We start from the raw sequence: 93,584 nt of genomic DNA on the forward strand, positions 1-93,584 counted from the left end.
CGGGCGGCACAGAGTTGCCCGGCCTACAGGTGATAAGGTGCCCTGAAAAATCCTGACTATTGCGTGAAATTAACGGGCAATTTTTGCTCTGCGCCGTGGCCAGAATAATGGCATCCGGCGGTTTCATTCCATGCTTCTCGGCGTTAGCCATTAAGGCGCTACTCTTCCTCGTTCCCGCCCTCTTCGTATGCACCGTAAGGCTTCGCAGGCAAAACAATATAAGTGCCTTCAAACACCGCGCCCGGGGTTTCATCGCCGAAAAGCTCGACCTGCATCTGCACGCGTGCTTTGCGGCCACGCGCCAGGCGGTCGAGATCGCCGCCGAGGGCGCCCAGATCGGCCACCGCGCTTGGCTTGCCGCTAATTGGCGCACTGTAGCGAATGTGGGCATCTGCCAGGATGATGGTGCCTCCGAGATGACGCTCACGCAGCATCAGCCAGATCAGCCCCCAGCCGGTGAGCGTTGCCAGCGAGAATAAGCTCCCGGCAAACAACGTATGGTGCGGGTTCTGGTTGCCGGTTTCCGGCATAGTGGTGATGAATTTTTGCCCGGTATACTGCTGGATACGTACGCCCATCTTTTCGCTGAGGGGGATATGTTGATACCAGGCCTGCTGCAGTTGTCCGCACCAGTCGGCACGGTGAAGAATATCGTCCAGGGTAGCGATAGGTTTGATCATCAAAAAGTGGCGGATCGGCGTGGTTTGCGGCGCGGTAATTTCGCCCTGATTAACAAAACCAAGCTTGGCGAAGAACTCCACGGCATCTTCGCGGGCGCTACAGGTGACGCGCTTAACCCCTTCCTGACGCGCAACGGACTCCAGGGTCATTGCCATCAGCGTACCTAGCCCCTTGTCCTGAACGGAGGGGTGCACCGCCATAAAACGAATGGAGGCTTCATAATCTGCGTTGATATACAAACGCCCGACGGCGACCAGGTTACCCTCTTCATCGACCACCATCTGATGGTGCGCCATGGCATCCCAGGCGTCGCGCTCTGAACCTTTCGGCTGATGTAACGGCTTGCGCAGCATCTCCCAGCGGAACTGGTAATAGACCTCTAACTCTTCTTCCGTTTGCGGTACTCGAAGGTGATACATAGGTGTACTCTCTCTTGTTAACCGCGGCCATGCCGCCAGTTGGCTCATACCTGCTGCCAGAAGGTGACAGGGCCATCGTTCACCAGCGAAACCTGCATATCTGCAGCGAATCGTCCGGTTTGCGTATGCATGTCTTGTTGGCGACAACGTTCAACAAAGTATTCATAGAGTGCTTCAGCACGATCGGGCGCAGCGCCTTTAGAAAAACTTGGGCGCATACCGCGCTCGGTATCGGCCGCCAGCGTAAACTGGGAAACGACCAGCACGCTGCCGCCTGCCTGCTGCACGTTAAGGTTCATCTTCCCGTCGGCATCGCTGAAGATGCGGTAACCCAGCACACGTTCACATAAGCGGTTGGCTTTTTGTTCGTCGTCATCCTTTTCGACACCTAACAACACCAAAAGTCCTGGGCCGATTTCACCCGTCACCTCATCCTCCACGGTGACGCTGGCACGGGTTACGCGTTGAATCAATGCAATCATGGTTGGTCTGCTTCTCGTTGTTTTTCAGCCAGTGCTTCTTGTTTGAGTTCGCGGTAGACCCCGAGAGTGACAGTTATTTCGGCGCCTAGCAAGACGATACACCAGGTCCAGTAAACCCAGACAAACAAAATGGGGATCACTGCCAGTACGCCGTAAATCAGCTGGTAAGACGGGAACATCGTGATGTAAAGGGCAAAGCCTTTCTTACCCAATTCGAAGAGCACAGCCGCCACCAGCGCCCCTACGACAGCATCGCGGTTTGGCACGCGGGTCGTTGGCACGACGCTATAGAGCAGCCAGAAAGAGAGCCATGAGAGGATAAGGGGAAAGATCCGCAGCACATCATCAATCATACTGTTGAGATCGCTGGCCCAGCGTAGCGAGAGCAAATAGGAACTTATCGCCAGACTGGCACCCGCCAGCAGCGGCCCAAGGGTTAAGATCATCCAGTAGACGGCGAAAGAGTAAACCTTAGGGCGTGCTTTCTTACTTCTCCAGATAGTATTCAGCGCACTATCAATGGCATACATTAACAGTAATGCCGTAACGATCAGCCCGCATGCCCCTACCGCGGTCATCTTGCTGGAATTAGCGACAAACTGCTCAATATAATTCTGGATGACATCGCCGGTGGCGGGAATAAAGTTCGCAAAAACAAAATGCCGAAGTTGCAGGCTCACGTCCGAAAACATGGGAAAGGCGGAAAACAGGGCAAAAATAACGGCCACCAGCGGCACCAGAGACAACAGTGACACGTAGGCAAGGTTTCCCGCCAGGGTAGTCATGTTGTCCTCATCGATGCGGTGCCAGAGGAGTTTTATCCAGGCCCGGAAAGGCCGAGTGTGGTGGTCCGCTTTTTGATGAACAGTTTTTAACATAACAGCTTCGCAAAGTAGTTCGGTATCGTCTCTTTTCCGGTCACCAGAATGGAAGTCATACCACACTGGCTAGCGCCCTCTATATTATCGGCGTTATCGTCAAAAAAGACGGCATCGCTGGCCGTGAAACCTTCTGCCTGCAGCACTGCCTGGTAGATTCGCGCTTCCGGTTTGCGCATGCCCATCTCCTGGGAGAGGTAAATGTGGTCTGCTGCGGCCTTCACTTCCGGATACTCGTCAGGCCAGAACGTGGTATGCAGGCGGTTGGTATTCGAGAGAATAACGACCCGATGTCCCTGTTCGCGAAGTTTATGCATGATGTCGATCACATCCGGGCGGATCGCGACAAATACCGCCTGCCAACCGAGTGAGAACTGTTCATAACTGAGGGGCAATTCCATTTCATGGCACAGTTTTTCAGCGAAGAGTTCGTCGCTAATTTCGCCGCGCTCATGCTGATGGAAGCTTTCGCCCATCGTGAAATTTTGCTTTAACGTCGCCAGCGGGACACGGCTCAGATCGCTCCATGCGCCCAGCACCCGATTAAAATCGATATCGACGATTACGTTTCCTAAGTCAAAGATATAAAGCATGTTTATCTCCTTTTCGCCGTGAAAAGTAACTGTAGCGGGAAAGAGAAGGTTTGGCTATGCGCCAGATTCAGCTTAGAGAAAGGCACAGCCCGACCAGAATGTCGGGCCGTGAGAGGTATTAACCCGGCAGTGGGTCGCTCACAACCACCACTTCGACTTTGCTGGATTTAAGATGGGTTTGCAGCGCGGCGCCCGGGCCTTCGTCGGTGAAGAGCGCCGTCGCCTGCGCCACGTTACCAATCTCGACCGCGGCAGAGGCGTGATACTTAGTATGATCGGCCGCCAGTAAAATGTGCCGGGCGTGGGCCATCATCGTTTTCACCACGCTGGCCTCGTTGACATCAAACTCCAACATCGCACCGTCCTGCTCAATCGCCCCGACGCTGGTGACCAGGTAATCCGCCCGAAAGCCCGAGACAAACGCCGTGGCAGCAGCCCCGATGATGCCCCCGTTATGTGGGCGCAAGGTCCCGCCCGGCACCATCACCTCAAAGCGCGGATTTTTGTAGAGAATGTGCGCCACCCGCAGGCTGTTAGTGATGATGCGCAGATGGTTATGGTTGAGCAACGCCCGCGCAACGTGCTCTACCGTTGTACCAATGGTGATAAACACCGTCGACCCATCGGGGATGTAATCGGCGATGGCTTCGGCAATGGCCCGCTTCTCTTCCGTCAGGGAGACTTCGCGCTGTTCAAAGGCCGTATTGACCACGCTCGACGCGCGCCCCGCGCCACCGTGATGACGCGTGATCAGCCCCTGCTCGCTCAGCTTACGAATGTCCCGTCGTATCGTCTGCGTCGAGACATCCAGCAGCTGCGCCAGTTCATCGATGTTCATATAGCCACGTTCAGCGATAAGCGTAAGCAGCCGATCGTGCCGCGGGTTACCGGTCATTTCGGTAAGGCTCATGGGTTGTCCTTTGAAAACCATCACGTTGAGCATTTTATACAAAAAGTGACAAGAAAGAGCGGGTTTGATCACAGTCGGGGATCCCCGCACGTCCGCCGGGGCGGGTACACTTCAGCGCCGCGACCGCGCTGGCAAAGCGCATGGCGTTCTGTGCAGGCGCGCGCTGCGCCAGGCTCGCCGCCAGCGCACCGTGAAAAACATCCCCCGCGCCCGTGGTATCCACCACATCCACGCTGAATCCTGGCTGATGGCAAAGCTGCCCACTCTCCAGCCAGTAGCACCCTTCACTGCCCTGGGTCACGTAAACATGACCATTTGTGAGCGTTTGTGCTTGTTTAAGCGCCTCCAGGGTATTCTCCCGCTGCGTTAAACGCCGCAGGCCCGGTGCGGAAAAGGCCGCATGGTCGCTTAGCGCAATCAGCTCCGCAATGTCCTGCGGCGTGACGTCCGCATCAAGCAGGGTTGGCACCCCCTGCTGGCGCGCCAGAGTGAACGCCTGCCTGGCACCGTCGTGCCAGCGCACGTCCGCCAGCACCATATCCCATTGTGAAAAATCGATATCTGCAAGCCAGTCCGCGTCTGGCGGAAGGTCAGGGCTGGGGTAGTTAGCGATAATCCGCTCCCCGTTCGCATCCACCAGTACCGCCGATTGCGAAGAGCGCGCCCCCTTCACCACGCGGGTAAAACGCGTCTTCACCCCCTGGGACTCCAGCTCCGCAAGCAGGCGGTTGCCGGTATCGTCATCACCCACCCGGCCAATAAAGTCCACGCTTGCCCCGAGCTTCGCTGCAGCCACCGCCGCCGTAGCCGCCGGGCCGCCGCCCACTTCCGTATAGTTTTGCGCGACATACTTTCCCCCTTCTTTTGGCAAATCATCGAGATACCAGATGCGATCCAGCACGGTAATGCCGACACAAACGATGCGAGTCATGGTCAATCCTTATGCGTTTTCTGATGCTCTCATTTTAATTTCACCAAATGTTTAAAAAGTGACCCGTGTCAATTTTTTGACTATAAATTACAAATACGATCAAAAACAGACAACAAAAACGCGCAATACTTGACACGATGTGACAGGAGAGAGAGATGTCAGCAATCGCATTTATCGGTTTAGGGCAGATGGGCGCGCCAATGGCGAAGAATCTGCTGAAGCACGACCATTCGCTTTGCGTCTTCGACGTGAACCCGCAGGCCGTACAGGCGCTGGTGGAGTGCGGCGCGCAGGCAGCACAAACGCCTGAACAGGCAGCAAGAGGGGCCGAGTTTGTCATCACCATGCTGCCAAACGGCGACCTGGTGCGCTCGGTGCTCTTTGGCGAGCAGGGCGTGTGTGAAGGGTTATCCCGCGACGCGCTGGTCATTGATATGTCCACCATTCACCCGCTGCAAACCGACGCCCTGATCGGCGAAATGGCTGAGTCAGGTTTCAGCATGATGGACGTTCCCGTCGGACGCACCTCTGACCATGCCATCGCCGGGACATTGCTCCTGCTGGCAGGCGGCACGGCGCAGCAGGTTGAGCGCGCCACCCCAGTGCTGATGGCGATGGGCAACGAGCTGGTCAATGCGGGCGGTCCGGGCATGGGGATCCGCGTGAAGCTTATTAACAACTACATGAGCATCGCCCTTAACGCGCTTTCCGCCGAGGCGGCCGTACTGTGTGAAGCGCTCGGCCTCTCCTTCGATGTCGCGCTGAAGGTGATGAGCGGTACACCAGCGGGTAAAGGCCACTTCACCACCTCCTGGCCGAACAAGGTACTGAAGGGCGATCTTACGCCCGCCTTCATGATCGACCTGGCGCATAAAGATCTGGGGATCGCCCTGGATGTCGCAAACCAGCTGCACGTTCCGATGCCGCTGGGTGCCGCCTCCCGCGAGGTCTACAACCAGGCGCGCGCCGCCGGACGCGGGCGCGAAGACTGGACGGCCATTCTTGAACAGGTTCGCGCATCCGCCGGGCTGAAAAAATCACACTGACAGGAAAGGATTAAGAAATGACGACGTACACCCTGAACGATATCACCCGGCCTTCCGGCGGTTTTGCAATGCTGGCCGTTGACCAGCGCGAGGCGATGCGCCTGATGTTTGCCGCGGCGGGTGCCCCGGAGCCGGTCAGCGACCAACACCTGACCGATTTTAAGGTCAACGCGGCCAAAATTCTCTCGCCGTATGCCTCTGCGATCCTGGTCGACCAGCAGTTTTGCTATCGCCAGATCGTCGAGCAGCAGGCGGTGGCCAAAAGCTGCGCAATGATTGTGGCCGCCGACGAGTTTATTCCGGGGAACGGTATTCCGGTCGACAGCGTGGTGATTGATAAAAATATCGATGCACAGGCGGTTAAACGCGACGGCGGCAAGGCGCTGAAACTGCTGGTGCTCTGGCGCAGCGACGAAGATCCGCAGCAGCGTCTGGAGATGGTGAAGGCGTTTAACCGGCTGTGTCACGACAACGGATTGCTGAGCATTATCGAGCCCGTTGTTCGCCCGCCGCGTCGCGGGGCCACCTTTAACCGCGAACAGGCGATTATCGAGGCGGCAAAAGAGCTCGGCGACAGCGGTGCCGACCTCTACAAGGTGGAGATGCCCCTGTTCGGCAAAGGTTCTCAGCAGGCGCTACTGACCGCCTCGCAGAAGCTGAACGAGAACATCGCCATGCCATGGGTGATCCTCTCCTCCGGCGTGGACGACAAACTCTTCCCCCGCGCGGTACAGGTTGCCATGCAGGCGGGCGCATCCGGTTTCCTCGCTGGTCGGGCCGTCTGGTCGTCGGTGGTGGGTCTGCCGGACACCGAAATGATGCTTCGCGATATTTCTGTACCCAAACTGCAGCGTTTGGGTGAGATCGTCGACGAAATGATGGCTCGCCGTTAAGAAAGGAGCTGAACATGAAATGGTTTAACACCCTGAGCCACAACCGCTGGCTTGAGCAAGAGACCGACCGCATTCTCGATTTCGGTAAAAATGCCGCCGTGCCGACCGGCTTCGGCTGGCTGGGCAATAACGGCCAGGTGCGTAGCGATATGGGCACCCACCTGTGGATCACCGCCCGCATGCTGCACGTTTACGCGGTTGCCGCCAACATGGGGCGTCCTGGCGCGTATGCGCTGGTTGAGCACGGCATCAACGCCCTGAACGGCCCGCTGCGCGACAGTCAGCACGGCGGCTGGTATGCCTGCGTTAACGATGAGGGCGTGATCGACGCCTCCAAGCAGGGTTATCAGCACTTCTTCGTGCTGCTGGGTGCGGCAAGCGCCGTCACCACCGGCCACCCGCAGGCGCGCCCGCTTCTCGACGAGGCCATTGCGGTGATCGAGCGCTACTTCTGGAGCGAAGAGGAGCAGATGTGCCTCGAATCCTGGGACGAAGCGTTCAGCAAGACCGAAGATTACCGCGGCGGTAATGCCAATATGCACGCCGTGGAAGCCTTCCTGATCGTCTATGACGTGACCCACGATCGTAAATGGCTCGACCGCGCCCTGCGCATTGCCTCGGTGATTATTCACGACGTGGCGCGCAAGGGAGACTATCGCGTTAACGAACATTTCGACACTCACTGGAACCCGATCCGCGATTACAACATCGATAACCCCGCCCACCGCTTCCGCGCCTACGGCGGCACGCCGGGCCACTGGATCGAGTGGGGCCGCCTGATGCTGCACCTGCGCGCCGCGCTGGAAGCCCGCTTTGAAACGCCGCCGGAGTGGCTGCTGGAAGATGCGAAAGGCCTGTTCCACGCCACCATCCGCGATGCCTGGGCGCCCGACGGGGCCGATGGTTTTGTCTACTCCGTGGGCTGGGACGGCAAGCCTATCGTGCGCGAACGCGTGCGCTGGCCGATCGTCGAGGCGATGGGCACGGCTTATGCGCTCTATACGGTCACCGGCGAGGCGCAGTACGAGGCGTGGTATCAGACGTGGTGGGATTACTGCATCAAATACCTGATGGATTACGAAAACGGTTCGTGGTGGCAGGAGCTGGATACCAATAACGAAGTGACCACCAAAGTCTGGGACGGCAAGCAGGATATCTATCATCTGCTGCACTGCCTGGTGATCCCCCGCCTGCCGCTGGCACCGGGCTTAGCCCCTGCCGTCGCCGCCGGTTTGCTGGACAGCCTGGCTAAATAATAAAAACGGAGTTTATATGCGTACCCTACACAATATTGATTTAAAGAATACTGAAACAGGTTTCACCCTGCGCTGGCAGGACCGCCTTATTATCTCCCACTCCGCCGATGCGCCCTGCCTGTGGATTGGTGCGGGTGAGGCAGATATTGAGATGTTTCGCGGCAACTTCAGCATCAAAGACAACCTGAATGAGAAGATCGCGCTGACCGAAGCTACGGTTACGCAGCAAGAGGCGGGCTGGGCGATCCGCTTCACCCGCGGCGACACGGTGAGCGCCACGCTGCGGATCGGTGTGGATGCAGAAGGTCGCCTGGAACTCAGGCTGCAAAACGACGCCACCAGCCATAACCGCATCTGGCTGCGGCTGGCAGCGCAGCCAGAGGATCATATCTACGGCTGCGGGGAGCAGTTCTCCTACTTTGACCTGCGCGGCAAGCCGTTCCCATTGTGGACCAGCGAGCAGGGCGTGGGGCGTAACAAGCAAACTTACGTCACCTGGCAGGCCGACTGCAAAGAGAACGCCGGGGGCGACTACTACTGGACCTTCTTCCCGCAGCCCACCTTTGTGAGCACCCAGAAGTACTACTGCCACGTCGATAACAGCTGCTACATGAACTTCGACTTCAGCGCGCCGGACTACCATGAGCTGGCTTTCTGGGAAGATAACGCCACGCTGCGCTTCGAATGTGCAGAAACCTACGTCGATCTGCTAGAAAAACTCACCGCCCTGCTGGGCCGTCAGCCGGAACTGCCGGACTGGGTTTACGATGGCGTGACGCTCGGCATTCAGGGCGGCACCGACGTGTGTCAGCAGAAGCTCGACGTCATGCGTAACGGCGGCGTGAAGGTGAACGGCATCTGGGCGCAGGACTGGTCCGGCATTCGCATGACCTCCTTCGGCAAACGCGTGATGTGGAACTGGAAGTGGAACAGCGAGCTTTATCCGCAGCTGGATACCCGCATTCCGCAATGGAAACAGGAAGGCGTGCAGTTCCTCTCCTACATCAACCCGTACGTCGCCAGCGATCGCGACCTGTGCGAAGAAGCAGCGAAACGCGGCTATCTGACCAAAAACGCCGAGGGTAAGGATTACCACGTCGAATTCGGCGAGTTTTACGCGGGCGTTATCGACCTGACCAACCCCGAAGCCTATGACTGGTACAAAGAGGTCATCAAAAAGAACCTGATCGAACTGGGCTGCGGCGGCTGGATGGCCGATTTCGGCGAGTATCTGCCGACCGACACCTTCCTGCATAACGGCGTAAGCGCGGAAATTATGCATAACGCCTGGCCTGCGCTGTGGGCGAAGTGTAACTACGAGGCGCTGGAGGAGACCGGCAAGCTTGGCGAGATCCTGTTCTTTATGCGCGCGGGCTATACCGGCAGCCAGAAGCACTCGGTGATGATGTGGGCGGGCGATCAGAACGTCGACTGGAGCCTCGACGATGGCCTGGCCTCGGTTGTTCCCGCGGCGCTCTCGCTGGCGATGACCGGCCACGGCCTGCACCACAGCGATATCGGCGGTTATACCACGCTGTTCGGGATGAAGCGCAGCAAAGAGCTGCTGCTGCGCTGGTGCGATTTCAGCGCCTTCACACCGATGATGCGTACCCACGAAGGTAACCGCCCTGGCGATAACTGGCAGTTCGACGCCGACGCCGAAACCATCGCCCACTTCGCGCGGATGACCACGGTCTTCACCACGCTGAAGCCGTATATCAAAGCCGCGGTTGCGCAGAACGCTAAAACGGGCCTGCCGGTGATGCGCCCGCTGTTCCTGCACTACGAAGACGACGCGCGCGCCTACACGCTGAAGTATCAATACCTGCTTGGCCGCGATCTGCTGGTGGCACCCGTTCACGAAGAGGGCCGCACCGACTGGATCCTCTACCTGCCACAGGACACCTGGGTGAATGCCTGGACGGGAGAAACCTGTCAGGGCGGTGACGTGACCGTCGAAGCCCCGCTCGGCAAAACTCCGGTCTTCTATCGCCAGCAAAGCGAATGGGCAGATCTGTTTAGCACCTTACGTCATATCTGATAAGGCTCGCCCGCAGGGAGACCTGCGGGCAGACGGAGAACAATAATGAGTCAACATACTTCTGATCCGGCAACCCTACGCCTGCCGTTTAAAGAAAAACTCGCCTACGGGATGGGCGATCTCGGCTCTAACATCCTGCTGGATATCGGCACGCTGTACCTGCTGAAGTTTTATACCGACGTGCTGGGCCTGCCTGGCACCTACGGCGGCATTATCTTCCTGATCGCCAAGTTCTTTACCGCCTTTACCGATATGGGCACCGGGATCATGCTCGACTCCCAGCGCAAGATCGGGCCGAAGGGCAAATTCCGCCCGTTCGTGCTCTATGCGGCGTTTCCGGTCACGCTGCTGGCGATTGCAAACTTCGTCGGCACGCCGTTTGAGATAACCGGCAAAACGGTGATGGCGACGGTGCTGTTCATGCTGTACGGCCTGTTCTTCAGCATGATGAACTGCTCTTACGGCGCCATGGTACCCGCCATTACCAAAAACCCGGACGAGCGCGCCGCGCTGGCGGCCTGGCGTCAGGGCGGCGCGACGCTGGGCCTGCTGCTGTGTACCGTCGGCTTTGTCCCGGTGATGAACCTGATTGAAGGCAACGATCAGCTGGGCTATATCTTTGCCGCCACCCTCTTCTCGCTGTTCGGGCTGTTCTTTATGTGGTGGTGCTATAAGGGCGTGACCGAGCGCTACGTCGAGGCGCAGCCCGCTAACCCCGCACAAAAGCCGGGCCTGCTACAGTCGTTTCGCGCCATCGCCGGCAACCGCCCGCTGTTTATTCTCTGCATTGCCAACCTCTGCACGCTGGGGGCCTTTAACGTCAAACTCGCCATCCAGGTCTACTACACGCAGTACGTGCTGAACGACCCGATCCTGCTGTCGTACATGGGCTTCTTCAGCATGGGTTGTATTTTTATCGGCGTGTTTATGATGCCCGGCGCGGTGCGTCGCTTCGGTAAGAAAAAGGTCTACATCAGCGGGCTGATGATTTGGGTGGCCGGCGATCTGCTCAACTACTTCTTCGGCGGCGGCTCGGTGAGCTTTGTGGCGTTCTCATGCCTGGCGTTCTTCGGCTCCGCGTTTGTGAACAGCCTGAACTGGGCGCTGGTGTCCGATACCGTGGAGTACGGCGAGTGGCGCACCGGCGTGCGCTCCGAAGGGACGGTCTATACCGGGTTTACCTTCTTCCGTAAGGTCTCCCAGGCGCTGGCAGGCTTTTTCCCGGGGATCATGCTGACGCAAATCGGCTATGTGCCCAACGTGGTGCAGTCTGCCGGAACGGTTGAAGGGCTACGGCAGCTGATATTTATCTACCCGAGTCTGCTGGCGGTCATCACCATCGTGGCGATGGGCTGCTTCTACAACCTCAACGAGAAGATGTATGTGCGCATCGTGGAAGAAATTGAGCTGCGCAAACGTACGGCCTGAATGACTTGAGCGCGCGCCCTGCGGGACGCGCAGAGGATCGACCATGACACATACTCCTGATCCGTTAACCCTGAAGCTGAGCCTGCGCGAGAAGTGCGCCTATGGGATGGGCGATTTTGGCTCGAATCTGATGCTCTGTATCGGCACGTTGTATCTGCTGAAGTTTTACACCGATGAGCTGGGCATGCCCGCCTTCTATGGCGGCATTATTTTCCTGGTCGCGAAGTTTTTTACCGCCTTTACCGACATGCTGACCGGGGTGCTGCTGGATTCCCGGCGTCATATCGGCGCGAGGGGCAAATTCCGGCCATTCATTCTGTATGCCTCTGTGCCGGTGGCGCTGGTTGCCACGGCGCAGTTTATGGCCAACGATTTTAGCCTGACGGTGAAAACGGCCCTCGCCACCGTGCTCTTTATGATGTTCGGCCTGTGCTATAGCCTGATGAACTGCTCTTACGGCGCGATGGTTCCGGCCATCACCAAAAACCCGAACGAGCGGGCGCAGCTTGCGGCATGGCGTCAGGGCGGCGCGACGGTGGGGCTGTTACTTTGCACCGTCGGCTTTATGCCCATTCAGGCGCTGTTCGTCAGCCAGCCCTCCCTCGGCTATCTGGTGGCCGCACTGGTGTTTGTCACCGGCGGTTTGTTCTGCATGTGGTGGTGCTACAGCGGCGTAAAAGAGCGGTATGTCGAGATCTCGCCCGATCACCATAAACCCGGGATCCTGAAGTCCTTCTGCGCCATCTTTCGCAATCCACCGCTGCTGGTGCTGTGCATTGCTAACCTCTGCACCCTGGCGGCGTTTAACATCAAGCTGGCGATTCAGGTCTATTACACCCAGTACGTGCTTAACGATCTGCATTTGCTGTCGTGGATGGGCTTTTTCAGCATGGGCTGCATTCTGATTGGCGTGTTTCTGGTGCCCGGTGCCGTAAAACGCTTTGGCAAGAAGCCGGTTTATCTGGGCGGACTGGCGCTGTGGGCAGTGGGCGACGTGCTGAACTTCTTCTGGGGGACCAGCTCGCTGCTATTCGTGCTCTTTTCCTGCATGGCCTTTTTCGGCACGGCGTTTGTGAACAGCCTGAACTGGGCGCTGGTGCCGGATACTGTAGATTACGGCGAGTGGAAAACGGGGATTCGCGCCGAAGGGTCGGTCTATACCGGCTATACCTTCTCACGCAAAATCTCCGCCGCCCTCGCCGGGTTCCTGCCGGGCATTATGTTGACGCAGATTGGGTATATACCTCATGCCGTGCAGAGCGCGGGCACGCTGCTGGGATTGCGTCAGCTTATTTTCCTCTGGCCGTGCGGCCTGGCGATTGTTGCCGCCGTGACCATGGGGCTGTTTTATAAACTCAACGAAACGCGCTTCGCGTTAATTATCGAGGAGATTGGAAAGCGGAAAAAACAGTCAGGGAATACCCCTGAGACAACCCCTAATAATAAAGCGTCAGCAGTCACTTTATAACAATAAATCCGGCCCGCAGTTCCTTCCTAATAATCAGGAGGGAGGCCTTTCTGTACTTGATACATGGACAAATTATGAAAAGAATCATCACTGTACTGATTGTGTCGTCTGTGTCCTGCCCGGTATTTGCCGGGGCGTATGTTGAAACCCGCGAAGCCTACAATACGGCCTCTGAGCTGCACGAGGTGATCCTGCGCGCGGGATATAACTTCGATATGGGCGCGGGGCTGATGTTCACCAACGCCTATAACGTGGGGAAATGGGACGAACTCAAGCACAGCTATAACGAAATAGAGGGGTGGTACCCGCTCTTTAAACCGACCGACAAACTCACCTTTCAGCCCGGCGGCCTGATTAACGACAGTAGTGCCGGTTCGGGTGGTGCCCTTTATTTTGACACTAACTATAAATTCACGGACGGGTTTAATCTGACGTTCCGCTATCGCTATAACCATAATAATTACGATACGCCGGACGATAACGGGCTAATGGATAAGAATGACACGCACGAATTCGCCAACTACTGGAATTTCAGGCTTACGGATGCGTTTTTCTACACCTTTGAACCGCACTATTTTCAGCGGGTGAATGATTACCACAGCAAAAACGGCAAGGATCATCATTGGGAAATAACGAATAAGTTCAGCTATAAGCTCGACAGAAACTGGCTGCCGTATCTCGAACTTCAGTGGCTGGATAGATGGAATGATTACAACCGGGAGCAGTATCGAATCCGTCTGGGATTACGCTACGCGTTCTAATAAAAAAGCCGCTGATCTCTCAGCGGCTTTTTAGTGTCCGTTAGTGAAGATTAATCTTCTTTCGGACCGCGCATTGCGCGTTTACGATCGTTCTCAGTCAGGTGACGTTTACGGATACGAATTGACTGTGGAGTCACTTCTACCAGTTCGTCATCATCGATGAACTCCAGAGCTTGCTCCAGGGTCATCTTGATCGGTGGAACCAGAACCGTCGCTTCGTCAGTACCGGACGCACGCATGTTGGTCAGTTTCTTACCGGTCAGGCAGTTTACAGTCAGGTCGTTAGAACGACTGTGAATACCGATGATCTGGCCTTCATAAACTTCCGCACCGTGACCCAGGAACAGCTTACCGCGGTCCTGCAGGCTGAACAGGGCGAACGCAACCGCTTTACCCTGACCGTTAGAGATCAGAACGCCGTTGTTACGCTGGCCAACGTCGCCTGGACGAACGTCGTCGTAGTGGCTGAAGGTGGAGTACAGCAGACCGGTACCTGAAGTCATGGTCATGAACTCAGAACGGAAGCCGATCAGGCCACGGCTTGGGATCACGTAGTCGAGACGTACGCGGCCTTTGCCATCTGGATTCATGTTTTTCAGGTCGCCTTTACGCTCACCCAGAGCCTGCATGACAGAACCCTGGTGCTGCTCTTCAACGTCCAGCGTCACGTTTTCGAACGGCTCTTGTTTACGGCCGTCGATTTCGCGGAAGATAACTTTCGGACGGGAAACCGCCATTTCGAAACCTTCACGACGCATGTTTTCGATCAGAACTGACAAGTGCAGCTCACCACGACCGGAAACGCGGAAGGCGTCCGCATCAGGGGTCTCTTCAACGCGCAGCGCAACGTTGTGCACCAGCTCTTTGTTCAGGCGGTCAAGGATCTGACGAGAGGTAACGAACTTACCTTCTTTACCACAGAATGGAGAGGTGTTGACGTTGAAGAACATAGATACAGTCGGTTCATCAACGGACAGGGCTGGCAGCGCTTCAACTTTCTGCGGATCGCAGATAGTGTCGGAGATGTTCAGCTCGCCCAGACCGGTGATGGCAATGATATCGCCAGCTTCAGCGATATCGCTATCGATACGCTCCAGACCCAGGTGAGTCAGCACTTTGCCCACTTTACCGTTACGGGTTTTGCCTTCGCTATCGATGATAGTAACTTGCTGGTTAGGCTTAACTTTACCGCGCTTGATACGACCAATGCCGATAACGCCAACGTAGTTGTTGTAATCGAGCTGAGAGATCTGCATCTGCAGGGTGCCGTCGAGATCAACGTTTGGTGCAGGAACACGGTCAACAATTGTCTGATACAGCGGGGTCATGTCTTCCGCCATATCTTCGTGGTCCAGACCTGCAATACCGTTCAGCGCGGAAGCGTAAACGATAGGGAAGTCCAGCTGCTCGTCGGTCGCGTCGAGGTTAACGAACAGGTCGAATACCTGATCTACAACCCAGTCAGGACGCGCGCCAGGACGGTCAACTTTGTTGATAACAACAATTGGCTTCAGACCATGGGCGAACGCCTTTTTGGTCACAAAGCGCGTCTGCGGCATTGGGCCATCCATTGCGTCAACGACCAGCAGAACGGAGTCTACCATGGACATTACACGCTCAACTTCACCGCCGAAGTCGGCGTGGCCTGGGGTATCAACGATGTTGATACGGTAGTCATTCCATTTGATGGCGGTGTTTTTGGCGAGGATGGTAATCCCACGCTCTTTCTCCAAATCGTTGGAGTCCATCACACGCTCTTGAGTTTCGGCACGAGCATCAAACGTACCGGACTGCTGCAGCAGCTTATCAACCAGGGTAGTTTTACCATGGTCAACGTGCGCGATGATGGCGATGTTACGCAAATTTTCGATCACAACTTTGCCTCAGGCATTTAGAAATAGCGCGTTATTGTACACGGATTAATCGCACTACAAAACAGGATCACAAACATCCCCCGCAAACAAGTATTGCAGAGATGCTTTGTGATCACTTTCACGGAGCGGTAAAAGGGCACTTTAACGTAAATTGCACCAATATGGTGCTTAATGTTCACATTGAAGCACTATACTGGTGCAACATGACCATCATGGTGCAGCCCTTTTGCACTATAGTGCGCATGATAACGCCTTTTTAGGGTATTTTAAAAGTTGGCACAGATTTCGCTTTATAAAAAACATGGCATCCAGCCAGTACAAACAGAAATTGAAGACCTCGTTACCACGACGACAATGACCAATCTGGAGAGTTAAGTATGTCCGCTGAACACGTTTTGACGATGCTGAACGAACATGAAGTGAAGTTTGTTGATCTGCGCTTCACCGATACCAAAGGTAAAGAACAGCACGTCACTATTCCTGCTCATCAGGTAAACGCCGAATTCTTTGAAGAAGGCAAAATGTTTGACGGCTCCTCCATTGGTGGCTGGAAAGGCATTAACGAATCCGACATGGTTCTGATGCCAGATGCAACCACTGCGCTCATTGACCCGTTCTTCGAAGAACCAACCCTGATCATCCGTTGCGATATCCTCGAACCAGGCACGCTGCAGGGTTACGACCGCGACCCGCGCTCCATCGCGAAGCGCGCTGAAGAGTACCTGCGTTCCACCGGCATCGCAGATACCGTTCTGTTTGGGCCAGAGCCAGAGTTCTTCCTGTTTGACGACATCCGTTTCGGCGCGACCATTTCAGGTTCCCATGTTGCTATCGATGACATCGAAGGTGCATGGAACTCCTCCACCAAATACGAAGGTGGTAACAAAGGTCACCGTCCTGGCGTGAAAGGCGGTTACTTCCCGGTTCCTCCGGTCGACTCTTCACAGGACATCCGCTCTACCATGTGTCTGATCATGGAAGAGATGGGCCTGGTGGTTGAAGCACACCACCACGAAGTGGCAACGGCTGGCCAGAACGAAATCGCGACCCGCTTCAACACCATGACCAAAAAAGCGGACGAGATTCAGATCTACAAATACGTTGTTCACAACGTGGCACACCGCTTCGGTAAAACAGCGACCTTTATGCCAAAACCGATGTTTGGCGATAACGGTTCTGGTATGCACTGCCACATGTCTCTGTCCAAGAACGGTACCAACCTGTTCTCTGGCGACAAGTATGCTGGTCTGTCCGAGCAGGCGCTGCACTACATTGGCGGTGTGATCAAACACGCTAAAGCCATCAACGCCCTGGCGAACCCAACCACCAACTCCTATAAGCGTCTGGTCCCAGGCTACGAAGCGCCGGTTATGCTGGCCTACTCTGCCCGTAACCGTTCTGCTTCTATCCGTATCCCGGTTGTTGCCTCTCCGAAAGCGCGTCGTATCGAAGTGCGCTTCCCGGACCCAGCGGCTAACCCATACCTGTGCTTCGCCGCGCTGCTGATGGCTGGCTTGGACGGTATCAAGAACAAGATCCACCCTGGCGAAGCCATGGACAAAAACCTGTACGACCTGCCGCCAGAAGAAGCGAAAGAGATCCCACAGGTTGCCGGTTCTCTGGAAGAAGCCCTGCAGGCGCTGGACGCAGACCGTGAGTTCCTGACCGCGGGCGGCGTGTTCACCGATGAAGCTATCGACGCTTACATCGCGCTGCGCACTGAAGAAAACGACCGCGTGCGTATGACTCCGCACCCGGTTGAGTTCGAGCTGTACTACAGCGTTTAAGTTAGAGATGAAAACCTGGCGAATTTCTTGTCATAAAACGAAAGACGCCAGAAGATTTTTTGTTGCCGTGGAAACTTTCAGCCCATCTTCGGATGGGCTTTTTTCACCACCAACAACCTGATTTGACGAGTTTTTTACCGCGAAAACCCTATACTGCACTAAAAGAGTGCAATCAACGTCAGGAGACTGCTGAATGGCAACTGGCACGCTGCCCGATGCTGGGCAGATCCTCAATTCACTGATTAACAGCATCTTACTGGTCGATGATGAGCTGGCTGTTCATTTCGCCAACCCAGCGGCACAGCAGCTGCTCGCCCAGAGTTCACGCAAACTGTTCGGCACCCCGCTGCCGGAACTCTTAAGTTATTTTTCGCTGAATATTGGTCTGATGCAGGAGAGTCTGCAGGCGGGCCAGGGCTTTACCGATAACGAAGTGACGCTGGTGATTGACGGGCGCTCGCATATTCTCTCCCTGACCGCCCAGCGGCTGCCTGAAGGATTAATTCTGCTTGAGATGGCGCCGATGGATAATCAGCGTCGCCTGAGCCAGGAACAGCTTCAGCATGCGCAGCAGGTTGCCGCCCGCGATCTGGTGCGGGGATTGGCCCATGAAATCAAGAATCCGCTTGGCGGACTGCGGGGTGCTGCGCAACTGCTCACCAAAGCCCTGCCCGACCCTGCGCTGGCGGAATATACCAATGTCATCATTGAGCAGGCAGACCGTCTGCGTAATCTGGTGGACCGTTTGCTTGGCCCGCAGCAGCCCGGTATGCACGTCACGGAGAGCATTCACAAGGTCGCCGAGCGCGTGGTGAAACTGGTCTCTATGGAGCTGCCTGAAAACGTCACTCTGGTGCGGGATTACGATCCCAGCCTTCCCGAACTGCCACATGATCCGGACCAGGTTGAGCAGGTTCTTCTCAATATTGTGCGTAATGCCTTGCAGGCATTAGGACCTCAGGGCGGTGAAATTGTGCTGCGTACGCGTACGGCGTTCCAGCTAACGCTGCACGGGGTGCGCTATCGTCTGGCCGCGCGGATTGATGTGGAAGATAACGGCCCAGGCATTCCTTCCCAGCTGCAGGACACGATCTTTTACCCCATGGTAAGCGGTCGCGAAGGTGGCACCGGGCTGGGCTTATCCATTGCCCGTAATTTGATTGATCAGCATTCCGGCAAAATTGAATTTACCAGTTGGCCGGGTCATACCGAGTTTTCGGTTTACCTGCCGATTCGGAAATAGAGGGTTAAGTTATGCAACGAGGGATAGTCTGGGTAGTTGATGACGATAGCTCCATCCGCTGGGTGCTTGAACGTGCGCTAACCGGCGCAGGGTTACATTGCACAACCTTTGAAAGCGGCAACGACGTGCTCGACGCACTCACCACCAAAACCCCGGATGTGCTGTTATCTGACATCCGCATGCCCGGCATGGACGGGCTGGCGCTGTTGAAGCAGATAAAGCAGCGTCATCCAATGCTTCCGGTCATCATAATGACCGCACACTCGGATCTGGACGCAGCCGTTAGCGCCTATCAGCAAGGGGCCTTCGACTATCTGCCCAAGCCGTTTGATATTGATGAAGCCGTGGCGTTGGTTGAACGCGCGATTAGCCATTATCAGGAGCAGCAACAGCCACGTAACACGCCGGACTTTGGCCCCACCACCGATATCATTGGCGAAGCGCCCGCAATGCAGGATGTGTTCCGCATTATCGGTCGTTTGTCGCGCTCCTCTATCAGCGTGCTGATTAACGGTGAATCGGGCACCGGTAAAGAACTGGTCGCACATGCTCTGCATCGCCACAGCCCGCGGGCAAAAGCCCCCTTTATCGCCCTGAACATGGCGGCGATCCCCAAAGACCTGATTGAGTCTGAACTCTTTGGTCACGAAAAAGGAGCCTTTACCGGCGCAAATACTATTCGTCAGGGGCGATTTGAGCAGGCCGATGGCGGCACGCTCTTCCTGGATGAGATCGGCGACATGCCGCTGGATGTACAGACACGTTTACTGCGCGTACTGGCTGATGGCCAGTTCTATCGCGTGGGCGGCTATGCCCCGGTGAAGGTGGACGTGCGTATTATTGCGGCCACCCATCAGAATCTGGAGATGCGGGTGCAGGAGGGCAAATTCCGTGAGGATCTGTTCCACCGCCTGAACGTCATCCGTGTACACCTGCCGCCGCTGCGTGAGCGTCGAGAGGACATTCCACGTCTGGCGCGTCATTTCCTGCAGGTTGCGGCCCGAGAACTGGGCGTTGAAGCGAAGTTGCTGCACCCGGAGACGGAAGCGGCATTAACGCGTCTGGCATGGCCTGGTAACGTGCGTCAGCTGGAAAATACCTGTCGCTGGCTGACGGTCATGGCAGCGGGCCAGGAAGTGCTGATTCAGGATCTGCCGCCTGAGCTGTTTGAAGCGCCTGTTCCGGAAAGCGCTGGCGGCCAGACATTGCCCGACAACTGGGCAACGCTGCTGGCCCAGTGGGCTGACCGTGCGCTGCGTTCCGGTCATCAAAACCTGCTTTCCGAGGCGCAACCGGAGATGGAACGTACTCTGCTCACCACTGCGCTGCGTCATACCCAGGGGCATAAGCAGGAGGCGGCACGCCTGCTGGGTTGGGGACGCAATACGTTGACGCGCAAGTTAAAAGAGCTGGGAATGGAGTAGCACGCGTACCGATTGTAAAAATGGGCAGTCAGGTGCAATTTGCTGCATTTTTATACTTTACTGTTCCGATGAGTTGGGTATGATCTCGCCCGAAAATCGGGGAGAGTCATCATGCTGGAATCAATTATCACTATGGCGGCAGGAAGCATCGAGGCGGGTGCAGCTGCCGGCCATACGCCGCAAACCGCAATCGCTGCGGTGCTCTGTGCGGCACTGGTTGGGCTGTTTAGCTGACCGAAACCCCTCTCCCCCTGGGAGAGGGGTACATATCAAATGACGCGCGAGAACTGCTGTAGACGCGCTTTCTGACGCAAATATGCGTCGAAACACATGCAGATATTACGAATCAATAAACGCCCTTTCGGCGTCACTTCAATTGCGTGCTCGTTAACATCCACCAGCCCATCTTTCGCCAGCGGTGCGAGCAGACTCATATCTTCTGCAAAGTAGTCGCTAAATTGCAGATCCCATTGCGCTTCTACCTCACTAAAGTCGAGACGGAAGTTGCAGATAAGTGCTTTGATCACATCACGACGGATGCAGTCGTCACGCGTTAACGCGATGCCGCGCCAGAGCGCATTACCGGTTTCATCAACCTGCTGATAATAGAGCTTTAACTCTTTCTGATTTTGCGCGTAGCAGTCACCCAGCATGCTGATTGCCGAGACACCCATCCCCAGCAGATCGGTATCGCCCTGCGTGGTATAGCCCTGGAAATTACGGTGCAGTACCCCTTCGCGCTGAGCAATTGCCAGCTCGTCATCCGGGCGGGCGAAGTGATCCATCCCGATAAACTGATAGCCGGTTTCGGTCAGCGAGGCGATGGTTTCCTGCAGGATATCCAGCTTCTGCTGGGCAGAAGGCAGATCGGCCTCTTTAATTTTGCGCTGAGCGGCAAACAGCGTCGGCAGGTGCGCATAGTTGAAAACACTCAGACGGTCCGGGTTAAGTTCGCCCACGCGCTTCAACGTGAAGGCGAAGCTCTCAGGCGTTTGCTTAGGCAGACCGTAAATCAGATCTATGTTGGTCGAGGTAAACCCGATATCACGCGCGTGGTTGAGCAGGGCAAAGATAAAGTCTTCGTCCTGCTCGCGGTTAACCAGCCGCTGGACCTCTTTGTTAAAGTCCTGCACGCCCATACTCAGACGGTTGAATCCTTCAGCGCGGAGGTGATCCAGCACATCCAGTTCGATTTCGCGTGGGTCGACTTCAATCGAGATCTCAGCGTCATCGATGAAAGTGAAGTGATTACGCAGCAGCGTCATCAAACGGCTAATCTGCGCTTTATTCAGATAGGTTGGTGTGCCGCCGCCCCAGTGCAGCTGAGTGACGTGGCGACCCGCAAAAAGCGGCGCACGATGCACAATTTCTTGTTCTAGCGCATCCAGATACTGATCGGCTTTATGCTGCTGGCGGGTAACAATTTTATTGCAGCCGCAGAAATAGCAGAGCTTGTGGCAGAAAGGAATATGAACATACAGGGAGAGCGGGCGCTCAGGATAACGCGCAACAGCCTGCAAAAAATCGGGTTCTTTGAACGCGTCTGAAAACTCAAGCGCGGTCGGATACGAGGTATAACGTGGCCCGGAATAGTTATATTTCTGGATCAGGGCCAGATCCCAGTCGATGGTTGGTACAGACATGCTCACTCCCTCCGTTGGTGTCGCGTTCGTTTACGGCGGCCCGGCCTGGTTCCTGTAGGCGCCAGCATCCGGGTGCGCAGCCACTTCTGTCGCCGCGACAACCGCCGTAGTTTAACGAATAACCACACCAGATAACATACAACCGGAAGGGTTATAAGCAGGACAACTGTACCTGCCGGGTGCAAATGTTAATTTCCACCTTTCAGAAGACGCATCATATCTTCTTTCTTTTCTTCTTCTTCGTCTTCTTCTTCTTCGTCGTCGTAAGACAGACCAAGCTTCTGCATCAGTTCGTCGATGCGGTCCAGTTTAGCATCTACCCAGGACTGCTCTTCGGCGGTCAGGGCTTCACCCTCTTCAAGACGTTCCAGCAGCGCGTCCAGGCGCTCATCGTTCTCCAGCATATCCAGCTCAGCCTGCGGTGAAAGCATAGGTTTCTCGCTCTTTGGTTTGTGCTGCTTAGTGACTGGGGTGTCGGTCACGCCCAGTGGAATGGGAGTTTTACTGCCAATACGTGGATCTTTCTGCTGTTTGTTCTTCGCAGAAGAACCGGATGCACCGCTTCCGCTGGCACGACTGCCCGCAGCATGACCACGATGCTTTTTATCGCGCTTACGATCGCGTGCTTCCTGATTCAGTTCTTCACGCGTTTTGCGTCGGGCTTTTGCGGGGCGCTTAGCACCTGCTGCAGAGGTCGGTTTTTTCATGGTGTTTTGTCTTTTACGTCGTTTTCTTCAGTATAGAATTGCGGCGAAATCTAGCAGAAAGCAAGCAAAGAAAAAAGGCGACAGAGCAATCTGTCGCCTTTTTTCCTGACTCTTACCCTTATCGGGTCTCACGTTCCGTGTATGCCTTCAACAAACCCTGTTTTTCCGTTAGCAGATACCGTCCGTGATATGTTCCCTTTCCTTTTAAACGCCTCCAGGCGTTCGTCATCCTGACTATCCTGAGTCTTCGCCTCCTGGCGCTCCTGACCCTTATCCTTAAGTCCGTATCCTGTTGGCATCCTCGCCGTTGAAAGATACTTTACCGTCCTGAAGTAAACTAACAAGCCACTCGCGTTATTTAACGCTTAATTTCAGAATTGGCTGAATACCTAATCACCTGATTTTAATCATTTTGATTTTCATATGCCCTACGATTTCTCTGAAATCTCCCATAGGCTGAATGGCATATCTCTTACAAAGTTTATGGTTTTTACTTACAGAGCCAGTGCCAATGGGAAAAGCCTTTTTGTTCTGTTCAGGTATAATCCCCCTCAACGTTACGAATTTCTGGAGACAACCACGTGACCAAGCTGAATTATCACCAGACGCATTTTGTTCTGAGTGCGCCTGATATCCGTCATTTGCCTGCTGATACTGGTCTTGAAGTGGCATTTGCCGGCCGGTCAAACGCGGGGAAATCCAGCGCCCTGAACACGCTGGCCAATCAAAAAAGCCTTGCCCGTACTTCTAAAACGCCGGGGCGTACGCAACTTATTAACCTGTTCGAAGTGGCGCCAGGTAAACGCCTGGTCGACTTGCCTGGCTACGGCTATGCAGAAGTTCCGGAAGAGATGAAGCTGAAATGGCAGCGCGCGCTCGGTGAGTATCTGGAAAAACGTCTGTGCCTGAAAGGGTTAGTGGTACTGATGGATATCCGTCATCCGCTTAAAGATCTCGATCAGCAGATGATCAACTGGGCCGTCGAGAGCGATATCCAGGTGCTAGTTTTGTTAACCAAAGCTGACAAGCTGGCCAGCGGAGCACGTAAGGCGCAGCTGAATATGGTGCGCGAGGCAGTACTGGCCTTTAACGGCGATGTTCAGGTTGAAGCGTTTTCTTCTCTGAAGAAGCAAGGCGTGGATAAGCTGCGTGAGAAGTTAGATAGCTGGTATAACGAGCTGGAACCCGCGACAGAAGCGGAAGAGTGATAATCAGCGCGGCGATGTCCGCGCTTTTTTTGGCTCAAATATTTTCTTTGCCCCAATAAAAAACGCCCCAGTCATTACTGACTGGGGCGGCTAAAATATTCAGCCAAATCCGATTACGTGAAGTAAAAGGTCTGAAAGATAGAACATCTTACCTCTGTACCCTACGTCGTTAACTCTACTCTTTTTTGGGTTATAGACAAAGCACTTTTTGTAGTTTTTTTTCATTCTTTACATAGGTAAATCGAATGATCGTCACAAAAAGTGCTTAGTTATGTTGCTTACTTACAGGAAATTCCCTTTTCCCCCAGTATGTTTAGTGAGCTTGATCCCAGTTTTCGCCACTTCCTACTTCCACCAGCAGCGGAACATCCAGTTTCATGCTGTTTTCCATCAATTCATGGATCTTATGCGTTGCCGCCTCGAGATCGTCTTTGTGTACCTCAAAGACCAGTTCATCGTGTACCTGCATGATCATATGCACCCGCGGCTTTTCCTTTTCCAGCCACGCATCGACGGCGATCATCGCGCGCTTAATAATATCCGCTGCGGTGCCCTGCATCGGGGCGTTAATCGCCGCACGCTCTGCGCCGGCACGACGCGCCGCATTGCTGGATTTGATATCCGGCAGGTACAGGCGTCGGCCATCGAGCGTTTCGACATAGCCTTGCTCTTTCGCCTGGGCGCGGGTGCGTTCCATGTACTGCAGCACACCAGGATAACGTTCAAAGTACAGATCCATATACCGCTGGGACTCTTTACGCGGAATGTTCAGCTGACGCGACAGGCCGAAAGCGCTCATACCATAGATCAGACCGAAGTTGATCGCTTTAGCGCTGCGACGCTGTTCGTTCGTCACGCTCTCCAGCGGCAGACCAAAGACTTCGGCGGCCGTTGCGCGGTGAATGTCCTGGCCTTCAGCAAACGCCGTCATCAAGCCTTTATCACGCGACAGATGCGCCATAATGCGCAGCTCAATTTGCGAGTAGTCCGCTGAGACGATCACGTAATCTTCCGGAGCAATAAATGCCTGGCGAATACGTCGCCCCTCTTCGTTACGTACCGGGATATTTTGCAGGTTAGGATCGGTGGAGGATAAACGACCTGTCGCCGCCACCGCCTGGTGGTACGAGGTATGCACTCGTCCGGTTTTGGGATTGATCATCAACGGCAGCTTGTCGGTATAGGTCGACTTCAGCTTCGCCAGCCCGCGATATTGCAGAATCACTTTCGGCAGCGGGTAGTCCAGCGCCAGCTCCTCAAGCACCTCTTCTGACGTCGATGGTGCGCCGCCCGGCGTTTTCTTCAGCGGTTTAATTCCCTGCTTCTCAAACAGGATAGTCTGCAACTGTTTAGGCGAAGAGAGATTAAACGGCTCGCCGGCGAGCTCATGGGCTTTTTGCTCGAGCTCCGTCAAGCGCTGCGCCAGCTCGCCAGAATGGTTATGCAGTACCGTTGGGTCAATTTTAACGCCGTTGCGTTCAATACGGGAAAGCACCGGCACCAGCGGCATCTCTACATGCTGGAATACGTTCATTGGGCCTGCCTGCTTTTGCAGTTTTGGCCACATTTTCAGATGCAGCTGCAGGGTAACATCCGCATCTTCTGCGGCATAACGGCCCGCTTCTTCAAGCGCAATCTGGTTAAAGGTAAGCTGATTCTTACCCTTACCGGCGATCGCTTCGAAGGTGATGGTTTGATGCTTCAGCCAGCGGTCAGATAGCGAATCCATATCATGACGGCCCGCCACACTATCCAGAATGTAGGATTCCAGCATGGTATCGAAGGCGATACCGCGAAGCTCAATACCGTAATTTTGCAGTATGCCACGGTCATACTTCAGGTTTTGTCCGACCTTCAGCGCTTTGTCATCTTCCAGAATAGGTTTCAGCAGCTCAAGCACTCGTTCGCGAGAGATCTGATCCGGGGCATCCAGGTAGTCATGTGCCACAGGAACATAGGCCGCAATGCCCGGCTCCGTCGCAAACGACAGGCCTACCATATTGGCTGAAATGTTATCGAGACTATCGGTTTCGGTATCAAATGCGAAAACCGGCGCATTTTTTAATTTCTCGATCCAGGCGACCAATCGTGACTCTTCGAGAACCGTTTCGTAGTGTTCAAACGAGAGCGTCACGGCTTCTTCTTCTGCCTGCTCTTCAGCATCTACCGCAATTGTCTCTTTCGGCTTCGCCGCGGGTTTTGCCCCTTTCGCCTGCAGCCATTTACCCGCTTCTACGTCTGCGCTCCAGCGTTTGAATTCATACTGTTTAAACAGACTCAGCAGTTCATCTGCTGCAGGCTGTTGTACTTCAAGCTGTTCGCAGCCCAGCTCTAGTTCTACGTCGGTTTTAATGGTAGCCAGCTTATAAGAGAGATAGGCCACCTCTTTGTTATCGGCAAGCTTACCCGCCATGGTCTTCGCACCACGGAAGGTGAGACCGGCAATTTTGTCCGATTCTGCGTAGAGCGTATCCAGCCCGCCTAACCCCTGCAGCAATGCCTGGGCGGTTTTCTCACCCACACCCGGTACGCCGGGAATATTATCCGAGGAGTCGCCCATCAGAGCGAGGAAATCGATAATCAACTCTGGCGGTACACCATATTTTGCGACCACCTCTTCTGGCCCCAGAATCGTGTTGGTCATGGTATTGATGAGGGTGATCCCTGGCGTAACCAGCTGCGCCATATCTTTATCACCCGTACTAATCAGAACCGGACGACCCATTTTTTCGGCTTCACGCGCCAGGGTACCAATCACGTCGTCTGCTTCAACACCCGATACCGCCATTAAAGGCAGACCCATCGCTTTAACCATCTTGTGCAGCGGTTCAATTTGCGCGCGCAGATCGTCTGGCATTGGCGGACGGTGAGATTTGTAGTGCTCAAACAGCTCATCACGGAAGGTTTTACCCTTGGCATCAAAGACCACAGCCGCGTGGCTGGGTTGATACTGCATGATTAAACTGCGCAGCATGTTCAGCACGCCGTACATTGCGCCGGTAGGCTCTCCGGCGCTGTTGGTCAGAGGAGGAAACGCATGATACGCCCGATACAGGTATGAAGAGCCGTCGACGAGAATAAGAGGGTTTTCTGGGATCTGAACCATAGTGTCCGTGCCTTTGAGTAATTTATGGATAAAGGATGCCACATCAGGATGAAAACATCAGTTTTTCAGGCCTAATACAGACAAAGATTTTGCGATCGTCGGGATCGTTCGCAAATCTTGCCTGTGGATAAGTTTGTGTGTAGTTTCTGGCAGCCTGGATAACTCTCCGTATCCGCGATCCTTATAAATATATTAATCATTATTTATCAGTTGCTTATATTTCGATCCCGGACAGATTAACGGACCTGGCGACTATTTACTCCATGTGGATATTAACTACGCCAGCCTAAATAAACAGAATAAACCTCCGCTACAACAGCGTTTTCCTCACTGCCCCACGTTAAACCACCGTTCTTTTGCCTGATTTCTGGTAAAATCAGCGCCCTGCGCCTGCACCAGAGGGCGACACTCACGTAACTCTTTGAAAATACTAATCATGTCGAGACTGCTCGCTGCGATAATACTGTTGATCAGTGTCGCATTAACTATTCTGCTCACCATCGCCTGTTCTGTGCCGATCATCATTGCCGGCGTCATTAAATTGCTAATGCCGTTACCGGGCGTATGGCGCGCAGTCTCTACTTTTTGCAATTTCATGATGTATTGCTGGTGCGAAGGATTTGAATCGCCACGGGTTTAACAGACACCTCAGAGTCATTTAAGATGACTTAAAGAGAGGTGCCCATGAGCGGTAAGCGTTATCCCGAAGAGTTTAAAATTGAAGCGGTAAAACAGGTTGTTGATCGCGGCCATTCTGTTTCCAGCGTGGCAACACGTCTCGGTATCACCACCCACAGTCTTTATGCCTGGATAAAGGCATATGGCCCGGATTCCTCAACCAATAAAGTCCAGTCAGACGCTCAGGCTGAGATCCGACGCCTCCAGAAAGAGCTGAAGCGGGTTACCGACGAACGGGACATATTAAAAAAAGCCGCGGCGTACTTCGCAAAGCTGTCCGACTGAGGTACGCCTTTATCCGTGACAACACCTATTGCTGGCCTGTCCGACTGCTTTGTCGGGTGCTGGATGTGCATCCGAGTGGTTTTTACGCCTGGCTTCAGCAGCCGGATTCACGGCGGCATCATGCTGACCTGAGGCTGACGGGGCTGATAAAGCAGTTCTGGCTGGAGTCGGGTTGCGTTTATGGTTATCGCAAGATCCACCTCGACCTGCGGGATACCGGACAACAGTGCGGAGTTAACCGTGTCTGGCGACTGATGAAGCGTGCCGGGATAAGGGCTCAGGTCGGGTACCGTAGCCCACGGGCACGTAAGGGTGAAACCAGCATCGTGACGCCCAACAGGCTCCAGCGGCAGTTCAACCCGGAAGCACCGGATGAGCGTTGGGTAACGGACATCACCTACATCCGGACTCACGAAGGCTGGCTGTATCTGGCTGTGGTTGTTGACCTGTTCTCGCGCAAAGTTATTGGCTGGTCAATGCAGCCCCGGATGACAAAGGATATTGTCCTGAATGCACTTCTGATGGCCGTGTGGCGACGTAATCCTCAAAAGCAGGTGCTGGTTCATTCTGATCAAGGCAGTCAGTACACAAGCTATGAGTGGCAGTCGTTCCTGAAATCACACGGGCTGGAGGGCAGTATGAGCCGTCGCGGTAACTGTCATGACAACGCAGTCGCAGAAAGTTTTTTCCAGCTACTGAAACGTGAACGGATAAAGAAAAAGATCTACGGAACGCGAGAAGAAGCTCGCGGTGATATTTTTGATTACATCGAAATGTTTTATAACAGTAAGCGTCGGCATGGTTCGAGTGATCATATGCCACCAACTGAATACGAAAAACAATATTATCAGCGGCTCGGAAGTGTCTAGATTATCTGTGGCGATTCAATTAGCTGTTCTGCTCAAACTCAACCCCCATTTAAAATGGGATGTTCAGGGCCTTGAGAGGTTAAACAAGAAAAACTGGTATTTGCTCATCTGCAACCATCATAGCTGGGCAGACATCGTAGTGTTGTGTGTGCTCTTCCGCTCGCATATTCCCATGAACAAGTATTTTCTTAAGCAGCAGTTGGCCTGGGTTCCTTTTCTGGGCCTGGCATGCTGGGCGCTCGATATGCCTTTTATGAAGCGCTATTCGCGCAGTTATCTTATTCGCCATCCTGAACGGCGTGGACAGGATGTCGACACTACCCGGCGTTCTTGCGAAAAATTTCGTGTTCATCCCACAACTATCGTGAATTTTGTGGAGGGATCGCGCTTCACAGAAGAGAAGCAGCAGCAAACGCACTCTCCTTATCGCCACCTACTGGCGCCCAAGGCAGCAGGCATCGCTATGGCTGTCCATGTCCTGGGCCAGCAGTTCGATAAGTTGCTTAACGTTACGCTCTGTTATCCTGAGAATGATAAGACGCCTTTCTTTGACATGCTAAGCGGTAAGCTGACACGCATTGTAGTACGTGTGAATCTGATGCCTTTGGCGGAGGAACTGCACGGGGATTATGTTAACGACAAGAATTTTAAACGCCGTTTCCAGCTCTGGCTGAACACGTTATGGAGCGAGAAAGACGCGCTTATAGAGAACCTCAAAGCAGAATATAAAAAAGCCGGTCATTGACCGGCTGTTTTTTTTACTTTTTCTCTACCAGGTATTTCACCGTATCAGCATATTGCTGTACGAAAATATCCATGCTGCTGGTGTCCATGCCCTGCATGTTCAGCTGATATTTACCGTTAACATACATTGCCGGAACGCCGCGCAATTGCATGTCGGCAGCAGCCTTTTCCTGCTGAGCTACAAGGGATTTCACCACGAAGCTATTCCAGGCAGCATCGTACTCTTCGCCCTTCACGCCCGCGTCTACAAAGACTTTACGGATATCGGCAGTTGTCTGCACGGTCTGCGTTTTCTGCACCGCTTCGAACATTGGCGCAGTGATTTTATCTTCCACGCCCAGCGCCATCGCTACGGCCCATGCCTGCGTCAAATCTTTACCCAACGGGCCAAGAAACTCGACATGGTATTTGGTCATTTTGGTGCCTTCTGGCAGTTTTTTCTTCACGTTATCGGAAACGTGGAGAACCTGCTCGAACTCATAGCAGTGCGGGCAGTAGAAGGAGAAGAACTCAAGCACCTGAGGTTCTCCGGCGACAGGCTTTTCAAGGGTGATGTACTGTTTGCCATCGGTGAACTGCGCTGCCGATGCGCTAAATGCCAGAATCATACCTGCCAGCGCCAGCCATATTTTTTTCATGATCACTTATCTCCTGGATGTGTCGGATTAATACATGGGCGTTAATTGTAAAGGGGGTTCCTGAAGAACCTTCACTTGTTCAACAAAGGTGGAAATCTGATTACGCCAGTAATCTTCGCCGGTAAGCCACGGGAAGTTTCTGGGGAACGCGGGATCGTCCCAACGCCTGATTAACCATGCGAGATAATATACAAAACGCATGGCGCGTAAAGGCTCAATCAGGGCAATTTCATCTGAATCGAACGGCGTAAATTCTTCATATGCTTCGATAATAGTTTCAAGCTGCATACGCTGCTCGGCTTTATCGCCGTTCAATAACATCCAGAGATCCTGAATGGCCGGGCCCATACGGGCGTCATCAAGATCGACAAACAACGGGCCATCTCGCCAGAGAATATTCCCGGCATGACAGTCCCCATGCAGTCGCAGCGTATTGACGTTGTCGTCCCAGCGCGCAGAGACAGCAGCGATAAGTTTATCCGTCGCGCTAAGGAAAGATACTTTCAGGGCGGAGGGGATCAGCGAGGAGGTCTCGAAGACCTGCCGCGGTTCGTGCAGATATTCCTGCGTACCGATAGTCGGACGAACGTTAAACGCTTTTTTCTGCCCCGTCTGATGGATTCGGCCGAGATAGCGCGCCACCCACTCCATCTGATCGATGTTATCGGCTTCAAATTGTCTGCCACCAAGACTGGGGAAGACGGCAAAAGAGAAGCCCTGATGCGTTAATAGCGTTTGGTTAGCGAAGGCAAGGGGGGCGGCGACCGGTACCTCATCAGCCAGCAGATCGAGCGCAAACTGATGTTCTTCCTGGATTTGCTCAGCAGTCCAGCGCTGTGGGCGGTAAAACTTCACCACGAAGCGCTGGCGATCCTCGTCCTGAAACTGGTAGACGCGATTTTCGTAGCTGTTTAAGGGAGTAAGTCCGGAGTCCACACGAATGCCCTGTTCAAACAGTGCATCCATAATGGTATCCGGATGTAAGGTCTGGAAATTGAAAGCCTGGTCGTTCATCCGATCATCCGGAAATTATACGAATGATTCAGGATATCATTTAACGACGCAAACGGTGGTGCCTCTTACAAGCTTTTACTCTTTAATTATGCCGCGCGCACGCAACAAAGCGGTTTTGAAATCCTCTTCATAATCTTTCTTAATCCCCGGAATTGCCGCGTCTTTTTCGCTATCACGCATTTTTAAGTGATAGATCAGAATGTCGTCAGAAAGGTCGGTCAGCTCGCCCTCAAAACCTGACTCCTGAGCCAGTTTCTGTAAAAATTGCATCAGGTTCAGCTCTGGCTCTTTTTGCCAGGCTGGCTGGAGAAGTTCAATGACTTCGTTGAGACGTTTACATTTCATGGTGATGCTCCTTTCGTTTAGAGTGACACGTTAGCAGGGTCAATCCCACAATAAAAGAGGCGATATTAGTGAGCCAGGCGAGTAATATCTGCGGCGTGATCCTTGCGGGGGGCAAAGCTTCTCGCATGGGCGGGATCGATAAAGGTCTACAATGTCTAAACGGCAAACCGCTATGGCAGCATGTCGCGGACGCATTGCGTTACCAGGTCGCGACGCTGGCGATCAGTGCCAACAGGAATCTCGACATTTATCAATCCAGTGGATATCCGGTTTATCAGGATCGGTTGCCTGGTTTTCCGGGTCCACTTGCCGGCATGTTATCGGTGATGCAGCAGTCACAGGCGGAGTGGTTTCTGTTCTGCCCCTGCGATACCCCCTTCATTCCTGCCAGTCTGGTGGAGCGCTTTCTATCTGCAGCAGCAGACGCGCCGGTTGTCTGGGCGCATGACGGTGAGCGTGACCATCCCGCCGTGGCATTGTTACACCGCAGATTAATAGCACCACTAGAGGATTACCTGGCGGCTGGAGAGCGGCGTGTCATGGTTTTCCTGCGTCAATCCGGGGGGCACGCAGTGGATTTCAGCGATCTGAAATCGTCATTTATCAACATCAATACCATTGAAGAGATCATTAAGCATCAGGGGACGATATGACACCGATTCTGGCCATCGCAGCCTGGAGCGGCACAGGTAAAACGACACTGTTAAAAGCACTGATCCCGGCGCTATGTGCCAGAGGGATCCGGCCAGGTCTGATTAAACACACGCATCATAATATGGATGTAGATATACCGGGTAAAGATAGCTATGAGCTACGCAAAGCCGGGGCATCGCAAACGCTGGTCGCCAGTAACAACCGTTGGGCGTTGATGACCGAGACGCCGAGCGCTGAGCCACTGGACTTGCATTACCTGGTGAGCAGAATGGATCATTCTATATTGGATCTGGTGCTGGTCGAGGGGTTTAAACATGAAGCCGTACCGAAGATTATTCTTTTCAGAAGTAATGCCGGGCACAGTCTTAGCGAGCTGACGCTGGATAATCATGTTATCGCTGTAGCCAGCGATATTCAGCTGGATCTGAAGGTTCCATTGGTGAATTTGAATGACACAGACAGTCTGGTGTCGTTTATTGAGACGTGGTTAGCAGCGCAATAATCCGCATTTTGCGAATTATGACGTTATAAGAACGCAAAAAGCCCATCCTTCCGGATGGGCTCTTCACTTATTTGATGCCTGGCAGTTCCCTACTCTCGCATGGGGAGACCCCACACTACCATCGGCGCTACGGCGTTTCACTTCTGAGTTCGGCATGGGGTCAGGTGGGACCACCGCGCTAAAGCCGCCAGGCAAATTCTGTTAAATCTGTATCACAGCTGAAAATTGTCTCTGTCTCTTCGCCGAAACAGCTTCGGCGTTGTAAGGTTAAGCCTCACGGTTCATTAGTATCGGTTAGCTCAACGTATCGCTACGCTTACACACCCGACCTATCAACGTCGTAGTCTTCAACGTTCCTTCAGGACTCTCAGGGAGTCAGGGAGAACTCATCTCGGGGCAAGTTTCGTGCTTAGATGCTTTCAGCACTTATCTCTTCCGCATTTAGCTACCGGGCAGTGCCATTGGCATGACAACCCGAACACCAGTGATGCGTCCACTCCGGTCCTCTCGTACTAGGAGCAGCCCCCCTCAATTCTCCAGCGCCCACGGCAGATAGGGACCGAACTGTCTCACGACGTTCTAAACCCAGCTCGCGTACCACTTTAAATGGCGAACAGCCATACCCTTGGGACCTACTTCAGCCCCAGGATGTGATGAGCCGACATCGAGGTGCCAAACACCGCCGTCGATATGAACTCTTGGGCGGTATCAGCCTGTTATCCCCGGAGTACCTTTTATCCGTTGAGCGATGGCCCTTCCATTCAGAACCACCGGATCACTATGACCTGCTTTCGCACCTGCTCGAGCCGTCACTCTCGCAGTCAAGCTAGCTTATGCCATTGCACTAACCTCCTGATGTCCGACCAGGATTAGCTAACCTTCGTGCTCCTCCGTTACTCTTTAGGAGGAGACCGCCCCAGTCAAACTACCCACCAGACACTGTCCGCAACCCGGATTACGGGTCTACGTTAGAACACCAGCCATTAAAGGGTGGTATTTCAAGGATGGCTCCACGCAGACTGGCGTCCACGCTTCAAAGCCTCCCACCTATCCTACACATCAAGGACCAGTGTTCAGTGTCAAGCTATAGTAAAGGTTCACGGGGTCTTTCCGTCTTGCCGCGGGTACACTGCATCTTCACAGCGAGTTCAATTTCACTGAGTCTCGGGTGGAGACAGCCTGGCCATCATTACGCCATTCGTGCAGGTCGGAACTTACCCGACAAGGAATTTCGCTACCTTAGGACCGTTATAGTTACGGCCGCCGTTTACCGGGGCTTCGATCAAGAGCTTCGCGTTGCCGCTAACCCCATCAATTAACCTTCCGGCACCGGGCAGGCGTCACACCGTATACGTCCACTTTCGTGTTTGCACAGTGCTGTGTTTTTAATAAACAGTTGCAGCCAGCTGGTATCTTCGACTGATTTCAGCTCCACCCGCAGGGGCTTCACCTACACATCAGCGTGCCTTCTCCCGAAGTTACGGCACCATTTTGCCTAGTTCCTTCACCCGAGTTCTCTCAAGCGCCTTGGTATTCTCTACCTGACCACCTGTGTCGGTTTGGGGTACGATTTCGTGTTACCTGATGCTTAGAGGCTTTTCCTGGAAGCAGGGCATTTGTTACTTCAGCACCGTAGTGCCTCGTCATCACACCTCAGCGTTAAAAAGGAACCGGATTTACCTGGAACCTCCGCCTACATGCTTAAACCGGGACAACCGTCGCCCGGCTAACATAGCCTTCTCCGTCCCCCCTTCGCAGTAACACCAAGTACAGGAATATTAACCTGTTTCCCATCGACTACGCCTTTCGGCCTCGCCTTAGGGGTCGACTCACCCTGCCCCGATTAACGTTGGACAGGAACCCTTGGTCTTCCGGCGAGCGGGCTTTTCACCCGCTTTATCGTTACTTATGTCAGCATTCGCACTTCTGATACCTCCAGCATGCCTCACAGCACACCTTCAACGGCTTACAGAACGCTCCCCTACCCAACAACACCTAAGTGTCGCTGCCGCAGCTTCGGTGCATGGTTTAGCCCCGTTACATCTTCCGCGCAGGCCGACTCGACCAGTGAGCTATTACGCTTTCTTTAAATGATGGCTGCTTCTAAGCCAACATCCTGGCTGTCTGTGCCTTCCCACATCGTTTCCCACTTAACCATGACTTTGGGACCTTAGCTGGCGGTCTGGGTTGTTTCCCTCTTCACGACGGACGTTAGCACCCGCCGTGTGTCTCCCGTGATAACATTCTTCGGTATTCGTAGTTTGCATCGGGTTGGTAAGCCGGGATGGCCCCCTAGCCGAAACAGTGCTCTACCCCCGAAGATGAGTTCACGAGGCGCTACCTAAATAGCTTTCGGGGAGAACCAGCTATCTCCCGGTTTGATTGGCCTTTCACCCCCAGCCACAGGTCATCCGCTAATTTTTCAACATTAGTCGGTTCGGTCCTCCAGTTAGTGTTACCCAACCTTCAACCTGCCCATGGCTAGATCACCGGGTTTCGGGTCTATACCCTGCAACTTAACGCCCAGTTAAGACTCGGTTTCCCTTCGGCTCCCCTATACGGTTAACCTTGCTACAGAATATAAGTCGCTGACCCATTATACAAAAGGTACGCAGTCACACCACTAGGGTGCTCCCACTGCTTGTACGTACACGGTTTCAGGTTCTTTTTCACTCCCCTCGCCGGGGTTCTTTTCGCCTTTCCCTCACGGTACTGGTTCACTATCGGTCAGTCAGGAGTATTTAGCCTTGGAGGATGGTCCCCCCATATTCAGACAGGATACCACGTGTCCCGCCCTACTCTTCGAGTTCACAGCAAGTGTGTTTTCGTGTACGGGACTTTCACCCTGTACCGTGCGACTTTCCAGACGCTTCCACTAACACACAAGCTGATTCAGACTCTGGGCTGCTCCCCGTTCGCTCGCCGCTACTGGGGGAATCTCGGTTGATTTCTTTTCCTCGGGGTACTTAGATGTTTCAGTTCCCCCGGTTCGCCTCGTTAACCTATGTATTCAGTTAACGATAGTGCAACGAGTTGCACTGGGTTTCCCCATTCGGACATCGCCGGGTCAAAGGTTCATATCACCTCGCCGGCGCTTTTCGCAGATTAGCACGTCCTTCATCGCCTCTGACTGCCAGGGCATCCACCGTGTACGCTTAGTCGCTTAACCTCACAACCCGAAGATGTTTCACTTCTGATTGCGAAAATTTGAGAGACTCGAACACACATAACATGTGTGTCGTTTCAATTTTCAGCTTGATCCAGATTTTTAAAGAGCAAATATCTCAAACATAACTCACTGAGTTAGTTTTGAGATACTGATTGGTTGTGCCTTTCACTCACACCCAGCAAGTGGCGTCCCCTAGGGGATTCGAACCCCTGTTGCCGCCGTGAAAGGGCGGAGTCCTAACCGCTAGACGAAGGGGACACGGAGTGTCGCGACTTCGCAGCCGTCTTGCTCGTTACTTTTCATCAGACAATCTGTGTGGACACTACAAAGGCAGGTTCTTTAAGGTAAGGAGGTGATCCAACCGCAGGTTCCCCTACGGTTACCTTGTTACGACTTCACCCCAGTCATGAATCACAAAGTGGTAAGCGCCCTCCCGAAGGTTAAGCTACCTACTTCTTTTGCAACCCACTCCCATGGTGTGACGGGCGGTGTGTACAAGGCCCGGGAACGTATTCACCGTAGCATTCTGATCTACGATTACTAGCGATTCCGACTTCATGGAGTCGAGTTGCAGACTCCAATCCGGACTACGACGCACTTTATGAGGTCCGCTTGCTCTCGCGAGGTCGCTTCTCTTTGTATGCGCCATTGTAGCACGTGTGTAGCCCTACTCGTAAGGGCCATGATGACTTGACGTCATCCCCACCTTCCTCCAGTTTATCACTGGCAGTCTCCTTTGAGTTCCCGGCCGGACCGCTGGCAACAAAGGATAAGGGTTGCGCTCGTTGCGGGACTTAACCCAACATTTCACAACACGAGCTGACGACAGCCATGCAGCACCTGTCTCACGGTTCCCGAAGGCACCAAAGCATCTCTGCTAAGTTCCGTGGATGTCAAGAGTAGGTAAGGTTCTTCGCGTTGCATCGAATTAAACCACATGCTCCACCGCTTGTGCGGGCCCCCGTCAATTCATTTGAGTTTTAACCTTGCGGCCGTACTCCCCAGGCGGTCGACTTAACGCGTTAGCTCCGGAAGCCACTCCTCAAGGGAACAGCCTCCAAGTCGACATCGTTTACGGCGTGGACTACCAGGGTATCTAATCCTGTTTGCTCCCCACGCTTTCGCACCTGAGCGTCAGTCTTTGTCCAGGGGGCCGCCTTCGCCACCGGTATTCCTCCAGATCTCTACGCATTTCACCGCTACACCTGGAATTCTACCCCCCTCTACAAGACTCTAGCCTGCCAGTTTCGAATGCAGTTCCCAGGTTGAGCCCGGGGATTTCACATCCGACTTGACAGACCGCCTGCGTGCGCTTTACGCCCAGTAATTCCGATTAACGCTTGCACCCTCCGTATTACCGCGGCTGCTGGCACGGAGTTAGCCGGTGCTTCTTCTGCGAGTAACGTCAATCACCAAGGTTATTAACCTTAATGCCTTCCTCCTCGCTGAAAGTACTTTACAACCCGAAGGCCTTCTTCATACACGCGGCATGGCTGCATCAGGCTTGCGCCCATTGTGCAATATTCCCCACTGCTGCCTCCCGTAGGAGTCTGGACCGTGTCTCAGTTCCAGTGTGGCTGGTCATCCTCTCAGACCAGCTAGGGATCGTCGCCTAGGTGAGCCATTACCCCACCTACTAGCTAATCCCATCTGGGCACATCTGATGGCAAGAGGCCCGAAGGTCCCCCTCTTTGGTCTTGCGACGTTATGCGGTATTAGCTACCGTTTCCAGTAGTTATCCCCCTCCATCAGGCAGTTTCCCAGACATTACTCACCCGTCCGCCGCTCGTCACCCAGGAGCAAGCTCCCTGTGTTACCGCCCGACTTGCATGTGTTAGGCCTGCCGCCAGCGTTCAATCTGAGCCATGATCAAACTCTTCAATTTAAGTTTGATGCTCGTGAATTAAACTTCGTAATGAATTACGTGTTCACTCAGAGACTTGGTATTCATTTATTGTCCGAAGACATTAAGAATCCATGTCACTTTGAGTGCCCACACAGATTGTCTGATAAATTGTTAAAGAGCAGTGCAACGCGGCTTTCAGCTCACCGTTGCGAGGTGGCGTATATTACGCTTTCCTCTTTCAGAGTCAAGCGTTTATTTTCGCTTTTCTCTGCTGGCGTTCATCTCTGAACCCCGCTAACCCGGCGGCCTGTAAGCCGTTGTTCCGTGTCAGTGGAGGCGCATTATAGGGAGTTCTTCGGCGGTGACAAGAGTAAATTTGAAAAAAGTTTCTGACCGTGTTTTTTTTCACCAGATTGACCATTCCAGCGCCAGTAATTGCGCTATTTGCTGTTTTTGCCACCATAATCACACTGCTGATGGCATACTCAATAGCATGAGAAATTAAGGAATATGCGTTATGCCATTAAGCGCGCAGCAGCTGGCGGCCCAAAAAAACCTCTCTTATATGCTGGCAGAGAAGCTAGCCCAGCGAATTTTGACGGGTGTCTATGCGCCAGGAACAATTCTCCCGGGTGAACTGGAGCTCGGTGAACAGTTTGGCGTTAGTCGTACCGCCGTTCGGGAAGCCGTAAAGACATTAACCGCAAAGGGCATGGTATTACCTCGCCCGCGTATCGGTACGCGCGTATTGCCGCAAAGTAACTGGAACTTCCTCGATCAGGAATTGCTCTCCTGGTGGATGACCGAACAAAACTTTAATCAGGTTATTGAGTACTTCCTTGTTATGCGCAGCAGCCTGGAGCCTCAGGCTTGCTTGCTGGCCGCAACGCAGGGAACGGCAGAGCAGAAAGCACGTCTGAATACATTGATGGCAGAGATGGTGGAACTGAAGAGGAAGTTTAATCGTGAACGCTGGATTGAAGTGGATATGGCCTGGCATGAACATGTCTACGAGATGAGCGGCAACCCCTTCCTGACCTCGTTCGCTTCGCTGTTCCACTCGATCTATCACACCTATTTCACTTCTATAACCCAGGACGAAGTGGTGAAGCTGGATTTACATCAGGCCATTGTCGACGCCATTCTCGAGAGCGATGGGCCGCGTGCCCTGAGCGCCAGTCAGGCATTACTTGCCGCACCAGCCAGGTAGAGGACAATGAATGACCATTAAAAAAGCGCGCAGTATGGCCGGCCTGCCGTGGATAGCGGCGATGGCCTTCTTTATGCAGGCGCTCGATGCCACCATCCTTAACACCGCGCTTCCCGCCATTGCCGAAAGTCTGAATCGCTCTCCACTGGCGATGCAGTCAGCCATTATCAGTTATACCCTGACGGTCGCGATGTTAATCCCGGTTAGCGGCTGGCTAGCCGACCGTTTCGGTACGCAGCGTGTCTTTATGGTGGCGGTATCGCTGTTCACACTGGGATCGCTGGCCTGCGCGCTCTCAGGATCGTTAACTGAACTGGTTATCTTCCGTGTGCTTCAGGGCGTTGGCGGGGCGATGATGATGCCTGTCGCGCGTCTGGCACTCTTACGGGCCTATCCACGCAGTGAATTGTTGCCGGTACTGAATTTCGTGACGATGCCAGGGCTGGTTGGGCCGATACTGGGCCCGGTGCTGGGCGGCGTGTTTGTGACCTGGGCGAGCTGGCACTGGATATTCTTGATTAACATTCCTATCGGAATTGCCGGGCTCCTTTACGCCCGTAAGTGCATGCCCAACTTCACCACGCCGCGGCGGAAGTTTGATATGCGCGGTTTCTTCCTGTTTGGCCTGAGCCTTGTGCTCTTCTCGAGCGGAATGGAGCTTTTTGGCGAAAAGATTGTCGCCAGCGGGTTAGCGCTGTCGGTCATCTTCAGTGGGGTTGTGCTTTTTCTTCTTTATATACGTCACGCGCGTCGTCATCCCACACCGCTCATATCACTCTCTCTGTTCAACACCCGTACCTTTTCAGTCGGCATTGCCGGCAATATCGCTTCACGTCTCGGTACCGGTTGTGTGCCGTTTCTGATGCCGTTGATGCTGCAGGTAGGTTTTGGATACCCGGCGCTTATCGCGGGCTGCATGATGGCCCCTACGGCAGTGGGATCGATTCTGGCTAAGTCAGGTGTGACGCAAGTACTGCGCCGGTTGGGTTACCGTAAAACCCTGGTGGGCGTCACCATCTTCATTGGCGTGATGATTGCGCAATTTTCACTGCAGTCTGCGGCGCTGCCAGTGTGGATGCTGATCTTGCCATTGTTTGTATTGGGGATGGCGATGTCGACGCAGTTTACCTCGATGAATACTATCACCCTCGCGGACCTCACCGATGAAAACGCCAGCAGCGGTAACAGCGTGCTGGCCGTGGCGCAGCAACTCTCAATCAGTCTGGGCGTTGCGGTTAGTGCGGCGGTTCTGCGGTTCTATGAAGGTTTCGACGGTTCTAATACCGTCGAGCAATTCCACTATACCTTTTTAACGATGGGAGCATTAACGGTGGTCTCGGCGCTGGTCTTTATGTTGTTGAAGCCGAAAGATGGCAGCAACATGATTAAAGAGCGTCACAAACCTAAACCGACCCCCGTTCCATCAGAACAGGAGTAAGCTGCAGCCGCTGTTGCTGCAGCGCGGGTTGCGCCATTCGATGGATCAGCACGTCAATGGCCAGCTCTCCCAGTTCATCTTTAGGTTGATGAATGGTAGTGAGCGGCGGTGTCATATAGCGCGCCAGTTCGATGTCGTCGTAACCCACAATGGCGATGTCGTCCGGCACGCGAAGTCCCGCCTGATATAACGCCTGATAAGCCCCAACCGCCATAGCATCGTTGCCAATAAATACTGCCTGCGGCCGCTCTGCTTTTTGCAGCAGCGTCTGCATCGCCTCGTAACCCCCGCTGAACTCAAAATCGCCGGTAATTTGATAGCCATCCGGGACGGGTAAACCTGCACGCGCCATGGCGACCAGAAAACCCTCCAGGCGCAGGCGTGCCGGCGTTTTATCCAGCGGCCCGGTAATGCAGGCGATGCGGGTATGGCCTTTATCGATAAGATGCTGGGTCGCCATATCGCCCCCCAGCAGGGAGTTATCCTGAATCAGATCGCTGGTGCCGTCGAACGGCGCCCAGTCCATCATTACCGTCGGAACGGAAGGGTAGCGTTGGATAATCTCCTTCGACGGCTGATGCGTTTCGGTGCATAGCAACAGTAACCCATCGACGCGTTTCTGCATCAGCGTTTCCAGATTACTGTTCATACGTTGCTCGTCACCTTCGGTATTACACAGCACGAGGCTATAGCCCCGTTCAAAGCAGCTGCGCTCTACGCCGCGAACAAGTTCCGAATAAAAGGGGTTGGTACTGGCGGTAATAAGCATACCGATGGTGCGCGTCTGGTTGAGCTTAAGACTGCGCGCCAGCGCCGAAGGCGCATAGTTGAGTTCTTTGACTGCAGCTTCAACTTTCTCCCTGATCGCCTCACTGACGAAACGATCCTTATTGACAACGTGGGAGACAGTGGAAGTAGAAACGCCCGCCATGCGGGCGACATCTTTCATTGTAGCCAAGCATTACCCCTGTTGACTTAAGAAGTCATCAATCTCGTTACGCCACGGAACGGAAGGCTGAGCACCTTTACGGGTTACCGCAATTGCGGCAGCGGCATGTGCAAAGCGGATGGCATCGTCCAGAGATGAGCCTTCCAGCAGCGCGGTCACCAGCGCGCCGTTAAAGGTATCGCCCGCGGCAATGGTATCGATCGCTTTCACGCGGAATCCAGCCACGCGACGACCTTCCCCCTTGACGCTGGCCCACACGCCGCGACTGCCAAGCGTGATGATAACGGTTTCGATGCCTTTATCATGTAACGCCTTTGCCGCACGCGCCGCGTCGTCGTCGTTTTCAACGCGAATGCCCGTCAGCTTTTCCGCTTCGGTTTCGTTAGGAGTGATGATATCCACCAGCGCCAGTAGCTCGTCTGATAATACACGGGCCGGCGCAGGATTAAGTACGACAGTGGTATGATTTTCATGCGCAATTTTCGCGGCTGCCAGTACGCTTTCAACCGGCGACTCCAGCTGCATAAGCAGAGCCTGAGCGCCTGCAATAATGTCACGCTGCGCCTCCACCCTTTCGGTGGTCAGTTGGGCGTTTGCGCCCGCATGAATACCGATAACATTCTCACCTTCGCCGTTGACGAAAATTAACGCCACCCCGGTAGACTCGCCTTTGACCACGCTGATTGGCGTAATATCGATATTGTCGCGTTGCAGCTGCTGACAAACGCGCTCGCCAGTATCGTCATCGCCCGTACAGGCAATAAACGCAATGCTGGCACCGCTGCGCCCGGCGGCAACGGCCTGATTGGCACCTTTACCACCAAATGCAACCTGATACTGGTTACCGGTTACGGTTTCGCCTGGGGAGGGGAATGAATCAAGGTTAAGAATGTGATCGGCATTAATACTGCCAAGGACGACGAGCTTACCTGCGGTTTTCATAATTGAGTGTCCATCTGAGAGCGCCACCGGGGTGACCCGGTGGCGTATGCCACACTTTTCTTTATATGTTGTCCTTCAGGCAGCCTGTTACTGCCTGAGCTGCATATTACTGCTTGATGACCAGTTTCAGGTCAACGGGATATTTGGCCTGAACTTTTTCGCCCTTCAGCACTTTGTCAGCAGTCTGCACGCCAGTAACGCCGATCTGCTCAGGCAGCTGAGCAATGGTCGCAGCCAGTTTGCCATCATTTACCGCTTTTTCACCATCAGGCGTGCCGTCAAATCCAACCACCATCACATCTGATTTACCTGCGGTCTGCAATGCACGCAGCGCGCCCAGTGCCATTTCATCGTTCTGAGCAAATACCGCTTTAACATCCGGATGCGCGGTCAGCAGGTTCTGCATGACGTTCAGACCCTTAGTGCGGTCGAAGTCAGCGGGCTGGCTCGCCAGGACGTTAAATTTGTGGGCAGCAACGGCCTGCTGGAAGCCTTCACCACGCTCACGGGCAGCAGAGGTACCGGCGATACCCTGCAGTTCGATCACTTTCGCGCCTTCACCCGCTTTCTTCGCGATGTAGTCACCGGCAATCTTGCCACCCAGCACGTTGTCAGAGGCGATATGGCTTACCACTTCACCTTTGCTTGCCTGACGGTCAAGGGTAATGACCGGGATGTTAGCCTGGTTAGCCATCTTCACGGCGTTACCTACCGCGTCGGAATCGGTTGGGTTGATCAGCAGAATTTTAGTACCGCGAACGGTCAAGTCCTGAACGTTAGCCAGCTCTTTCGCCGGGTTATTCTGGGAGTCCAGAACCACCAGGTTATAGCCCAGTTTGTCTGCTTCTTTCTGTGCGCCATCCTTCAGGGAGACGAAGAACGGGTTATTCAGCGTAGAGATGACCAGCGCGATGGTGTCTTTCGCCATTGCGTTCGCACTCACGGTTGCGCTCAGTGCTACAGCAGAAACCAGGGTAGCCAGTTTTTTCATGTTCATATCAGAGATGTCCTGTAGTGTCGTCAGTTACTGTTTTTTGTTGTCTACCAGTACCGCCAGCAAAATCACCACTGCTTTAACGATCATCTGGTAATAGGAGGAAACACCTAGCAAATTCAAACCATTATTCAGGAAACCGAGGATCAATGCGCCGATCAGGGTCCCAACAATACGACCTTTACCACCCGCGAGGCTGGTACCGCCCAGCACGACTGCCGCAATGGCATCCAGCTCATAGCCCGTACCCGCCGTCGGCTGTGCCGAGGAGAGACGCGCCACTTCGATAATGCCTGCCAGTGACGCCAGCAGGCCGGACAGAGAGTAAACGATAATTTTGACTTTATTAACGCTGATACCGGACAGGCGCGTTGCCGCTTCGTTACCCCCCAGGGCATAGATATAACGGCCCAGGCGGGTATGGTGCAGCATGTACCACGCCGCCAGGAAGACAAACCCCATGATCCAGACCGGGGTAGGAATGCCCAGCGGACGGCCAATACCAAACCAGCCAAACAGATCGGCGTTGTCGGTAAAACCGGTATTTACCGGACTACCATTGGTATAAACCATGGTGACACCACGCAGCAGCAGCATCATAACCAGCGTGGCGATAAACGCCTGGACGCGGCCTTTGGCCACAATCACACCGGTTACCGCACCAATTGCCGCACCGGCAGCCAGTGCAGCGGCCACGGCCACCAGCGCGTTAACTTCAACGCCAACAATCGACGCAGCGATGGCGCCGGTTAACGCCAGCAGAGAACCGACGGACAGGTCGATCCCCGATGTTAAGATCACCAGCGTCATCCCGACCGCCATAATGGCGTTCACAGATGTCTGCTGAAGGATATTGAACAGGTTATTAACGGTAAAAAAGTTCGGGCTCATGGTAGAGACAATCGCGATCAGCACCAGCAGGGCAATCAGCGATTTTTGTTCCATCAACCATGCCTTAGTGAAATAACGGCGACCAGAAACAGCCTGGGTAGTCATCTTCTTACTCCTGATTCACGCGATTAAGCTTGCCCACAGCGGCAGCCATCAGAACTTCCTGGGTGGCCTGCTCGCGAGTGAATTCACCGCCGAGATGCCCTTCGTGCATAACAATAATGCGATCGCTCATGCCTAATACTTCTGGCATCTCGGAAGAGACCAGAATGATGCTCAGGCCATCGGCCTTGAACTGGTTAATGAGCTGATAGATCTCTTTTTTCGCCCCAACGTCTACGCCACGGGTTGGCTCATCGAGAATGAGAACCTTCGGGCGCGTCATCAGGCCGCGGGCAATGGCTACTTTCTGCTGGTTACCACCAGATAACAGGCCAATCGCCTGATCCATCGACGGCGTTTTCACATTAAAGAGGCGCATAAAATCGCTGACCGCCTGCTGCTCGTCTTTATGTTTCACGCTACCGCCGCCACGGCTGAAGTAACGTAGCGCGGTTAAAGACATGTTCTCTTTAACCGACATACCGAGCACCAGTCCGTCACGTTTACGATCTTCAGAAATGTAGACGATGCCGTTTGCCAGCCCATCCTGCGGTGAACGTGTGACCACTTCATGACCATCAAGCGTCACATAACCGCTGGTACGGGGCAGCGCTCCGTAGAGGACTTTCATGAGTTCGGTACGCCCGGCACCCATTAGCCCTGCCACGCCGAGAATTTCCCCCTGACGCAGCGTAAAGCTCACATCGCTCACTCCAGGGCCGCAGAGATTATCCACCTTCAGACGCAGCGCACCCGGTGCTTTATCGAGACGGGGATATTGATCTTCCAGCTTACGTCCCACCATCATTTCAATCAGCGTATCTTCGTTGAGCGTCGCCACTTCACGTTCGGCAATAAACTGCCCGTCACGGAAGACAGTCACGTCATCGCAAATCTCGAAGATCTCTTTCATGCGGTGTGAGATATAGACCACGCCACGCCCCTGCGCTTTTAGCTCGCGGATAACGCGGAACAGGGATTCGGTTTCGGTATCGGTGAGTGCATCGGTCGGTTCATCCATAACGATAACCTTCGACTCGAAGCTCAACACCTTGGCGATTTCTACCATCTGTTGATCGCCAATAGAGAGGTCGCCTACCAGCCGATCGCTCTTAAAGCGCAGGTTGAGCTTCGCCAGCAGCTTATCGGCTTCGGCATACATGGTTTTCCAGTCAATTTTGCCAAAGCGATTAACAAATTCGCGGCCCAGGAAGATGTTCTCCGCAATGGTGAGTTGCGGGATCAAGTTCAGCTCCTGGTGGATAATGCCGATACCGGCTTCCTGCGAGGATTTGGGACCCGTAAAGGTCGTCTCCTGGCCCAGCCACAGCAGCGAACCGGCATCGCGTTGATAGATACCGGTAAGCACTTTCATCATGGTGGATTTGCCGGCGCCGTTTTCACCCACCAGCGCCATCACGCGTCCGGCGTAAACATTTAGCGCCGCGCCGGAGAGGGCTTTTACGCCCGGGAACGACTTATCGATCCCTTTGAGTTGCAATAATGCGTCCATGATGGCCTCAGAAGGTGACGCCAGCACAGAGAATGATATTCGCATACGGGGAACACTCCCCGCTGCGAATCACCGCCTGACTGTCTGCGGTTTGTTGTTTGAACTGTTCGTGCGTTGTGTAACGAATTTCTATGGTGTTTCCCTGGTGTTGTTGCAGTTGCTCAATGTGGCTGAGCAACGTTTCGTGGAGTTGCGGATTATTTTGTTTAATCTCCGTCGCGAGAATGGCCGCCTCAACCTGCATCTCCGCCGTCACCACTTCCAGTACCTGCATAAACGAGGGGACACCCTGCGTTAATGCCATATCAATACGGGTTGTGCTGCGGGGAACCGGTAAGCCTGCATCGCAAACCACCAGCGTATCGGTATGCCCAAGCCGGGAAATAACCGATGAGATATCTGCGTTAAGTACGGTGCCTTTCTTCATTTTTTTGCTCCACTAGCGAAACGTTTCGCTGAAGTGAGTTTAATCTGAGGCGTGTTCAGAAAACCATCATGACGTAGCAGAATTGTGATCGGCTTCGAAACGTTTCGCTAACCTAAACTGGCGGGGTAAAAAAGAAGACGCCCGGCGGGGGATCGCCGGGCGGAGGCGTTAAATCTCGACCTGTGTACCTAACTCTATGACGCGATTGGGCGGAATTTCAAACTGGTCAGGCGCACGCAGCGCGTTACGCTGCAGAATGAGATACAGCTTGCCGCGTAAACGTAGATACCACGGGCGTTTACCGATAATCAGCGATTCGTGCGACATGAAGAACGAGGTCTCCATCATCCGGCAGCTAAGTCCTTCCAGACCGCAGCGGTGGAACACCTCTTCGACGTTTGGCGTTTCGCGCCAGCCGTAGCTCGCCACTACGCGCCAGAAGGTCGGCGAGAGCTGCTCAATCTGCACGCGACGCACGTTATGCACGTAAGGCGCATCTTCAGTACGCAGTGTCAGCAGGATGACCCGCTCATGCAGCACCTTGTTGTGCTTGAGATTGTGCATCAGGGCAAACGGGATCACATTTAATGCGCGTGACATATATACCGCGGTACCTGGCACTCGCACCGGCGGGGATTTCTCCAGCGAGGCAATCATCGCCTCAAGGGAATTACCGTGCTCGTGCATGCGACGCAGCAGCCGGAAACGCTCGCTCTTCCAGGTGGTCATCACAATAAACATCACCAGACCCAGCGTCAGCGGCAACCAGCCACCGGAGACAATCTTATCGAGGTTTGCCGAGAACAGCGGTACGTCGATGCAGAGGAAAGCCACCAGGATGATGGCGACGAGGAACTTGTTCCAGTGCCAGTTGCGATAAGCCACCGTAGTAGAAAGAATCGAGGTCAGCACCATGGTGCCGGTGACGGCGATACCGTAAGCCGCGGCCAGATTGCTGGAGTGCTCGAAGCTAACAATAACGATAACTACCGCAAAGTAGAGCAGCCAGTTAATGAAAGGGATGTAAATCTGTCCGGACTCCATTTCAGAGGTATGGATAATCCGCATCGGTGAGAGGTAGCCCAGACGAACGGCCTGACGTGTCAGAGAGAAAACGCCCGATATTACCGCCTGCGAGGCGATCACCGTCGCCAGGGTGGCGATGAACAGCATCGGCACCAGCGCCCACTCCGGTGCCAGCAGGAAGAACGGGTTTTTAATCGCTTCCGGATTCTTCAGCAACAGCGCGCCCTGACCAAAGTAGTTAAGCACCAGCGAGGGCAGCACGACCGAGAACCATGCGAGGCGAATCGGCAATTTACCGAAGTGGCCCATATCCGCATAGAGTGCTTCCACGCCAGTAATAGAGAGCACCACCGCGCCCAGCGCGACAAAGGAGACGGTTTTATACTCCATGAAGAAGTGGACCGCCCAGGCGGGATTCAGCGCGTGCAGCACTTCCGGGTTGGCGATAATACCGCGCAGGCCCAGCACCGCCAGAATCAGGAACCACGCCAGCATAATCGGGGCAAAAAGCTTACCCACCAGCCCGGTTCCGTGCTTCTGAATCGCAAATAGCAGTGTTAACACCAGAATCGAGAGCGGCACAATCCAGGTATCAAGCTCCGGCGCGATAATCTCCAGCCCCTCGATGGCGGACATCACCGATATCGCCGGGGTTATCACCACCTCGCCATAAAAGAAACTGCCGCCTATCAGGCCGATGATGACCAGAAACGAGGTCATTTTTGGCGAGGTATTACGCCCGGCCAGAGACATCAGAGTCAGGATCCCGCCTTCACCGGCGTTATCCGCGCGCATGACGAACGACAGGTATTTAATAGAAACAACACAGATGAGAAGCCAGAAAATCAGGGATAAAAAACCGATCACAGCGTCACGTTCAACGCCAAAACCAAACTGACCGGACAAACATTCGCGTAGCGTATAAAGCGGGCTGGTGCCAATATCACCGTAGACAACCCCGATCGCCGCAAGCGTGATTGCGGGTAATGATTGCTTATTCTCAGTGCTCATAGACTAGTCTTTTCGTTGATATAACAAATGTGTGCTTAGTCCCTTGGCCCACAAAAAGGCGCACAGTATGCACGATTCATTGCAAAATCGTACCCCTAAATGCAGTCCGCTTAACGTAACGCAAAGAAAATAGCGCCGCACTTCAGTCTATTACCAGCGCATGACGAAACGTCTATACTCGCTTCAACTAGCCGGATCCACGGCGAAAGGATGCAGAATAATTATGGCTCACACTCATTTATTAGCAGAAAGAATTTCTCGTCTAAGCAGTGCGTTAGAAAAAGGGCTGTTCGAACGTAGCCACGCCATTCGGCTCTGTTTACTGGCAGCACTGAGCGGTGAAAGCGTCTTTCTACTTGGCCCACCGGGCATTGCCAAAAGCCTGATCGCCCGCCGTCTGAAGTTTGCTTTTCAGCATGCCCGGGCATTCGAATACCTGATGACGCGCTTCTCCACGCCGGAAGAGGTATTCGGTCCCCTTTCCATTCAGGCGTTAAAAGATGAAGGGCGCTATGAACGACTGACTACAGGATATCTACCCGAAGCGGAAATCGTTTTTCTTGATGAGATATGGAAAGCCGGTCCGGCGATCCTGAATACCTTGCTTACCGCCATTAACGAACGCCGCTTCCGTAACGGTGCCCACGAAGAGAAGATCCCCATGCGCTTGCTGGTGGCCGCATCGAATGAGCTGCCAGAGGCTGACAGCAGCCTGGAAGCGCTTTATGACCGTATGCTGATTCGCCTGTGGCTCGACAAGGTTCAGGATAAGGCCAATTTCCGCTCGTTGCTGATTAGCCAGCAGGATGAAAATGACAACCCGGTTCCCGCCGGGCTGCAGGTTACCGATGAAGAATACCAGCAGTGGCAAGGAGAGATCGGCAAAATCACCCTGCCGGATGCGGTCTTTGACCTGATCTTTATGTTACGTCAGCAGCTGGATAAACTGTCTGGCGCGCCGTACGTGTCGGATCGCCGCTGGAAAAAAGCGATCCGCTTGCTACAGGCCAGCGCCTTCTTTAGCGGCCGCGATGCGGTCGCGCCTATCGACCTCATTCTGTTGAAAGATTGTCTCTGGCACGACGCGAATGGCATGAATCTGATGCAGCAACAGCTGGAAGTATTGATGACCGGGCATGCCTGGGGTCAGCAGGAGATGCTTAACCAGCTCGGTGCCATATCGCAACGACGCATTCAGTTACAGCAGCAACAGAGTGATAAAACAGCACTACGCGTTAGCCGCCAGAGCGGCATGTTTGCCCGTAAACCGCACTACGAACTGCCCGATGAGCTGAGCGAGACCACGCTGACACTGTTACTCCAGCAGCCGCTCAAACTGCACGATATGCAGGTGATTCATGTCACTATCGAGCGCGAGCCTCTGGCCCAGTGGCTTAGCAAGGGTGGTGAAATCCGCGGCAAACTCAACGGTATTGGCTTTGCTCAGCCGTTGAACATGGAGGTGGACGGCAGTCTGCATCTGGTGATCCGCGACGTGAGTCTTCAGGGATCGCGCCTTGCGCTGCCCGGCAGCACCTCTGACAGCGTTCCCGACGAAATCACCCAGCAGCTGGAAGCGCTGGATAACTCCTGGCACCAGCAACATACGCGCTTTAGCGAGCAGCAAAAATGTCTGTTTATTCACAGCGACTGGTTAGGTCGCATCGAAGCCAGTCTGCAGGATGTAGGCGCGCAGATTAAACAGGCGCGTCAATGCTAACGCTGGATACCTTAAATATCATGCTGGCTGTGGGCGAAGAGGGGTTAATTGAGGAACTCGTTGTTGCGCTACTCGCCTCACCTCAGCTGGCGATCTTTTTTGAAAAATTTCCCAAATTAAAAACAGCCATTACCGACGATCTTCCCCGCTGGCGAGAAGGATTGCGAAAGCGGATGAAGGACACGCGCGTTCCGCCCGAGCTGACCGAAGAGGTGATGTGCTATCAGCAAAGCCAGCTGCTCTCCACCCCGCAGCTGATTGTCCAGCTTCCACAGATCCTGACTCTACTGGATAACGTCCATTCGCCATTCGCAAGCCAGGCCCGACAGCTGGTGGCGGATAACGCCACCTTTACGCCTGCGCTCCACACGCTGTTCCTCCAGCGTTGGCGTCTGAGCTTAGTGGTACAGGCCACGACGCTTAATCAGCAATTGCTGGAGGAAGAGCGCGAACAATTACTCAGTGAAGTGCAGGAACGTATGACCCTGGCTGGCGCGCTGGAGCCGGTACTGGTCGAGAATGACAACGCCGCTGGTCGGCTATGGGACATGAGTGCAGGTCAGCTTAAACGCGGCGACTATCAGTTGATTGTGCGCTACGGCGATTTTCTTACGCAGCAACCCGAACTGATGCAGCTGGCGGAACAGCTGGGGCGCTCCAGAGAGGCCAAATCAGTTCCGAAGAAAGACGCGCCGATGGAGACCTTCCGTACCCTGGTACGTGAACCGGCCACCGTGCCAGAACAGGTCGACGGGCTGCAGCAGAGCGATGATATCCTGCGGCTGTTACCGCCTGAGCTGGCCACGCTGGGTATCACCGAACTGGAGTATGAGTTTTATCGACGGCTGGTGGAAAAACAGCTTCTCACTTATCGGCTACACGGTGAAGCCTGGCGGGAGAAGGTGAGTCAGCGACCGGTTGTGCATCAGGATTTTGATGAACAGCCGCGCGGTCCGTTTATCGTCTGTGTAGATACCTCGGGTTCGATGGGGGGCTTTAATGAGCAGTGCGCCAAGGCGTTTTGTCTGGCGCTGATGCGGGTTGCCCTCGCCGATCGTCGCCGCTGCTTTATTATGCTCTTCTCCAGCGAAGTGGTGGGCTATGAACTGACAGGCCCGGAGGGGATAGAGCAGGCGATCCGCTTTCTCAGCCAGCGCTTTCGCGGCGGCACGGATCTCGCCAGCTGTTTTCGCGCCATTATCGAGCGCATGCAGGGCGGGGAGTGGTACGATGCGGACGCCGTGGTGATTTCTGACTTTATAGCTCAGCGATTGCCGGAAGAGGTGGTAAACAAAGTGAAGGTGTTGCAGCAGGTGCACCAGCATCGGTTCCATGCCGTAGCGATGTCGGCACATGGAAAACCCGGCATCATGCGCATCTTCGATCATATCTGGCGCTTTGATACCGGGTTACGTAGCCGCCTGCTTCGACGCTGGCGGCGTTAATTAAAGAAGGGCGTCGATGTTTTCACGCACCTGCTGTGGCCAGACACCGCACTGAACCTGGCCGATATGCGACAGCTGTAATAACAGCATTGTCAAACGTGACTGGCCGATACCGCCACCAATCGTCTGCGGCATTTCACCGCGCAGCAGCGCCTGATGCCACTCCAGCTGCAGGCGATCTTCATCACCCGTAATAGAAAGCTGACGCTTCAGGGCTTCTGCATCGACACGGATCCCCATTGAAGAGAGTTCAAACGCATCTTCAAGGATAGGGTTCCACACCAGAATATCGCCGTTCAGACCCGCAAAACCGCTCTCGCTTTCACTGCTCCAGTCATCGTAGTCCGGGGCACGTACATCGTGGCGCTGACCATCGGACAGCTTGCCGCCGATACCAATCAGGAATACGGCACCCAACTCTTTAGCAATGGCACGCTCACGGCCTTTGGCATCCAGATCCGGATAACGTGTCAAAAGATCCTGGCTGTGAACGAACTGGATCGTCTCTGGCAGGAACGGGGTCAGCCCAAACTCTTTGCTCACGGCCGCTTCGGTTGCTTTGATCCCGGCGTAAATAGCTTCAACAGTGGACTTCAGCGTGCGGGTATGACGCTCGCCATCCCCCATGACACGTTCCCAGTCCCACTGGTCAACGTAGACAGAGTGAATAGCAGTAAGACGGTCTTCATCGGGGCGAAGGGCTTTCATGTGCGTGTAGAGCCCTTCGCCCGCGCTGAAGTCGTGTTGTCCCAGGGTTTGACGCTTCCACTTCGCCAGTGAATGAACCACTTCGAACTGGGCGTCTGGCAGTGTTTTCACTTTAACCTGAACCGCTTTTTCGCAACCAGACAGGTTATCTTGCGTCCCATCGCCCACACGGCTGAGGATAGGTGCCTGCACTTCTATCAGGCCCAGCCTCTCTTCCAACTGGCGGGAAAAGTGGGATTTAACGAAACTGATCTGGCGTTGTTTTGCGATGTATGCGGTTTTCATATTTATACTCCTGCGTCCTGTTGCAATTGATTAAGCAACAAAAAACGCCGCCATACAATAATCCAACAATAAAATGCCAACTACACTTTTGATTCGTTAAAATAAGACGCTAAAATAGAGCAAATCAGCAATCTACATAAGAAAAACCTATGGAAAATTATCAGATCGACAATCTGGACCGGGGCATCCTGGAAGCGTTAATGGCCAATGCCCGCACCGCCTATGCTGAGCTGGCCAAACAATTTGGCGTCAGTCCAGGTACCATCCATGTGCGCGTAGAGAAGATGAAGCAGGCGGGCATTATTACCGGCGCCCATATTGATGTCAGCCCTAAGCAGCTGGGCTACGACGTCTGCTGCTTTATTGGCATCATATTGAAGAGCGCGAAAGACTATCCTTCGGCGCTGGCCAGGCTGAACGCGCTGGATGAAGTCACCGAGGCGTACTACACCACAGGCCATTACAGCATCTTTATAAAAGTAATGTGCCGATCGATCGATGCCCTGCAGCAGGTACTTATCAACAAGATCCAAACAATCGATGAAATCCAGTCCACCGAAACCTTGATCTCCCTGCAGAACCCGATCATGCGTACCATCCGCCCCTGATCGGGAAAAATTATTCCCACATTTTCCACAGGTAGATCCCAGCTCGCTCACAGCGTACAATGTTTCCCTCTTTATATGAGCGAGCGATCCATGGCAGACATTACTCTTATCAGCGGTAGCACCCTTGGCGGTGCAGAATATGTTGCAGAGCACCTGGCTGAAAAGCTGGAAGAGGCCGGTTTTTCTACTGAAACCCTGCACGGGCCGTTGCTGGAGGATCTCTCTGTGGAGGGGATCTGGCTGTTGATCACCTCGACCCATGGTGCGGGCGATCTCCCCGATAACCTCCAGCCCCTCTACGATGAACTTCAGGAACAGCAGCCAGACCTCTCCGGCGTGCGTTTCGGTTCAATTGGTATTGGCAGCCGCGAATATGACACCTTCTGTGGTGCGGTGGACAAAGTTGATGCCGCATTTACCGCCTGTGGGGCAAAACAGATTGGCGAAACGCTGAAGATCAACGTCCTCGATCATGACATTCCGGAAGATCCAGCCGAAGAATGGTTGGGTAAATGGAAAAATTTACTCAAAAACGATTAAAGATCGCGCGAACAGATGTGGATAACTCTGGTTAAAAGCTTGGATTAACCCGTAGTTATCCCACTAACAACCTTCGATTACTTTTTGTGCTGTGTATAACATCGCGATCTGATCCCAGCTTATACGTCGTAGGATCACCGATCATTCACAGCAAACGATCCTCTCTAACCGCATGATCTTATTTGTGAGATCCGGCTTATCCACAAGATCCGGCGATCCTAATAAGAGATCACAATAGAACAGATCTCTAAAGAAAGAGATCTTCTTTTTAATAGCCCAGGATCCCAGTGCTTTCTCGAAAGACTAAAGTTGAGTAGAATCCTTGGCCCGGGCTTCAATCCATTTTCAAACCGCTTTATGCGAGGCAGACCACCATGTTTTATCAGGATCCTTTTGACGTCATCATCATTGGCGGGGGTCATGCAGGCACTGAGGCCGCGATGGCCGCAGCGCGAATGGGTCAACAGACCCTGCTTTTGACACACAATATCGACACGCTGGGACAGATGTCCTGCAATCCGGCGATTGGCGGCATTGGGAAAGGACACCTGGTAAAAGAAGTGGATGCACTTGGCGGCCTGATGGCAAAAGCGATCGATCAGGCCGGCATTCAGTTTAGGATACTAAACGCAAGCAAAGGCCCAGCCGTCCGTGCGACCCGTGCTCAGGCAGACCGCGTGCTCTACCGTCAGGCGGTACGCACCGCGCTGGAGAATCAACCGAACCTGATGATCTTCCAGCAGGCGGTTGAGGATCTGATTGTGGAAAACGATCGTGTCGTCGGTGCCGTAACCCAGATGGGGCTGAAATTCCGCGCGAAATCCGTGGTACTGACCGTGGGCACCTTCCTGGATGGCAAAATTCATATTGGAATGGATAACTACAGCGGTGGCCGTGCTGGCGATCCGCCGTCCATTTCGTTGTCGCGCCGTCTGCGTGAGCTGCCGCTGCGCGTTAATCGCCTGAAAACGGGGACACCGCCGCGTATTGACGCTCGTACCATCGATTTCAGCGTACTGGCGCAACAGCATGGTGATAACCCGATGCCGGTCTTCTCGTTCATGGGCAATGCGGCTCAACACCCGCAGCAGGTGCCGTGCTATATCACGCACACCAATGAAAAAACCCATGACGTGATCCGTAATAACCTTGATCGTAGCCCGATGTATGCCGGTGTGATCGAAGGGATCGGCCCGCGCTACTGCCCGTCGATCGAAGACAAGGTCATGCGCTTCGCCGATCGTAACCAACACCAGATCTTCCTCGAACCGGAAGGGCTGACCTCCAACGAAATTTACCCGAACGGTATCTCCACCAGCCTGCCGTTCGATGTACAGATGCAGATTGTGCGCTCCATGCAGGGCATGGAAAACGCGAAGATTGTGCGTCCTGGCTACGCCATTGAGTACGATTTCTTCGATCCGCGCGACCTGAAACCTACCCTCGAGAGCAAATACATCGAGGGGCTGTTCTTTGCCGGCCAGATCAATGGGACCACCGGTTACGAAGAGGCTGCCGCTCAGGGGTTACTGGCCGGTCTCAACGCCGCCCGTTTCTCCGCCGAAAAAGAGGGCTGGGCTCCGCGTCGCGATCAGGCATACCTTGGCGTGCTGGTAGACGATCTCTGTACGCTCGGAACCAAAGAGCCGTACCGCATGTTTACTTCCCGTGCGGAATACCGCCTGATGCTGCGTGAAGACAACGCTGACCTGCGTCTGACCGAAATGGGCCGTGAACTGGGACTAGTGGATGACGAACGCTGGGCGCGCTTCAACGAGAAACTGGAGCGCATCGAAACCGAACGTCAGCGCCTGAAAGCGACCTGGGTGAATCCGCTCTCTGACTCAGCTGCTGAAGTGAACGCTCACTTAACTGCTCCGCTCTCCAGAGAAGCCAGCGCAGAAGATCTGCTGCGTCGTCCAGAGATGACTTACGCACAGCTGATGCAGATGACGCCGTTCGCGCCGGGCCTGGCAGATGCCGAAGCGGCCGAGCAGGTAGAAATTCAGGTGAAATACGAAGGCTATATCGCTCGCCAGCAGGACGAGATTGAAAAACAGCAGCGCAACGAAAACACCTTGCTGCCTGCCGTCCTGGATTACCGCCAGGTTACCGGTCTTTCCAACGAAGTGATCGCCAAGCTGAACGATCACAAGCCGGTCTCAATCGGTCAGGCATCGCGTATCTCTGGCGTGACGCCGGCTGCGATCTCAATTCTGCTGGTCTGGCTGAAAAAACAGGGTATGCTGCGCCGCAGTGCTTAAGATTTGTAAAATTGCCCGGTAAGGCTACGCTTACCGGGCGGATCGAACTTTACAGCAGAGGGAGCTGGCCTCCCTCTGACTGCATCTCAACAGGTATTCACCGTGCTTAACAAACTCTCTCGTCTGCTGGATGAAGCAGGTATTTCGCTCACCGATCACCAGAAAAATCAGCTGGTGGCCTATGTCGACATGCTGAACAAATGGAACAAAGCGTACAACCTGACCTCCGTACGCGACCCCAACGAGATGCTGGTACGTCATATCCTCGACAGTATCGTGGTGGCTCCCCATCTGGAAGGGGCGCGTTTTATCGATGTCGGTACCGGTCCGGGTCTGCCTGGCATTCCATTATCCATTGTGCGCCCTGAGTGCCAGTTCACGTTGCTGGATAGCCTTGGCAAGCGCGTGCGCTTCCTCAAACAGGTGCAGCATGAGCTGAAGCTGGAAAACATTACTCCTGTACAGAGCAGGGTAGAGGAGTTTCCGGCCGAGCCGCCGTTCGATGGGGTGATTAGCCGTGCCTTTGCTTCCCTGAATGATATGGTGAGCTGGTGTCATCACTTGCCGGGCGAGCAGGGGCGTTTTTATGCACTGAAAGGGGTGATGCCGGAAGAGGAGATTGCGCTGTTGCCGCCAAAATACGCTGTCGAGAAGAGTGTGAAATTAAAGGTACCGCAGCTCACCGGAGAGCGTCATTTGGTGATAATTAAGCCAAACAATATTTAAAATATTAATAAAAAATGTGGAATTTGTGCTGTTCTTTGGGTGTTAAAAAGGCAGGCGTCATTCGAGAACAGGTCTGCCTTAATTTAACCTTGCTGTTACCGTGGATTTTCTTGCCGTTAACTATGGCATGTAGTTAACCAAAAATATAATCAACAGCGAAAGTATCAGCAGGCTAAAAGTCAAAAAAGGTCACTACGCTTAATGTTAAATATTTATTAAGAATGTCAATAAAAGGTTTTTATTGTGTACTGGCCTGTTTTAAAAATAGTTGGGTAAATTCGCCTTTATTTTCAGGAAGATGAATTAAAGCGTTTTAATTGTTTGATTTAAACGACCTTATCGTAAATGTGTATTTTGTGATCCCGTGCACGCTTTATCACCAACGTTTGCGCGCTGTTTGCAGTTTTGTATCCGCACAGGCTGTTTGTGGAAAAGTTAATAAATAGCGCTGGGGAAAAATATTTAAACATTTATTCACCTTTTCGCTACTTATTGTTTGAAATCACGGGGGCGCACCGTATAATTTGTCCGCTTTTTGATGCTTGACTCTGAGCCTCAAAGAACGTTTTATACGACACGCGGCATACCTCGAAGGGAGCAGGAGTAAATACGTGATGTCTGTGTCGCTCTTGAGTCGAAACGTTGCTCGTAAGCTTCTGTTCATTCAGTTTCTGGCCGTGATAGCAAGTGGATTGCTGTTCAGCCTTAAAGACCCCTTCTGGGGCATCTCTGCGTTAAGCGGAGGTTTGGCGGTGGTTCTGCCAAACATGCTGTTTATGATTTTTGCCTGGCGTCATCAGGCGCATACACCTGCCAAAGGCCGCATGGCCTGGTCCTTCGCTCTGGGCGAAGTGTGTAAGGTGTTGCTGACCTTTGCCCTCCTGGTGGTGGCGCTGGCTGTTTTTAAAGTGGTATTTCTGCCGCTGATAGTGACGTGGGTTTTGGTGCTGGTGGTACAAATTCTGGCGCCAGCTGTAATCAATAACAAAGGGTAAAAGGCATCATGGCTTCAGAAAATATGACGCCGCAGGATTACATAGGTCACCATCTGAACAACCTTCAGATCGACCTGCGTACATTCTCGCTGGTGGATCCGCATAACCCCCCGGCCACCTTCTGGACGATTAATATCGACTCCATGTTCTTCTCGGTGGTACTGGGTCTGTTGTTCCTGGCCATTTTCCGTGGCGTAGCGAAACGCGCGACCAGCGGTGTTCCCGGGAAATTCCAGACTTTCATCGAAATGATCATTGGCTTCGTCCATGGCAGCGTCAAAGACATGTACCACGGTAAGAGCAAGGTTATTGCTCCGCTGGCACTGACCGTCTTTGTGTGGGTCTTCCTGATGAACCTGATGGACCTGCTGCCGATCGACCTGCTGCCGTTTATCGGCGAGCACATCTTCGGCCTGCCAGCCCTGCGTGTGGTTCCGTCTGCTGACGTGAACATCACCCTGTCTATGGCGCTGGGCGTGTTCATCCTGATTCTTTTCTACAGCATCAAAATGAAAGGTGTAGGCGGCTTCGTGAAAGAGCTTACCCTGCAGCCGTTCAACCACTGGGCGTTCATTCCAATCAACTTGATTCTGGAAGGCGTTAGCCTGCTGTCCAAACCGATCTCTCTCGGTCTGCGACTGTTCGGCAACATGTATGCGGGTGAGCTGATTTTCATTCTGATCGCGGGTCTTCTGCCGTGGTGGTCACAGTGGGTTCTGAATGTGCCATGGGCCATTTTCCACATCCTGATTATTACGCTGCAAGCCTTTATCTTCATGGTTCTGACGATCGTCTATCTGTCGATGGCGTCTGAAGAGCACTGATTTTTTTACCAACACTACTACGTTTTAACTGAAACAAACTGGAGACTGTCATGGAAAACCTGAATATGGATCTGCTGTACATGGCTGCCGCTGTGATGATGGGTCTGGCGGCGATCGGTGCTGCGATCGGTATCGGCATCCTCGGGGGTAAATTCCTGGAAGGCGCAGCGCGTCAGCCGGATCTGATTCCTCTGCTGCGTACTCAGTTCTTTATCGTTATGGGTCTGGTGGATGCTATCCCGATGATCGCTGTAGGTCTGGGTCTGTACGTGATGTTTGCTGTCGCGTAGTAAGCAGTATTAAACACCCTAAGCCACAGTTGTAAATTTAAAGAGGTATTGTGCTGTGAACATGAACGCAACAATCCTCGGCCAGGCCATCGCGTTTGTTATCTTTGTCTGGTTCTGCATGAAGTATGTATGGCCGCCTTTAATGGCTGCCATCGAAAAACGTCAGAAAGAAATTGCTGACGGTCTGGCTTCTGCAGAACGCGCTAAGAAAGATTTGGACCTTGCACAGGCCAACGCGACCGACCAGCTGAAAAAAGCGAAAGCGGAAGCCCAGGTAATCATCGAGCAGGCGAACAAACGTCGTTCTCAGATCCTGGACGAAGCAAAAGCTGAAGCAGAACAGGAACGCACTAAAATCGTGACGCAAGCGCAGGCTGAAATCGAAGCCGAGCGTAAACGTGCTCGCGAAGAACTGCGTAAGCAGGTTGCGATTCTGGCTGTTGCTGGCGCCGAGAAGATCATCGAACGTTCCGTGGATGAAGCTGCTAATAGCGACATCGTGGATAAACTTGTCGCTGAACTGTAAGGAGGGAGGGGCTGATGTCTGAATTTGTTACGGTAGCTCGCCCCTACGCCAAAGCAGCTTTTGACTTTGCTGTCGAACACCAAAATGTCGATCGCTGGCAGAACATGCTGGCGTTTGCCGCCGAGGTAACGAAAAACGAACAAATGGCAGAGATGCTTTCCGGGGCTATGGCACCAGAAACCCTCGCCGCGTCGTTCATCGCCGTCTGTGGTGAGCAGCTGGATGACAATGGCCAGAACCTGATTAAGGTCATGGCTGAAAACGGTCGTCTGCGTGTGCTCCCGGATGTTCTCGAGCAGTTTGTGCACTTACGTGCCCTCAGTGAAGCCACCGCCGAAGTTGAAGTCACCTCGGCGAACGAACTGAGTGAAGAACAGCTTGCGAAAATCACTGCCGCGATGGAAAAACGTCTGTCACGCAAAGTTAAGCTGAATTGCAAAATCGATAAGTCTGTAATGGCAGGCGTAATCATCCGTGCGGGTGATATGGTCATTGATGGTAGCGTACGCGGCCGTCTTGAGCGCCTTGCAGACGTCTTGCAGTCTTAAGGGGACTGGAGCATGCAACTGAATTCCACCGAAATCAGCGAACTGATCAAGCAGCGCATTGCTCAGTTCAATGTTGTGAGCGAAGCTCATAACGAAGGTACTATTGTTTCTGTAAGTGACGGTGTTATCCGCATTCACGGCCTGGCCGATTGTATGCAGGGTGAGATGATTTCCCTGCCGGGTAACCGTTACGCAATCGCACTGAACCTGGAGCGCGACTCCGTAGGTGCAGTTGTGATGGGTCCATACGCTGACCTCGCCGAAGGCATGAAGGTTAAGTGTACTGGCCGTATTCTGGAAGTGCCGGTTGGCCGTGGCATGCTGGGTCGCGTTGTAAACACCCTGGGTGCGCCAATCGACGGTAAAGGTCCGGTTGATAACGATGGCTTCTCGCCAATCGAAGTTATCGCTCCGGGCGTTATCGATCGTCAGTCTGTTGATCAGCCTGTTCAGACGGGTTACAAATCCGTTGATGCCATGATCCCAATCGGTCGTGGTCAGCGTGAACTGATCATCGGTGACCGTCAGACCGGTAAAACCGCGATGGCTATCGACGCCATCATCAACCAGCGCGATTCCGGCATCAAATGTGTGTACGTCGCTATCGGCCAGAAAGCTTCCACCATCTCTAACGTGGTGCGTAAGCTGGAAGAGCACGGTGCGCTGGCTAACACCATCGTTGTTGTTGCAACCGCGTCTGAATCCGCAGCACTGCAATACCTGGCACCATACGCTGGTTGCGCAATGGGCGAATACTTCCGTGACCGCGGTGAAGATGCGCTGATCGTATACGATGACCTGTCTAAACAGGCTGTTGCTTACCGTCAGGTTTCCCTGCTGCTCCGTCGTCCGCCAGGACGTGAAGCATTCCCGGGCGACGTGTTTTACCTCCACTCCCGTCTGCTGGAGCGCGCATCCCGCGTTAATGCGGAATACGTTGAGAACTTCACTAAAGGTGAAGTGAAAGGTCAAACCGGCTCCCTGACCGCTCTGCCGATTATCGAAACCCAGGCGGGTGACGTTTCTGCGTTCGTTCCGACCAACGTAATTTCCATTACCGATGGTCAGATCTTCCTGGAAACCAACCTGTTTAACTCCGGTATTCGTCCGGCAGTTAACCCGGGTATCTCCGTATCCCGTGTAGGTGGTGCAGCTCAGACCAAGATCATCAAGAAACTGTCCGGTGGTATCCGTACCGCGCTGGCACAGTATCGTGAACTTGCAGCGTTCTCCCAGTTTGCATCTGACCTTGACGATGCAACCCGTAAACAGCTTGACCACGGTCAGAAAGTGACCGAACTGCTGAAACAGAAACAGTATGCCCCGATGTCAGTTGCACAGCAGGGCCTGGTACTGTTCGCAGCAGAACGTGGTTATCTGGCGGATGTAGAACTGGCGAAAATCGGTAGCTTCGAAGCCGCTCTGCTGGCTTTCGCTGACCGTGACCACGCTCCGCTGATGCAAGAGATCAACCAGTCCGGTGGCTATAACGACGAAATCGAAGGCAAGCTGAAAAGCCTGCTCGATTCCTTCAAAGCAACCCAGTCCTGGTAACGTCTGGCGGTCTGTCTTAGGGCAGACCGCAAGGCATTGAGGAGAAGCTCATGGCCGGCGCAAAAGAGATACGTAGTAAGATCGCAAGCGTCCAGAACACGCAGAAGATCACTAAAGCGATGGAGATGGTCGCCGCTTCCAAAATGCGTAAATCGCAGGATCGCATGGCGGCCAGCCGTCCTTATGCAGATACCATGCGCAAAGTGATTGGTCACCTTGCAAACGGGAATCTGGAATATAAGCACCCTTACCTGGAAGAACGCGACGTTAAGCGCGTGGGCTACCTGGTGGTGTCTACCGACCGTGGTTTGTGTGGTGGCTTGAACATCAACCTGTTCAAAAAACTGCTGGCGGATATGAAAGCATGGACCGAAAAAGGCGTTCAGAGCGATATCGCGATGATCGGCTCCAAAGGTGTGTCTTTCTTTAATTCCGTGGGTGGCAATATTGTCGCTCAGGTGACCGGTATGGGTGATAACCCGTCCCTGTCCGAACTGATCGGTCCGGTAAAAGTGATGCTGCAGGCCTACGATGAAGGCCGTCTGGACAGACTGTACATCGTAAATAACAAATTTATTAACACCATGTCTCAGGTTCCAACCCTCACGCAGCTGCTGCCTTTGCCGGCATCAGAAGATGACGAGTTGAAACAAAAAGCCTGGGATTACCTGTACGAACCGGATCCGAAACCGCTGCTGGATACCCTGCTGCGTCGTTACGTTGAATCACAGGTTTATCAGGGCGTGGTAGAAAACCTGGCCAGCGAGCAGGCCGCACGTATGGTGGCGATGAAAGCCGCTACCGACAATGGCGGCAGCCTGATTAAAGAGCTGCAGTTGGTTTACAACAAAGCTCGTCAGGCCAGCATTACTCAGGAACTCACCGAGATCGTCGGTGGTGCATCCGCGGTATAACCAGGTTAATTCGTAGAGGATTCAAGATGGCTACTGGAAAAATTGTCCAGGTAATCGGCGCCGTAGTTGACGTCGAATTCCCTCAGGATGCCGTACCGCGCGTGTACGATGCTCTTGAGGTTCAGAATGGTAACGAGAGCCTGGTGCTGGAAGTTCAGCAGCAGCTCGGCGGCGGTATCGTACGTACCATCGCCATGGGTTCTTCTGACGGTTTGCGTCGTGGTCTGGAAGTGAAAGACCTTGAGCACCCGATCGAAGTCCCGGTAGGTAAAGCTACACTGGGTCGTATCATGAACGTATTGGGTCAACCAATCGACATGAAAGGCGACATCGGTGAAGAAGAGCGTTGGGCTATCCACCGCGCAGCACCTTCCTACGAAGAGCTGTCCAGCTCTCAGGAACTGCTGGAAACCGGTATCAAAGTTATCGACCTGATGTGTCCGTTTGCGAAGGGCGGTAAAGTTGGTCTGTTCGGTGGTGCGGGTGTAGGTAAAACCGTAAACATGATGGAGCTGATCCGTAACATCGCGATCGAACACTCCGGTTACTCCGTGTTTGCGGGTGTAGGTGAGCGTACTCGTGAGGGTAACGACTTCTACCACGAAATGACCGACTCCAACGTTCTGGACAAAGTATCCCTGGTTTATGGCCAGATGAACGAGCCACCAGGAAACCGTCTGCGCGTTGCGCTGACCGGCCTGACCATGGCTGAGAAGTTCCGTGACGAAGGGCGTGACGTTCTGCTGTTCGTAGACAACATCTACCGTTACACCCTGGCCGGTACTGAAGTATCTGCACTGCTGGGTCGTATGCCATCAGCGGTAGGCTACCAGCCAACCCTGGCGGAAGAGATGGGTGTTCTGCAGGAACGTATCACCTCTACCAAAACCGGTTCTATTACCTCCGTTCAGGCGGTATACGTACCAGCGGATGACTTGACTGACCCATCCCCAGCCACCACCTTTGCGCACTTAGATGCAACCGTGGTACTGAGCCGTCAGATCGCGTCTCTGGGTATCTACCCGGCCGTTGACCCGCTGGACTCCACCAGCCGTCAGCTGGATCCACTGGTTGTTGGCCAGGAACACTACGACACCGCGCGTGGCGTACAGTCCCTGCTGCAGCGTTACCAGGAACTGAAAGACATCATCGCCATCCTCGGTATGGATGAACTGTCTGAAGAAGACAAACTGGTGGTAGCACGTGCGCGTAAGATCCAGCGCTTCCTGTCCCAGCCGTTCTTCGTAGCAGAAGTATTCACCGGTTCTCCGGGTAAATACGTTCCGCTGAAAGATACCATCCGTGGCTTTAAAGGCATCATGGAAGGCGAATACGATCACCTGCCGGAGCAGGCGTTCTACATGGTTGGTTCCATCGACGAAGCCGTGGAAAAAGCCAAAAAACTTTAACGCCTTAATCGGAGGGTGATATGGCAATGACTTACCACCTGGATGTCGTCAGCGCAGAGCAACAAATGTTCTCTGGTCTGGTCGAGAAAATCCAGGTAACGGGCAGTGAAGGTGAACTGGGTATTTTCCCGGGTCACGCACCGCTGCTCACCGCCATTAAGCCTGGTATGATCCGCATCGTTAAACAGTTCGGTCATGAAGAGTTTATCTATCTGTCCGGCGGCATTCTTGAAGTGCAGCCTGGTAGCGTGACCGTTCTGGCTGATACCGCTATTCGTGGCCAGGATCTCGACGAAGCGCGAGCTCTGGAATCGAAACGTAAAGCGGAAGAGCACATTAAGAGCTCTCATGGTGACGTGGATTACGCACAGGCATCTGCGGAGCTGGCCAAAGCGATCGCGAAACTGCGTGTTATCGAGTTGACCAAAAAAGCGATGTAACACCGGCTTGAAAAGTGAAAAGCCAGTCTGGAATCCAGGCTGGCTTTTTTTTATGGTTTCGTTTCGGTAAAAATGAAACTGAAATGTCGTTTTATTATTTTGTCATTTACATCACAAAAATATTGATCGGTTAAAAAATGAGGCGTAGACTCCTTTTTTGTGAAGTGTGTCACAAAATAAACCTCAATAATTCAGGATGCCATCATGAAACTGATCAACAAAATCATCGCTCTCTTCAGCAACATGAACGTCTCTTTCGGTACGTTCAACCACTAATCTGCTGAATGCCGAGTGGCGCTGCGCTTACCGTTTTGTGATAAGCGATGCGCCATCTGGCAGCGCCTCACCCACGCTGTTCACGCTTTTTCCTTTCTCAATAAAGTAGTTCGTCTCATCGATATTACCCACCACTGCATCGTCATACTGCCCCGGCTGTGTGCGCACTGACTTGTTACCTTTGAATACTCCCTGTGTTGACGCATCGCCGTAAGGACTTGGGCGGAAGATAAAGTTGAATCGGTGGTTATCAACGGCCAGGTTATTCTCTACCACTAACTGGCCCGGGTTGAAGTTATCGGTAAATCCATCCAGATGATTCCCTTCCGCTTTACTGTTACGAATCTCGTGTGCCACCGGCTGCCCTTCCCCGCCGAGCTTAAAGCCATTGCTGGTGTTATTGCGGGCAATTGAATTCTCGATCACCACAACGCCATTAGCCCCGTCTTCGATTTTATTAAACAGGTCAAAGCCGTCGTCGATATTGTCGTGGGAATAGCAGTTTTCCAGGCGATTCCCCTCTCCGACCCGCATTTTCACGGCAAAGCCATCAGCATTGATTTTGCCCGGATCTTCATTGGCAAAAGATTCCGCGTTGACGACCCGGTTATAGCTGGCCCAAAGCGGACGGCCAATCTTTTCTGGGGAAGAGATTTGAATGCCGGTGTCATCGTTACGGTATGCCGTGACCCCTTCAATCAGGTTGTGGCTACCCTGTATGCGCAGGCTTTTAGCGGTAACATCAATCCCTTTGATATGCCAGTAACTGGCATCTACCAGCAGCCCGTGCAGAACGGCTTTACCCTCCGCCTCGAGCGTCTTCACCTGCTCAGCGCTGCCGCTGGCGGAGAGTGGAATTTCACTACGGGGGTAGTCACCCGCGGCAAGCGTAATCTTGCCGCCAGGGGCGAGCAGGCTGATGGCGGTGGCTAAATCCATTGGCGAGGCGAGCGTTCCCTTCCCGTCAGCTTTGCCCTCCGGTGCGACATAGAGATGTGAAGCCTCGATGCCGGTGACCTTCTCAACGGAGAAGCGCTGCTCTACGGCTTCGCCGCGGGTGGGGGTGAAGGTGAGGCTGAATAGGTTATTCTCTTTTAGGATCGCTGGCGCGGAGTACATCTCTCCGGCTTTAACCGGTTTTTCGTTACCGATCACCACTTCGTTCTGGCGCAGGGTAAAGACACCGTCATAGTTGGCTCGGGCCTGCACCTGATAGGGCTCTTGTGCGCTTTTGCTGGCCGAATGGATCTGCACGACTACCGGTTGCGCTTTGGCCTGCCAGGGCTTACTGGCGACGCTATGCGCAGCGGAAGTGGTCAGCGAGGCATTGGATACGGTAATTTTGGCATTACGCGAGGCAAAAAAGCCGACGTAATAGTGGTCCTGATTCTGTACCGAGATCAGGTCTGCGCGCGGAACACTTTTACTCACCCATTCGTCGCTACCGACAGGTGACCAGGCGGTGATAAAGCCGTCGTTAGTACGTTGTAGCTTCAGGCGAAACTCTGGCGTCTGGTTGAGATCGACCTCCTCTTTATAGCTCTGTTTCACAATGGCCGCACCGGCATTTCCCCAGGGCTGCGTGATCCCCTCGCGGGTGATTGCCTGAAGCTTTATCCGATGATGATCTTTTTTATCCTGCGTCATAATGGCATTCATGACCAGGTTCGAGGCGGCCGGAAATTCTTCATAGCCCTCTTTCAGCGGTTGCTGGCGGGGCACACCAATAACATCACGCACCAGCAGGCCAGCACCCTCCTGCGCGGCGGGTTTTGCGCCATTCTCCGGCCCAAACTGATCAACTCTCACCGTCGCCTGCAGAGTAAAGTTTTCGCTGCTGGGAAGCTCAGTGTAGAAAAAGGTGAGTCCATCATGGGAATTGGCAATTTTGCCGCCCCGGCTCTCAATCACAACGGGTTTAGACAGATCAGCGGCATCCTCCGGCTCGAGAATTTTACCATCGATAGTGACATCATTAACGCCCACCTTTTCCGGCAAAACATTCGAGGAGAAATTGACGTCTGTGGACTGGCCGAACGCAATTGCTCGCCAGACCTGCGGCTGCTCCGCCGCGTTAACAGCACAGGCGCTGCAGATCATTAAGGCCAGAGGTAATTTATAATTCATTTTTATTCTCCTGAGTGATAATTGAGCGCCATTATCATCAGGATGAAACGCCGTTTCTTTTTTCTTTGTCACATTATTGGATAATTAAAACGATGTTTTGTTTTTGACCGATCTTTATTTTTGCGGCGAAAAAATAGCTAACCTGTTGTGTGAACAAGAGAGTTCCAGCAATGACGCTATTTTCCGGACGAAAAGTGATTTACTCTGCCCTGAAAAGTATCTTCAAATAGCCCGTATTGACTGATGTTGTGCGTTTTACCGCCGCTCCATTTTTTGGCGCAAAATATGTAGAATTTTCAACGTCAAAGGGTTTTACTTCTCACTCAAATTACAGTCAGGACGTGTATGTTGAACAATGCGATGAGCGTGGTCATCCTTGCCGCTGGTAAAGGCACCCGCATGTATTCCGATCTTCCGAAGGTGCTGCATACCCTTGCAGGGAAAGCGATGGTGCAGCATGTCATTGATGCCGCTAACGAAATAGGTGCCGACCAGGTTCATCTTGTTTACGGTCACGGCGCCGATATGCTGAAACAGACCCTCAGTGACGACAAACTGAACTGGGTGCTGCAGGCTGAGCAGCTGGGAACCGGCCATGCGATGCAGCAGGCTGCGCCGTTCTTTGCTGACGACGAAGATATCCTGATGCTTTACGGCGACGTGCCGCTGATTTCCGTTGAGACTCTTACCCGCCTGCGTGATGCTAAACCGCAGGGCGGCATTGGCCTCCTTACCGTTAAGCTTGATGATCCAACCGGCTACGGCCGCATCACCCGAGAAAACGGCACTGTCACCGGTATTGTTGAACATAAAGATGCCACAGAAGCGCAGCGTGAAATTCAGGAAATCAATACCGGTATCCTGATTGCCAACGGCGCGGATATGAAGCGCTGGCTATCGAAGCTGAACAATAATAACGCCCAGGGTGAGTTCTACATCACCGATATCATTGCGCTGGCGCATCAGGAAGGCCGCGAAATCGCCGCCGTCCACCCGGATCGTTTAAGTGAAGTGGAGGGCGTGAACAACCGCCTGCAACTCTCCCGCCTGGAACGAGTTTATCAGGCTGAGCAGGCTGAAAAGCTGCTGCTCGCAGGCGTTATGCTGCGCGACCCTTCGCGTTTCGATCTGCGCGGTGAACTGAACCACGGGCGCGACGTTGAAATTGATACTAACGTTATTCTGGAAGGGAAGGTCACTCTCGGCCATCGCGTTAAAATTGGCGCAGGCTGCGTGATCAAAAACAGCGTGATCGGCGACGACTGTGAAATCAGCCCGTACAGCGTGGTGGAAGATGCCAACCTGGCCGCTGCCTGCACCATCGGGCCGTTTGCACGTCTGCGCCCTGGTGCGGAGCTGCTGGAAGGCGCCCACGTGGGTAACTTCGTTGAAATGAAAAAGGCGCGCCTGGGCAAAGGCTCCAAGGCGGGCCATTTGACCTATCTGGGCGATGCGGAAATTGGCGATAACGTCAATATCGGCGCGGGTACCATCACCTGTAACTATGATGGCGCCAATAAATTCAAAACCATCATCGGCGACGACGTATTTGTAGGCTCGGATTCACAGCTGGTCGCGCCGGTGACCATTGGCAAAGGCGTGACCATTGCCGCCGGTACCACGGTAACCCGCGATGTAGCGGATGACGAACTGGTATTAAGCCGCGTGCCACAGGTGCACAAAAAGGGCTGGAAACGCCCGGTGAAGAAAAAGTAATTACTCCGCATTTTAACCCTCTCTCCTCAGGGGAGAGGGATGATTCGATGCGGTGTGTCGGGTGAGGAGATAAATATATATCCCCCCCAATAGCAGTACCTATAACAATAACCCCACTCTCTACAAGGCTCGGGGCGCCCGTAAAACGGGCAACAACAGGTCAGCGACAACGCATGGCATAACGCCATAATCAGGAAATTTAACTATGTGTGGAATTGTTGGCGCAGTCGCGCAGCGTGATATTGCTGAAATCCTTCTCGAAGGATTACGTCGTCTGGAATACCGTGGTTACGACTCTGCCGGTCTGGCAGTGGTCGATGCAGAAGGTCACATGACCCGTCTGCGCCGCCTCGGTAAAGTACAAATGCTGGCACAGGCCGCGGAAGAACATCCGCTGCATGGTGGCACAGGCATTGCTCACACCCGTTGGGCGACCCACGGCGAGCCCTCTGAAGGCAATGCGCACCCGCATGTCTCTGAACATATCGTGGTGGTGCATAACGGCATCATTGAAAACCACGAACCGCTGCGTGAAGAGCTGAAAGCGCGCGGTTATACCTTCGTCTCTGAAACTGACACCGAAGTCATTGCCCACCTGGTACATTGGGAACTGGCACAGGGCGGTACGCTGCGTGAAGCGGTACTGCGCGCTATTCCTCAACTGCGTGGCGCTTATGGCACGGTGATCATGGATTCCCGCGATCCGTCCACGCTGCTGGCGGCTCGCTCCGGCAGCCCGATGGTTATTGGCCTGGGCATGGGTGAAAACTTCATTGCTTCCGACCAGCTGGCCCTGTTGCCGGTGACACGTCGCTTTATCTTCCTCGAAGAGGGTGACATCGCGGAAGTGACACGCCGTAGCGTGACCGTATTCGATACTAAAGGCGTTCAGGTTGAACGCGCTGAGATCGAATCTAACCTGCAGTATGACGCGGGCGACAAGGGCGCGTATCGTCACTACATGCAGAAAGAGATCTACGAGCAGCCAAACGCCATCAAAAACACTCTGACCGGGCGTATCAGCCACGGTGAAGTGGATCTGAGCGAACTGGGGGCCAATGCCAATGAGATGCTGGCGAAAGTTGAGCATATCCAGATCGTGGCCTGCGGGACCTCTTACAACTCCGGTATGGTTTCTCGCTACTGGTTCGAATCGCTGGCCGGTGTGCCTTGTGATGTGGAGATCGCTTCCGAATTCCGCTATCGCAAATCGGCCGTACGCAAAAACAGCCTGATGATCACCCTGTCTCAGTCCGGTGAGACCGCCGATACACTCGCGGCGCTGCGCCTGTCGAAAGAGCTGGGCTATCTCGGTTCGCTGGCAATCTGCAACGTTCCGGGCTCGTCCCTGGTGCGTGAATCCGATCTGGCGCTGATGACCAAAGCGGGCACCGAAATCGGCGTGGCCTCTACCAAGGCCTTTACCACCCAACTGACCGTTCTGCTGATGCTGGTGGCGAAACTGGCGCGTCTGAAAGGCCTGGATGCTTCTGTTGAGCACGACATCGTTCACGGTCTGCAGGCGTTGCCGAGCCGTATCGAGCAGATGCTGTCGCAGGACAAGCGTATCGAAGCGCTGGCTGAAGATTTCTCCGACAAACATCACGCACTGTTCCTGGGGCGTGGCGATCAGTATCCCATTGCGCTGGAAGGTGCATTGAAGCTGAAAGAGATCTCCTACATCCACGCAGAAGCCTACGCAGCAGGCGAGCTGAAACACGGTCCGCTGGCGCTGATTGATGCTGATATGCCGGTTATCGTTGTCGCACCTAACAATGAACTGCTGGAAAAACTGAAGTCCAACATCGAAGAAGTGCGCGCCCGTGGTGGCCAGCTGTATGTCTTCGCCGATCAGGATGCCGGTTTTGTGAGTAACGACAACATGCACATCATTGAGATGCCGCATGTGGAAGAGGTCATTGCACCTATCTTCTACACCGTGCCGCTGCAGCTTCTGTCTTATCACGTCGCGCTGATTAAAGGCACCGACGTTGACCAGCCACGTAACCTGGCGAAGTCGGTTACTGTCGAGTAATACCTCCAGGCTCCACCTTTGGGTGGAGCTTTTCTCCCCGTTTTTTTCTTCTTGTGATGATGACAACCTGTCATCTTCAGCTATTTTTTGAGTGTCATAGAAAGAAAATTTTTCTGCAATCTTACTGTCAAAAAACCCATCAAATTACTGATAATAAAGAGTTATCTGTTTTAGATTAAAGTGAAATTTTCACTGTAATAAAACTGTCATAATTCGGACATTTATCTGTCACCTGTTTGTCCTATTTTGCTCCTCGTAGCCACTAAACAACGATTTACCAAAATCTTGCAGGAGACATTATGAAAGTTATGCGTACCACTGTCGCAACTGTTGTCGCCGCGACCTTATCGATGAGCGCGTTCTCTGTGTTCGCAGAGGCAAGCCTGACTGGTGCTGGTGCAACCTTCCCTGCGCCGGTGTATGCCAAATGGGCTGATACTTACCAGAAAGAGACTGGTAATAAGGTGAACTACCAGGGTATCGGCTCCTCCGGTGGCGTTAAACAAATTACCGCGAATACCGTTGATTTCGGCGCATCAGACGCTCCGCTGTCTGATGAGAAACTGAACCAGGAAGGTCTGTTCCAGTTCCCGACCGTTATCGGTGGTGTTGTGCTGGCCGTGAATATCCCGGGCCTGAAGTCTGGCGAGCTGGTGCTGGATGGTAAAACGCTGGGTGATATCTACCTCGGCAAAATCAAAAAATGGGATGACGAAGCCATCACTAAACTGAACCCGGGCGTGAAACTGCCTTCGCAGAACATCGCTGTGGTTCGTCGTGCTGACGGTTCCGGTACCTCCTTCGTCTTCACCAGCTACCTGGCGAAAGTGAACGAAGAGTGGAAATCCAAAGTAGGTTCTGGCTCTACCGTGAACTGGCCAACCGGTCTGGGCGGTAAAGGTAACGACGGTATCGCCGCGTTCGTACAGCGTCTGCCAGGCTCAATCGGCTACGTAGAGTACGCTTACGCGAAGCAGAACAACCTGGCTTACACCAAGCTGGTTTCTGCTGACGGCAAACCGGTGAGCCCGACCGAAGAGACCTTTGCTAACGCAGCAAAAGGCGCTGACTGGAGCAAATCCTTCGCACAGGATCTGACAAACCAGAAAGGTGACGAAGCCTGGCCAATCACCTCCACGACCTTCATCCTGGTTCATAAAGATCAGAAGAAACCTGAACAAGGCACAGAAGTGCTGAAGTTCTTCGACTGGGCATACAAAAACGGCGGCAAACAGGCTAATGACCTGGATTACGCCAGCCTGCCGGACAGCGTGGTTGAGCAGATTCGTGCTGCATGGAAAACTAACGTGAAAGATAGCAGCGGTAAAGCGCTGTACTAACAGGATATTTTTGACGAAGATGGCGGGGGCGCAAGCGCCCGCCACCTTTCGTGAAACGACGTTAACAGAAGAGTAATTTATGGCTGCAACCAAGCCTGCTTTTAATCCTCCGGGAAAAAAAGGCGACATGATCTTCAGCGCGCTAGTAAAACTGGCTGCGCTGATTGTGCTATTGCTGCTGGGCGGCATTATCGTGTCTCTGATTTTCTCCTCCTGGCCGAGCATTCAGAAATTCGGTTTCTCCTTCCTGTGGACCAAAGAGTGGGATGCGCCAAACGAAGTCTTTGGTGCGCTGGTACCCATTTACGGTACCCTGGTGACCTCGCTCATTGCCCTACTGATTGCGGTTCCGGTGAGTTTTGGTATCGCCCTGTTCCTGACGGAGCTGGCACCTGGCTGGCTGCGACGTCCGCTTGGTATCGCCATTGAACTGCTGGCGGCCATTCCGAGTATCGTATACGGCATGTGGGGCCTGTTTATCTTTGCCCCGCTGTTCGCCACATACTTCCAGGAGCCGGTTGGGAATGTGCTCTCTGCCATTCCGTTTGTGGGCGCGCTGTTCTCAGGCCCGGCGTTCGGTATCGGTATTCTGGCTGCAGGCGTGATCCTCGCCATCATGATTATTCCGTACATTGCGGCGGTTATGCGCGATGTCTTCGAACAAACCCCGGTGATGATGAAAGAGTCGGCCTACGGGATCGGCTGTACCACCTGGGAAGTTATCTGGCGCATCGTTCTTCCGTTCACCAAAAATGGGGTGATCGGGGGCATCATGTTGGGCCTGGGGCGTGCGCTGGGCGAAACTATGGCGGTGACCTTTATCATTGGTAACACCTACCAGCTCGATAGCGTCTCACTTTATATGCCGGGTAACAGCATTACTTCTGCGCTGGCGAACGAATTCGCCGAAGCGGAATCGGGGCTGCACGTTGCGGCGCTGATGGAACTGGGTCTGATTCTGTTTGTTATCACCTTCATTGTTCTGGCGATTTCTAAGCTGATGATTATGCGTCTCGCTAAAAATGAGGGGGCACGCTAATGGCGACTCTCGAAATGCAAAACACCGCTGAGCTGGCGGAATCCCGCCGCAAAATGCAGGCCAGACGCCGCACGAAGAACCGCATTGCGCTGACGCTCTCCATGGGGACGATGGCATTCGGTCTGTTCTGGCTGGTCTGGATTCTTTTCTCCACCGTGGTACGCGGTATCGATGGAATGTCGCTGGCGCTATTCACCGAGATGACGCCGCCGCCGAATACGGCGGGCGGGGGGCTGGCAAACGCCCTGGCGGGCAGTGGCCTGCTGATCCTCTGGGCGACGGTCTTTGGTACGCCGCTGGGCATCATGGCGGGGATTTATCTGGCGGAGTACGGCCGTAAGTCCTGGCTGGCTGAAGTCATTCGCTTCATCAATGACATCCTGCTGTCTGCGCCCTCTATCGTCGTCGGTCTGTTTGTTTATACCGTGGTGGTGGCACAGATGGAGCACTTCTCCGGCTGGGCTGGCGTGATTGCGCTGGCGCTGCTGCAGGTGCCTATCGTCATTCGAACTACCGAGAATATGTTGAAACTGGTGCCGGACAGCCTGCGTGAAGCGGCTTACGCGCTGGGAACGCCAAAGTGGAAAATGATCTCCGCGATTACGCTGAAAGCGTCTGTTTCCGGGATCATGACCGGTATCCTGCTGGCCGTTGCCCGTATCGCCGGTGAAACCGCCCCGCTGCTGTTTACGTCTCTCTCCAACCAGTTCTGGAGCACGGACATGATGCAGCCGATCGCCAACCTGCCGGTGACGATCTTTAAATTTGCGATGAGCCCATTCGTAGAATGGCAGCAGCTGGCCTGGGCCGGGGTGCTGATCATCACGCTTTGCGTACTGTTGCTGAACATTCTGGCGCGCGTCATTTTCGCGAAGAAGAAACACGGTTAATTTTTTACGGCGCGGCACATCGCGGCGCCGAATGAGGAAAAGAGTCAATGAGTATGGTTGATACTGCCCCGGGTAAGATTCAGGTTCGTGATTTGAACTTCTACTACGGCAAATTCCATGCACTGAAGAATATCAACCTGGATATCGCCAAGAACCAGGTTACGGCATTCATCGGTCCGTCCGGCTGTGGGAAATCCACGTTGCTGCGTACCTTTAACAAGATGTATTCGCTCTACCCAGAGCAGCGCGCTGAAGGCGAAATCATCCTGGACGGCGAAAACATCCTGACGCATGCCCAGGATATCGCCCTGCTGCGCGCGAAAGTGGGCATGGTATTCCAGAAGCCGACCCCGTTCCCGATGTCGATTTATGACAACATCGCCTTTGGCGTGCGTCTGTTTGAGAAACTCTCCCGTGCCGATATGGACGAGCGTGTGCAGTGGGCCTTGACCAAGGCCGCATTGTGGAACGAAACCAAAGATAAGTTGCACCAGAGCGGGTACTCTCTCTCCGGTGGTCAGCAGCAGCGTCTGTGCATCGCCCGCGGTATCGCTATTCGCCCGGACGTATTGCTGCTGGACGAGCCGTGCTCGGCGCTGGACCCTATTTCAACCGGGCGTATCGAAGAGCTGATCACCGAGCTGAAGCAGGATTACACCGTGGTGATCGTGACCCACAACATGCAGCAGGCTGCGCGTTGTTCCGACCATACGGCGTTTATGTACCTGGGCGAGTTGATTGAGTTCAGCGATACGGACGCGCTGTTCACCCGCCCCGCGAAGAAACAAACTGAAGATTATATTACTGGCCGCTACGGTTGATTTGGAGTGAACCATGGACAACCTCAATCTTAATAAACATATTTCCGGCCAGTTCAACGCAGAGCTGGAAAGCATCCGCACCCAGGTGATGACCATGGGCGGTATGGTGGAACAGCAGCTGACCGATGCCATCACGGCGATGCACAACCAGGACAGCGAGCTGGCGAAGCGCGTTATCGCTGGCGATCAGAACGTCAACATGATGGAAGTGGCCATCGACGAGGCCTGCGTGCGCATTATTGCCAAGCGTCAGCCAACGGCGAGCGACCTGCGTCTGGTGATGGCGATCATCAAAACTATTGCCGAGCTGGAACGTATTGGCGACGTAGCGGATAAAATCTGCCGCACCGCGCTGGAGAAGTTCTCCCAGCAGCATCAGCCGCTGCTGGTGAGCCTGGAGTCGCTGGGTCGCCACACCGTGCAGATGCTGCACGACGTGCTGGACGCCTTTGCACGTATGGATCTGGACGAAGCAGTACGTATCTACCGCGAAGATAAGAAAGTCGACCAGGAGTATGAGGGCATTGTGCGTCAGCTGATGACCTACATGATGGAAGACTCCCGCACCATTCCCAGCGTTCTGACCGCGCTGTTCTGTGCTCGCTCTATTGAGCGTATCGGCGACCGTTGTCAGAACATCTGTGAATACATCTTCTACTTCGTGAAGGGGCAGGACTTCCGTCACGTAGGCGGAGATGAGCTGGATAAGATGCTGGCGGGTAAAGATCCGAAAGAGTAATATTATTAACGCCAGCAAAGCTGGCGTTATATTTTTATAGAATCCATTCCCCATATAAATAACACCTGATGTATTTTTTGCCGGTGCGCGAATTAATTAGGCGTTAGTCACATTTTACCCTCCCCTGAATTGTTTTTATTTTTGCTCTGGAATAAAAAAGAGCGGCGCAGTTGTGTCATCAGACGCTATTTTTAGTTAATACCTTAAACATTGATAACTGGATTGTTACCGTCAACGTACGGGCAAAACCTGAAAGAGGTCCTCTCTGCATAGAGGTGCCTTTTTCAGGTTTTTTTATTTCCCGGTGGCGGTTAAAGGATGAGCAAATGGAATTAGCCGAAAAAATTGTCACAGGCGTAGGGGGCAAAGAAAATATTCTGAGCTTGCTTCATTGTGCAACCCGCCTGCGTTTCAGATTAAAAGAGAGAGATAAAGCCACGCCTGAGATCTTAAAAAATACGCCGGGTATCATCATGGTCGTTGAAAGCGCCGGTCAGTTTCAGGTCGTGATTGGCAATCATGTCCATGATGTTTATAACGCTATCAATGCCCTTATCGGGGAGAAAGCACCCGCCAGTATGGACACGGCGACGGGCAACCTTATTAATCGTTTTATTTATACGGTATCCAGTATTTTTACCCCGTTAATAGGCGTGATGGCGGCAACCGGCATACTGAAAGGAGCCCTGGCAGCGGGGGTGGTCTTTGATGTGTTAACAGAGCAGAGCGGGACTTATCGCATTCTGTTCAGCGCCAGCGATGCCCTGTTCTACTTTTTTCCGGTTATTCTGGGCTATACGGCCGGTAAACAATTTGGCGGTAATCCTTTTGTCTCGATGGCCATTGGTGGCGCATTAATACATCCCACCATCATTCAGTCTCTGGGAAGTGCGGCGGCTACGCCACATGAATTTATGGGTTTACCCGTTACGTTTATCAATTATAGCGCTTCCGTCATCCCGATAATCTTCTCTGCCTGGTTTTGTTGCGTCGTAGAGAAACGCCTTAATAACTGGCTCCCTTCATCAATGAAAAATTTCGTCACGCCGCTTCTTTGTCTGATGGTGACGACCCCTCTGGCCTTTCTGGTTATTGGGCCACTCGCCACCTGGATAAGTAACGGCATTGCCCAGGGTTATTTGGCGCTTTACGGCTTTGCTCCGGGGGTTGCTGGCATCGTTATGGGCGGGTTATGGCAAGTGTTTGTCATGTTTGGCCTGCACTGGGGGCTGGTACCGTTATGCATTAATAACTTCACGGTGCTGGGATATGACTCGCTCCTGCCTTTGCTGGTGCCAGCCATTCTTGCGCAGGTTGGCGCTGCGCTGGCCATGTTCTGCTTTGAACGCGACCCGCAAAAGAGAGTGGTTGCCGGGTCGGCTGCAATTACTGGTCTCTTTGGTATCACCGAACCGGCCGTTTATGGCGTTAATTTACCGCGCAAATACCCCTTTTATATCGCCTGTATCAGTGGCGCCTGCGGAGGGCTGTTGGTCGGGCTCGCGCAAACCAAAGCCTGGTCTTTTGGGATGCCAGGCATCTTCACCTTTATGCAAATTCTTCCCCCCGGCGGGGTGGATTATAGCGTCTGGGCTTGTTTGTTGGGCTCAGCCCTCGCTCTCGCCGCGGCTTTTATTGGCTCTTTGCTCTTTTGCTATTTCGCGGATAAGGCATCCGCCGTCGCTTAATTCATTTGAAAAAGGAATTCATTATGTTCAGGAGAAATATCATAGCCTCTGCGCTTGTCATGATACTGCCGGGTTTGAGCTGGGCGGGCTCATTGACGGTCGAACAACGCCTGGAGATGCTTGAAAAAGCGTTAAAGGAGACGCAGGCCGAATTACAGCATTACAAAAATCAGGCCGTCCCCGTTCAGGTCGCCGATAAACCGGCGAAAAAGCCGGCCACCGTGCTGGTGAAAAATGAGAGCAAAGATGTATCTGCTATCACCATGAAGGATTTCAGTAAGTTTGTTAAAGATGAGATTGGCTTTAGCTATAACGGCTATTTCCGTTCCGGCTGGGGCAGTGCGTCTCACGGCTCGCCCAAATCCTGGGCCATTGGCTCTCTCGGGCGACTGGGTAATGAATATACCGGCTGGTTTGATTTACAGCTGAAACAGCGGGTCTGGCATGAGGGCAACAAACGTGTCGATGCGATCGTTATGCTGGATGGCAACGTCAGTCAGCAGTACTCCACCGGCTGGTTTGGTGACAATGCGGGTGGCGAAAACTATTTACAGTTCTCCGACATGTACGTCACCACGCAGGGTTTCCTGCCATTTGCGCCGGAAGCCGACTTCTGGGTGGGTAAACATGGCGCACCGAAAATCGAAATCCAGATGCTGGACTGGAAAACACAGCGTACGGATGCTGCCGCAGGAGTGGGGCTGGAAAACTGGAAGGTGGGCCCTGGCAAGGTGGATATTGCGCTGGTGCGTGAAGATGTGGATGACTACGACCGCGATCTGAATAACAAACAGCAAATCAATACCAATACCGTCGACCTTCGCTATAAAGAGCTCCCTCTGTGGGAAGACGCCACGCTGATGCTCAGCGGGCGCTATGTAGCGGGTAATCAGAGCGCCAGCGAGAAAAGTAATCAGGATAATAATGGCTATTACCGCTGGAAAGACACCTGGATGGTGGGCAGTACCCTCACGCAGAAACTCTCTGACGGCGGCTTTAATGAGTTTTCGCTGCTGGTTGCGAATAACTCCATAGCCAGCAGTTTTTCACGTTATGCGGGCTCCAGCCCGTTCACCACGAATAATGGCCGTTACTATGGTGACCATACTAACGGGACAGCTGTCCGTCTGGCCTCACAGGGAGAGATGTATCTCGGCGATAAGGTGATTGTCGCCAATGCGCTGGTCTACTCCTTCGGCAACGACGTCTACAGCTATGAAACGGGTGCCCACAGCGATTTTGATTCGATACGTGCCGTTGTCCGTCCGGCCTGGATCTGGGATAACTTCAACCAGACCGGCGTAGAGCTCGGTTACTTCAGACAGAAAAATACCGATCTGAACGGCAAGAACTATTACGAGTCGGGTTATAAAACCACGCTGTTCCACACCTTTAAAGTCAACACCAGCATGTTGACCTCCCGTCCCGAAATCCGTTTTTACGGCACCTACATTAAAGCGGATGAGACCGATTTAGATCACTTCACTTTCGAAGACCAAAAACAGGACCAGTTTGCGCTCGGTGCGCAGGCTGAAATCTGGTGGTAACAGGCTACTTAACAAGGATGAAACTGATGAACAAAATGAAGACCGCTTTATCCATCATTACGCTTTCAGTTTGCTTCGCTCAGCAACTTTACGCGATGCCGCTACCTGCGATGCCGGATCCCGCGCAGCCCGTGAACCGGTTTGTTACGCAGGTGAATGCGGATAACTCCATTACCTTTCGCTATTTTGCACCACAGGCAAAAAGCGTCTCTGTGGTGGTGGGCATACCTACGCCAGAGAGCATCCACCCCATGACCAAAGACAGTACCGGTTTATGGAGCTGGCGCGGGCCGGTGATGGAGCCCAATTTGTATGAGTATTTTTTCAACGTTGACGGCGTGCGCAGTATCGATACCGGCACGGCGATGACCAAGCCGCAGCGCCAGGTTAACACCAGCATGGTGCTGGTACCTGGCAGCATGCTGGATACCAATCCGGTACCGCATGGCGATCTGATAACGCTGACCTACCACTCGGATGCGTTGAAATCAGAACGCCAGCTCTTTGTCTGGACGCCGCCAGGCTATAGCGGTCAGGGTGACCCGCTACCGGTGCTCTATTTTTATCACGGGTTTGGCGATACGGTACGTTCCGCGGTCGACCAGGGGCGTATCGCGCAGATCATGGACAATTTGTTAGCGAAAGGGGCAATTAAACCGATGCTGGTGGTGGTACCGGATACGGAAACGGACGCAGAGGGCATCGTTCCTGAAACCTTTGTGCCCGCTGAACGGCGGAAAGTGTTCTACCCCCTGAATGCTAAAGCCGCTGACCAGGAGCTGATGACCGACATCATTCCATTAATCAGCAAGCGCTTTCATGTACGAAACGATGCCGAAGGGCGCGCGCTCGCCGGGCTCTCCCAGGGAGGGTACCAGGCGCTCGTCTCTGCCCTTAACCACCCCGAAAGTTTCGGCTGGCTTGCATCTTTTAGTGGCGTGACCACCACCACGGTGCCTGATGCAGGCGTTAGCGCACGCCTTGATGACCCGACCTCGATTAATCAACAGCTACATAATTTTACCCTGGCAGTGGGCAGCAAGGATGACGTGACCGGGAAGGATATCGCCGGGCTGAAGGCCGAGCTGGAAAAGCGGAATATCCGTTTTGAATACCATGAGTATCCGGGGCTTAACCATGAAATGGATGTCTGGCGCCCGGCCTACGCGCAATTCGTGCAGACAGTATTCAAATAACTTTCGGATCAGGATGATCACATGAAACTTATATTGACCGACGATTACGAACAGATGAGCCAGGCAGCCGCGCAACATCTGCTGAGCTATATGACCAGACCGGGCCGGGTTAATCTGGCCATCACCGCCGGGAAGACCCCGAAACGCATGTATGAGCTGTTAATCCCGATGATGAAGAGCAAGCAGGGGATAAATAGCCATTTTTACAACTTCGACGAGATCCCTTTTCGCGGCAAAACAGGCGATGGCGTGACAATCACCAATCTGCGTCGTCTCTTTTTTACCCCGGCGCAGATAGAGGAATCCCGCATACACCCGCTGACGGTTGAAAACTATCAGCAGCACGACGCCACTCTGGCCGCAGAGGGGGGGCTTGATCTGGTGGTGATGGGGCTGGGGGCTGACGGCCATTTTTGCGGGAACCTCCCCGGAACCACCCACTTCCATGAGATGACCACCAAAGTGGCGATTGAAGGGGAGATTGTCGCGATGGTGGCTCATGGCGAACTGGGGGGTGATTTTTCGCTGGTACCGGATTGCTATGTCACGATGGGGCCAAGAAGCATTATGGCCGCGAGAAATTTACTGCTTATCGTCAATGGCGCAGCGAAGGCGAAGGCGTTAAAAGGGGCGCTGGAAGGGCCAGTGAGCGAGCGCCTGCCTGCATCGGTGTTGCAGCTTCACCCCTCGCTGACGGTCATTGCAGACAATGCCGCCGCCGCGGCGCTCTCGTCCAACGCCTGATCAACGCTAAAGCTCCGCCGCGGCCTGCGGCGGAGCTGATCTTAACGGGTGATATGCCAGCCGCGCGCTTTCCACAGGCCGGGCAATTCTGCCAGATCGGTAAAGGTGGTCACCTTAGGATGGTGGATCGGCTTGTTATGCGGGTCGGCACAGAAGTAAAACACCTCCATCCCCGCATCAATCCCCGATTGCGCGCCCGCGGAGGAGTCATCCACCAGAATGCAATTTTCCACGTTTACATTCATCGCTTTTGCCGCGTGAAACATCAGGGCCGGATCGGGCTTCCAGCGCTGAATATCGTAACCGCTGAACAGTTTTTCCGGGAAGTGGTGCAACATCTCTAGCTTACCGAGTGAATGCTGCATTTTGCTGACCGGGCCGTTAGAAACCACGCACATTGGCACGGTCATCGCCTCCAGCAAGGCGTTTGCGCCTGCGATCACCTCAAGTTCCGCATCGAAAAGGCGTGCGACCTCGGCGCGGTAAACCGGTTCGAGATCGGCTTTCGCCAGATCAACGCCGTGCTCAGTATTAATAATGTCGATAATTTCGTAGAGCTTAACGCCTTTAAAGCGTTTAAAAATCTCGTCGAGATCGAGCGTAATGCCAAACTCCTGGAACATGGCGACATACGCACGGGCGCAAATGACCTCACTGTCGACCAGCGTACCGTCGCAGTCGAAAAATACCGCTTCAATCTGAGACATGCCTTTCCCTTTTTAACAGGTTTAACGTTTACGTACTGATTGTTTGTGGCACGCAATCGTTGCCGTATAAGCAAAATCAATGAAAAAAAGTACGCCACAAACACCCCTATTGTCGCATTTTGGTATAGGATAGCGACGGATTTTCCCTCCCTGTTCGGAAATAGATGATGAGTCAACAACATACTACCCAGGCATCTGGCAAGGGTCTGCTTGAGCGCGTGTTTAAACTGCGCGAGCACGGTACAACGGCGCGCACCGAAGTGATCGCGGGTTTTACCACCTTCCTGACAATGGTCTATATCGTTTTTGTTAACCCGCAAATTCTGGGCGTGGCTGGCATGGATACCAGCGCCGTCTTCGTTACCACCTGTCTGATCGCCGCGTTCGGCAGCATTTTAATGGGGCTGTTCGCCAACCTGCCGGTTGCGCTGGCTCCGGCGATGGGTCTGAATGCGTTCTTCGCCTTCGTCGTGGTTCAGGCCATGGGCTTGCCATGGCAGGTCGGTATGGGTGCGATTTTCTGGGGCGCAGTCGGTCTGTTGCTGCTGACCATTTTCCGCGTACGTTACTGGATGATTGCCAATATCCCGGTGAGCCTGCGCGTGGGCATCACCAGCGGTATCGGTCTGTTTATCGGGATGATGGGGCTGAAAAATGCTGGCGTGATCGTGGCGAACCCGGAAACCCTGGTCAGCATCGGTAACCTGACCTCCCACAGCGTGCTGCTGGGCATCCTGGGCTTCTTTATCATCGCTATTCTGGCGTCCCGTAACATTCATGCTGCGGTACTGGTTTCGATCATCGTAACCACGCTGCTGGGCTGGATGCTGGGCGACGTGCACTACAGCGGCATCATCTCTGCGCCGCCGAGCGTCAGCACCGTGGTCGGTCACGTGGATCTGGCCGGCTCCCTGAATCTGGGTCTGGCAGGCGTGATCTTCTCCTTTATGCTGGTGAACCTGTTCGACTCCTCCGGTACCCTGATTGGCGTGACCGATAAAGCGGGCCTGGCAGATGAGAAAGGCAAATTCCCGCGCATGAAGCAGGCACTGTTCGTGGATAGCGTCTCCTCGGTAACCGGCTCTTTTATCGGTACCTCTTCTGTTACCGCTTACATTGAGTCCTCTTCAGGCGTGTCTGTGGGCGGTCGTACCGGCCTGACAGCGGTTGTTGTGGGTCTGCTGTTCCTGCTGGTTATCTTCCTTTCGCCGCTGGCGGGGATGGTGCCACCGTATGCGGCCGCAGGTGCGCTGATTTACGTGGGCGTACTGATGACCTCCAGCCTGTCGCGCGTGAAGTGGGACGACCTTACCGAAGCAGTACCGGCGTTTATTACCGCGGTGATGATGCCGTTCAGCTTCTCGATTACCGAAGGTATCGCGCTGGGCTTTATCTCTTACTGCGTGATGAAGGCGGGCACCGGACGTTTCCGTGAAATTAGCCCGTGTGTGATCGTGGTAGCGCTGCTGTTCGTGCTGAAGATTGTCTTTATCGATGCAAAATAAACAGCAAGCGGGCTTGCTGGTTTGTGTCCTCTCCCGGCGGGAGAGGACATCAGGCTGTGCTTACGCCTTCACCCGCTTGATGTAATCACCAAACGCGGTCAATTGCCCTGAGAGATGGTCCAGCGTGCTCTGGTCAATCACTTCACCTGTTTGTGGATCGACCTTGTTCTGAATCACGCCGCCCATAAATTCCGGTTTGTTCATAACCATCGCGTCGAGGAACACCAGGATCTGACGCAGATGGTACTGGCAGCGCGCGCCGCCGATGGCACCCATGGAGCTGGTCTGGATCAGCACCGGTTTACCCGCCAGCGGCTGTTCCGGCAGACGAGAGAGCCAGTCGATCGCATTTTTTAATCCACCCGGTACCGAGTAGTTATATTCCGGGGTCACAATCACCACCCCATCTGCCTGGCGAATCTGTTCAGCCAGCGCTTCAACGCTTTGCGGGAACCCCTCTTCTTGCTGAACATCGGCATCGTACAGCGGGATATCCCCAATAGACGGCAGGGCGTCGACCGTCATCCCCTCTGGCGCCAGTTTCGGCAGCGTACGGGCAACCATCCCGTTAAATGAACCTTTGCGCAGGCTTCCCAGTAACGTAACAACTTTCAACGTATCAGACATGATTACTCCTGTTTCATCATGATGGCCCTGGACGGGTCAGCTAAGGGTAAATGCTTTCTCTGCGGGTAAACTGGTTAATCTCATCAGACGCGTGGCGGGTTCGTTGGCACGCTCGGGAACGTCCGCCAGGCTATTCCAGCCATGCTTGCTGTCAAATTCCCAGATATTCAAACGCTCAATCGCGGGCGTAACGGCGAGAGACCAGATCAGAACATCTTCTGCGTCGCTGAGGGCCTCTACAAGCGTTGCCTGGGTGGCGCGAAGTCGTCCGGAACCTGGAAGCAATTGTAGCTGCCGGGCATCGTCAGAGGCGCATCCGCAGAGTTTACGAATACTCTGGCGCAGGGTAATGAGCTGCGCTTTGGCTTCATTAGGATCGTTTTGATTACGCACCCACAGCAGTTCATTGCTGGATAACGGATAGGTGTCGTGGGCATGCGGCCCGCCGTGGAAGCCACGAATAGCGCGCTGCAGTTCCATATCCAGACCACAATCGCCCTCTGTCGTGAGCGCTACACCGACAATATTCCCGGTATAGGCGATGGAAAAACGAGGCAGTTCAGGGTTGGCAAATACAGGGCGCCCCTCCGGCAGGGTGATGATATCCGGTAGCTCAGTGGTGCCGTAAAGCATAAACAGCAGTTCGGCGAGCAGCGCTCTTGAGGCGATAAAACGTGAGCGGCGATGTTCCGGCAGTATCCGTGCTTCATCATGACAGGCGGGGGAGAGCCTGGTAGAGACAAGATGTCCCTGGGTAAGTATCCCTCTAGCAAAGTGCGTTGCCATTTTTCGCTCCGTGATAATGGTTTGTGCCTGGTTAAACGGTTACATCATTATCGCTTAACTCTTCCTCAGTTTTAATCCGTAAAGTTGATTATTAGAAGTCCCGACACCGAACTTTACATTTTCAGATATAAAAATCGGATTCCTCGCGCAGTGAATCGCGATAGAGGGCCTTGATCGTCTCTTTAAGCCAGATGATTTTCGGGTTATGGCTGTTACGTTTGTGCCAGATAAGCGTAAAGGGCACGGTAAGTTTTTCTGCCATCGCTTCGTCGATAGGGATCGGACGCGTCACCAGCTTACGCTGGTGGAGATGATTATAGTGCCGGCAGTAGTGCGGCGCGGTCGCAATGTAGTCATGGTGCGGCTGCGCAGCCATAAACATCGACTGCTCAAACCCCGGCAGGCTCATAGCAATATTGCGCGTCAGCCCCATCTCATTTAACACCTCGTCCAGCGCCCAGGTGTCGCTACGCTCCCAAAAGATACTGATATGGGGGTAGCGGAGAAACGTCTCGAGATTCCACTCCTCCTGAAGCGCCGGATGGCCCTCACGCAGGTAGACGCAGGGGCGGTCGGAAAAGAGAATTTCATGGTCGATAAACCACGGCAGCAATTTCAACAGTTCGCGGGAGCGAGGATGGGTTTCGCGACCGGTAAAGCCGATATCCACTTCACCCCGGGTTATGGCATCCAGCGAGTCGTAGTCCCAGTGGCGCATACGCACCGAGGCCTGGGGGTAGCGCTGGTTTATCCTGTCCAGAAGCGCGTTAAAGCGGATCAACATTAACGGCGTTTCTGCCGCCAGTTCAAACTTCATCCCCCCCGGGGAGTCATTGTGTGACTTGTCGAGGATCTGATTGCCTATCTGCATCCAGTCGGCAAGATCGTGCTCCAGGCTTACCGTCAGCGGCGTTGGCAGTAACCCGAGCGGGGTTTTCACAAATAACGGATCATCGAACCAGGCGCGCAGCTTTGCCAGCGCTTTGCTGACCGCGGACGGCGTGATGTTCATTCGCTTCGCCGCCCGGGTAACGCTTCGCTCCTGCAACAACAGTTGCAGGGTGAGTAACAGATTAAGATCCAGACTGCTGAGGGGCTTCTTCATAATGGGCTATGGGCCGAATCGCCAGAAGGAGAACAATGCAGAGAATGCTACAGCCAATCAGAATCCCGATCAGCATATTCAGCGCATTAAGGCCGAGTACGGCGGCGAGCCAAATCCACAGCGACGAGCCGCACACCTGCGCGATACCTAATACTGAACTGGCCACGCCTGCCCGCAACGAAAAGGGTCCTAACGCCTGACTCATCGCTACGCCAAAGCCGACGGAGAAACCGGCGCAAATCAGCGTAATGCCCGCCAACATCAAAGAGTGCGAACTTGCCGATGCGAGCAGCACGCCTGCGGCCAGGAACAGTACCTGTGAGGTCAGCATCAGGGTGCGCTGGCTAAAGATATTTAGCGCAAAAGGAGTAGAGAAGGAGACGGCCATACTTACCAGCGCGGTAGAGGCCATCACTGTAGAGTATTCGCCGCGATCAAAGCCCATGGTTTCCATCAGCAATACCGGGGAAACGTTTACATAGGTCAGGATCACCGCCACGCTGAGGGTCGTGACCAGCAGTCTGCTAATAAAAAATCGGTTTAGCAGTTTTTCCGCCGGATGGAAGGTGGTCCCCGTCCGGGAGTGTTGTGAACCCGGGTGGGTCTCTTTCAATACCGCAATAGAGAGGAGGAAGACCAACATCCCCATTACCGCCATGGTCCAGAACAGGCTTTGCCAGGGCAATTTGAGCATAATCAGATAACCGATGACCGGCGCCAGTACCGGAATAATGCAGGTAATGCCGTTAAGCATCGAGAGCACTTTCGCACGTCGTTGGGCGCTTAACGTATCGCGCAGAATAGCAAACGCCACCACGTAGCAGCCGCCAGCGCCAACGCCCTGAATGAAGCGTCCGATCAGGAAAAGGGTGCTTTCTTGCGCTTGTGAACAGAGTACTGACGCGAGGGCAAAAATCACGGCGCCGGTAATCGCCACGGGCTGACGTCCTGCTTTATCGGCAATTTTCCCGGCAAACACCATTGAGGAGGCCATTCCCGCGAGGTAGGCCGAAAAGGCAATGTGCAACTGCGCTTCACTGGCCCCCAGGTCGCGGGCGATATGCGGAAAACCGACCAGATACATATCAATGCCAGACGGATAAAGCAGAACCAGTGCAAAGCTACAAAACAGAAAACGAGCCATAGATCCCCCATAGATGCAGGCAAGCAGAATAGGGGTTGGGAAGGGGATAAGCGAGTTGCCATTTGGACAAAGGTGATTTCCTGTCAGGAAAGCCACCCGGGCGGGTGGCGTAGACAACGAGCGCGGACGTTAACCGAAGCGTGGCAAAACGTTAAAGGTGCTGCCGAACCAGCAGAGAATAACCGCAATACCAAACAGAATGACCAGCCCCGGAATAAACAGCCCTCCCCAGACGGTGAAGGTTTTTTCGGGAAACTTTTTTCTCGCTTTTAATGCCAGCACGGCAGGAACAATCACGGCCCAGATGGTTGCGCACAATCCCGCACCGCCAATGCCATAGATAAAGCCATTCGGGAAGATGAGATAGAGAATGGCGGGTGGCAGAAAGGTTAACAAAACCGTTTTCAGGCGTCCGACAGGAGAGTTATCGATGTTAAAGAGATCGGCAAGATAATCGAACAGCCCCAGGGTGACGCCGAAGAAAGAGCTGGCGACCGCGAGGTTAGAGAAGACCAGCAGGCAAAATTCGATCACGCCGTGCTGTCGGGTGCCGAGGAATGATTTCACCAGCGAATCAACATTGCCGCCTGAAGAGATAATCTCGTTAAAGCTCTCGCGGGTGATATTGCCCATCGTGCAATACAACCAGAACAGATAAATGAACAGGGCCAACAGCGAACCAAAGACAATGCTTTTAATCAGCTTATCTTTTCGTTTGCCGTAGCAGATGATTAAGCTGGGTATATTGCCATGAAAACCAAACGACGCCAGACAGACCGGCAAGGCCATAAAAATATAGGGGAAATAGGCTGTGTTGCTGGTGGTACTGACATTAATGTCCCGTAAAATGGCGTAGTCCACCTGGAAGAAAAACGACCCAAAAACAATAATAAACGCAATGATCTTAATCCCCAGGAAAAGCGAGGTAATACGGCTGGCTGCCAGGGAACTGACCCATAATACCGCCGCAACAAAGATCGCTGTACCTATCCCCACGAGGCGCGGATTAACATGCGTCCCCTGGTTCATGGCGATGGTTTCACTAATGATCGCGCCATTGGCAGAGATATACGCATAAGTAAGAATATACAGAACAAAGGCGACCGTGAAGCCACTCACCACATTCCATTTATTGCCAATCAGATCTTTGGTGATGGTATTAAAGCTGGAACCGACAGGATAATTTAAATTGGCCTCTAACAGTAATAATCCTGAGTGAAGCATTGAAAACCAGGCGATGATTAAAATAAATGCGCCCCAAAAAAACCACGAGCCTGCTAAATCCACGGGTAAAGCAAACATTCCCCCGCCAATAACCGTACCTGCTATTACCATGACACCCCAAAACGAGGAGTGTTTAGTCTTTAAACTGTTATCCATGGTGCACCCATTAATTATGGTTAGCCTGATATTGTTGGTGTGTAATGAATTCCGGGTGACTAACAGGGTGTTAGTCACCCGGAAGGTGCGGGTTAAACTTCTTTCAGTTTGGCAGTGAAGTGACGTAAAACTTTCGGTTCGTAGGTGAAGGTTAACCCCTTAATATTGCTGGCGTTCTCTTTCACATGTTTAAAGGCTTCGACAATAAAGTCCATGTGCGTCTGTGTGTAGGTCGCGCGTGGAATGGTTAAACGCAGTAACTCCGCCGGGCAGGGCAGCTGTTTGCCGGTTTTAGGATCGCGGCCTAACAAGAACGACCCGATTTCTACTGCCCGAATGCCCGCCACCTTATAGAGCTCGCAGGCTAACGCCTGTGCCGGGAACTGATCAGCCGGAATATGCGGCAGTAGTTTTCCTGCATCAACAAATGCCGCATGCCCTCCCGCCTGCTGACACACTACACCGATGGCTTCCAGGCCATCGACCAGGTATTGCACCTGATTGATACGGTACGCCAGCCAGTCCGGATTCATGCCATCATGCAGACCGACGGCCAGGCGCTCCATCGCACCGCCTTCAAGGCCACCGTAGGTCGGGAAGCCTTCCTGCACCACGCAAAGGTTTCGGCATTCGGTATAGACGTCGAAGAAGCGGTCATCCTTAATACACAGCAGGCCGCCCATGGGCACCATCGCGTCTTTTTTGGCCGACATCGCCAGCATATCGGCGTATTTATAGGTTTCACGGGTAATGTCTGCAATGCTCCAGTCGCGGAATTCCGCTTCACGCTTCTGGATAAAGTAGGCGTTCTCCGCGAAGCGCGCGGAGTCCATCACCACCGGAATGTCATATTTTTTCGCGATGGCGTACATCGCCTTCAGGTTGGCCAGCGAGACCGGCTGGCCGCCGGCGGAGTTGCTGGTAATGGTTGCGACGATATAAGGCACATTATTGGCGCCCACCTCCTGAATGCCGCGCTCCAGTCCTTCGAGGTCAAAGTTGCCTTTAAAATCGTAACGAATACCGGTATCAAACGCCTCTTTGATATAGACGTTACGCACCGTGCAGCCATTAATCTGGCTATGGCCCTGAGTCGTATCAAAGAAATAGTTGGAGAACGCGACCATTTTGCTGCGGTCCAGCCCTTTTTCCTGCTCGCGTTTTTTGATCAAGACCGGAATGTAAATCTGTTCAGCGCCCCGCCCTTGGTGAGTCGGGATAGTGTATTGATAGCCAAAAATGGTTTTCACCGCATCGGAGAGCGCGTAATAACTGCGGCTGCCGCTGTAGGCTTCGTCCCCACGCAACATAGCGGCCTGCATATTTTGTGTGACTGCCCCGGTACCGCTGTCGGTCAGCAGGTCAATAAAGACATCTTCGCTATCAAGCAGAAACGGGTTCATGCCCGATTCAACAATGGCATTTTCCCGGTGCTCGCGGGTGGTGCGTTTCACTGGCTCAATAACACGAATACGGAAAGGCTCAGGTAAATGTTTGAAGTTTTCCATTTGTTCATCCTTTTTGCACGCAGCGGTGCTGAGGGCTATTTAATAACCCTAAGTACAGAGATGTATATGCCAGCCATCATTTAATGCCGCCTGTGGAAATAAACCACGCAGACGATCGGAGCTGGCAAGAATATATTGCAGACATACCAAATAAGCAGATTAATAAACCTGGTTAGTTAGCATTTAGCAAAGGACGAGCAAAGGGGGGATTATGGGTGGTGATTGACAATTTTATTGTCAATATTAAACCACTTAGAAGTGATGTATGTATTTAAGATAATCATCATTGATTTATCCTCATTAGACACTCAGCTACATTATTATAATGAGAATTACGGGTCTATCTGCAGGATAATTAATTGTGAGTGTAATCACAGCCACAATAACCTGACGATTACTGTGGCTGTGCAGGGTTATTTCCCGATACAGAAGCTCGAGAAGATGCGGCCCAGCAGATCGTCCGAGGAGAACTCCCCGGTGATCTCACTCAGATTCTGCTGCGCCAGGCGCAGCTCTTCCGCCAGCAGCTCACCCGCCCAGGCGCCAATCAGCTGCGCTTTCCCCTGAACAAGATGGTTCGCCGCCTCTTCCAGCGCCTGCAGGTGACGACGGCGCGCCAGGAAGCCGCCCTCCATGCTGGTATCAAAGCCCATGCTCTGTTTGAGGTGGTTACGCAGGTCATCCACGCCTTCGCCGGTACGTGCCGAGAGGCGAATAAGTGAGTGACCATTTACTTCACTCATACCCAGCGTCTCGCCCGTCACATCGGCTTTGTTACGCACAACGGTGATCGGCAGTTTAGCGGGCAGACGGGCGATAAAGTCCGGCCAGATATCTGCGGGATCCACCGCGTCAGTGGTGGTGCCGTCTACCATAAATAGCACGCGGTCAGCCTGCTCAATCTCCTGCCAGGCGCGCTCGATACCGATACGCTCCACTTCGTCGCTGGCATCGCGCAGACCCGCGGTGTCGATAATGTGCAGAGGCATGCCGTCGATGTGGATATGCTCGCGCAGTACGTCGCGGGTGGTGCCGGCAATATCAGTAACGATGGCAGCCTCACGACCCGCCAGCGCGTTCAGCAGGCTCGATTTACCGGCATTAGGGCGACCGGCAATCACCACCTTCATCCCTTCACGCAGCAGGCTGCCCTGGCGCGCTTCGGCACGCACCGCGTCGAGATCGGTCATCACGCTGTTGAGCTGGGCTTCGATTTTGCCATCGGAAAGGAAGTCGATCTCCTCATCCGGGAAATCAATCGCCGCCTCCACGTAGATCCTGAGGTGAGTAAGTGCTTCCACCAGATGATTTACGCGGGCAGAAAATGCCCCCTGCAGCGAGTTGAGCGCAGAGCGGGCTGCCTGCTCAGAGCTGGCGTCGATCAGGTCAGCAATCGCCTCGGCCTGCGCCAGATCGAGTTTATCGTTCAGGAAGGCACGTTCAGAAAACTCACCCGGCTTCGCAATGCGCAGGCCCGGCAAGGTCAGAATACGTTTTAACAGTAAATCGAGGATCACCGGGCCGCCGTGGCCCTGAAGTTCGAGCACATCTTCGCCGGTAAAGGAGTTTGGCCCCGGAAACCACAGCGCAATGCCCTGATCCAGCGCGGTACCGTCGCTGTCTTTAAACGGCAAATAATCGGCGTAGCGCGGCTTCGGCAGTTTCCCCAGTACGGCTTCTGCTACCTCGCGCGCCTTCTGGCCGGAGATGCGCAGTATGCCCACACCACCGCGTCCCGGTGGGGTTGCCTGGGCGACGATAGTGTCGTTATGGCTCATGGTTTTTCTCAACTGTGTTGCAATAAAAAAAGGCGGTCATTTGACCGCCCTTATTCTAGCTACTGCTCAACCGAATCAGGAACTTTTCTTTTCGCGGCTATGCAGGCCACGTTTTTCCAGACCACGGTAAATCAGCTGCTGCTGGATAATGGTCACCAGGTTGCTGACGATGTAGTACAGCACCAGACCTGACGGGAACCACAGGAAGAACACGGTGAAGATGACCGGCATGAAGGTCATGATCTTCTGCTGCATCGGGTCGGTCACGGTGGTCGGCGACATCTTCTGGATGAAGAACATCGTCACGCCCATCAGGATCGGCAGGATGTAGTACGGGTCCTGTGCAGACAGGTCATGGATCCACAGGGCGAACGGCGCATGGCGCAGCTCAACGGAACCCATCAGCATGTAGTACAGCGCAAGGAAGATTGGCATCTGAATCAGCAGCGGGAAGCAACCACCCAGTGGGTTCACTTTCTCTGCTTTATACAGGGCCATCATCTCCTGGCTCTGACGCTGTTTGTCATCGCCCAGACGCTCACGCATCGCCGCAATCTTCGGCTGCAGCATGCGCATCTTCGCCATGGAGGTGTACTGCGCTTTAGTCAGCGGGTACATGATGCCACGAACGATAAAGGTGATAACGATGATGGAGAAGCCCCAGTTACCCAGGAAGCTATGGATCCACTTCAGCAGCTTAAACAGCGGCTGAGAGATGAACCACAACCAGCCGTAATCCACGGTCAAATCCAGGTGCGGTGCTACTGCAGCCATTTTGTCCTGAATTTCCGGGCCGACCCACAGGGTGCTCGCCAGCTTACCGGTTTGACCCGGCTGCACCAGAACCGGCTGAGATTTGTAGCCGATAGCTGCAATACCGTTGCCGAGGTTCGTGGTGTAGAAGTTGTTGGTACCGTCGTTATTAGGCACCCACGCCGTTGCGAAATACTGTTGCAGCATCGCAACCCAACCGCCTTTAGCGCTGACGTTCAGGTTCTCGTTATCCGCGATAGTATCGAATTTGTATTTCTCATACTTCGAATCTGGCGTGGAGTACGCTGCGCCACGGAAGGTATGCAGCGCGAAGTTGCTGCTTCCGGTGTCACGATGAGACGGCAGATCGATGGATTGCTTCAGCTGACCAAAGGTCGAGATTTCCAGCGGTTTCTCGCTGGCGTTCTGCACGCTGTAGCCAACGTTCACCGCATATTCACCGCGTTTCAGGGTGAAGGTTTTGGTGAAGGTGTTGCCTGCGGCGTCGGTATAAGTCATCGGGATAGCCAGCTCGTTCTGGCCATCAGCCAGCACAAAGGTATCACTCTCGACGTTATACAGTGGACGCGCACCGTTAGCCGGGTTATCCGGGCCATCACGACCGGTCAGACCGCTCTGCGCCTGATAAAGGAACTGCGGTGTGGTTTCCAGTAACTGGAACGGTTCGGTAGACTTCAGCTCTTTTGGGTAGGTCAACAGCAGCGCCTGCTCAACATCACCACCACGGGTGTTGATAGTCAGCTCAAGCACATCGGTCTTAACCGTAATCTGTTTCCCCTGGCCACTGGCCGGTACGCCCTGGTCGGCGGCGCTACCCGCTGCGGTGGTCGTGGTCTGCGTGGTCTGCTGCTGGGGTTGAGGATTTTTATCCTGCTCCCATGCCTGCCAGATCATGAAAGACACGAACAACAAAGCGATGATAAGAAGATTGCGTTGCGAATCCATCGTTAGTGTTCTCTGGTATCAAAGGGTCCGGGGGGGACGGGGTCGTCTCCACCTGGGTGTAAAGGGTGGCATTTTAATACGCGTTTCACCGTCAACCAACTGCCTTTTATCACTCCAAACCTGCGCAATGCCTCAATTCCATAGCTTGAGCATGTCGGTGTGAAACGGCAGTGCGGCCCGAGTAGCGGACTAATCAGGCGTTGATAGACCCTAATGAGGGCTATCAGGACCCGTGAGCCAGGCGACAGTGGCGGCGCCATAATTTTTCCAACGCTTCCGAGAGAGCACGGTTATCGAGGTCGGCAACCCCTTTTTTCGCCACCACCACAAAATCCATCGAAGGGAGTTCATGTTGACGTAAACGGAAGCTTTCACGCGTCAGACGTTTAATCCGGTTGCGTTCATGCGCACGCTTAACGTTTTTCTTGGCGACAGTAAGACCGATACGGGGATGCCCCAGCGAATTTTGGCGGCCGAGGATGGTGATTTGCGGCGTGCCAGCCCGTTGTGGCTGCTGGAAGACGAAAGTGAAATGAGTGGGAGTTAACAAACGTAACTCCCTGGGAAATGCGAGCTTAACCACCAGGGGTTAGCTTTATTACTTGGAAACGGTCAGACGAGCGCGGCCTTTAGCACGACGACGTGCCAGAACCTGACGACCATTTTTAGTAGCCATACGAGCACGGAAGCCGTGAGAACGGTTGCGCTTCAGTACAGACGGTTGAAAAGTGCGTTTCATGGCGATTTCTACCTAAACTTGAATAAATTCAATGGCTTTTTACGATGCCCGAACGAATATCGCACGACGGACGCCGAAGCCATGGGTGATTAAAGAGGCCGGATTGTAATAATTGTACACTCCGGAGTCAATTCTCTTTCCTTATTTCCCGCGTAAATTCACACGATTTCGCATGCAAAATGAACAGCGTTAAACGCGCGGGAAGCCGAGCATTACGCGACGGGTGGAGGATTATACGACCTCACCGGTAAAGCGCAAGGATCGTCCAGGATCTTCGTTAGATCTTTTAAGCAAAAATTTGTCACGACTCAGTAATTTTTCCAATATGCGGCCTAAATCCCGGGGCAGGCTAACCAGGATCGATTACACTTACCCGGTTTCGGATCTTCCTGTGGATAAATCGGGAAGAATCTGTGAGAAACAGAAGATCTCTGGCTCAGTTTAGGCTATGATCCGCGGTCCCGATCGGGATCCCAGCGGTTACGATCGGGTATAAAACCGCAGACAGCGGTTCGCACGTCCCCCTTATGCGCAGGGCTTTTCGACGTGCGTCTACAATCATGACTATTCAATAGCTTTCTTTTTATTGTTCGAGTGGAGTCCGCC

At 53.6% G+C, this 93,584-nt stretch carries 81 protein-coding genes, 1 tRNA gene, 3 rRNA genes and 3 pseudogenes; 46 read left to right on the forward strand and 42 right to left on the reverse strand.

The window, feature by feature from the left end; genetic code table 11:
• Positions 1 to 40: 40 nt before the first annotated feature.
• The 7 genes and pseudogenes from JZ655_RS21465 to JZ655_RS20870 all read right to left on the reverse strand — a co-directional run.
• Positions 41 to 139 (reverse strand): annotated as a pseudogene (locus JZ655_RS21465) (PIN domain-containing protein); the annotation flags it as partial.
• A gap of 19 nt (positions 140 to 158) precedes the next feature.
• Positions 159 to 1,100, reverse strand: a complete 942-nt coding sequence (gene fabY, locus JZ655_RS20845; RefSeq protein WP_046886185.1) for a fatty acid biosynthesis protein FabY — start codon at positions 1,098 to 1,100, stop codon at positions 159 to 161.
• A 44-nt stretch (positions 1,101 to 1,144) separates the two neighbouring features.
• Positions 1,145 to 1,582, reverse strand: a complete 438-nt coding sequence (gene dtd / locus JZ655_RS20850; protein WP_207292652.1) for a D-aminoacyl-tRNA deacylase — start codon at positions 1,580 to 1,582, stop codon at positions 1,145 to 1,147.
• Positions 1,579 to 2,460, reverse strand: a complete 882-nt coding sequence (locus tag JZ655_RS20855; RefSeq protein WP_046886184.1) for a virulence factor BrkB family protein — start codon at positions 2,458 to 2,460, stop codon at positions 1,579 to 1,581. Before JZ655_RS20855 ends, dtd begins: the two co-directional genes overlap by 4 nt.
• Positions 2,454 to 3,053, reverse strand: a complete 600-nt coding sequence (gene yihX, locus JZ655_RS20860) for a glucose-1-phosphatase (protein ID WP_040077957.1) — start codon at positions 3,051 to 3,053, stop codon at positions 2,454 to 2,456. Before yihX ends, JZ655_RS20855 begins: the two co-directional genes overlap by 7 nt.
• 118 nt (positions 3,054 to 3,171) lie before the next feature.
• Complete coding sequence (locus tag JZ655_RS20865) at positions 3,172 to 3,963, reverse strand: DeoR/GlpR family DNA-binding transcription regulator (RefSeq protein WP_207292653.1); 792 nt, start codon at positions 3,961 to 3,963, stop codon at positions 3,172 to 3,174.
• A 34-nt stretch (positions 3,964 to 3,997) separates the two neighbouring features.
• Positions 3,998 to 4,894 carry a sugar kinase gene (locus JZ655_RS20870; protein ID WP_207292654.1) on the reverse strand — a complete coding sequence of 299 codons (897 nt, stop codon included), beginning with the start codon at positions 4,892 to 4,894 and terminating at the stop codon, positions 3,998 to 4,000.
• Between the two features lie 155 nt (positions 4,895 to 5,049).
• Here JZ655_RS20870 and yihU point away from each other — a divergent pair, with 155 nt between their 5' ends.
• From yihU to ompL, 7 genes are all read left to right on the forward strand, one after another.
• On the forward strand, positions 5,050 to 5,940 hold the full coding sequence (yihU, locus tag JZ655_RS20875) for a sulfolactaldehyde 3-reductase (protein WP_046886182.1): 891 nt from the start codon (positions 5,050 to 5,052) through the stop codon (positions 5,938 to 5,940).
• Positions 5,941 to 5,957: 17 nt separating this feature from the next.
• Entirely contained in the window at positions 5,958 to 6,833 is an 876-nt protein-coding gene (gene yihT / locus JZ655_RS20880; protein WP_207292655.1) for a sulfofructosephosphate aldolase, read from the forward strand.
• A gap of 14 nt (positions 6,834 to 6,847) precedes the next feature.
• Positions 6,848 to 8,089: an AGE family epimerase/isomerase gene (gene yihS, locus JZ655_RS20885; RefSeq protein ID WP_207292656.1), complete on the forward strand. Its 1,242-nt coding sequence runs from the start codon at positions 6,848 to 6,850 to the stop codon at positions 8,087 to 8,089.
• Between the two features lie 16 nt (positions 8,090 to 8,105).
• Positions 8,106 to 10,130 (forward strand): alpha-glucosidase, encoded by a 2,025-nt coding sequence (locus tag JZ655_RS20890; protein WP_207292657.1) that lies wholly within the window; start codon positions 8,106 to 8,108, stop codon positions 10,128 to 10,130.
• Between the two features lie 45 nt (positions 10,131 to 10,175).
• Positions 10,176 to 11,558 (forward strand): MFS transporter, encoded by a 1,383-nt coding sequence (locus tag JZ655_RS20895; RefSeq protein ID WP_207292658.1) that lies wholly within the window; start codon positions 10,176 to 10,178, stop codon positions 11,556 to 11,558.
• Positions 11,559 to 11,601: 43 nt separating this feature from the next.
• Positions 11,602 to 13,026, forward strand: coding sequence for an MFS transporter (locus tag JZ655_RS20900; protein ID WP_207292659.1), 1,425 nt, complete (start codon positions 11,602 to 11,604; stop codon positions 13,024 to 13,026).
• A 74-nt stretch (positions 13,027 to 13,100) separates the two neighbouring features.
• Entirely contained in the window at positions 13,101 to 13,787 is a 687-nt protein-coding gene (ompL, locus tag JZ655_RS20905; protein ID WP_046886178.1) for a porin OmpL, read from the forward strand.
• Between the two features lie 50 nt (positions 13,788 to 13,837).
• Here the strand turns inward: ompL and typA are convergent, their stop codons facing one another.
• Positions 13,838 to 15,661: a ribosome-dependent GTPase TypA gene (gene typA / locus JZ655_RS20910; RefSeq protein WP_046886177.1), complete on the reverse strand. Its 1,824-nt coding sequence runs from the start codon at positions 15,659 to 15,661 to the stop codon at positions 13,838 to 13,840.
• Between the two features lie 377 nt (positions 15,662 to 16,038).
• Between typA and glnA the strand changes: the two genes are divergently transcribed.
• From glnA to JZ655_RS20930, 4 genes are all read left to right on the forward strand, one after another.
• Positions 16,039 to 17,448: a glutamate--ammonia ligase gene (glnA, locus tag JZ655_RS20915; RefSeq protein ID WP_040077943.1), complete on the forward strand. Its 1,410-nt coding sequence runs from the start codon at positions 16,039 to 16,041 to the stop codon at positions 17,446 to 17,448.
• Positions 17,449 to 17,641: 193 nt separating this feature from the next.
• On the forward strand, positions 17,642 to 18,691 hold the full coding sequence (gene glnL / locus JZ655_RS20920; RefSeq protein ID WP_040077941.1) for a nitrogen regulation protein NR(II): 1,050 nt from the start codon (positions 17,642 to 17,644) through the stop codon (positions 18,689 to 18,691).
• A gap of 11 nt (positions 18,692 to 18,702) precedes the next feature.
• Positions 18,703 to 20,115 (forward strand): nitrogen regulation protein NR(I), encoded by a 1,413-nt coding sequence (glnG, locus tag JZ655_RS20925; protein ID WP_046886176.1) that lies wholly within the window; start codon positions 18,703 to 18,705, stop codon positions 20,113 to 20,115.
• Between the two features lie 111 nt (positions 20,116 to 20,226).
• Entirely contained in the window at positions 20,227 to 20,349 is a 123-nt protein-coding gene (locus tag JZ655_RS20930) for a YshB family small membrane protein (RefSeq protein ID WP_154298886.1), read from the forward strand.
• A 35-nt stretch (positions 20,350 to 20,384) separates the two neighbouring features.
• Here the strand turns inward: JZ655_RS20930 and hemN are convergent, their stop codons facing one another.
• Positions 20,385 to 21,758, reverse strand: a complete 1,374-nt coding sequence (gene hemN / locus JZ655_RS20935; RefSeq protein ID WP_040077938.1) for an oxygen-independent coproporphyrinogen III oxidase — start codon at positions 21,756 to 21,758, stop codon at positions 20,385 to 20,387.
• Between the two features lie 188 nt (positions 21,759 to 21,946).
• Entirely contained in the window at positions 21,947 to 22,465 is a 519-nt protein-coding gene (gene yihI / locus JZ655_RS20940) for a Der GTPase-activating protein YihI (protein ID WP_046886174.1), read from the reverse strand.
• 581 nt (positions 22,466 to 23,046) lie between these two features.
• Between yihI and yihA the strand changes: the two genes are divergently transcribed.
• A complete protein-coding gene (gene yihA, locus JZ655_RS20945) occupies positions 23,047 to 23,673 on the forward strand; it encodes a ribosome biogenesis GTP-binding protein YihA/YsxC (protein WP_207292660.1) in 627 nt (208 codons plus the stop codon).
• Positions 23,674 to 23,772: 99 nt separating this feature from the next.
• Here the strand turns inward: yihA and spfP are convergent, their stop codons facing one another.
• Together spfP and polA are read right to left on the reverse strand one after the other, a co-directional pair.
• Entirely contained in the window at positions 23,773 to 23,820 is a 48-nt protein-coding gene (gene spfP, locus JZ655_RS21715) for a small protein SpfP (protein ID WP_071892919.1), read from the reverse strand.
• Between the two features lie 166 nt (positions 23,821 to 23,986).
• Entirely contained in the window at positions 23,987 to 26,779 is a 2,793-nt protein-coding gene (gene polA / locus JZ655_RS20950) for a DNA polymerase I (RefSeq protein WP_207292661.1), read from the reverse strand.
• Between the two features lie 436 nt (positions 26,780 to 27,215).
• Here polA and JZ655_RS21470 point away from each other — a divergent pair.
• The 3 genes and pseudogenes from JZ655_RS21470 to JZ655_RS20965 form a co-directional block, all read left to right on the forward strand.
• Positions 27,216 to 27,398, forward strand: a pseudogene (locus JZ655_RS21470) (acyltransferase); the annotation flags it as partial.
• A gap of 65 nt (positions 27,399 to 27,463) precedes the next feature.
• A protein-coding gene (locus JZ655_RS20960) for an IS3 family transposase (RefSeq protein ID WP_160435769.1) occupies positions 27,464 to 28,611 on the forward strand; the annotation gives its coding sequence in 2 pieces (ribosomal slippage) (positions 27,464 to 27,701 and positions 27,701 to 28,611; 1,149 coding nt in all).
• The gene (locus tag JZ655_RS20965) at positions 28,541 to 29,356 is read left to right on the forward strand and encodes an acyltransferase (protein WP_242637287.1); all 816 of its coding nucleotides are present in this window, start codon (positions 28,541 to 28,543) and stop codon (positions 29,354 to 29,356) included. Before JZ655_RS20960 ends, JZ655_RS20965 begins: the two co-directional genes overlap by 71 nt.
• A 13-nt stretch (positions 29,357 to 29,369) precedes the next feature.
• Here JZ655_RS20965 and dsbA read toward each other — a convergent pair whose 3' ends face one another.
• From dsbA to JZ655_RS20980, 3 genes are all read right to left on the reverse strand, one after another.
• Positions 29,370 to 29,993 (reverse strand): thiol:disulfide interchange protein DsbA, encoded by a 624-nt coding sequence (dsbA, locus tag JZ655_RS20970; RefSeq protein ID WP_046886170.1) that lies wholly within the window; start codon positions 29,991 to 29,993, stop codon positions 29,370 to 29,372.
• Between the two features lie 27 nt (positions 29,994 to 30,020).
• The gene (locus JZ655_RS20975; RefSeq protein ID WP_207292663.1) at positions 30,021 to 31,007 is read right to left on the reverse strand and encodes a serine/threonine protein kinase; all 987 of its coding nucleotides are present in this window, start codon (positions 31,005 to 31,007) and stop codon (positions 30,021 to 30,023) included.
• A gap of 75 nt (positions 31,008 to 31,082) precedes the next feature.
• Positions 31,083 to 31,352, reverse strand: coding sequence for a YihD family protein (locus JZ655_RS20980; RefSeq protein ID WP_046886168.1), 270 nt, complete (start codon positions 31,350 to 31,352; stop codon positions 31,083 to 31,085).
• Positions 31,353 to 31,477: 125 nt separating this feature from the next.
• Between JZ655_RS20980 and mobA the strand changes: the two genes are divergently transcribed.
• Together mobA and mobB are read left to right on the forward strand one after the other, a co-directional pair.
• Complete coding sequence (mobA, locus tag JZ655_RS20985) at positions 31,478 to 32,005, forward strand: molybdenum cofactor guanylyltransferase MobA (protein ID WP_425352496.1); 528 nt, start codon at positions 31,478 to 31,480, stop codon at positions 32,003 to 32,005.
• Positions 32,002 to 32,508, forward strand: coding sequence for a molybdopterin-guanine dinucleotide biosynthesis protein MobB (gene mobB / locus JZ655_RS20990; RefSeq protein ID WP_207292665.1), 507 nt, complete (start codon positions 32,002 to 32,004; stop codon positions 32,506 to 32,508). Before mobA ends, mobB begins: the two co-directional genes overlap by 4 nt.
• Before the next feature lie 76 nt (positions 32,509 to 32,584).
• Here mobB and rrf read toward each other — a convergent pair.
• The 4 genes from rrf to JZ655_RS21010 all read right to left on the reverse strand — a co-directional run bounded on the left by rrf (position 32,585) and on the right by JZ655_RS21010 (position 37,562).
• A 5S ribosomal RNA gene (gene rrf, locus JZ655_RS20995) occupies positions 32,585 to 32,700 on the reverse strand.
• Between the two features lie 71 nt (positions 32,701 to 32,771).
• A 23S ribosomal RNA gene (locus JZ655_RS21000) occupies positions 32,772 to 35,677 on the reverse strand.
• A gap of 183 nt (positions 35,678 to 35,860) precedes the next feature.
• A tRNA-Glu gene (locus tag JZ655_RS21005) sits at positions 35,861 to 35,935 on the reverse strand.
• A gap of 87 nt (positions 35,936 to 36,022) precedes the next feature.
• Positions 36,023 to 37,562 (reverse strand): 16S ribosomal RNA (locus tag JZ655_RS21010).
• The 16S, 23S and 5S rRNA genes sit together here with 1 tRNA gene alongside, the layout of an rRNA operon.
• A 478-nt stretch (positions 37,563 to 38,040) precedes the next feature.
• On the opposite strand from JZ655_RS21010, the gene JZ655_RS21015 reads away from it, so the two are divergent.
• Together JZ655_RS21015 and mdtD are read left to right on the forward strand one after the other, a co-directional pair.
• Entirely contained in the window at positions 38,041 to 38,733 is a 693-nt protein-coding gene (locus JZ655_RS21015) for a FadR/GntR family transcriptional regulator (RefSeq protein WP_040077682.1), read from the forward strand.
• 10 nt (positions 38,734 to 38,743) lie between these two features.
• A complete protein-coding gene (mdtD, locus tag JZ655_RS21020; protein WP_046886372.1) occupies positions 38,744 to 40,171 on the forward strand; it encodes a multidrug transporter subunit MdtD in 1,428 nt (475 codons plus the stop codon).
• Here mdtD and rbsR read toward each other — a convergent pair.
• The 7 genes from rbsR to kup form a co-directional block, all read right to left on the reverse strand.
• A complete protein-coding gene (gene rbsR / locus JZ655_RS21025) occupies positions 40,137 to 41,129 on the reverse strand; it encodes a ribose operon transcriptional repressor RbsR (protein ID WP_207292666.1) in 993 nt (330 codons plus the stop codon). The two genes, mdtD and rbsR, sit on opposite strands and share 35 nt — an antisense overlap.
• 3 nt (positions 41,130 to 41,132) lie before the next feature.
• A complete protein-coding gene (gene rbsK / locus JZ655_RS21030; RefSeq protein WP_040077686.1) occupies positions 41,133 to 42,062 on the reverse strand; it encodes a ribokinase in 930 nt (309 codons plus the stop codon).
• Positions 42,063 to 42,168: 106 nt separating this feature from the next.
• Positions 42,169 to 43,059 carry a ribose ABC transporter substrate-binding protein RbsB gene (gene rbsB / locus JZ655_RS21035; RefSeq protein WP_040077687.1) on the reverse strand — a complete coding sequence of 297 codons (891 nt, stop codon included), beginning with the start codon at positions 43,057 to 43,059 and terminating at the stop codon, positions 42,169 to 42,171.
• A 27-nt stretch (positions 43,060 to 43,086) separates the two neighbouring features.
• On the reverse strand, positions 43,087 to 44,052 hold the full coding sequence (rbsC, locus tag JZ655_RS21040) for a ribose ABC transporter permease (RefSeq protein WP_040077688.1): 966 nt from the start codon (positions 44,050 to 44,052) through the stop codon (positions 43,087 to 43,089).
• Positions 44,053 to 44,056: 4 nt separating this feature from the next.
• Positions 44,057 to 45,562, reverse strand: coding sequence for a ribose ABC transporter ATP-binding protein RbsA (gene rbsA, locus JZ655_RS21045; RefSeq protein ID WP_040077689.1), 1,506 nt, complete (start codon positions 45,560 to 45,562; stop codon positions 44,057 to 44,059).
• A 7-nt stretch (positions 45,563 to 45,569) separates the two neighbouring features.
• The gene (gene rbsD, locus JZ655_RS21050; protein WP_040077691.1) at positions 45,570 to 45,989 is read right to left on the reverse strand and encodes a D-ribose pyranase; all 420 of its coding nucleotides are present in this window, start codon (positions 45,987 to 45,989) and stop codon (positions 45,570 to 45,572) included.
• 168 nt (positions 45,990 to 46,157) lie between these two features.
• Positions 46,158 to 48,026 (reverse strand): low affinity potassium transporter Kup, encoded by a 1,869-nt coding sequence (gene kup, locus JZ655_RS21055; RefSeq protein ID WP_207292667.1) that lies wholly within the window; start codon positions 48,024 to 48,026, stop codon positions 46,158 to 46,160.
• 223 nt (positions 48,027 to 48,249) lie between these two features.
• Here kup and ravA point away from each other — a divergent pair, with 223 nt between their 5' ends.
• Together ravA and viaA are read left to right on the forward strand one after the other, a co-directional pair.
• On the forward strand, positions 48,250 to 49,746 hold the full coding sequence (gene ravA / locus JZ655_RS21060) for an ATPase RavA (protein ID WP_207292668.1): 1,497 nt from the start codon (positions 48,250 to 48,252) through the stop codon (positions 49,744 to 49,746).
• A complete protein-coding gene (gene viaA, locus JZ655_RS21065; RefSeq protein WP_040077694.1) occupies positions 49,740 to 51,191 on the forward strand; it encodes an ATPase RavA stimulator ViaA in 1,452 nt (483 codons plus the stop codon). The genes ravA and viaA overlap by 7 nt, the downstream gene beginning before the upstream one ends.
• On the opposite strand, the gene asnA is transcribed toward viaA, so the two are convergent.
• On the reverse strand, positions 51,192 to 52,184 hold the full coding sequence (gene asnA, locus JZ655_RS21070; protein WP_207292669.1) for an aspartate--ammonia ligase: 993 nt from the start codon (positions 52,182 to 52,184) through the stop codon (positions 51,192 to 51,194).
• Positions 52,185 to 52,333: 149 nt separating this feature from the next.
• Here asnA and asnC point away from each other — a divergent pair, with 149 nt between their 5' ends.
• The 13 genes from asnC to JZ655_RS21135 all read left to right on the forward strand — a co-directional run bounded on the left by asnC (position 52,334) and on the right by JZ655_RS21135 (position 63,822).
• The gene (asnC, locus tag JZ655_RS21075; protein ID WP_023331653.1) at positions 52,334 to 52,792 is read left to right on the forward strand and encodes a transcriptional regulator AsnC; all 459 of its coding nucleotides are present in this window, start codon (positions 52,334 to 52,336) and stop codon (positions 52,790 to 52,792) included.
• Positions 52,793 to 52,882: 90 nt separating this feature from the next.
• A complete protein-coding gene (mioC, locus tag JZ655_RS21080; protein WP_040077698.1) occupies positions 52,883 to 53,332 on the forward strand; it encodes an FMN-binding protein MioC in 450 nt (149 codons plus the stop codon).
• Positions 53,333 to 53,706: 374 nt separating this feature from the next.
• Positions 53,707 to 55,596, forward strand: a complete 1,890-nt coding sequence (gene mnmG, locus JZ655_RS21085; protein ID WP_207292670.1) for a tRNA uridine-5-carboxymethylaminomethyl(34) synthesis enzyme MnmG — start codon at positions 53,707 to 53,709, stop codon at positions 55,594 to 55,596.
• 102 nt (positions 55,597 to 55,698) lie between these two features.
• Positions 55,699 to 56,322: a 16S rRNA (guanine(527)-N(7))-methyltransferase RsmG gene (rsmG, locus tag JZ655_RS21090; RefSeq protein ID WP_207292671.1), complete on the forward strand. Its 624-nt coding sequence runs from the start codon at positions 55,699 to 55,701 to the stop codon at positions 56,320 to 56,322.
• A gap of 614 nt (positions 56,323 to 56,936) precedes the next feature.
• Positions 56,937 to 57,317 (forward strand): F0F1 ATP synthase subunit I, encoded by a 381-nt coding sequence (atpI, locus tag JZ655_RS21095; RefSeq protein ID WP_040077701.1) that lies wholly within the window; start codon positions 56,937 to 56,939, stop codon positions 57,315 to 57,317.
• Between the two features lie 8 nt (positions 57,318 to 57,325).
• Positions 57,326 to 58,141 (forward strand): F0F1 ATP synthase subunit A, encoded by an 816-nt coding sequence (atpB, locus tag JZ655_RS21100; RefSeq protein WP_040077702.1) that lies wholly within the window; start codon positions 57,326 to 57,328, stop codon positions 58,139 to 58,141.
• A gap of 50 nt (positions 58,142 to 58,191) precedes the next feature.
• On the forward strand, positions 58,192 to 58,431 hold the full coding sequence (gene atpE / locus JZ655_RS21105; protein ID WP_000429386.1) for a F0F1 ATP synthase subunit C: 240 nt from the start codon (positions 58,192 to 58,194) through the stop codon (positions 58,429 to 58,431).
• Between the two features lie 55 nt (positions 58,432 to 58,486).
• Positions 58,487 to 58,957, forward strand: a complete 471-nt coding sequence (gene atpF, locus JZ655_RS21110) for a F0F1 ATP synthase subunit B (RefSeq protein ID WP_040077703.1) — start codon at positions 58,487 to 58,489, stop codon at positions 58,955 to 58,957.
• Positions 58,958 to 58,971: 14 nt separating this feature from the next.
• Entirely contained in the window at positions 58,972 to 59,505 is a 534-nt protein-coding gene (gene atpH, locus JZ655_RS21115) for a F0F1 ATP synthase subunit delta (protein WP_040077704.1), read from the forward strand.
• 12 nt (positions 59,506 to 59,517) lie between these two features.
• The gene (atpA, locus tag JZ655_RS21120) at positions 59,518 to 61,059 is read left to right on the forward strand and encodes a F0F1 ATP synthase subunit alpha (RefSeq protein WP_040077705.1); all 1,542 of its coding nucleotides are present in this window, start codon (positions 59,518 to 59,520) and stop codon (positions 61,057 to 61,059) included.
• 50 nt (positions 61,060 to 61,109) lie between these two features.
• A complete protein-coding gene (gene atpG, locus JZ655_RS21125; protein ID WP_040077706.1) occupies positions 61,110 to 61,973 on the forward strand; it encodes a F0F1 ATP synthase subunit gamma in 864 nt (287 codons plus the stop codon).
• A gap of 26 nt (positions 61,974 to 61,999) precedes the next feature.
• Complete coding sequence (gene atpD, locus JZ655_RS21130; protein ID WP_040077707.1) at positions 62,000 to 63,382, forward strand: F0F1 ATP synthase subunit beta; 1,383 nt, start codon at positions 62,000 to 62,002, stop codon at positions 63,380 to 63,382.
• A 20-nt stretch (positions 63,383 to 63,402) separates the two neighbouring features.
• On the forward strand, positions 63,403 to 63,822 hold the full coding sequence (locus JZ655_RS21135; RefSeq protein WP_040077708.1) for a F0F1 ATP synthase subunit epsilon: 420 nt from the start codon (positions 63,403 to 63,405) through the stop codon (positions 63,820 to 63,822).
• Between the two features lie 303 nt (positions 63,823 to 64,125).
• On the opposite strand, the gene JZ655_RS21140 is transcribed toward JZ655_RS21135, so the two are convergent.
• Positions 64,126 to 66,225 (reverse strand): right-handed parallel beta-helix repeat-containing protein, encoded by a 2,100-nt coding sequence (locus JZ655_RS21140; protein ID WP_207292672.1) that lies wholly within the window; start codon positions 66,223 to 66,225, stop codon positions 64,126 to 64,128.
• Between the two features lie 345 nt (positions 66,226 to 66,570).
• On the opposite strand from JZ655_RS21140, the gene glmU reads away from it, so the two are divergent.
• The 11 genes and pseudogenes from glmU to JZ655_RS21195 all read left to right on the forward strand — a co-directional run bounded on the left by glmU (position 66,571) and on the right by JZ655_RS21195 (position 79,980).
• Positions 66,571 to 67,941: a bifunctional UDP-N-acetylglucosamine diphosphorylase/glucosamine-1-phosphate N-acetyltransferase GlmU gene (glmU, locus tag JZ655_RS21145; protein ID WP_207292673.1), complete on the forward strand. Its 1,371-nt coding sequence runs from the start codon at positions 66,571 to 66,573 to the stop codon at positions 67,939 to 67,941.
• Between the two features lie 205 nt (positions 67,942 to 68,146).
• Positions 68,147 to 69,976 (forward strand): glutamine--fructose-6-phosphate transaminase (isomerizing), encoded by a 1,830-nt coding sequence (gene glmS, locus JZ655_RS21150; RefSeq protein WP_207292674.1) that lies wholly within the window; start codon positions 68,147 to 68,149, stop codon positions 69,974 to 69,976.
• Positions 69,977 to 70,275: 299 nt separating this feature from the next.
• Positions 70,276 to 71,316, forward strand: coding sequence for a phosphate ABC transporter substrate-binding protein PstS (pstS, locus tag JZ655_RS21155; RefSeq protein WP_040077712.1), 1,041 nt, complete (start codon positions 70,276 to 70,278; stop codon positions 71,314 to 71,316).
• A 79-nt stretch (positions 71,317 to 71,395) separates the two neighbouring features.
• A complete protein-coding gene (gene pstC, locus JZ655_RS21160) occupies positions 71,396 to 72,355 on the forward strand; it encodes a phosphate ABC transporter permease PstC (RefSeq protein WP_040077714.1) in 960 nt (319 codons plus the stop codon).
• Positions 72,355 to 73,245: a phosphate ABC transporter permease PstA gene (pstA, locus tag JZ655_RS21165; RefSeq protein WP_040077715.1), complete on the forward strand. Its 891-nt coding sequence runs from the start codon at positions 72,355 to 72,357 to the stop codon at positions 73,243 to 73,245. The genes pstC and pstA overlap by 1 nt, the downstream gene beginning before the upstream one ends.
• Before the next feature lie 47 nt (positions 73,246 to 73,292).
• Positions 73,293 to 74,066 carry a phosphate ABC transporter ATP-binding protein PstB gene (pstB, locus tag JZ655_RS21170; protein ID WP_040077716.1) on the forward strand — a complete coding sequence of 258 codons (774 nt, stop codon included), beginning with the start codon at positions 73,293 to 73,295 and terminating at the stop codon, positions 74,064 to 74,066.
• Between the two features lie 13 nt (positions 74,067 to 74,079).
• The gene (gene phoU / locus JZ655_RS21175) at positions 74,080 to 74,805 is read left to right on the forward strand and encodes a phosphate signaling complex protein PhoU (protein ID WP_040077717.1); all 726 of its coding nucleotides are present in this window, start codon (positions 74,080 to 74,082) and stop codon (positions 74,803 to 74,805) included.
• A gap of 326 nt (positions 74,806 to 75,131) precedes the next feature.
• A pseudogene (locus JZ655_RS21180) lies at positions 75,132 to 76,475 on the forward strand (PTS transporter subunit EIIC); the annotation flags it as partial.
• A gap of 41 nt (positions 76,476 to 76,516) precedes the next feature.
• Positions 76,517 to 78,040 (forward strand): carbohydrate porin, encoded by a 1,524-nt coding sequence (locus tag JZ655_RS21185; RefSeq protein ID WP_207292676.1) that lies wholly within the window; start codon positions 76,517 to 76,519, stop codon positions 78,038 to 78,040.
• A gap of 26 nt (positions 78,041 to 78,066) precedes the next feature.
• Positions 78,067 to 79,236, forward strand: coding sequence for an alpha/beta hydrolase (locus JZ655_RS21190; protein ID WP_207292677.1), 1,170 nt, complete (start codon positions 78,067 to 78,069; stop codon positions 79,234 to 79,236).
• A 21-nt stretch (positions 79,237 to 79,257) separates the two neighbouring features.
• Complete coding sequence (locus JZ655_RS21195) at positions 79,258 to 79,980, forward strand: glucosamine-6-phosphate deaminase (protein WP_207292678.1); 723 nt, start codon at positions 79,258 to 79,260, stop codon at positions 79,978 to 79,980.
• 41 nt (positions 79,981 to 80,021) lie between these two features.
• Here the strand turns inward: JZ655_RS21195 and yieH are convergent, their stop codons facing one another.
• Positions 80,022 to 80,687, reverse strand: coding sequence for a 6-phosphogluconate phosphatase (gene yieH / locus JZ655_RS21200; RefSeq protein ID WP_046886358.1), 666 nt, complete (start codon positions 80,685 to 80,687; stop codon positions 80,022 to 80,024).
• A 167-nt stretch (positions 80,688 to 80,854) separates the two neighbouring features.
• Between yieH and adeP the strand changes: the two genes are divergently transcribed.
• Positions 80,855 to 82,192 (forward strand): adenine permease AdeP, encoded by a 1,338-nt coding sequence (gene adeP, locus JZ655_RS21205; protein ID WP_154298909.1) that lies wholly within the window; start codon positions 80,855 to 80,857, stop codon positions 82,190 to 82,192.
• 60 nt (positions 82,193 to 82,252) lie between these two features.
• On the opposite strand, the gene JZ655_RS21210 is transcribed toward adeP, so the two are convergent.
• From JZ655_RS21210 to JZ655_RS21695, 13 genes are all read right to left on the reverse strand, one after another.
• Positions 82,253 to 82,819, reverse strand: a complete 567-nt coding sequence (locus JZ655_RS21210; RefSeq protein WP_040077725.1) for an NADPH-dependent FMN reductase — start codon at positions 82,817 to 82,819, stop codon at positions 82,253 to 82,255.
• A gap of 36 nt (positions 82,820 to 82,855) precedes the next feature.
• Positions 82,856 to 83,605 (reverse strand): 4'-phosphopantetheinyl transferase family protein, encoded by a 750-nt coding sequence (locus JZ655_RS21215; protein ID WP_207292679.1) that lies wholly within the window; start codon positions 83,603 to 83,605, stop codon positions 82,856 to 82,858.
• Between the two features lie 121 nt (positions 83,606 to 83,726).
• Positions 83,727 to 84,710, reverse strand: a complete 984-nt coding sequence (gene yidZ / locus JZ655_RS21220; protein ID WP_040077727.1) for an HTH-type transcriptional regulator YidZ — start codon at positions 84,708 to 84,710, stop codon at positions 83,727 to 83,729.
• Entirely contained in the window at positions 84,679 to 85,854 is a 1,176-nt protein-coding gene (locus JZ655_RS21225; protein ID WP_207292680.1) for an MFS transporter, read from the reverse strand. The genes yidZ and JZ655_RS21225 overlap by 32 nt, the downstream gene beginning before the upstream one ends.
• 129 nt (positions 85,855 to 85,983) lie before the next feature.
• The gene (tnaB, locus tag JZ655_RS21230; RefSeq protein WP_046886355.1) at positions 85,984 to 87,234 is read right to left on the reverse strand and encodes a low affinity tryptophan permease TnaB; all 1,251 of its coding nucleotides are present in this window, start codon (positions 87,232 to 87,234) and stop codon (positions 85,984 to 85,986) included.
• Between the two features lie 92 nt (positions 87,235 to 87,326).
• The gene (tnaA, locus tag JZ655_RS21235) at positions 87,327 to 88,742 is read right to left on the reverse strand and encodes a tryptophanase (RefSeq protein ID WP_207292681.1); all 1,416 of its coding nucleotides are present in this window, start codon (positions 88,740 to 88,742) and stop codon (positions 87,327 to 87,329) included.
• 209 nt (positions 88,743 to 88,951) lie between these two features.
• Entirely contained in the window at positions 88,952 to 89,029 is a 78-nt protein-coding gene (gene tnaC / locus JZ655_RS21690) for a tryptophanase leader peptide (RefSeq protein WP_350028380.1), read from the reverse strand.
• Positions 89,030 to 89,155: 126 nt separating this feature from the next.
• The gene (mnmE, locus tag JZ655_RS21245; protein WP_040077732.1) at positions 89,156 to 90,520 is read right to left on the reverse strand and encodes a tRNA uridine-5-carboxymethylaminomethyl(34) synthesis GTPase MnmE; all 1,365 of its coding nucleotides are present in this window, start codon (positions 90,518 to 90,520) and stop codon (positions 89,156 to 89,158) included.
• 75 nt (positions 90,521 to 90,595) lie between these two features.
• The gene (gene yidC / locus JZ655_RS21250) at positions 90,596 to 92,239 is read right to left on the reverse strand and encodes a membrane protein insertase YidC (protein ID WP_207292682.1); all 1,644 of its coding nucleotides are present in this window, start codon (positions 92,237 to 92,239) and stop codon (positions 90,596 to 90,598) included.
• Positions 92,240 to 92,241: 2 nt separating this feature from the next.
• On the reverse strand, positions 92,242 to 92,499 hold the full coding sequence (gene yidD, locus JZ655_RS21255) for a membrane protein insertion efficiency factor YidD (protein ID WP_001307474.1): 258 nt from the start codon (positions 92,497 to 92,499) through the stop codon (positions 92,242 to 92,244).
• The gene (rnpA, locus tag JZ655_RS21260) at positions 92,463 to 92,822 is read right to left on the reverse strand and encodes a ribonuclease P protein component (RefSeq protein WP_014072458.1); all 360 of its coding nucleotides are present in this window, start codon (positions 92,820 to 92,822) and stop codon (positions 92,463 to 92,465) included. The genes yidD and rnpA overlap by 37 nt, the downstream gene beginning before the upstream one ends.
• 15 nt (positions 92,823 to 92,837) lie before the next feature.
• Positions 92,838 to 92,978: a 50S ribosomal protein L34 gene (gene rpmH, locus JZ655_RS21265; protein ID WP_000831330.1), complete on the reverse strand. Its 141-nt coding sequence runs from the start codon at positions 92,976 to 92,978 to the stop codon at positions 92,838 to 92,840.
• A 231-nt stretch (positions 92,979 to 93,209) separates the two neighbouring features.
• On the reverse strand, positions 93,210 to 93,302 hold the full coding sequence (locus JZ655_RS21695; protein ID WP_419395832.1) for a hypothetical protein: 93 nt from the start codon (positions 93,300 to 93,302) through the stop codon (positions 93,210 to 93,212).
• Positions 93,303 to 93,584 lie beyond the last annotated feature (282 nt).

The organism is Leclercia pneumoniae (assembly GCF_017348915.1).
GTDB lineage: Bacteria > Pseudomonadota > Gammaproteobacteria > Enterobacterales > Enterobacteriaceae > Enterobacter > Enterobacter pneumoniae.

What these genes read in the sequence shown, in the direction of transcription:
- JZ655_RS20855 (WP_046886184.1), bottom strand. Translation starts at nt 2,460, where the DNA reads ATGTTAAAAACTGTTCATCAAAAAGCGGACCACCACACTCGGCCTTTC.
- JZ655_RS20930 (WP_154298886.1), top strand. Translation starts at nt 20,227, where the DNA reads ATGCTGGAATCAATTATCACTATGGCGGCAGGAAGCATCGAGGCGGGT.
- rbsD (WP_040077691.1), bottom strand. Translation starts at nt 45,989, where the DNA reads ATGAAGAAAGGCACCGTACTTAACGCAGATATCTCATCGGTTATTTCC.
- yieH (WP_046886358.1), bottom strand. Translation starts at nt 80,687, where the DNA reads ATGTCTCAGATTGAAGCGGTATTTTTCGACTGCGACGGTACGCTGGTC.
- yihS (WP_207292656.1), top strand. Translation starts at nt 6,848, where the DNA reads ATGAAATGGTTTAACACCCTGAGCCACAACCGCTGGCTTGAGCAAGAG.
- rbsK (WP_040077686.1), bottom strand. Translation starts at nt 42,062, where the DNA reads ATGAAAACCGCAGGTAAGCTCGTCGTCCTTGGCAGTATTAATGCCGAT.
- JZ655_RS20900 (WP_207292659.1), top strand. Translation starts at nt 11,602, where the DNA reads ATGACACATACTCCTGATCCGTTAACCCTGAAGCTGAGCCTGCGCGAG.
- hemN (WP_040077938.1), bottom strand. Translation starts at nt 21,758, where the DNA reads ATGTCTGTACCAACCATCGACTGGGATCTGGCCCTGATCCAGAAATAT.
- atpG (WP_040077706.1), top strand. Translation starts at nt 61,110, where the DNA reads ATGGCCGGCGCAAAAGAGATACGTAGTAAGATCGCAAGCGTCCAGAAC.
- atpB (WP_040077702.1), top strand. Translation starts at nt 57,326, where the DNA reads ATGGCTTCAGAAAATATGACGCCGCAGGATTACATAGGTCACCATCTG.
- ravA (WP_207292668.1), top strand. Translation starts at nt 48,250, where the DNA reads ATGGCTCACACTCATTTATTAGCAGAAAGAATTTCTCGTCTAAGCAGT.
- dtd (WP_207292652.1), bottom strand. Translation starts at nt 1,582, where the DNA reads ATGATTGCATTGATTCAACGCGTAACCCGTGCCAGCGTCACCGTGGAG.
- JZ655_RS20870 (WP_207292654.1), bottom strand. Translation starts at nt 4,894, where the DNA reads ATGACTCGCATCGTTTGTGTCGGCATTACCGTGCTGGATCGCATCTGG.
- pstB (WP_040077716.1), top strand. Translation starts at nt 73,293, where the DNA reads ATGAGTATGGTTGATACTGCCCCGGGTAAGATTCAGGTTCGTGATTTG.
- mnmG (WP_207292670.1), top strand. Translation starts at nt 53,707, where the DNA reads ATGTTTTATCAGGATCCTTTTGACGTCATCATCATTGGCGGGGGTCAT.
- rbsC (WP_040077688.1), bottom strand. Translation starts at nt 44,052, where the DNA reads ATGACTACCCAGGCTGTTTCTGGTCGCCGTTATTTCACTAAGGCATGG.
- JZ655_RS21215 (WP_207292679.1), bottom strand. Translation starts at nt 83,605, where the DNA reads ATGGCAACGCACTTTGCTAGAGGGATACTTACCCAGGGACATCTTGTC.
- JZ655_RS21185 (WP_207292676.1), top strand. Translation starts at nt 76,517, where the DNA reads ATGTTCAGGAGAAATATCATAGCCTCTGCGCTTGTCATGATACTGCCG.
- fabY (WP_046886185.1), bottom strand. Translation starts at nt 1,100, where the DNA reads ATGTATCACCTTCGAGTACCGCAAACGGAAGAAGAGTTAGAGGTCTAT.
- rbsB (WP_040077687.1), bottom strand. Translation starts at nt 43,059, where the DNA reads ATGAACATGAAAAAACTGGCTACCCTGGTTTCTGCTGTAGCACTGAGC.
- mnmE (WP_040077732.1), bottom strand. Translation starts at nt 90,520, where the DNA reads ATGAGCCATAACGACACTATCGTCGCCCAGGCAACCCCACCGGGACGC.
- glnL (WP_040077941.1), top strand. Translation starts at nt 17,642, where the DNA reads ATGGCAACTGGCACGCTGCCCGATGCTGGGCAGATCCTCAATTCACTG.
- JZ655_RS21225 (WP_207292680.1), bottom strand. Translation starts at nt 85,854, where the DNA reads ATGGCTCGTTTTCTGTTTTGTAGCTTTGCACTGGTTCTGCTTTATCCG.
- mdtD (WP_046886372.1), top strand. Translation starts at nt 38,744, where the DNA reads ATGACCATTAAAAAAGCGCGCAGTATGGCCGGCCTGCCGTGGATAGCG.
- mobB (WP_207292665.1), top strand. Translation starts at nt 32,002, where the DNA reads ATGACACCGATTCTGGCCATCGCAGCCTGGAGCGGCACAGGTAAAACG.
- tnaB (WP_046886355.1), bottom strand. Translation starts at nt 87,234, where the DNA reads ATGGATAACAGTTTAAAGACTAAACACTCCTCGTTTTGGGGTGTCATG.
- yihU (WP_046886182.1), top strand. Translation starts at nt 5,050, where the DNA reads ATGTCAGCAATCGCATTTATCGGTTTAGGGCAGATGGGCGCGCCAATG.
- JZ655_RS21015 (WP_040077682.1), top strand. Translation starts at nt 38,041, where the DNA reads ATGCCATTAAGCGCGCAGCAGCTGGCGGCCCAAAAAAACCTCTCTTAT.
- viaA (WP_040077694.1), top strand. Translation starts at nt 49,740, where the DNA reads ATGCTAACGCTGGATACCTTAAATATCATGCTGGCTGTGGGCGAAGAG.
- tnaC (WP_350028380.1), bottom strand. Translation starts at nt 89,029, where the DNA reads ATGATGATTATCTTAAATACATACATCACTTCTAAGTGGTTTAATATT.
- yidC (WP_207292682.1), bottom strand. Translation starts at nt 92,239, where the DNA reads ATGGATTCGCAACGCAATCTTCTTATCATCGCTTTGTTGTTCGTGTCT.
- JZ655_RS20890 (WP_207292657.1), top strand. Translation starts at nt 8,106, where the DNA reads ATGCGTACCCTACACAATATTGATTTAAAGAATACTGAAACAGGTTTC.
- phoU (WP_040077717.1), top strand. Translation starts at nt 74,080, where the DNA reads ATGGACAACCTCAATCTTAATAAACATATTTCCGGCCAGTTCAACGCA.
- atpH (WP_040077704.1), top strand. Translation starts at nt 58,972, where the DNA reads ATGTCTGAATTTGTTACGGTAGCTCGCCCCTACGCCAAAGCAGCTTTT.
- JZ655_RS20975 (WP_207292663.1), bottom strand. Translation starts at nt 31,007, where the DNA reads ATGAACGACCAGGCTTTCAATTTCCAGACCTTACATCCGGATACCATT.
- yihT (WP_207292655.1), top strand. Translation starts at nt 5,958, where the DNA reads ATGACGACGTACACCCTGAACGATATCACCCGGCCTTCCGGCGGTTTT.
- atpE (WP_000429386.1), top strand. Translation starts at nt 58,192, where the DNA reads ATGGAAAACCTGAATATGGATCTGCTGTACATGGCTGCCGCTGTGATG.
- glmU (WP_207292673.1), top strand. Translation starts at nt 66,571, where the DNA reads ATGTTGAACAATGCGATGAGCGTGGTCATCCTTGCCGCTGGTAAAGGC.
- pstA (WP_040077715.1), top strand. Translation starts at nt 72,355, where the DNA reads ATGGCGACTCTCGAAATGCAAAACACCGCTGAGCTGGCGGAATCCCGC.
- asnC (WP_023331653.1), top strand. Translation starts at nt 52,334, where the DNA reads ATGGAAAATTATCAGATCGACAATCTGGACCGGGGCATCCTGGAAGCG.
- JZ655_RS20865 (WP_207292653.1), bottom strand. Translation starts at nt 3,963, where the DNA reads ATGAGCCTTACCGAAATGACCGGTAACCCGCGGCACGATCGGCTGCTT.
- adeP (WP_154298909.1), top strand. Translation starts at nt 80,855, where the DNA reads ATGAGTCAACAACATACTACCCAGGCATCTGGCAAGGGTCTGCTTGAG.
- pstS (WP_040077712.1), top strand. Translation starts at nt 70,276, where the DNA reads ATGAAAGTTATGCGTACCACTGTCGCAACTGTTGTCGCCGCGACCTTA.
- ompL (WP_046886178.1), top strand. Translation starts at nt 13,101, where the DNA reads ATGAAAAGAATCATCACTGTACTGATTGTGTCGTCTGTGTCCTGCCCG.
- JZ655_RS20965 (WP_242637287.1), top strand. Translation starts at nt 28,541, where the DNA reads ATGGTTCGAGTGATCATATGCCACCAACTGAATACGAAAAACAATATT.
- JZ655_RS21210 (WP_040077725.1), bottom strand. Translation starts at nt 82,819, where the DNA reads ATGTCTGATACGTTGAAAGTTGTTACGTTACTGGGAAGCCTGCGCAAA.
- JZ655_RS21140 (WP_207292672.1), bottom strand. Translation starts at nt 66,225, where the DNA reads ATGAATTATAAATTACCTCTGGCCTTAATGATCTGCAGCGCCTGTGCT.
- asnA (WP_207292669.1), bottom strand. Translation starts at nt 52,184, where the DNA reads ATGAAAACCGCATACATCGCAAAACAACGCCAGATCAGTTTCGTTAAA.
- dsbA (WP_046886170.1), bottom strand. Translation starts at nt 29,993, where the DNA reads ATGAAAAAAATATGGCTGGCGCTGGCAGGTATGATTCTGGCATTTAGC.
- mobA (WP_425352496.1), top strand. Translation starts at nt 31,478, where the DNA reads ATGGGCGGGATCGATAAAGGTCTACAATGTCTAAACGGCAAACCGCTA.
- yihX (WP_040077957.1), bottom strand. Translation starts at nt 3,053, where the DNA reads ATGCTTTATATCTTTGACTTAGGAAACGTAATCGTCGATATCGATTTT.
- yihI (WP_046886174.1), bottom strand. Translation starts at nt 22,465, where the DNA reads ATGAAAAAACCGACCTCTGCAGCAGGTGCTAAGCGCCCCGCAAAAGCC.
- glnG (WP_046886176.1), top strand. Translation starts at nt 18,703, where the DNA reads ATGCAACGAGGGATAGTCTGGGTAGTTGATGACGATAGCTCCATCCGC.
- JZ655_RS21190 (WP_207292677.1), top strand. Translation starts at nt 78,067, where the DNA reads ATGAACAAAATGAAGACCGCTTTATCCATCATTACGCTTTCAGTTTGC.
- glnA (WP_040077943.1), top strand. Translation starts at nt 16,039, where the DNA reads ATGTCCGCTGAACACGTTTTGACGATGCTGAACGAACATGAAGTGAAG.
- atpD (WP_040077707.1), top strand. Translation starts at nt 62,000, where the DNA reads ATGGCTACTGGAAAAATTGTCCAGGTAATCGGCGCCGTAGTTGACGTC.
- pstC (WP_040077714.1), top strand. Translation starts at nt 71,396, where the DNA reads ATGGCTGCAACCAAGCCTGCTTTTAATCCTCCGGGAAAAAAAGGCGAC.
- kup (WP_207292667.1), bottom strand. Translation starts at nt 48,026, where the DNA reads ATGAGCACTGAGAATAAGCAATCATTACCCGCAATCACGCTTGCGGCG.
- polA (WP_207292661.1), bottom strand. Translation starts at nt 26,779, where the DNA reads ATGGTTCAGATCCCAGAAAACCCTCTTATTCTCGTCGACGGCTCTTCA.
- JZ655_RS21195 (WP_207292678.1), top strand. Translation starts at nt 79,258, where the DNA reads ATGAAACTTATATTGACCGACGATTACGAACAGATGAGCCAGGCAGCC.
- rbsA (WP_040077689.1), bottom strand. Translation starts at nt 45,562, where the DNA reads ATGGACGCATTATTGCAACTCAAAGGGATCGATAAGTCGTTCCCGGGC.
- JZ655_RS20895 (WP_207292658.1), top strand. Translation starts at nt 10,176, where the DNA reads ATGAGTCAACATACTTCTGATCCGGCAACCCTACGCCTGCCGTTTAAA.
- rpmH (WP_000831330.1), bottom strand. Translation starts at nt 92,978, where the DNA reads ATGAAACGCACTTTTCAACCGTCTGTACTGAAGCGCAACCGTTCTCAC.
- JZ655_RS20980 (WP_046886168.1), bottom strand. Translation starts at nt 31,352, where the DNA reads ATGAAATGTAAACGTCTCAACGAAGTCATTGAACTTCTCCAGCCAGCC.
- mioC (WP_040077698.1), top strand. Translation starts at nt 52,883, where the DNA reads ATGGCAGACATTACTCTTATCAGCGGTAGCACCCTTGGCGGTGCAGAA.
- atpA (WP_040077705.1), top strand. Translation starts at nt 59,518, where the DNA reads ATGCAACTGAATTCCACCGAAATCAGCGAACTGATCAAGCAGCGCATT.
- yidD (WP_001307474.1), bottom strand. Translation starts at nt 92,499, where the DNA reads ATGGCGCCGCCACTGTCGCCTGGCTCACGGGTCCTGATAGCCCTCATT.
- atpI (WP_040077701.1), top strand. Translation starts at nt 56,937, where the DNA reads ATGTCTGTGTCGCTCTTGAGTCGAAACGTTGCTCGTAAGCTTCTGTTC.
- glmS (WP_207292674.1), top strand. Translation starts at nt 68,147, where the DNA reads ATGTGTGGAATTGTTGGCGCAGTCGCGCAGCGTGATATTGCTGAAATC.
- yidZ (WP_040077727.1), bottom strand. Translation starts at nt 84,710, where the DNA reads ATGAAGAAGCCCCTCAGCAGTCTGGATCTTAATCTGTTACTCACCCTG.
- JZ655_RS21135 (WP_040077708.1), top strand. Translation starts at nt 63,403, where the DNA reads ATGGCAATGACTTACCACCTGGATGTCGTCAGCGCAGAGCAACAAATG.
- tnaA (WP_207292681.1), bottom strand. Translation starts at nt 88,742, where the DNA reads ATGGAAAACTTCAAACATTTACCTGAGCCTTTCCGTATTCGTGTTATT.